The sequence below is a fragment of the Streptomyces sp. NPDC050264 genome (assembly GCF_040655895.1).
Classification (GTDB): domain Bacteria; phylum Actinomycetota; class Actinomycetes; order Streptomycetales; family Streptomycetaceae; genus Streptomyces.
Genome location: NZ_JBFAKV010000012.1, coordinates 1 through 115,343 on the forward strand (window position 1 = coordinate 1; position 115,343 = coordinate 115,343).

Sequence of the window (115,343 nt, forward strand, 5' to 3'; positions counted from 1 at the left end):
CGCCGCTCGCCGCGTCGGTGTCCGAGCCGGAGCAGGCCGTCAGGGACAGCCCCGCCACCGCCGTCAGGGTCGCGGCGGCGATCCGCAGATTGCGGCGGCTGGCGATACGGGCGGTGGTGGTGGCACGCATGTCGGATCCCCTTGAAGCGGTCGGTGTCGTTGTTTCCCCGGTACGACAACGACTCTGCCCGGTACCGCTACCGTCCGGTCGCTGAGCGCTAACGCCTCACTAACGCCCCAGGACTGCGCGGCTGTCGTACGCAGCGCGAGGGGGCCAGGCCCCGCACCGTGCGGGGCCGGAAGCTGATCATCCGGCCCCGCCACGGCATGTGCAGGAGCGCCAGCCCCTGCCCCGATCAGAGATGCGCGGACAGCTCCTCCGTGTTCTTCAGCGGCGGGCTCGTAGGCCACGGGGCGTACCCGCACCCATCCGCCACCTTGCTCAACGCGGCGATCTCGGCCGGGTCGGCGGTGAGCTTCCAGCGCAGCTCGGCCGTGGCGGCCGCGTCGAGCATGATGTGGTGAACGCTTCCGGCAATCCAGGCCAACTGCTGCTCCTGACCCGCACGCGCCACGTGGGCAAGAGTCACTGAAAACTCCGTTCTCAGCGTGATCGCTGGGCTGTTACGAGCGGCGCCCCGATCCGCATACTTCCCAAAGGGTCGGCCGCCGGAACCGTCCGACGGCCGGTGTGTGGTGGGAGAGCCGATTCCCGTCGCACGCATGCGGGGTGCACCGAAGTTGGGACGCTTACGTGGTTGCTGCTCCTTACACGAGGCGAGGAAATGTCCTGTGGACCGGCGGTGCGCGAACGGAGAACCCTTTACGCAGACAGCTGCCGTTCAGGGAGCAGCGGTGGTGACGTCCACATCGGTGATGGCCGCGTCGGGATGCCGCACTCCCGTCAGTACCTGGTCCTGCCCGGTGTCGCCGAGGAGGTAGCGGCGGAAGAAGGCACCGAGGTACGTGGCGGCGACATGGCGCTGCTGTGGCTCGGTCAGCTGCCTGGCCGGCGTCGCACCCTCACGGTCAGTGCACTGCCCGGGATGACCTTCCACCGGCGTGGCGTCGTCGGAGGCCGCGACCTGACGGCTCTGGGGCGACCACTGCGTGTTGAAGTAGTTGTGGTTCGCCCCGTGGATCGCGAACCGGTAGAAGCCGCTCCGGTTTCCCTTGGCAGCGTCGGCCGCGAACCAGAGTGCCTCACCGCCGACCTGTCCGTCGCATGTTCCCCGGAAGGTGGCGAAGGGGGTCTTGGTGATCGTGTAGTTGGACATGTCCTCCGTCATCACGTTGTAGGCGGGCGCCACAGCGGCCACCGCCTTGACCTCAACACCCTCGGGCCACTGCCCTCGATGGCTGTCAGCCGCCTGCCAGGTGACCCCGGCGCCTGCCCTGGAATGCCCCATGATCCCCACGTTGCCCATGTCCACGTGGTGGGCGAAGCCGACGCGTCGCGCCGCTCCGGTCACCGGGTCGGCGAACTTCCCGGCGAGCTCACCGTTGCCCTTGGAGCTGAGCTTCTGCCACATGCGCAGATGCCGGTTGATGAGATCCGCCCGCGTGGCAGCATTGTCGTCCCCCCACACGGAGGAGGCATTGATGCCGTTGGCGCCGACCGAGACCACGACAAACCCCTGATCGGCCAACCTGCGGCCCAGGTAGTCGTATCCGCGCTCACTGGGCATGACGGGTGTTCCCGACGCACACGGCCAGGCGGACAGCTTGGCATTGGCAGCTTCATACGCGGCGTCGTCACCATCGTGCTCGGCAGCTGTGCGCGCTGCGTCTGCCTCCCGGTCGGCGCAGGTGTCGTGCAGGCCGTGCAGCATCACAATCAGTGGATGCCGCCCCGTGCCCAGGTCGGCGGGGTAGTGCACCACCCCGGTCAGCTCGACCGGTTGACCGGTCTGTGGCAGGCGCCAGGCCTCATTGCCCAAGTCGTAGCGGACTGTCCTGGTGGAGGACTCGGACGAACGCACCGTGCTCCGTCCCGTCGCCTCGTTCGGTGTCGCGGCACCGGATGCATCCGTATACGTGAAGGCCGCTGCTGCGGCGGACAGCACCGCAGCCGACAGGCCCAGCAGACGAGCCGAAGCCCTCGTGCGCTTGTGTCGCTTCATCATGTCTCTCTCGGTGAGTGCAGGGCCGGCCCGGAGCGTACGGTCCCGCTCGTGGCCGTTGCCCGGGGTGAAGGTGAAGTCCGTCCTCAGCGGGCGGCGGCGTAGGAATCCATCACGAACTGGATGACCCGGTCTTGCAACGCGGCCCCTGAAGCACCTGCCCGCTTGATCATGTCCGTTCCGTGGAAACCGCTCTTGTTGATGACCAGTTCCTTCTTGCGGGCAGCGGAGGCCGCATAGACCTCACGGACCTGCTTCTCCACCGCGCCCTGCATGTCACCGGGCGACACCACGAGAAGCGTCGGAACGCTCAACTTCCTCACCGCCGCCACGCCGTCCGCCCCGAGGCAACGGGCAGGCGAGGACATCATCAACAGGCCCACCACCCGCAAGGGCGTGTCAACCCCGGCGACCGCTGCCGTCGTTCCCCCGCACGACGCTCCCGCCAGGAACACCCTCTTCGCGCCGACACGCCGCAGTTCCGCCAGTCCGGCACGGGCATCTCGGTCAATGTGCTCGTTGACGGCCGTTTTCTGGGACGCACCGTGATTGCGGTACTCGGGGATCACCACGTGGTAGCCGCGCTTCGCCAGCTGCCGCCCGATGTCGACGAACGAGCAGATGCTGTAGCCCTGCTCGTGATCCAGAAGAACACCGTCGGGCCCCTCCCCCAGGACCAGCGCCGACAGATGCACCCCGTCGCTGGTCGTCAGCGTGGTGGCTTTGCTCCTCAGGTCCTTGGGCACACACGTGTTGACGAGATACCCCCGTGCCGTGCGCACGGTGCGATCGGGAGAGCTCGGCTCGTACGAGGCCGGCTCATGATCCGGCGGCGGCGCGGGAGCACTGGTCCGTGCCCCGGAGGGCACCGGCGCGGTGGACGTCGCAGCTCCCGCTTCCGGGTCGTGCCCGGCCCCGCCGGCCGGGCTCTCACAGCCCGACACCAGGCCCAGGCACACCAGCGCGGCGGCGGCAGCGGCTCTGACTTTCAGCACAGTCTTCCTCAGGTCTCACATCCGACGGCGACGTGTCCTGCGCATGCCGGACACGCACGTCCGCACCGGATCGGAACATCTCTTACGCCTTGACAGACGTACGGACCTGCCCGAGGTTGCAGGCTGCGACGATCAATGTTCCGAAAGCGGGAGACGGCCAGGCCACGCCACAGCCGCACGCCAGCGCCGCGCGGTGAACTGCAACCTGTCGGCGCCCCACACGTCCTTACTCAGGAGAGGGCCCCCTGAAAGCCCTGAACCCCTCGATCCACGCACTAGGTTGACGCATATGCCAGAAATAACCCGCTGGGAAACCATCCGTGGCAGCATCCGCCCGACGCCCCCACGGCGCCCCGGACCGGATGACGGCCGACACACACAGCATCAGGACGTCACCACCCCGCCCGCGAGGAAAAGGCACTGATGGCTGCCGTTTCCGCCTGTGAAGGTGCTTTCCCGCGCAGCCGGTGGCGATGGCTACTGGCCCGCCTCTCCCCCGACCGAAACAGATCGGATCTCGAGGGCCGGCTGTCCGGCACGGCGTCGGAAGAAATCGACGGACTGTACCGCCACCGCAGGCTCGACCTCGTGCGCCTGGCCGTCCTCTTGGTCGACGACATCCCCACAGCCGAGGACGTCGTCCAGGAAGCCTTCGCGGCTTTCTATCGACGACACGGCAACGCGCTCGACCACATCGCCGACCCCGGGGCCTACATACGGCGCAGCGTGGTCAATACCGCCAGGGACGTGCTACGCAGGAGGCGCACCGTGCGCGCATACATCCCCCCGCGCATCCTCCCCGCCCCACCACCGGAAGAAGAGATCCTCCTCAAGGAAGAACACCAGGAAGTGCTGCGAGCATTGAGACTGCTCACCGTGCGCCAGCGGGAGGTCCTCGTCCTCAGGTACTGGTCGAACATGTCCGAAGCGGACATCGCAGCAACCTTGGGCCTGTCTCGGGGTGCGGTGAAGTCCACAGCGAGCCGGGCACTCACGGCTCTGGCCAGAAGACTGAAGGAGTCGCCATGACAGCCGTCGAGGACCGCCTTCGCGCCACACTGCGCGCCCGGGCCGACCAAGTCACCGCCCTCCGCCCGGCGTTCCCACCATCGACCCGCGCACGGATGGTCGACCACCCCGGACTGCGCAAGGCTGCGGTAGTCCTTCTGACCGCAGCCTTGGCAGCAGTCCTCCTCGTGCTGCCACGGCTCCTCTCTCGGGACGACCCATCAGTCCCCGCCAACACTCCCCCACCCGCCAGCCCGAGCAACAGCACGTCACCTTCACCCGCCGTTTCCCCACCGGACGAGACACCTAGACCTATCGCACCGTAGAGCAGCCGCAGCCGGGGCTGCGGCTGTCTGCCTCACGCCCTCCAGGGCATGGATCGCGTTGTTCTTCTCCTGGGGCGAGAGCGGGCTTGGCGACCTGGTGGCCGACCCACCGATTGGCCTGGACGGGAGTCCACATCCGCACGCCGGTACGCGGGTGCGGAGGCGGCTCGTGGATCGCGGTGAACCGCTCGTCCTCGTCCTCGATATGCGCCAAGGTCCGGTGGATCGTGTACGAGACATCCGGACGACGCTTCTCCGCCGGCCAGTGCGCCGCCGTCCAGCGCCTCGACTCCACCGTCCGGTAATTCAGCCCGATGTCCTCGGCCAGCATGAACAGCGATTGCCGCACCGACAGCAGCGCGCTCCCACCGTGGCGAGTGTCTACCGGCGGCGGAACAGGCCGCACGGTCGGGCCGCTTCCGCCTGTTCCCGCTCCTTCGCCTCGGCCTCCTGGCGCTCCCGCTCCTTCTCCTGTTGCAGGGCGAGGAGCTGGCACCGCTCGAACAGGCCGGGCCGCCACTTGTGGTCCGGCTGCGGGAACGTCTCGGCGATGTGCCACCGGTCGTCCGTGAGCTTCTCCCCGCACCGCGCGCACGACGGGCGCCGCGCTTCGTGCTGTGCCGCCTCCCGCTCATGCTGCTGCTTCTCCCGTACCTGCCGCTCCCGTTCCGCCTCAGCGCGCTGGCGCAGTGTGGCGTCTTGGCGGGGGTTGCCGACCGCGCTCCACAGATCCTCCAGGTGCCCCCTGCACCGACCGCCCCTCCACCGGACAGTGCCCTACCGCTCGACTGCGCTCAGCAGCCCGTTTCCTTCCGAATGTGCAATGTCACAGGATCTGACACAGGCACGACCCGCACCAGAACTTCCGAGAAGCACGGTGGTGAGCGTGCTGACCCACTCCGCTGCTAGAGCTCTCTGAAGGACTCCGGAGCTGCCCCAGGGCAGGAGTGAGCGCCAGAAGCCGATCTGATCACTCTGTTACGGGCAGACATTCGGCGAGCAGGTCGACGATGTCGCGCCAGGCTCGCTGCGCGTGTCGTGGGTGGTAACCGACGCCCGGGGGTGTGGGGTGGTTGACCGGTGGGTGGTGGAAGGCGTGCAGGGCCCCGCCGTAGACCACGCAACGCCAGTCGACGCCCGCGTCCCGCATCTCGGCGATGAACGCTTCCCGTTGCGCGGGCGGCATGATCGGGTCTTCCGATCCGACCCCAGCCCACACGGGGCAGCGAATGCGTGCCGCCTCGCCCGGTCGGCCCGTGGTCAGTGCGTTGACCGTACCGATCGCGCGCAAGTCGACTCCATCGCGCCCGAGTTCCAGCACCACCGCGCCCCCGGTGCCGTAGCCGATTGCGGCGACCCGCTCGATGTCGGCCCGCGGTTCGGCGCGCAGCACCTCGAGTGCCGCATGGCCAATGCCCCGCATCCGGTCGGGGTCTGCGAGAAGCGGCATGCAACGGGCCAGCATCTCCTCGGGGATGTCCAAATAGCGCCCGCCGTGGAGGTCAAAGGCAAGTGCCACGTATCCCAGCTCAGCCAGGGCATCGGCCCGGCGGCGCTCGACGTCGCTGAGCCCCATCCCCTCAGGCCCGATGAGGACTGCGGGCCGACGCTCATCACCGGCAGGGAGCGCGAGGTGCCCGATCATCGCGAGTGCATCGGCCGGGTATTCGACCGTATGTGTTGTGATCGTCATGAGGCTGGACCGTAGTGACCATCCAGCCAGGTCAGGCCGGTGTTCACCGTCGGCAGAAGGTGGTCCGCCGCGCCTGCACGAGGATTGTGTCGGTTCCCCCAATGACATCCCGATCTCACAGGGAGTTACAGACCGACGGTTCTGGCACAGCTACTGATTCTCCTTCGGTCCGGGGTGCCGGCGTGATGGGGGCGCGGGCTGGTCAGCGGGTGCGGGCAGCGGCGCCGAAGCCGAGGAACATACAGGTGAAGTAGTCCGGGTTCTCTTCGGGCACCCAGTGGCCGGCGCCGGGGACGAGGTGTCCGGTGACGTTCTCGGCGATCTCCTCGCCCATGGGCTGGTAGTTGGCCGCGAGGGCCTGGGCGCCGCCGCCGGATGCCAGGACGGGCACGGTGAGCTTGCCGCCGGCGGCGACGCCGGCACGGTGGACGGCTGCGTCGTGGTCGAGTGCGCGGTAGATCTCGCACAGTGCGCGCATCGCGCCGGGGGCCTCGAAGGCGCGGGCGTAGACGTCGATGTCCGCGTTCGTGTTCGCGTCGGGCTGGTAGGTGAGGTCGTCGAAGAAGCGGGTGATGTACCAGCGTTCGCGGCCGTGGGTGAGGTGGACGGCGATGTCGGGGTGGGCGTGGAAGTCGAAGTGCCAGGCCCTCTTCGCGGTCTTGCGCTGTTCGTAGTAGTCGGTGCCTGGCGGCGGCGCTTCCATGGTGGTGAGGCTGACGACGTCGCCTCGGTAGCGCAGGGCGTCGCCGAGGGCGAGCATCGAGCCGAGGTCGTGTCCGACGACGGAGATCGGGCCGTCGAGGCCGAGGTGGTCGTGGACCAAGGTGTGCAGGTCGCCGGCCATGGTCCATTTGTCGTAGCCGTCGCGCGGCTTGGCCGACGCGCCGGCACCGCGGTGGTCCGGGGCGATGACCCGGTAGCCGGCCTCCGCGAGCGGCCTCAGCACCTTGCGTGCCGGGCCTGGGGAGCGCCGTGGAGAAGCAGCACGGTCTTCTCACGTTTCTGCGGGAGCCGGCGGGCCGAGGTATTCGGGACACGCACGTCCGGCAACGACCCCATCAAGTCCGGGTCGAACAACGAACTCACGTCATCCCACAGCAGATCAGCCACCCCGCCATGCTGCCCGGCTCGCCGACCCGACGCACCCCCGTTTCCCTTGACCAAAGACTGTGAGTCTTCATCTGGCTGGTCCGGCAACACCACACGCCACCGCCTCAATCGCTGCGGCGACAGGCGTCTCAACCGCGCTCTGAACGTCATCGCGATGGTCCGCATGGTGCACCACCCGGCAACCCGCGCCTACGTTGACCGCCGACGGACCGAAGGCAAGACAGACCGCGAGATCCGCCGCTGCCTCAAGCGCTACCTCGCCCGACGCCTCTACCGCCACCTCAACGCCACCGCAGCGAAGTTGGGGGTTGACGAGACATAGAAGCTTCATAGGGGCACCCCCACCGCCCCCTGAGCGGTCGGCTCCGAAAGTCCTTCGGGGGTTGACTCCGGAGCCGTTGTCGCATGTAGCGATTGTCGGACTTCTGGCATGGCGAGGTAGAGGCTTGCAGGCGCAGTCCAGGGCTTCCTTGGGGCTACGGACGAAGCTGCCCGTGGGCAGGATGGCGTCTTCGTACCTGTCGCCGCTGGCGAGATAGAGGGCGAAGCCCCAGGTGGTGGCGGGTTCGACTCCCACTTTCGTCGAGGTCGAGTAACCCGCCTGCTCGTGGTGATAGGTGGTCGCGGGCGGAGCGGTATCAGCTTTCAGGCCGCGCCCGTTCCGGTGGGACGGTCACGAAGAGGGCGTGCAGATCGTCGAAGGCTTGGAGGAGATGTGCGTCCAAGCTCTGTGAGGGGTCGTCGATCCAGGCTTGGGCGGCGTGGTGGAAGGTGGCCCAGCCGGTTTGTGCGGCCAGGCCGGCCAGCCGGTCGGGCACATCGCGCTGACGTAGCGCCTCCGCTACGGCTTCGGTGAGGGTTGCAGCCTTGGCCAAGTCGCGCTCTCGGAGGGCCGGCGTCTTGGCGATGACCGCCAGCCGTGGCTCGGAGAACGGACGGTTGTCCTCAAGGATTCGTCCGGCTTTCCGGAAGGCGCACAGCAGAATACCGAGTGGCTGCAGGCCATCGGGGGCGCCGGCAACCTCCCGCACCAGCGCGGCACGCAGGTCGGCTTCCCCGTCGAAGAGCACCTCGCGCTTGTCCGGGAAGTGCCGGAAGAACGTGCGCTCGTTGAGGCCCGCCCGGGCGGCGATCTCAGCCGTGGTGGTCTGATCGAACCCGCGCTCCCGGTACAGCTCCAAAGCCGCCTGCTGAAGGCGGTGGCGCGCTTCTCTTCCGCTTCGTGGCACCCATTGAGGATACCGCATACGCCAGTGACTGACACCGCTTGACGCCAGTGACTGGCGCTACGTAAAGTCAGTCACTGGCGCTACTTGGCGCCAGTGACTGTCATTAAGTGGGAGGTTCTCGTCGCTGGTGGCAGCGACCCAGACCTTTCAGTCCGATCGCCGTCGAGGCGATCAAGGTCTTCGCCGAGCACCACGTACCGTAATTTCGCCGCACCGCTGGCCTGGTAGGCGATGCGCGGCGGTCGTCGGAGCCCGAGCGCCTCGCAGGCGTTGACGGGATGCGCAGGCGACACGTTGCGGCGCAGTTGCCCTCGACGGCAGCCCATTCCTGCCTCACCCACACCGGACCCCTTCAGCGGCCCCGGTGCACACACCCACGGAGAGCGTTTCATGCATATCTTTGCCACTGGTGGTTCTGGCCAGACCGGCCCCGCCGTCGTCGCCGAGCTCATCGCGGCCGGGCACAACGTCACTGGTCTGGCACGCTCGGATGCCGCCGCCGCCCGGCTGGAGTCGCTGGGCGCCACACCACACCGCGGCTCCCTGGACGACCACGACAGCCTGCGCCGCGGCGCCGAAGCCGCCGACGGCGTTTTGCACATGGCTTACGGCGGTGACTTCTCCGACCTCGACGACATGACGAGGCGCGATCGGACCGCGATCGAGGCCCTCGGCCAGCCGCTGGAACATTCGGGCAAGCCGCTTGTCATCACCTCGGGCACGCTGGTGATGCCCGCCGGCCGGGAGACCACCGAGAAGGACGAACCCGACACGGCCGGGCTCGCCGCCTTCCGTATCGAGGGTGAGCGGGCCTGTCTGGACTTCGCCCTCCGGGGAGTACGCGCCAGCGTGGTCCGCCTCGCTCCCACCGTCCACGGTCCCGAAGATCACGGCTTCATCCCCATGCTCGTCGCCACCGCACGAAAGACCGGCGTCTCGGCCTACGTCGGCGACGGCACCAACCGGTGGCCCGCAGTGCACCGGCTCGACGCCGCGGTCCTGTTCCGCCTGGCACTGGAGAAGGCTCCTGCGGGCAGTGTGCTGCACGGAGCGGCCGAAAGCGGCGTCACCATGATGAGCATCGCGCAGACCATCGCCCGGGGCCTGGACCTGCCCACGATCTCGTTGACCCCCGACGAGGCTGCCAGGCACTACGCCAGCCCGTTCATGGCCAGGGTCTACGGCTTCGACGCGCCCGTCTCCAGTGCTTACACACAGGAACTGCTCGGATGGTCTCCCATCCACCCGACACTGCTAGAAGACCTGGAACGCGGCGACTACTTGGCCACGCCGACCTCCTGACCCCCTCTCACCCATCCGAACTCCCGTCGTCGATGCCCCGGGGCGAGTCCGGATCGTCCAGGGGCACAGTCCCTGGCCGGGACCGCTGTCGTGGCGGACGGCCAGGCCCGCGAGCTGAGACCAGGAGGCGTGGGCAGTCAGCTCTTGAATGAGGGAGGGGCCTTGGCCGGTCCCGGCAGGGTAGGTGCGCATCCATCCTGCCCCGTGGTGGCTGGGCGCTTCGGACCCCCGCAAGTAAGATCCACATCTGCTGATCGGCTTGCTTGCCTTGCCCGTTGCCGCCGTCTGCCCGATAACCCTGGCCGCCTCGCAACGGCAGCGCCTGAAGAAGGCGGCCTTCGGTCACAAGACCCCGCACCAGGCCCGGATCCGCGCGCAGGTGGTGGTGCACGTGGCGCGGGGCCACTCCAACGCCCGGATCGCCCGGGAGACGGGCCTGCACTTGGACTCGGTGGTCGGTGGCGAAACCGGTTCTCCCACGGCGGCCCGCCAGCCATGGCCGACGCCAGACACTCGGGGCGCCCCCGCCCGGTTCACCCCGGTGCAGGTCGCCGAGACCAAGGCCCTCGCCTGCCAGTTACCGGCCGAGACCGGCATCCCGCTGTCGCGCTGATCGTGCCCGGAGTTGGCCACCGAGCCGACCGCGCGCGGGATCACCGACAGCATCTCGGCGTCCACGGTGCGCCGCTGGCTGCACCAAAACGCGATCAAGCCCTGGCAGCACCGGTCCTGGATCTTCATCCGCAACCCGGACTCCCGCGCCACGGCCCAGCGGGTCCCGGACTTGTACGCCCGTACCTTCGACGGCAAACCGCTGGGCGCGGGCGAGTACGTCATCCCCAGCGACGAGAAAGGTCGTCTCGCCCATCGACTTCCCCGACCTGCCCCAGGTCCGGGACCGGCTCGAGCATTCGAAGACCGCTACAACGCCACGGCACAGCCGTGCCAGTGGAGGTTCACCACCTCCGATCTGGACGATCTGCTGGCCAGACCCGACCGACACACACTCGCCGATCGACAGGAAGAATCCTCCGTCGCGCCGACAACTCGATCAACCCCCGGAGGACTTCCGAAGCCGACCACTTAGTTTCGTGCGGCAGGCCAGGTAGGCGGGGCGGTCGGAGAACGCGTCTCAGTTACTGAGACTTTCGAGTGGTAGTCGGGTAGTGACTGTTCAGCCCGCAGCATCAGCCCGGACACAGCCTGCTAATCTGCGATCTTCGCCGGTCATCCGGACGGAGTCCCCGGCGGGTAGCCATGTCACACCATCAGCAACTCATGACAGCCCTCGATGCACTGGACCGCGCCTTCGCCTCTGAGGAGCCGTTCCTCGTCGGTGGTTGCACGTACTGCTACGGCGAGGTGGGACTCGCCGAACTCTCCAGGCCGCTACACCTCATATCCGACGACATGGTCTCCGCGGCCGCCGCAGAGGTGCCCAGCCATTGGGACGACTTCCCGCGTCTCTACCGTCGTCTCGTGCCGCGCATCATCCGCCCCCTTGTCGCCGGTCAGTTCCACGTCTCCGAGGAGCTGATTGCCACCCGTTTGGCCGAGGCGGGCTGGAGCACCTGGGACGCGCCCCTGGCCGACGCTCTTCGCAATGTCTGGCACGCATGGTGGCAGGCCACCTTGCACACCCACCCCAGTCCAGTGTCCATCAGGGACGCCCTCGGCCTCATCACCGTCGCCACTGACAGCCTGCGCCCCTGGCTGGACATATGGACCGCCACCCGGACCCCGGCCGCCGACGCGCACTTGGCGGACCTGATGGGCGACGTGCTGTTCGAGTACAAGATCACCGACCTGAGCCTGGGGTTCCACAGCGAGTACCACGCCACCGCGGAGCTGGTGGAGTGGCTCCTCACCGATGTGCGCGACCGTGTCACCGACTCCCGTCTGGAAGACCCGGACTTCATTCACCACCTCCAGCAGCTGATCAGCACCCCGACTGACGCCTCAACCGACGCGGTTCACGAGGATGACTGCTGAGCTCTTGGGGTTGTTGTCGGCTGTTGGGTGCGTGTGAATCCGGTGCCTGCAAGGCAGCCGTCGATCAGGTCAGGGCGGACTTGGATGTTGCGCAGTCCCCGCGGAGGGTGCGTTCGAGGTGTTCGTCGTCGGTGAAGGCGGTATTGGCCAGCGGCCCACGCCGTAACAGCGACCAGACGCCCTCGACCGGGTTCAGGTCCGACGCGTACGAGGGCAGCTGGATGATGGTGAGCCAGTCGTGTGCAGCCGCGTACTCGCGCATTCCCTCGGCTCGATGGGTGTTGAGATTGCCCCAGATCAGCACGATGGGAGCCTGGAGCTGGATGTGGGCGCGGAGGACCAGGTCGCGATCGTCGCTCCAAGCGAACGTAGCGCGTCCCTTGCCCTTGTACTTGCGGTGGCGTCGCGGCCAGTAGATCAGCCGGGACGTCTCGCCCGGTTTGAGCAGCACATCGCCGCGATCGACCAGCGGCGAAGGGCGGGTCTGTCAATTTAACGGGTCTTGCAAGATTTCGTAGGCGTTGATCGCCCAGGCCGTGTTTTAGATTTCAGGGACCGGTCTGGCTGGTTGCCCGGGAAGGTTACGTGCTGCTAGCCAGACGATCAGGTCAAGCGCGATGCGACCGATGTTGGTGTCCGTGTGGACCTTGTGCTCGCGATAGGCCGGGTCACGGCAGGCGATCTCGAAGCCCTGTCCTTCCAGGACAGCGACGGAGGCGAACCAGGTCGGATCTTCCGTGTCAGGTTCAACGACGATGAAGGTGTTGTCCGTGTCGTTGAGTTCGCTGATCATTTCGAACAGGGCGTCCTCGGAGGCACCGTCGATGTGGTCACCGTTCTCGCTGACCACTCCATAACCCCTGCTCCCCATCGAGCCGCCCCTCCCAGCGCCGACACCCAACCGGGCCAGCATCGCACGGGTCGATGGTGGCCCGACTACAGCCATTCGTTGATCGCCGCGACATGGATGACAGCTTCAAAGCGCACAGCCAACTTGTCGAACCGCGTGGCTACCGACCGATTGCGCTTGAGCCGGTTAATGCCGCACTCGACCGCGTGCCGGGCCTTGTAATCCTCCCGGTCGAAGACCGGCAGCCGCCCGCCAGCCGACCCACGGCGGCTGCGATGTCCTGTCTGATCAGCGCGTTCCGGAATGGTGCACCGGATGCCCCGGCGCCGGACAGGACCTGGCGGCCGTGATGGTGGCCCGGCTCGCCGTCAGCGTCCTGGCCCTGGATGCCGAAACCGTCGAGGTCGATGCCCTCATCGAGGCCTGCTTTCACCAGCACCCACACGCCAAAGTGATCGACAGCATGCCCGGCATGGGCTTCCGGGTGGGCGCCGAATTCCTCGCCGCCACCGGCGGTGACTTGCAACCATTCGGCACCGCGGACCGGCTGGCCGCCTTCGCCGGCCCGGCACCGGTGCCCCCTGACTCAGGCCGGGTCCACGGCAACCTGCACCGGCCGCGCCGCTACCACCGCGGCTACCTCGCCGCCATGCTCAGCCTGCGCACCTGCCCCGCCTCACAGCAGTACTACCGACGCACACGCACCGAAGGAAAGAGCCACGTCCAAACTGTTCTGGACCTGGCCCGTCGCAGGCTCAACGTCCTCTGGGCAATGAACCGCGACAACACCTGCTACGAACCCATCCCACCAACAGCGCCCGCCGCGGCTTGACTTCGTTATTGGGAAGCCCTTGAACCCCCAGGACGATGCGGGCTCGTAGGAGCAGGGCGAGAGCGCAAGGACGAGTCGGGGCAGGTGGGTTGATTGAGGCCCAGCTCTTGATCGTGACCAATCCTGTTGCTTAGCTGGCCGTCATGACTGACCTCGGTCCCGTTGCCTGGCCACCTGCCCCGATCAAGACCGAGAGGCTCGTGCTCCGTGCGCCTGAGGCCCGAGACCGTGAGGCATTCATCGAGCTGCTGGCGTCGCCGGAGGTGGGCACCTACCTCGGAGGCCCCCGCCAGCGCGAAGATCTTGAGCACGAGATGCCCGGGGTGCCTGAACGGTGGCCCGGGAGCTTCGTCGTTGAGCTCGAGGAGGCGATGATCGGTCAGATCCTGCTGAGGAGAGCACCAGAGCACAGTCGCCCGGCTGCTGTGGGAAAAGTCGATCTCGGTTACCTGTTCCTACCGCAAGCGTGGGGGTTCGGGTATGCCACCGAGGCGTGTGCGGCGGCACTGGACTGGCTCGACGGCGTCCTTCCTGGCGAACCGGTGGTGCTTCACACCCAGACCGCCAACGTCGGCTCGACACGCCTCGCGGCAAAGCTCGGATTCACCGAGGTGGAGCGCTTCCACGCCTGGGACGCCGAGCAGTGGCTCGGCTTGCGGACCGCGGTCACACCGTCTGCTCGGGAGCCTGTCCTTGACCCGCGCCTGTGCCGGCGTCCGGCAGGCCCGCGCTTCGCGCGGACGACGGGAGTTCAAGGACAGGCTCGCAGCTAGGCCGTACGTCCGGCAGGCGTGGAGGCGGTGGCCTGCAATGGCAGCAGCGCCCAGACCTGCCGTCCTTCGGCGGTCATTTCGATGCCGCAGCTGTCGGTACCCAGCTCGCGCAGGGCGGTCAGGACGTCGGTCGTCTCGCCGTCCTCGACCTGCTGATGGCTGAGGCACAGGACAAGGGCCAGGCCGCCCTGCTCGGACAGGTGCACGCTGACGCGACGGCCGCCGTCCGCGATGACCGTGCCGGCCAAGAACCGCACCACCTGCTCAAGCGCCTTCGGGGCGGTGAAACCCCAGGCGGTCAGCTGCGCTGTGACGTGCCGGGCGGCTTTGCCCGGTGTCCAGACCGCGGATTCCAGCGACCACGAGGCGCCGCGGCGGTTTCTCATCACGGGATGCCCGCCGCGGCCCGCGCGCTGCGGGACGGGAAGGCCGGCCAGGAGGTCGCTGCGGGGCGCATCGGGCGGAGGCGGACTCGGCGGCTTCTTCGGGGGCGGCGGGGTCTTCGGCGGGTAGTCGGGCCGGGGCTTGTCTTCCTCGGGCTCGGTGGGCTTGTCCATGACGGCCTCCCCGGTCAGGTCTCCAGCGTAGGTTCCGACCGGCGCCGAAGCGGCCGTGTCGCAAGCAGAGAACGGACAGGGCGCGGTCACCCTCGGGTGACCTGGAATCCGCTCTTGTTCAGGGCCGTGGTCCACGCGTCGCGGTCGAACCACTTGCCGATGCCGGGCTGCATGTCCTCGATCTGCCGCATGCGCCGGGCCCAGTCGTGTCCGGCCGGGCCGCGGGAGGCCTCGCAGCCTTCGCAGCCGTCCTCGCCATGGATGTGGCCGGCCATCCAGGCGTTGACCGCGACGTTCACGATGACCTGGAACAGGTCGCCGCCCGTATGTGCCATGGAATCGGGCACCCCCGCGAGGACCAGGGCGAGTTCGGGATTGTCGAGCGGAGGCATCGACGCCTGGCCGATCCCGGCCGCGTCCTCGGCACCCTGCTCGAAATCGCGGACGCTTTTGGCCAGGCTGTCCGCGAACGCGGCCGCATCGAAGTACCGCCACGTGGAGGCGACTTGGGTGCCCAGCTGGGCGGCGATCGCCTGCATGCGTTCCTCGATGGCGTCCTCCACGGCGGCCGGCCCCAGCGTGACCCCCTGGCGGGCCAGTTCGGCCAGGGTCTGCGCCACGGCGCTCTTGAAGGCTTGGGAGTTCCTCATCGCCGCAGCGTAGAACTCATGGCCCCGGGACTCTGCGGGTTCATCAGCAAACCCGTCCGATGGGTGACGTCACACCGGTCAACGCGCTGGCCGAATCTACGCCCGCTCCCACCCGGCGTGCGGGCCGACACCGCACACCTCGTGGCGGTCTGGTCGTCAGTGGTGTCACCTACGGTCCTGCCATGCCTCTGTCTTCTGCTGCGCCCTCACCCCGGTGGCTGATGGAGGCCACCTGCACGTCCCGACACTGCGCCAGCCCCGCGTGGACGAACAGCGCCGGCTTCTGGTCTCGATCGGAACCTATGACCCCGGCGACCAGGTATGGACGGTTCGCATCGGAGCACTCACCGCCGAGAGTCTGATCGTGCTCAACACGCTCTACAAGGCCGCCTCCACGTTCGGTACCGAAATCCGCTGGGATCCGGTCGTCGCCCCGGACTCCCAAGTGTGGACAACGTCCACTCCGCCGGGCCCAGCTCGTCCGGCGCCCACAACTCGTCGACGGGTTCCCATCGCAGCCGGCCCGGCGGCAACGTCTTCACCAGCGCGATGACCCGCGAGCGTTCCTGCTCGGTGATCCGACGCTTTCGGCCCTGCCCGCCCAAATCCTCCAGCCCCGCGATCCCACGGCAGTTGAAGCGGTGAAGCCAGCAGCGCGAGGTCTTGGCGCTGCACCCCAGCGTGTCCGCGATGGTCGGCACCCGCTGCCCGGACCAGCTCAGCTGAACCATCCGGGCCCGCACCGCCAGGTCGCGCGGGGCCTTCCGGGCCCGCACCAGCTGGTGCACGACCCTCTGCTCTTCCTCATCGCGGCACGGCCGCGCCCACAGGACCATCCCTCAGCATCCACTCCGAGCATCCCTGACGCCCACTACCAGCAGATATACGCGCCCAAACGGGAAAGCAGCACCAGGCGACCGACGGGAGCCCGGCCTCGCTATGGCACTCGCCCTGTGCCATACTCCCGTTCCCCCCACATCTATTTTGCTGACCCTGCCTTGCTGAGGCCTGCCCGCTCGCGGCTCGCCTCGCCTCGTGAGGTCGGCTCTTTTCCTGTGGGGGGAACCGCCCGATGGGCTCTACTCTGCGCGCCGTGCGCGCTCTCGTGCTGCTGCTCGGCTTCTATCTGGTCGGGTTGGTCATGCTTGGCGCCCTGGGCGCGGCCGACTGGTGGCTGGTCGCGGACAGCGGCCACGGCATCGCCGCGCTGAAAATCGTCTTCCTCAGTCTGGTCGTCGCCGGGCCGATCGTGCAGGGCATGTTCGCGGTGCGCGGCCCGCGATTCGAGCCGCCGGCCGACGGGCTGCGGGTCGACGAGCAGCAGGAGCCTCGGCTGTGGGCCGCCGTGCGTCGGCTCGCCGAGCAGACGGGCACCCGCGCGCCGGACGAGATCTATCTGATGCCCGCCGTGAACGCCGCTGTCCACGAGGAATCGCGGCTGCTCGGCCTGTTCACCGGGCGGCGGGTCCTGCTCGTCGGCATGCCGCTGCTGAGCGGTCTCGACGAGGCGCAGCTCATCTCCGTACTGGCCCATGAGTTCGGCCACTACTCCAACGCCGACACCCGGCTCGGCGCGATCAACCGGCACGGCTTCGAGCGGATCTCCCGCACTGTCTCCACGCTGATGCAGCGCTCGGCGGCCAAGGTGGACGACGAGCGGGTGAAGGCGGAGCAGAAAGAGGCGCGCCGCATCGCCAAGGGCAAGTCGGCACGGCAGATCAACACCGGCTCGGCGGGCCTGAGTTACCGCCTCGCCGCCAAGCCCTTCCTCTGGTACGGCACGTTCTACGTGCGGTCCATGCGGGGCACGATGCGCCGCCAGGAGTACGCCGCCGACCTGGCCGCCGCGCGGATCGCGGGCCGCGCCGCGACGGGATCCGCACTGCGCGAGGTCCCGGTCCTGGACGCCGCGTTCGACTTCTACATGCAGTCGTACGCGAGCCTCGGCGCGAGTGCGCGGCTGCTGCCGCCGCAGGGAGAGGTCTACGGCGGCCTGCACCTCTTCCTGGAGGCGCGCTCGGCCGAACTGGGCGAACTGCGCCGTGGGTTGCCGCGCGAGGAGCGTTCCGCGTACGACACGCACCCGCCGATCGCCGACCGGGTGGCCCGCATTGAGCAGCTCCCCGACGACGGTCGCGCGGCGGGCGCGGCCGGGCCCGCGCTCGGCCTGCTGGACGACCCGGCCGCCGCGTTCGCCGCCCTCGAACGGGTGTCGCTCACGACGGAGGCGCTCACGATGCGGCGTGCCGCGGACTGGGAGCAGCTCGTGCACGAGTCGATGACGACGTACGTCGGCAGGGCCGCGCAGCCGCTGCGGCGGGCGGTGCGCGAGGTGACCGGCGCGGACGGCTCGTTCGACTCGGTGCTCGCGGCGATCGACGCCGGTGCGCTGTGGCAGGTCGCGGACCGGCTGCCCAAGTCCGCGCAGGCGGCGGCCGCGACGGGCCGGGCGGCCCGGGAGTTCGTCCGCCCCCGGCTGTACGACCTGCTCCGCGACCTGACCGTCGCCGAGCTGATCGCCCGCGGCGGCGCGCACTTCGAGCTGTCCTGGTCGGACTCGGCGCTGCTGCGGCTGCACGATGCCTCCGACGCGCGGCTGGCCCGGGCCCTGGACGCGGCGGTGGCGGATGTGCCGGAAACCACCGGACTGCGGCAGTTGCTGAACCCGGCCGGTTCGACGGACAGCACGCGAGAGCGGGAGTCGATCTGATGGGCCTCTTCCGCAACCGGCGCGGCACGAACCCGAACCGCGTCGGGTCCTTCAGCGACAAGCAACTCGCTTCGGCGGCCCGGCAGTTCGGTCTTGTGCCGACCGAGGAGATCGATGGCGAGGCGGCGATGGCCCCTGACCCGCGGTTCGAGCGGGTCAAGTCGGCTGTGCGAGCAGGGAACTGGCAAGCTGGGGCCGCGTATCTGGAGGACGCGGGCCGCGACTGGGCGGAGCGCAACCGCCGCTCCAACGCCCTCGCCGCGGAGGCGGTCACGGACGACGGCTGGCTGCTCGCCTGGCGCACCGCGCGGCGCGACGACCCCGGGGCGGCGCTCGTGAACGCCCGGTCGCTGGTCGACCTGGCGTGGGAGGTCCGCGGCGGCGGCCTCGCGGGGGCCACGACCCGGGAACAGTTCGCCGGATTCCACGGGGTCCTCGCGCAGGCCCGCGAGGCGTTCGCCGCGGCCCGGGCGCTGGCGGGCGACGACCCGTGCCCGTTCATCGCGGAGCTGCCGCTGGCGATGGGGCTCGGCTACGACCACGAGGCATTCGAGGCGATCTGGGCCGAGGTGGAGCAGCGGGATCCATACCACGTGGGCGCGCACCACTCGGCGCTCCAGTACTGGTGCGCGAAGTGGCGGGGCTCGCACGAGGCGGCGGAGGAGTTCGGCAGGGCGGCCGCTGCGAAGGGCGCCCCCGGGCAGCTCCTGTCCACGATCGTCTTGGACGCGTACTTCGAGTACGAGATCACGGACGAGACGCTGAATCCGGGCACGTACTACCAGCAGCCGCACATCGTCGCGGCGACGGACGCGACGCTCGCGGACGTGGCGGCGGCGCACGCGAAGGACCCGCACGACCGGCACATCCCGCCGGCCCGCCACATGCTCGGCCACTTCCTGTACTGGCAGAACCGGTACGAGGAGGCACTGGAGCAGTTCCGTGCAGTGGACGGGTACGCGGGCACGACACCGTGGTCGTACTACGGGGATCCGGCGGAGCGGTACGCGCGGGTGCGGAACTACTGTGCGGCACAGGTCGCGCACCGGAGCCCCTCCGCACGATGACGTGACCGGGACTCTGTCGCCAGGTCGATCTCCCGGCGGAGTCGGCTGCGCCCGGGTGGCTCGCTGTTACGTTCGCGGGAGGGAGCTCCCGTGGGAGGGACAGCCGCGTTCAAGGCGCTCAAGGTGCCCTCTGTCCGGGCGCCGTACCGTTCGCGCTGGGCAGCGCGGGATGTTCGCCGGAAGACCGGACCGCATCACCGTTCCGGCCGACGACGGCAGCGTCGGCGCCGACGGCCACGGCCTCCGGGTCGTCGTCCCGGGACGTCGACCGGGTCCTGCCGGAGGCTCTGGCCGGCTGCTTCCGCAGATGAGCTTCAGCAAGGTGGACGACGCCTGCCACATCAGCGGCGGCGCATGGTTCTCCGCCTACGACCCCACCTACGTTGACGATGCCCATAACCTCGACATCGACCACCTGGTCCCGCTCGCCGAAGCCCGGGAGTCGGGCGCCTCCACCTGGCCGGTCATGGAGCGCGTGACCCACACCGACGACCTCGGCGACCCCCGATCGCTGCTCGCCGTCTCCGCGAAGACGAACCGCGCCAAGGGCGACAAGGACATCTCCGAGCAGTTCCCGCTCTGCACCGGAGACCGCCGCACCTACGTGACCGACTGGATCGCCACCAAGATGCGCTGGCAACTCACCATCGACCCCACCGAGAAGACCGCGTATGCCTGCCTGGCCGCTCGGCGCGGTGAGCTGTTCGCGCTGTGTGACGCGGTGTTGTGCGCGGACGGCCCGGTCAGGTCGCCGGTCGAACTGACTCTTCTGCCCGAACACCGGCATGGGCACAGCGAGTTGTACGGCGGCCTCAACCACGGTCGAATCGACATCGAATGGCTGCGTCGGATGCTGGCAAAGCTGCCGCTACCGCACTTCTCGGACGGTCGGCCGGTCCTGGCCGTGGATGTGTCGCCGTGGCTGCGATCGGACGCGCCCTGTTCCGCGGAACGGCTCTTCTGCTACGCCCACGGCCGCAACGGCCGTGCCTCGGACCAGCTCATTCCGGGCCGGCCGTACTCCTTCGTCGCGGTTCTTGAGCCGGGCCGCACGCCTGGACCACAGTCGTGGACGTGCTCCGGCTCGGCTCTGCGGATGACGAAACCGAGGTCAACGCCGCCCAGCTGCGGTCCATGGTCGAGCCACTCATCGACGCTGGGCAAACGCTGATTTGACGGTGATCAGCCTTTGCGCCGGGGATGGCCGTGATCTTCTGGACGTGCTGGCCGTGCATCCCCGCCGCGACGGTGTGCGGGCGAAAATTTTGAAGTCAGGGTCCTCGGAGCACGACCCCGACCGGTTCTGCTCCCGCCCTCACCGAGGCCCGGGGACAGGACGAACTGTCCGTCACAGCTGCCCCGGGAACTGCCCTCGCGGACCTGTGATCGGCGGGGGGCTTTTGTAAAGATGGACGGTCAGTCCTAGAGGTGCCGAAGGGAACGTCATGTACGCGCGGGGAAAGCGGAGCCGGTCGTCGGACGAGCGGGACACTGCCCACCGCGTGATCCGGCCCAGTGCGCCGGTCCAGCGGATGCTGGACCTCCAACAGACGGCGGGGAACGCCGCGGTGGCCCGCATGGTCGAGCAGGAGCGGCACGAGCACGGCCCGGGTTGCGGGCACGCGGAGCCGGCCGTCCAGCGCCGGGAGACCACAAGCCGCAGCCATGGGCACGACGTGGCCGAGGACACTGACGCCACGGCCCATCGCAGCCTTGTCGACGCCGCGATGGCAACGCCGAGCAGCCCGCTCCCGGCTCCCTTCCTCACCAAGGCGAAGGCGTTCTATGGCAACGAGGCCCTCTCCGCGGGCCGCGTCCATGACAACGCGACCGCCCAGCGGGCCACCGCGGCGCTGGGCGCGCAGGCCATGACGGTCGGAAGACACATCTTCCTCGGCTCGTCGGCAGTCGGCGACACAGAGATCCTCGCCCACGAGACCAGCCACCTCGACAAGAACCTCCGGGGAATCCGCGAGACGGGCAACGACAACGGCGCCGGTGTCACGGTCACCGACCCGGGGCAGGGCTCGGAGCGCGCGGCCGCCGCCGACGGCGCCGCCTTCACCGCGGGAGCGACCACCGCGCCGTCCGTCGTCGCGCAGCGCGCGGTCGCTCAGGAGGCGGACGGTGCGGAGCAAACCACCCAGCGGGTCCCGGTCGCGGGGACGGTCGAGATGCTGAACGGTGGGTCCTCCGGCAGCCCTGCGGTCCAGCGCGCGGTCTGGGAGTTCGACCAGGCCGCCAGCTTCAACGACCCCCGCTCCGGCCAGGAGATCCGCTGGCGCAACAGGAGCAGTCCGGACGACGTCCGCACCTCCGCCCAGCTGGGCATCCACGGCCAGGGCACACCGCGGCACGGGGACGTCTACGACGACGCGACCCAGCAGGTGCACAGCAGCGCGAACGCGAAGGTCACCAAGAAGGGCACCATCCCCGATCGCCAGTACCCGCAGCGCGAGTCTCAGACTCGCCGGGCCCTCGTCGAGGCCAAGCAGGCCATCTCCACGGTTCTCGCCATGCTGGCAGCGGCGGGAGACGCTCCGGGCGGCCAGCTGCTGACGGGCCTTCAGTCGGGCTTCCCGGCGTTCCGGGCCGCGACGCCCGAGCAGATCGCCACCTTCCTGCCGCGGATCGTCGAGGTCGTGCGGCGCATCCAGACAGGGCTGAACGCCCAGGGGGCGGAGATCGCGCTGGTGGGCGACAGCAACGTCCCCCGCGGAGTCGCGGGCTGGGTCGGCTCCAGCTGGTACGACGTGTACAACCGCGTGACCAACCCGGACCAGCAGAAGAGCGAGGACCTTCCGACCATGGACGCTGGCCGCAGCGGACCGATCAATCTGACCGACGAGGGTCAGAACGCCTGGTACATCATCCACGAGGCGACCCACCGGTTCGCCGGCACACTGGACTACCAGTACAGCGCGCGCGCCTCGGAGTTGCAGGAGGAGGACTTCAACGCCGAGATGGCCTCGGTCCTGCCCGACGCGGCGGCGGCGAGCGAGGCGGCCATGCTCGGCAAGCGCGCCCTGCGGGACCCCTCCGAGTACAGCGGCCAGAACAAGGACTCCGACCGGCAGCCGAACTGGTACGCCATGGGTCGGCGCGCCCTGATGAACGCCGACTCCTACGCTCAGTTCATCCTGACCGCGTCGGGGGAACGGGCCCCGCGGTTCTGACCCTGCGGCTTCCTCACGGGCGGTTCTTGGTCCTCTGACGTGTCTTCGGGCGGCAGTCCTTCGTCACTCCCGCACATAGCCGCTTCGAGCAGGGAGTTCTGGTGGGGCGTACGGCTCAACTCCGCATGACGGACACGAAGAGCCGTGTGGTCACGCTCGTCCAGGGCCACGGTCAGTGCGCGCGGACCATGTTGGCAATCAATCTGTCCGCCGCGGCCGGGCACAGCTGTCCGTCGCGGTCCTCGGACAGCAGCCGCTGGCCCACCGTCTACGTGGACATCGAAGCCCGCCCCCCCATGACCCCATGGCCGGAGCACGTTCTGTCCGACAAGTCTCCGTCTGATTCGACGATCCGTCGAAGTCACGGCCCAGCGCGGCCGCCCGCACCAGAGTGTCGGCGCGGTCGGCCGCGAGGCGCGTGCGGGCGGCCGCGGCGGTGGAGAGGCTGCCTTCCTCATGGCCGTACCTGGATATATCGCCCACGTGTGCGTCAACGCCTGGCTCCCGTCTCCGATTCCTCCCGGCCCTCGCGCTGCCGCGTCGGCGGACGCCACTGAGGTCGTCGCGCGACCGACCGGCGGCCCGATGCGTGTCATTCCTGTGCGCCGGGTCCGTGCGGCCCTCGCACCGGCAGCCCATCGTCGCGCTCAGCGCCGGGCTTTGATGGCCCTAGGCAGACTGTCGGCGCGCGGGTTGACCGGTGGAACTTCGCGACGGGTGTGGCCCAGCACTGGGCCCAGTCGCCAGCGGGAGCAGATCTCAGCAAGCGCGGTGAGCATCTCGGTCCAGCCGAAGGTCTCGCCGATGTACCGCTACGCACCCAGCCCGAAGGGGAGAAGCGCGCTCTTGGGCAGGTGGTGGAGGCGCTCAGGTTGCCGACGGCCGGGGTCGAAGGTGTGCGGGTCGGTAAAGCTCACTCCAGGGCCCGGTACTCAGGTGACGGGTCGGTCAGTTCAGGGTGTTCGACCCAATACCGATCACCGTGGATCGCCAGCATCGCCCAGTGCCACGCCTCATCGTGAAAGGTGAGTCCACGGCACGGCACGTCATCAGACTCGTACGGGTACCACTCCAGCGCAGCTTCTCTGGCTTGCGTCGGCGTCAATCCACCATGCTGCCGCATCACCCAGGCATAGCCGCGCCGCTCCGTCTCCAGACAATCGAGATACTCCGCCTCACTCCACGTCACGGCCTCAACCCTAAAGTCCTAGGCGTCGCGCCCACCTCCACAGACGGCCGAAGGCCGAGGCTGAAAGGCTCTGCCGGGCGCCGTACGATCCGCTAGCGCACGCCCGCTTCCGCAACTGGATCGGCTGAGTGGCCTCATCACCGGACAACTGACACCGTTCGTCATGGGCTTGGACAGCACCGGCTGACCCAACGGGCCGAAATTGTCTGTGCGTACTGACACCGGTGCCACGGGGGGCGCCTGGTCGCTGCATTCAGACTCAGGTGAGCCATTCAGACTCAGGTGAGCCATTCAGACTCTGAGCCTCTGGATGTCACCAAGACTTCCGCTTCGGCCGACTCTCATCCGCGCGCGCACCGGCGGCATCCGCCTCGCTCCGCTTTGGGGTACCACTCGTTTAAACGGGCACAGCCGAGCAGATCGAGCAGCTTCACAGCCTGCTTCTTTGCCCCGATACCGGGTCACGTCAGCGGGGTGATATCCCCGAAAGGATGTACTTCAGCCCTGTCTGTGGCACTGGACCCGAAACGTTCGGCAGAGTCTGCGTTGCAACGACACGTATCTCTCGGCCTCCTGGCCCAACGAAAGGAACCGGACATGAAGTACCGCAAGCGTCTCGCCAGCAGCCTCGTCGCGGCATCGGCTCTCCTCGGCGCCGGCCTCGTGACTGCCCCCGCGGTGTCAGCGGCATCGGCGGCATCGGCGGCGTCAATCCAGGGCACGGCCCCGGCCTGCGTCAAGCGGGACGTCATCAAGCACAGAAAGTACGTGAAGGTCACCAACAACTGCAGCGAGGCCATGCACCTGAAGGTCGTCATCGACTGGGGCAACGACTCGCCATGCCTCACCTACCAGCCTGGTGAGCAGTGGGAGTGGAACTGGGGCCGCGGCTCCTACGGCAAGGTCGTCACCTGCTGAACTGATCAGTAAGGCCTGCGGCTGCTTGGCATCGCGGTGTTGCCGTGACCGGCGCTTCGGGTCTTCAGGGAAGCACTACGCACGGTGGGCGCGGGCATGTGTGATCGACACCGCCGGTTCTACCGGGAAGACCCGCGCAGTGTCAGGCCCGCGTGCCAGGCTGAGTGTCAGGCCCGCGTGCCAGGCTGATCGCCATGCACTCCCCCGGCCCTCTTTCCGCGGGACCGGCCGACGCTCAGCAGGTCGCCCTCGCCACGGCGCCGGGCCGACAGACCCACCGACGCACGGCGTGGTGATCTCGCCACGCTCAAGGGCCTGCGTGCTGGTGCTGTAGATGAACTGCAGCGGGGCGGCCGGTCCGCCTGCGGCAACGCAGGACCGGCATCATCAGCTCGGCACGCTCAGCTGCGGCGCCATGCCCACGGCCGGCCGCCATGACCCGAACCGCGGCGCCCACTTCAGCAGATCGTCGGTCCACACGTGGAGCGCACGTCGCGAGGGAGTACCAACTCTGCCCTCACGCACCGACATTGGGCTCCCTCGCCTCGACTGCACAGGGGACCGTGGCAATCCGGGCGTGCACACCTTCGCCTACGGTGTCAGCACGATCCTGCCGAAGACTTCGCCCGCGTCCATCTTCTCGTGCGCCAACACGGCTGCGTCCAGTGGCAGCACCTCGTGCACCACTGTTTCGATCTCGCCCCGGCTCGCTGCGGCGAACTGCTCGCTCCGCACGGCACGCCGGTCGTCTCCGGTGACGGTGGCCGCGCTGAAAGCGGCGAAGGACATCGACTTCTGGAACGCCGCCATGATCTTCGTGCCGAAGTCCGCCGGTGGCTGGCCTGCGACAGCGCCCACGGACACCATGCGGCCGTTCGGGTTGAGCCGGTCGAAGAACGACGGCATGTCCTTGCCGGCCACCACGTCGATGATGACGTCATAGCCTGCGGGAGCTTGTTCCCCTCCTTCGCCGGAGCGGTCCAGCACGTGGGTCGCGCCGAGACGCCGCAGCTGCTCACCGCGCTCGGCCGAGGATGTGGTGACCGCCACCGCGACGGCGCCGCCGCGAGCGGCGAGTTGCACTGTCATGATCCCGATGCTGCCGGCCGCGCCACGCACCAGGACCGTCTCCCCGGCAGCGAAGTGGGCGTGGCGGAGCCCGAAATGGGCCACCACGCCGGAACTCCCGAGCGTCACCGCATCGACTGCGGACAGATTTACGGGCAGGGGAACGATCTCCTCGACCGGCGCGAGAGCCTGTTCGACGTATCCTCCGCCAGTGCCGGTGAAAGCCCATACCCGCCCGCCGATCCACGAGGCGTCGACGCCGTCACCGACCGCGGTCACGGTGCCCGCCACCTCACTGCCGGGGATGTGGCCCTCCTTGAAGCCGTAGGCGGCCAGGGCCCCGCTTCGGATCACGGTGTCGACTCCACCGACGCCCACGGCCTCGGTGGCGATCAGTACCTGTCCGGCGGCAGGTGCGGGATCCGCCAGGTCGACCACAGCCAGGCCGTCAGGACCTCCGTACGTCTGGATCGCGATTGCCTTCACTGTCGTCTCCCGTGTTCCCGGACCGCACGTGCGGTCGTGCTCAGTACCCGGCGCCGATCACCGTCGGCGACGGGAGAGGATTCCCGGAGCGGCAGGGTTCGGCTCGGAGCTGTGCGCCCTCGATGATCTCGGCGCGCCGCTACGTTTTGAACGCTAACGGACACCCCCGTCCGTTTAGGTAAAGTGAGAGCATGATCGAGCGTTTGCCTCACACCCTGCGTTCCGACGCACTGGACAACCGCGAGCGCATCCTCGACGCGGCCCGAGCACTGTTCTCCGCCGACGGCCTGGACGTGCCGATGCGGGAGATCGCGCGGCGCGCGGGGGTCGGACCTGCCACCTTGTACCGTCACTTCCCGACCAAGCAGATGCTGGCCACCGAAGCCTTCGCGGACCAGCTGCGCGCGTGTCGCACCATCGTCGACGAAGGGTGCGCCGATCCCGATCCATGGCGTGGCCTCTGCCTGGTGATCGAGAAGATCTGTGAACTGCACGCGCGGGACCGGGGTTTCAGCGAAGCCTTCATGTCGACCTTTCCGGAGGCGCCGGATGTCGCGGGCCGTGCATACACGGTGAAAACGGTCGCCGGACTGGCCCAGCGGGCCAAGGACGCAGGGCACCTGCGGTCCGACTTCGTCCTGGACGACCTCATGCTCATCCTCATGGCCAACAAGGGCATCCACACCAGGTCGACCGACACCCAGGTCATGGCCTCCCGACGCTTCGCAGGATTGGCGATCCAAGCGCTCGAAGCCTGCCCTCAGCACGCACCACTACCACCCGCGACACGACTGGTATCCGCGGCACCGGACAGCGTCTGACCGTGGGCGAGCGGGGTCCACGCTCTACGCACGAACCACTGCACCCTTTGGAATAGATCATCTACTGAGTTTGTGGGCGTCGTGTCGTCGGGGTGAGTCCGGCTACTGCGAGGCATCCGTCGATGACGTCGCTGCGGTACTGCAACTCGCGAAGACGAGGCGCAGGGCATTGATCAGGTGGTCGGGGTCGGTGAAAGCGGTGTGGCACTGGCTCGTGGGCCGGACCCCTCACCAGATGCCCTCGACCGGGGGCGCCGCCCTGTCCACGATCCCGCGGATCAGCGGTGACACGTCTGCGCGCTGGCCCCGGCGGCTTCAACGCCACCGGCCTGGGCCGGGACCTGCCCGGCTCGGCCGTCCTGCAGCGTGTGCTGAACACCCTGAGGATCGGCGATCCCCGCAACGGTTCCGGCATCATCGTGCGGCTCGCCACTGATCCGGCTCTCGCGGGCACCAGCGGCGGTTACTTCTCCGCCCGCGACGCCCGCCCGCTTCAGTGCCCTGAGCCCGGCCGGGACCCGAGCGTGCAGCGGGAGCTGTGGGAGGCGACCGTGTCGCTCCTCGCCACTCACCCGGTCGGCTGAGACCCAGGACATCTGCCGCGAGGAGGACGCCGCCCTGTAGCGGGGCACCGCCCAGGGCGCAGAGCGGCTTCACCGTGCAGCCAGGCAGGTGGGCAGTGGAGAGCGACGGTGTTCTCGGCACCGCGGCAGAAGACTTCCAGGCTGCCGTCGGCGTTGCGGGCGGGCGTCCCGATACAGCGTGGAGGCCGGGGCGCGCCCGGCCCCCACGCCGCCGGTCACGTCACGGTGATCCGATCGATATCGGGCGCCCACCCTGAGGGGTTGGCGATGGTGATGCTGTTGCCTGTACCTGCCTTCAGGTCGATACTCACAGTGGTCGAGGCGGGTGTCGTCCAGTCCGCGGTGGCGGCGAAGTCGACGGAGCGGGTGGCTCCGTCGTTGGCCCGGACGGTCGCCGTACGGACCGCCGCCGTCGCGTAGTGGATGGTCAGCGTCCTGGTGCCGCCGCTGCCGCCGTCGACGCCCTTGAAGGTGAGCGTCGCGCCGTTGCCCAGGTAGCCGACCTTGTGGCCGCCGGAGCAGCCCGCACAGTCGGCGACCACAGCGGTGCCGGTGAGGGTGTTGCCGGCGGCCTCGGCCTCGTACCCGGTGGGATCGGTCGTTCCGCCGGAGCCCACGGTCATGGCGCCGAGGTCGAGCCAGCCGTCGGCCTGTTGACCGGAGTTGGCGAAGCGCAGCTTCTTCGCGGCGGAGCTGATGTCCTCCAGCGGGTTCTTGGCCTTCATGACGAGCTGGTAGTCACCGGAGGTGACGCCGGAGAGGTCGACGTCGGCGTCGAAGTACTGGGCGTAGCCGTAGTCGAGGTAGGTGGGATCGGACCCGACGCCCCAGTCGGGGAAGGCCCGGATCTTCTGCGGCATGACCTTGCGCAGGTCCCAGGGGGTGGCCCAGCTCTTGACGATGTTCCCGGCGGAGTCCTTGAGGCCGAGGCTGACCGTCCAGGGGTAGTAGAACGGCGCGACGCCGCTGTTGTTGATCCGCACGCCGACGGTGGTGGTGCCCTGCGCGGTGTCGTGGAAGTAGGCGTGGTCGACGTTGAGGTCGTAGCCCATCAGCCGGACCGCGGCGCCCACCTTGGTGTCGCTCGCGGAGTAGTTGGCGCTGCCCTCGTTCATCTTCCAGGTGGTGTGCTCGAGTTCGAGGCAGGCCTTCATGTTGTCCACGGCGCCGGTTCCGCCGGGCCAGTCGGCGAAGGCGGTGGACTGGATCTCGGGCCGTACCTCGCCGCCCATGGAGGCGGTGGTCCAGCGGTTCTCCACTCCGTGTTCGAGGGCCTTCTGCAGCTGGGAGTACGAGGCTCCGCCCATCGACGTGGGCAGGGTGACTCCGGCCAGGGGGCTGCCCTCGCGGTAGCAGAAGGAGTCGTCGTGGTAGCCGACCCGCGGGAGGCTGTCGGCGGCTCCGCCGGCCGCCTCCGCGTACCTGACCTCGATCTTCGTGCGGGTGAAGGCGTTGTTGTAGGCCTGGATGAGCTCGGCGCCGTGGGCGTCGGTGGGCATGTAGTTCGGGTACGAGTCACCCGAGGTGTCGGTGTCGTACGGCCAGGTGTGCCACTCGCCCCAGAGTCCGACCAGACCCATGTGGATGAAGCCGATGCGCGGGTCGCCGTCGTAGCGTGCGCCGTACGCGGCGATGAAGTCCTTGAGCGCGTCCAGCAGGTAGGGGCTGTCGTAGTCCGGGCTGGTGGTGTTCCAGTAGCTGTTGGTGCGGTTGTCGACGTGCCCGGCGAAGCACGGCGGTATCGCGTTGGCGGGATGGCTGCCGCTGCCGTCCGGGTACTCGATGTAGAAGCGGATGGCGGCCTGGTTGCCGTACTTGGCGGTCTCGTCGAGGGCCTTGTCGAGCACGGACCAGTTGTAGTGCTTGCAGTCCGACGCGGAGTCCATGACCTCGGACAGACCGAAGTAGCTCCAGGTCAGCGCGTGCGGATAGCCCGTGTTCTGGTCGGCCCCTGGCTGGTAGAAGCGGGCGAAACCCTTGAGCGGGTTGTCGAGCGGTGCGTCGGCGCGGGTGAGCGTGTGAGCCGGCAGCGAGGGGTCCGGGTCGGGGCCGGGGGCCGGACGCGCGGGCGCGCCCTGCGCCGAGGCGACCGCGGCGGAAGCGGCGGAAGCGGTCGAGGGCTCGGGAGCCTGCGCGGCCCGAGCGGTGACCGGCAGAGCGGCCAGCGCGAGGGCGGTGGCCGCGGAACCGAACGCGGCCAGCATTCTTCTGCCACGTCGTCGCGCGAAGGTGCGCATGGGGTCAACCTCCGTAATCAGGTGGGTAGTTGCGGTCCTGCGATGCCCAGCAGCGGGCCTGCGGTCCCGGCGTGAGGTCACCGTTTTTTATGGGACAGCATTGACAAAGTTTCGCTGCTGCTCATCAATATGTGTCCATGGTGCCCCACTGGCAAGAGGTGCGGCGCAGATCCGTTGGAGGGGAACCATGGGCGCGGACACGGCAGTTGCGCCACCGCCTGAGATCGCCGGTCCCGCCCCGGGCGGGACCACCGGCTCAGGGAAACGGCGCCGACCCCGCGACGACCGCAAGGCGGCCTGGCTCTTTCTGGCACCCGCGCTCGTGGGCTTCGCGCTCTTCTACGCGTATCCGACCATCAAGGGCGTCTACTACTCGCTCACCGACTACAACCTGCTCTCCCCGCCGACCTTCACCGGCGCGGACAACTACCACCAGCTCATCGGCGACGACCAGTTCTGGAACGCGCTGAAGGTCACCGGCTACTACGTGGTGCTCAACATCGGGTCGCAGACCCTCCTGGGCCTGGGCCTCGCCACCCTCATGCACCGGCTGACCAGGTCGGTGGCGCTGCGGGCGATGCTGCTCGTGCCCTGGCTGGTGCCCAACGTCACGGTCGGCCTGCTCTGGATGTGGATGCTGGACGCCAACCTCGGCTTCGTCAACCACATCCTGGACGCCCTCGGCTTCGGCACCACCGGCTTCTTCACCTCGCCGGACCTGGCCATGCCGACCATCGCGGCCGTCAACACCTGGGCGTACACCGGCTACACGGCACTGCTGCTGTACGCCGGGATGCTCCAGGTCCCCAAGCACCTGTACGAGAGCGCCTCGTTGGACGGCGCGGGCGAGTGGCGGATGTTCACCAGGATCACCCTGCCCCTGCTGCGGCCGGTCCTCGCGCTGGTCCTGGTCGTGTCACTGATCGGCTCGTTCCAGATCTTCGACACGATCGCGGTGACCACCAAGGGCGGACCCGTCAGCGCCACCCGGGTCATCTACTTCTACATCTACGAACAGGCCTTCACGAACTTCCACATGGGCTACGCCTCCGCCGTGGCCGTGGTGCTCGCGATCGTCCTGGGCGTCCTGACCGCCGTACAGATGCGCCTGCTGCGCGCGTCCCGCTCGGACCTGGCCTAGAGGAGGCAGACCGTGAACCACAGACTTACCAGGGTCTCCCCGGGCCGGATCGCCGCATGGACGGCGCTCGTCATCACCCTGATCGTGACCGTCTTCCCGTTCTACTGGATGGTCCGCACCGCCCTCACCCCCGCGGCGGACATCTACTCCGACGCCACCGGACTCATCCCGCACCACCCGACAATGATCAACTTCATGCGCGTCCTCGGACTCACCAGCGAGGAGGAGGCGCGTGCCGCCGGCGGGTCGGGCGCGCACGTGGACTTCCTGCGCTACCTGCTCAACTCCGTGGTCTACAGCGGCCTGATCGCCGTCCTGCAGACGCTGTTCTGCGCCATGGCCGGCTATGCCTTCGCCCGGCTGCGCTTCCCCGGCAGGGACGCGGTCTTCGGGGTGCTGATCGCCGCACTCATGGTGCCCCCGATCTTCACCGTGCTGCCCAACTTCGTCCTGGTGAAGAACCTCGACTGGCTGAACACCTTCGCCGGCATGGTCGCGCCCAGCGTGCTCATGACGCCGTTCGCGGTCTTCTTCCTGCGCCAGTTCTTCCTGTCGATCCCGCGTGACGTGGAAGAGGCGGCCGTGCTCGACGGCGTCGGCTCCTGGGGCATCTTCTGGAAGATCGTGATGCCCATGAGCCGCGGCCCGCTCATCACCATCGGTCTCACCACCACCGTGTGGGCCTGGAAGGACTATCTGTGGCCGCTGCTGACCGGCCGCGACGAGCAGACCCGCGTACTGACCGTCGCGCTCGGCATCTTCCAGCAGCAATCTCCCAACACCCAGCCCGACTGGACCGGGCTGATGGCCGGCTCCGCCCTGTCGGTCCTGCCCGTCCTCGTGCTGCTGATCGTGCTGGGCCGCCGGCTGGTCGAGTCCCTCAACTTCACCGGCATCAAGTAGCCCTCCCCGCAACGCTGTTCGCCCCCCACGCCGCACCTTCCCATCCTCGTACGAGCCCGAGAGGCCCCTCGCGATGAGTTCCAAGCACCTGCGCACCGGCGCGGCCCTGCTGTGCCTGGCCGCCATGTCCACCCTCGTCTCCTGCGGGAGCTCCGGCAGCGACTCGGCCGGCGGCAGCACGACCATCGACTACTGGCTGTGGGACGACAAGCAGATGCCCGCCTACCAGGAGTGCGCGACCGCCTTCCACAAGGCGAACCCCGACATCACCGTCAAGATCACCCAGACCGCCTGGGCCCAGTACTGGACGAACCTCACCACGCAGCTCACCTCCGGCGAGGCCCCCGACGTCTGGACCAACCAGGCCTCCTACTATCCGCAGTTCGCCACCACCAACCAACTCCTGGACCTGCAGCCCTACGTCGAGAAGGACAAGCTCGACCTCTCCGCCTACCAGGCAGGACTGGCCGAGACCTGGGTCAAGGACGGCAAGCGCTACGGGCTGCCGAAGGACTGGGACACCATGGCGCTCGTCTACAACACCGCCATGCTCAAGAAGCAGGGCGTCGACGCCGCCCAGCTGGCCGACCTGACCTGGAACCCCGACGACGGCGGCACCCTGGAGCAGGCGATAGCCAAGGCCACCGTCGACACCTCGGGCCGCAACGGCCTCGACCCCGGCTTCGACAAGAACCACGTGAAGACATACGGGTTCCTGCCCGAGTGGGTCGACGGCGCCCAGGGCCAGAACGGCTGGGGCGAGTTCGCCGCCGCCAACGGCTTCACCTACCTCGACAAGAACCCGTGGGGCACGAAGTACAAGTACGACGACCCGAAGCTCGCCGAGACCATCGGCTGGTTCAAGCACCTCATCGACCAGGGCTACGCGCCCCGCTTCGACAAGCAGTCGAGCGTCGCCAACTCCGAACTGCTCACCGCGGGCAAGGGCGCCATCACGGTCGCGGGCTCCTGGACGATCCCCACCTACACCGACCCCAAGGTGCAGCAGAAGCTCGCCTTCGCCCCGCTGCCGACCGGCCCGGCCGGCCGCAAGAGCGCCGTCAACGGACTGTCCGACGCCATCTGGGCAGGCAGCGAGCACAAGGACCAGGCCTGGAAGTGGGTCAAGTACCTCGCCTCCGCCGACTGCCAGGACAAGGTAGCCGAGCACGCCGTCGTCTTCCCCGCCCTGAAGTCCGCCACGAAGAAGGCGCTCGCCGCGCACAAGGCGAAGGGCCGCGACGTCGAGGTCTTCACGGACATGGTGGCGGACAAGAACAGCACGTTCCAGCTGCCCGTCACCGAACACGGCACCGAGATCGGCCCCATCGTCCAGGACGCCATCCAGTCGGCGATCCTCGGCCAGAAGCAGCCGCAGGCCGCGCTCAAGTCGGCCAACGACAAGGTGAACGGCCTCTTCAAGTAGCCCGAGGCACTGGCACCGGCAATGTCGCCGGTGCCGGGCCCGCACCACCGCACATCCCTCACCATGACGCAAGGAGATCCATGGCCCAGGTCATAGACCTCGAAGGGCGCACGTTCGCCGTCGAGCTCGCAGGCGACACCCCGCCCCAGCCCGTCGACGGAGGCCTGCTGCTGCCGCCCGGCCGGGTGGCCCTGCTGCACGGACTCGGCGACGCGCTGTTCTACCGGCACGGACACAACTCCTGGAGCCCGTGCGGCTGGAACCGGCTCTCCGCCGCCCCGCTGCGCATCGAGAGCGCCGAACGACGCCTCACCGCCGACGACACCGTCTGGGACGACCCCGCCCGCCACCACTCCTCCGCCGTCGCCGCCCTCCAGGGAGCCGACGGACAGGTCCTGCTGCTCGGCGCCCTCGGACTCGACATCCCGCGCCTGACCGCCGACCAGGACACCCTCTCCGGCTGGTACGAGCGTGACGGTGCCCCCTGGTTCCTGGCGTACGGCGCCGAGGAAGAGGTCTTCGCCGCCTACGCCCGCCACCTCGCCGAACGCCTCGGGCACAGCGGCAAGCGTGCGGGCAACGTGTGGTGCAGCTGGTACGCGTACTACGAGAACATCACCGAGGAGCAGCTCACCAAGGACATCACCGCCCTGCGCGGTCTGCCCTTCGACGTCGTCCAGGTCGACGACGGCTGGGAGCGGACCGTGGGCGACTGGCAGCCCAACGACAAGTTCCCCTCCGGAATGCGGGCCCTGGCCGACCGGATCACGGACGCGGGCCTGCGGCCCGGACTGTGGATCGCCCCGTTCATCCTCCGCCCCGACTCCCGTACGGCCGTCGAGCGGCCCGAGCTGCTGCTCCGCGACGGCCAGGGGCAACCGGTCGTCGCCGGGCACAACTGGGGCACCGGCTACTTCGCCCTCGACCTCACCCTGCCGGCGGCGCAGGACCATCTGCGCGAGATGATCCACCGGGTCAGCCAGGAGTGGGGCTTCACCTACCTCAAGCTCGACTTCATCGGCGGCGGCGCGGTCCCCGGCGTCCGCTCCGCCGACATGGGCCGCGAGGAGGCGTACCGGCTCGGTCTGCGGATCATCCGCGAAGAAGCGGGCCCGGACGCCTACCTGCTCGGCAGCGGAGCCCCCTTGCTGCCGTCCCTGGGACTGGTCGACGGCATCCGCAGCGGCCCCGACGTCGCGCCGCTGTGGGAGCACTACGCGACCCAGGACCCCTCCGACGCCCTGGCCCGCAACGCCGTGGTCAACACGCTGCACCGGCTCTGGCAGTCTCCGCTGCTCGAGGTCGACCCGGACGTGGTGTACTTCCGCAGCCGGCTGAACCTGCTGACGGACCCGCAGCAGGGCCTGCTGCGCGACCTCGCCGACATCTGCGGATTCCGTGCGGTGTCCGACCCGCCCGGCTGGCTGCACCCGGACGAACTCCAGGCGATGACCGCCTACTTGGCGCACCGCCCCGAGGTCCGCAGGCTCGGCCGCTACCGCTTCGCCCTGGACGGACGGGAGGTGGACTTCACCGCGGCGGTCAGCCCCGAGACGGAACAGCGCTACCCGATCTCCTGATTTGGCGCGGGCCCCGCCAACCTGTGCACAGCGCCCACGCACAGCCCCGCTCATTAGTAAACTCTTCAGTAATATTAAGTAGCGGGCACCGTAACCCCTCCAGGGAGCACCAGCATGGCGACGACCGGAACAGACATGTCCCGGATGCGCGAGATGAACCAGCTGTCGATCGTGTGGGCGCTGCGCGGCCACGCGCCCTCCACCGTCACCGAACTCGCGGGCCGCACCGGCCTGTCCAGGCCCGCCGTGGACGTACTGGTGCAGGCGCTCGTCACCGACGGATGGGCGGAGGTCGAGGAACCGGGGGCCAGCAGCGTGGTCGGGCGTCCGGCCCGCCGCTTCCGGTTCCGGGGGACCGCGGGGCACGCGCTCGGCATCGACATCGGTGTGCACAAGATTCTCGTCATGGTGAGCGACCTGGAGGGGGAGATCGTCCGGACCGAGCGCCGGCCGGTCGACCCCGAGGCGGCGCCCGAAGTGCGGCTCGCGGTGGTCGACGACGTCATCGACGAGGTGCTGCGGGACGCCGGGATGACCCCGTCCGACATCTGGGCCGTCACGGTCGGGGTGACGGGTCCGGTCGACGCCAGCGGCCGCACCACACTGTTCTCCCCGCTGCCCGGCTGGCACACCACCGATCCGACCGCGCACCTGGCGACCCGGTTCACCTGCCCGATCCAGGTCGAGAACGACTGCAAACTTGCCGCCGTCGCGGAGCGGTGGAAGGGCGTCGCCCAGGACGCCGACGACATCGTGTTCCTCCTCGCGGGCCTGCGCACGGGCGCCGGGCTCATCCTCGACGGCACCCTGCGCCGCGGCCACGGCGGCGCGGCGGGCGAGATCGGCGCCCTCAAGGCCGTCCGGTGGCTCGCCGCCCCCGACCACCTGGAGTCCTGCCCCGGCGTACCGGCGACCGCCGGCGAAGCGGCCGCATGGGTGTTCCAGGCGGCCCGGGAAGGCAACCGGGACGCCAGGACCGCGGTCCGGCGCTACACCCGCGATCTGGCGGTGGGTGTCGCCGCCCTGGTGCTGGCCCTCGACCCCCAGGTCGTCGTCTACGGCGGTGGGTTCTCCCGGTCGGCCGACGTGATCCTCGACCCGCTGCGCCGCGAACTGACCAAGCACTGCCTGCGCCTGCCGGAGCTGCGCACCTCGACCCTGGGCGACGAGAGCGTGGCTCTCGGGGGGCTGCGCCTGGCCCTCGACGAGATCGACAGCCGGCTGCTCCACGACGGCCTGGCGGCGCCGTCGGCCCCGCGAGGCTAGCCGCTTCGCGGAGAACCGGGCATGGCCGCGCGCATCCCGCCTCGGGTAATGCGCGCGGCCACACGGGCACGGGGTCAGGGCGCCCCGGCAACCTCCACGGCCCACGTCGTGTCCTCGGTGAACAGGCTCGGGTCGTCCGCGGCACGCCAACCGCCGGGGACGGCGAGGGACACCTCGGCGTTGTAGTGGTGCAGGTACTGGCCCGGGAAGTTCTGGGTCATCAGCCGGACGCCGCCCTGCCCGGGCACCGCGCAGAACGTGGCGGTCCGCACGGAACAGCGCCGAGCCGTCACTGGCCTCCCGGCCCTCGCGGAAGTCGCGACAGGTAGGCCGGTGTGCCCTGTCAGTACGCGAGCTGCCCGATGCCTCCGTCAACGCGCAGCACGGTTCCCGCGGTATAGGCGGACTCGTCCGAGGCGAGATAGACGGCCGCCTTCGCCAGCTCGGTGGCGGTTCCCAGGCGATGGAGAGGGACGGTCTGCCGGAGTTCGTCGTAGAGGGCTGCCTGGCGCTCGGGGCCGAGGGGCGCGAACGCGTTGGTGATCGTCGGGCCCGGGCTCAGTCCGTTGACGCGGATACCCCGGTCCCTCAGTTCATAGGTCAGCCCGCGCGTGTAGGAGAGCAGGCCCGCTTTGGCCGCGCCGTAGACCGTCGCGTTCTCGTGTCCGATGTAGGCGGAGACCGAGCCGACGAGGATGACCGAGGACTGCTGCGAGAAGAGTGGCAGCAGGTCTCTGATCAGGAAGAACGGCGACTTGAGATTGGTCGCGAGGAGCTTGTCGAACGCCTCCTCGGTCCATGCCTCGATCGGGAGGTGGGTGATGTCGGCGGCGTTGCTCATCAGGATGTCGAGCTTGGGCCACTCCTCCCGGAGCCGCGCCGCGAGCGCCGCCTGGCCGGGCACGTCGCCGGCGTCGCTCGCGATGGTCAGCAGCGGGCCTTCCAGCTGCCGGGCTGCCTCGTCGAGCTTTTCCTGTGAGCGGCCAGTGATGGCGACGGTCGCTCCCTCGGCGAGGAACTCGCGGGCCGTTTCCAGGCCGATGCCGCTCGTCCCGCCTGTGATCAGTGCGTGCTTTCCCGCAAGACGATCCATTGTTCTTCCTCCTCAGATTGCGGTGCGGCCGCCGTCGGCGGCCACGATCGCCCCGGTCATGTAACTGGCCCGGTCACTGGCGAGAAAGGCGATCACCTGGGCCACCTCGGCCGGGTCAGAGGTGCGCTTGAGCGCGGTGGTCAGGCCCATGCCGCCCATGTCCGGGCCCATCGCCTCGACCACCTTCGAGGTGCGCATCGGGCCCGGGGAGACGGCGTTGACCCGCACGTTCGAATCGGCGAACTCCGCCGCCCAGGTGCGGGTCAGCGATTCGAGCGCCGCCTTGGTGGCGCCGTAGACGGCCATGCCCGGCATACCGAGGCCGGCCGCGGTGGAGCTGACGTTGACGATGCTGCCGCCGCCGCCCGCCGCCATCCTCTCCGCGAGCAGTGCGGTGAGCAGGAACGGGGCACGCACATTGACCGCGAAGGCGGCGTCGTAACCCGCGAGGTCCTGCCCGGTGGTCGGGGAGAACGTCATCACGCTCGCGTTGTTGATCAAGATGTCGACCGCTCCGGCATCCTCGACCAACTGCTGCACGCCCGCCGGGTCGGACACATCGGCAGCGACGAAACGCACCGTCCCGGCGGTCTCGCCACCGGCCGCGCGGAGGTCTTTCACGACTTGGGCACCGCGCTCCGGATCGGTGCCGGTCAGGATCACGTCGGCTCCGCCCGCTGCCAGCACCCCGGCCGTCGCGTGCCCGAGTCCGCCGATCGCGCCGGACCCGGTGACGAGCGCTGTCTTGCCTGCGAATTCCATAGCTTCGCCCTTCGTGCCGGCCACTGAGCGACCGACTTCTGTGCGTCCGTTCAAGAAGTGACATCACGGAAGCTACGACTTCTTGAACGTCGAGTCAAGAAGTCGTAGTCTTGGGTACATGGCACGAACCGGACGCCCCCGTGAGTTCGACAAGCAGCAGACGCTGGAGCGCGCACTCGAACTGTTCTGGTCCCGGGGATACGGGGCGACGTCGATCCAGGACCTGGTTGACGCGCTGGCCGTCGAGCGCGGCAGCCTCTACGGCGCGTTCGGCGACAAGCGCCGCTTCTACCTGGACGCCGTCAAGCTCTACTGGGAGGTGTACGAGCGGCACCTGACTACCGCGCTCGACACCATCCCGCTCCTGCCGGCACTGCGCGAGATCCTGACCCATCCGGCGCGGCTGGACGAACTGATCTCCGACATGGGCGTGCCGCAGGGCTGCCTGGTCGGCAACACGACCGCCGAACTCGTCCCCCAGGACAGCGAAGCCACGGAGATCGTCACCCGCTCGTACCGCCGCTTCACCGACATCGTCGCCGACGCGCTCCGCCGCGCACAGACCGCCGGAGAGGTTACGAAGGCCTCCTCCCCCGAGGCTCAGGCGCAGCTCCTGCTCTACATCGTCCAGGGCCTGTCACTCGTATCGAGGGCGGGGCTCGATCAGAGCGCGGCGCTGACTGCGATCGACACGGCGGTGGACGGGTTGCGGGCGTGACCGGACCCCTCCATGAGCGACCGGTCCCCCCAGACATGCGGAGGCCCCCCGGCCTTCCACGTGCACCGGGACCCGCACGCACGCCTGGGCGATCCGGCGCCAGGATCTGGCCGCACTGCGCTTCGACCGCGTCTTCGCCCACCAGGAGCGGTGACGGCACCTCCCGGCCTCCGACCGTGCAGCACTGCCCGAAGTCCCGTGCATCGTTGGCCGAATGGGCTGGCCGGAACCCGGCCACTGCCCTCGATCCGGACACGCGAGTAGAACCCGAGACGCTTCTTCACCGGGTAAGTGCCTCTTGCCGTGGCAGGAACAAGGACCTCGGCAATCCTCATTCTTGCCGTTCAGCGGCCCTTTCCATCTGTCTGCCCACCCGTCGGACACGACGCTTCGTGAAGCGCGAGGTTACAACTCAAGCCCCGCGTTCTTCAGGGACGGGCTCGTAGACCAGGCGGCGCACCCGCGCCCATCGGCCAACGTGTTCAGCGCGGCGATCTCGGCCGGGTCGGCAGTCAGCTTCCAGCGCAGCTCGGTCCCCACCCAGTCCGTGACGTACTGGCAATGCGCCTCGTCGGCCGGCGGCAGCCACTCGGCTGAGTCCTGGCCGCTCTTGCTACGGTTCGCCCGCGCCGTCGCGGCGACCAGTGAACGCTCGACCCCCAGGCCGTTCGCGCACGCCTCGCGTCGGGCGGGCGTCCACTTCGACGGCTTCGCCGTGTCGGTGACCGTCGCACCGAGGGCCGGATGCCTGAGGCGGGATGGCATATAGCGGGGCACCTCACGGAGCCCTGCCGCGGACCCCTGGCACCGCATCCGAGTGCGTTCCCGGGGACCGGGTCGCGGTCACAGCATTCGGTCGACCAACCCGTCGACGTAGTCCGGGGTGAGCCCCATGCCGAACAAGACGCGGATATACATCGGGGCCAGGATGTGGTCCAGCACGTCGAACGCGTCGGGTGCCTGCTCGCCACGTTCGCGGGCGCGATCAAGCATGGACTGCAGTTGCCGGGTGCGTTCGACGCGGAGGCCGTCACGCGCCTGCGGGCCATGGTCACCGTTGCCGGACAGGGCGACGGCCAAGCGCAGCACCGCCGGACCGTCGGGACCGGTGATCTCGCGGGCGACGTTGGCCGCGTACGTGCGCAGGTCGCCGTCGAGGCTCCCGGTGTCGGGCATCGGCGACTGCGCGTTGAGGCGGGTGAGCGCCACGTCGGTGAGCAGGGTTTCCAGGTTGCCCCACCGGCGATAGACGCTGCTGTCGGCTACGCCCGCGCGTGCTGCGATCTCGCCGACGGTGAAGTTGCCGTAGCCGCGCTCGCCGATCAGGTCGGTGACGGCCTGATGCACCGCCGCGCCGACGCGGGCGCTGCGCCCGCCGGGCCGCTGGGCTCGCTGTCGCTCGTTCATGCCTCCACCTTAACGCAGTCGAGACTTGCGTTTGTGAGGCAGCCCTCCTTATAGTCTCCTAACGCAGCCATTGACTGCGTTAAGGCGTCCAGGGGCTGACCACGTAGGCCGTGGAGAGGCGGAATCAACAATTGAGAGGAATCCCGATGGCTGCATCGCCTGCGACCGTAGGCAGTGGACCGAACCGGGCCGTGCTGCTCACGGTGACCTGCCTGGGCCAATTCATGGTCCTGCTCGACAACACGATCGTCGGAGCAGCGCTGCCTGATATGCAGCACCGGCTGCACACTCAGCTGACCGGTCTGCAATGGATCGTCGACGCGTACGTACTGCTGGTCGCCATGCTGCTGCTGTCCGGCGGTGTCTTCGCCGACCGGTTCGGCCGCAAGAGGGTGTACCTGACCGGCGTGGCGGTGTTCACCATCGCGTCGGTGCTGTGCAGCCTCGCGCCCTCGGTCGGCTGGCTGGTCGCCGGCCGGGTGCTGCAGGGCATCGGGGCCGCGGCGCTGAGCCCTGCCTCGCTCGCCCTGCTCACCGCCGCCTATCCCGTGCCGCAAGAACGGGTCAAGGCGATCGGGCTGTGGGCCGGACTCAGCGGAATCGGCCTGGCCGCAGGCCCCGTGGCCGGCGGCGTACTGACCGAGGCCTTCGGCTGGCCCGCCATCTTCCTGGTCAATCTGCCCATCGGCGCGGTCCTTCTGCTGGTCGGTCTGCGCAGCCTTGAAGAGGCACGCAATCCGAGCGCCCCCGCGATCGATGTCCCGGGGACGGTGCTGTCCGTCCTGGGGGTGGGGGCGCTGACCTACGGGCTGATCGAGGGTGGTGCCCGCGGCTGGACGGCGCCGGTGATCCTGGGCAGCTTCACCGCCGCGGTGATTCTCCTCGCCGCCTTCGTCGCCGTCGAAGCGCGTCGTTCCGCACCGATGCTGCCGCTGCGGCTGTTCCGGCAGCGCCTGTTCACCGTGTCCAACACCGCCATGGTCGTGGTGGGGTTCGCGCTCACGGGTTCGTCGTTCTTCTTCTCCCAGTTCTTCGTGCACGTCCAGGGCAGCTCGATCCTGCGCGCCGGCCTGCAGACCCTGCCGGTGTCCCTCGGCATGGTGATCGTCAGCCCGTACGCGGGCCGGCTCGCCGTCCGGTACGGCTTCCGCATCGTGGTGACCATCGGCCTGGCCCTGGCTGGCCTGGGACTGCTGGCGCTCGGCACGGTGCACGCCGACACCGGCTACGGGAACGTGTGGTGGCGGCTGGGAGTCATCGGCATCGGCTTCGCCCTGACCATGTCCCCACTCACGGGAGCCGCCATCCAAGCAGTCAGCCCCCAGGAAGGCGGCCTCGCCTCGGGCATCAGCAGCACCACCCGGCAGATCGGCGCGGTGCTCGGCGTGGCCCTGCTCGGAGCCGTCGTCCGCGCCCGGCAATCCGGCGGCGCCTCTTTCGAGACCGGCCTCAACAGCGCCTTCCTCGCTGCCGGCGCCGTCACTTTGGCCACCGCCGTGTTCACCGGTCTGTGGCTGGCGAGGTCCAAGCCCGCGGAAGGGTTTGCGGCGCCGCAACGTTCCACCGATTCAGATGCGGTCACCGCCTTGAACGAGGCATCCGCGAACAGTCGTTGACGGCGACACCGGCCTTGGCCGGGAGGCGTTCCGCCACATCATTCCGGCGGGATGCCTCCCGGCCAACAGGACACCCGCCGCAGAGCACACGAACTCACCGGCCAACGACGATCCGACCTCGACGCTGTCGACATGCGCTGGTGAGCCCCTGCCGGCTGTCCGGACGTCGAAGCCGTGTGATGCCGCTCTGCGAGCGGGGCCGAAGCGGGGCCGGTCCTGCCTGGTGCGGGGTGCGGGGCAGCGGGTGACCATGAGCTTGGGGACGGCGTACTTGGTGCCGGTGAAGTCCATGGGGACTTCTTCCAGCGGGGTGGCGAGCCAGAGGTCGGGGAAGCGCATGCAGAGCCTCGCGGCAGGGACAGCGCGGCACGCGTCGACGGCGATCATGCGGTCCACAGCAGGCAACCGACACCAAGCCTTTGAGCGAGACACCGACGTGGCCCGACCAGCTGTCATAGGGCGAACAGCCAGGCTGAAGATCACCCCGATGCCCATGGTTCAGCACGCCAGCCGGCCGGCTCGCGGTCCAGCCATTCCTCGACGGTCCGCCGCCACGGGTCTGCGGGATCTGGCGGCTACATCTGCCCACGCATCCTTGGCCATTTCGGGGTCGACAACCAGGCTTGCGAGAGAGCTGTCGAAGTCCTCGGCGACCTCGGTGAAGACTCCGCGCCGCAGGTATCCGGGCCAGGAGATTCCGTGCACAAAAGCTCGGACCCTGCCGTGAGTTGCCGGGTTCAGGTCCAGGAACAACGTGTCGCTTCCACCGCTGCGCGCGATGGGCAGAAGCCCGTCGAGGGACACCCCGTCGGCAGGCCACCACTCCGACGCGCGGCGGAACTCGCCGAGCAAGGTGCCGTATCCGTACTCCCCGGCTTCGTCGCGGTCGAGTTGACAGAGACTGTCGAAGCTCTGGAGCGGTTCTGGTTCGCAGCTCGGAAGACGGACCGAGTACCCGAGCCGTTCCCCGTCTGCGGCGGGTGTGGTCCGGAAGCCAGGCGTCCGGCGCGGCCGCCGCACAGCAAGGCTGCGCATGGATGCCCACGATGCGACCGTCCTGGAGCACACCTCCTTCACCGGCGTTGCTCGATGTCCGAGTTCGAAGACAGCACGCGGTCGTCATGGTTGTCGCTCCCCTGGTTCAAGGTGGGCCAGCAGCGTCGCAGTTGACCAGGCCGCCCTACTGCTTGCCGGTGAACTTCAGGTCCTCCGCCTGGTTGTAGATCTCCTTACCTGATGCGTCGTAGGCGTGGACGTAGGGGCTCGGGCCCATGTACTGGGGTCCGGCAGGGGCGTCAGGGGAGAGGGCAGCCCCGTAGACGAACGCGCCGTCCGCCATGCGAGCCGGGTACTGCTTCGGGTCGTCGCCGTAGCTGATGGTGATCTTGGCGACGTCGGACGTGTAGTGCCCGGCGCCCAGCACGAGGTATGTGCCGTTGTCGGCGGGCTCGAGCATGCTGTCGAAGTACTCGATGACACGACCGGTGCCCCACAGGCGGTCGTTGATGAAGGTGGGCGGAGAGTCCTGGCTGGTGCCCGTGTCGCCTTTCGACTGGCACTGCACGTACTGGTTGGCGGCGTTGACGGCGACGACCACGCCGTCCCAGTGCTGTGAGGCAATGGGCGTCCGGGCCGCGACCACGACGTGGTACTGCGACGCGTCCGACCCCAGACAGGAGGACAGGATCCTGGTGACAGCGCCGGCGTTGACCGGGGTCGTCGTCCCGTCGGTGATGGTGAAGGCGCCCTCGGACGATGTCGCACGGGGCGAGGACGGCGCCGTACCGGCTCCCCCCGATGTGGCACCGCGTGATGTGTTCGGACTCGGTGCCGGAGTCGAGTTCACCGGGCCTTCGCCGCCGTGCGCGGGGCCGGCGACACTCGGTCCGGCGTCCCCTGTCCCGCCGAGGACGGCCACGGCCGCGACGCTCACCGCCGTCACACCGGTGGCGACGCTGAGCGGTACTCCCCATCTGCGTCGCAGCGAAGCCCTGTTGCCCTGCGAACCGATCTTCGTCAGCAGTTCCTGTCGGGTCCTGCGGTGGTTCGGCAGATCACGATCGGAAGGAACCGCGGGAATGCCCTGCGTGTCATTCATCGTGCGATCTCCTTCTCGTTGACGGGACTCCTCGAACTGAACGGCGCCGGAACCGTGGCTCCGCCGACGAGGTCGGCCCCCAGCCTCCGCCGCGCCCGGTGCAGTCGGGACTTAACGGTTCCGACCGCCACCTTCAGCACCACCGCGGCCGCATGCTGATCCAGGCCCGACCACACGCAGAGCTCAAGGACCTCGCGTTCGTGGCGCGGCAACCGGGCCAGTGCCCGGTGGATTTCCGACATGCGGCGTTCGTCGTCGACCAGGACGGCGACGTGCTCCGCGTGGTCGCCCACCGGCTCGTCATGCGAGACGAGCCGGTGCAGCAACGCCTCGGCCCGCCGCAGCCGCCGCATGGTGTTCGACAACTGGCCGTTGGCGATGCCCAGCAGCCACGGCAGAGCCGAGTCGCGATCCAGCACCGTCTCCGAGCGCCGGCGCCAGGCATGCAAGAACACGGTCGACGTGAGGTCTTCGGCCTCGGACCAGTCGGCCGTCCGGCGGAACAGGTGGTTGTAGACGGCCTTCCCGTGGCGGTCGAAGATCCGGCCGAACGCCTGCCGGTCGCCGTCGACGGCCCTCGCCCACAGCTCCCGGTCGGACATCCCTCCGACCGGTGTGGCAGGACCAGCGTCATTCAGTTCCATGCTCTATACGTGTCCGGCACCCGGCCGAAGGTTCCCCCTGCGCCAACACTACTTTCACGGACCTTCCGCCAAGGGCATCGCCTGAACAGCCGACCATGCGCCGACGGCTGGCGAGTGCCTTACGCGACGTAGGATCAAATAGCCCTGACCGCACGCGAGTTGTGTGGGAGAAATGCAGATGTGGGCGAGATTTTGCACGCCAGGCTTTGACATTGACCACAGGAAGGTCACTAGGGTCTGGCCTCGAACCTCCGCTCGGTTGATCACTCACATGAGGTGAGTGTCGGTGGAGGAACACCGCCCCCTGGATGTTTCGTGGGCGGCCGGAAGAAGGAGCTCGTCCTCGTGGCCTCCCACCGTCGACCCAAGCAGCCCAGCCGCACCCGTGTGACCGTGCTCACCACGACCGCGGTCGCTGCCGTGGCCCTCACTTCACAGGCCGCCAACGCGGCCCCCAAACCCACAAAGAGCGAGGTCAAGGCGAAGGTCGACAAGCTCTACGAAGACGCGGAGCGGGCCACCAACCAGTACGACGGGGCCAAGGAGAAGCAGAAGAAGCTGGAGAAGGAGGTCGGCCGGCTCCAGGACAAGGTCGCCCGCGAGCAGGACGAGCTCAATGAACTGCGTACGGGTATCGGTGTGATGGCCAGCGAGCAGTACCGCTCCGGCGGCATCGACCCCTCCGTCCAGCTCTTCCTCTCCGCCGACCCGGACGACTACCTCGACAAGGCGTCCACGATCGACTCGCTCTCCGCGCAGCAGCTGGAGTCGTTGAAGAAGGTCCAGGCGAAGCAGCGCGAGCTGGCCCAGAAGCGCGCGGAGGCCAAGGAGAAGCTCAGGGACCTCGCCGAGACCCGCACCGAACTCGGCAAGAAGAAGACGGAGATCCAGGGCAAGCTCAGCGAGGCGCAGAAGCTGCTGAACTCCCTGACCGCCGCCCAGCGTCAGGAGATGGCCGACGCCGACGCGCGTGCCAGCCGCTCCTCCGCGGGCCGCGTCGACCTCGGCAAGGAGGTGGCGGCCTCCCACTTCGGTGCCGCCGCCCTGAACGCCGCCGCCTCCCAGATAGGCAAGCCGTACCTCCGTGGTGGCACGGGCCCCAACTCGTACGACTGCTCGGGCCTCACGCAGTGGGCGTACGCGCAGGCCGGCGTCCAGATATCGCGGGTCACGTACACGCAGGTCAACGAGGGCCCCCGGGTGGGTATGAGCGCGCTCAAGCCCGGTGACCTGGTCTTCTTCAACAACACCGAGCATGTCGGCCTCTACGCGGGCAACGGCCAGGTACTGCACGCCCCGTACCCGGGGGCCTCGGTGCGCTACGAGTCGATGAGCACGATCGGCAGCTTCCAGTTCGGCGTCCGCGTCACAGGCTGATCGCGCCCGCATTTGGTCCTCGGACCATCAGTGGCCGGAAACGCAACACAGCGAGCCGCTTGACGCCGTGACGAGGAGTTCGTCCTTCAGGCGGCCGCCACCCGCCCGACCAAGCTCGACAAGCCCTTCACCCGCTGGTCGATCCGGTAACTCGCCGACCATCGGCTGGGTGATGTCGCCCATCCGATACGCAGCGGGCGCGAGGCCCCGCGTATAGCCTGCTGGTCTTCCGCGAAAACACATACCAACGAACCAAGACGTGGAAGGAGCCCGTAACCCGCCCTGGACGAGCTGCGCGAGGGCAAATCCACCGTCCTGATCGCGTTGGCACCCGACCGGGCCCGTTCCGACCGGCGCGAACAGCTACGCCGGCTGCTGGGCTGCTCAACCCTGACAGAAGACCAAGCACAGACGACACGGAATCTTCTTTCCTCTACGGGCGCCCGGCAGTTCAATGCAACGCTCTCCGCGCGGATCCGCTGAAGACGACAGGACCTGTTGGGCCTGGCGCTCGTTGCGGCGTGCCGGGCGGAACCGGGATGGCGTTCGCGGTTAACGTCCGCGGTATGGACAGTGATCACCGGTGGCGCCCGTGCTTGCTCAGCGCGGCAGTGTTTACCGTGTGCATGGCAGGCACCACGCTACCGACTCCGCTCTACAGCCTTTACCAGGAGAAGTTCGGGTTCTCCGAGCTGATGGTCACCGTCGTGTACGCCGTGTACGCCCTCGGGGTCATCGGCGCGCTGCTTCTGGCGGGCAACGCCTCCGACACGGTGGGAAGGCGTCCGGTACTGCTCTGGGGTCTCGGGTTCGCGGCGGCCAGTGCTGTCTGCTTCCTGTGCGCCACAGGGCTGAACTGGCTGTATGCGGGGCGGCTGCTGTCGGGGCTGTCCGCCGGTCTGTTCACCGGGGCTGCGACGGCGTACGTGATGGAGTTGGCACCGCACGGGGGCGCTTCCCGGGCCACGTTCGTGGCGACTGCCGCCAATATGGGCGGACTGGGCTGCGGTCCCCTACTCGCCGGGGTGCTCGCCCAGTACGCTGCCTGGCCGCTGTACCTGCCGTTCGCCGTACACATCGCCCTGGTGGCCTGCTCGGCCGCTGTCCTGCTGCGGCTTGCGGAGACCGTACGGGAGCGGCAGCCCCTGAGCGCCGTACGGCCGCAACGGCTGGGACTGCCCCGGCAGGTGCGGGCGGTGTTCGGGCCTTCGGCGATCGCCTCGTTCGTCGGGTTCGCCTTGTTCGGGGTGTTCACCTCGGTCACCCCCGCGTTCCTCGGGCAGTTCCTGCACGTGGACAACCTCGCGGTGAGCGGGCTGATCGTCGGACTGGCCTTCTTCTCGTCGATCGCCGGGCAGCTGGCGGTCGGCCACATCGGGGTGGGGCGGTCGCTGCCGTTGGGCTGCGCCGTGCTGCTCGCCGGACTGGCACTGTTCGCGGGCGCGATGGGGTGGGATCTGCTGGCGCTGGTCGTGCTGAGCGCGGTCGTCGGCGGGTGCGGGCACGGGCTGGCGTTTCGTGGGGCCATGTCCGCGGTGACCGAGGCGTCTCCCGCGGACCAGCGGGCGACGGTGATCTCGGCGCTCTTCTTGGTGGCATACGTGGGGATCTCGCTGCCGGTGGTCGGTGTGGGAGTGCTGACGGGGCCGATCGGACTGGAGGCTGCGGGGCTGGTGTTCATCGCGTGCATGGCCATCCTGGTCTCGACCGCGGCCGTCCACCTGCTCCGGCGGCCGGTACCGACGACATGAGCGCCCACGCACGAAGTGGCGTCCCGAGCCCGTCCATGCGCGCGCCGGGCAGTGCGAGGTGTTGCGGGGCGGAGCTGGATGTCTGGGCGTGCGTGCTTGGGCGGGCTGTCTCGGCCCGCCCAAGCACCGGTGGGTCAGGGGCAGGTGGCGAGGATGACGGAGATGACGACGCAGGTGGCCGACGCGCTGTCGTTGGCCGGGTTGGGGTCGGTGGGTGCGGAGGCGGTGCGCGCGCCGGTGACCTGCACACGGCCCAGCGACAGCAGGTGCAGCGGGACACGGAACGACTTGTTCACGCTCGCGCCGTTGGCAATGGCCCCGTAGGCGCAGGTCACGGTCCCGGTGACGGTGGTGCACCCGGTGGGCAGGTTCGTCGCGGAGGCGCCCGGAGGCAGAGATGCCTTCACGGTGGCCGAAGTGACCGCGTTCGGGCCGGTGTTGTGGGCGGTGAGGGTGTAGGTCAGGTAGGGCACCAAGATGCCCAGGTGCGGCTGAGCGGTGAGGTTGACGTCGATATCCGCTGTCGGCCGCGAGGAGCCGAAGGCTATGCCGTAGGGGCCGGTGAACCCGCTGATCGTGGCAGTGACGGCGTTGGTCCCGGTGCTGATCACCGAGACGGTGTCGTCGGCCCGATTGGTGGCGTAGACGGCCGTACCGGCCGGGTCGACCTCGACCTTTGCCGGGCTGTCGCCGACCGGGACGGTCGCCGTCACGGTATTGGTCTCCGTGTTGATCACCTTCACGTCATCGCTGCCGGCATCGGCGACGTAGGCCCTTGTGCCGGACGGGTTGAACGCGACGGCGTTCGGGCCGGTCCCGACCTCGATGGTGGCGCTGACCGTGTCCGTCGCGGTGTCGATGACCGAGACCGTCGTTCCGCCGTTGTTGGTGACGTACGCGCGGGTCCCGGACGGGCTGAACGCCACACCGGAGGGGGCGCTCCCGACCGGGACAGTGGCACTGACCGTGCTCGTCGCGGTGTCGATGACCGAGACCGTGGAGTCCTCGTTGTTCGTGACATAGGCGGTGGTGCCCGACGGGCTCACCGCCACGCCGTTCGGGCCGCTCCCGACCGGGACGGTGGCGCTGACCGTGTCCGTCGCGGTGTCGATGACCGAGACCGTGGTCCCGCCGCTGTTCGCGACATACGCGCGGGTCCCTGACGGAGCGAACGCCACGTTGAGAGGGTTCCTGCCGACAGGGATGGTCGCGGTGACCGCGTTGGTTCCTGTGTCGATCACCGAGACGGTGGCAGCGTCGAAATTGGTGACGTAGGCGTGCCCATCAGACGGGTCGACCGCCACGCCGACAGGACTGTTGCCGACAGTGATGCTGCCGGTGATCGTGTTCGTGCTCGTATCGACCACCGAGACAGTGTCGCCATGGAAGTCGGCCACGTAGGCCGACGGGCCGTCGTCGGCGAGTGCGGGCGCGGACAGCGCCACCAGCCCTGCCGACGTCAAAGCGCCGACAGCGGCAAAGGACGTCAGCCGCCGCCTCCAGCGCGGGGCCCGTCGTGGTCTTGCAGGTCCAGAGGTCAAGGGACTTCCCCTTCATCGGGTCCGCACCCTGACGGCGAATCCGAAGGACCCCGAGGACCGGCAGCGGTGCGGTCGCGCAAGCCCCATCACCAGCGGTCGACTCCCCCACCGAGCGACAGAGCCCCGTACGTCGCGTACCGCGCCACCAGCGGCGCCATCACTGCCCAAGGACACGGCACACACGCTGCGCACCATCCCGGCGCCAACCAGGACCGCAACAGCCTCACCCCGCCGAGCACCGGCAGACCAGCACCCAGAGGAGTCACCAGCATCATGACGCTCCCCCAGCCACTCCGGAACGAGACCTCGACAGTTGTCCGCATTCGGCCGAAAGCTGGCCATCCGGCAACTTGACACCAGGCCCGACGGGTTTCGCCCCGTCACACCTAGGCGTGCGGACCGAGCGGATCGTGGGTGTCGGCCCGGCCTCTTCGGCCGGCACGTGCGGGCACGGCGCCGCTTGATCAGGTCGTGGTGCCGGCGCACCACGGTGTCGGGCCGGACCAGCAGTCGGAGGCCGTGCAGCACCTGGCGGGGCAGTGGCGGCAGCAGAGCGGCCGGCAACGCTCGGTCCTTGGAAGCGAACCGCGCCCGGTCCGCATCGAGCCGGCGTTCAAGGGCGGTGGTCCGGTGGCGCAGGGCGAGGATTTCCACGTCCTTGTCGTGGTCGCTCATCGGCAGTAACCGCAACGCGGCGCACGTGTTGGTGACGGTCAGATAGGCGAAACGAAGCAACGCGAGTGGTCATCCTGCTGTGCTGCCGGGAAAGCCTCTGATCTGTTGGGACGATGTTTTCGGCAGGCGCAGTGTCGAGGGTGCGATGGTCGCCGTATCTCCATGACCATGGGTCCATGAGCGATCTCACCGGTCTCGCCCTGCTGTCCGACCCGCTGCGTACGAAGGGAACCGCGTTCACCGAGAGCGAGCGCGCCGGACACGGGCTGCGCGGGCTGCTTCCCTACTCGGTGACCAGCCTGGATGAGCAGGTCCGCCGCTCCTGGGGTCAAATCGACCGGCAGGCCGACGACCTGCAGCGATACGTGTACCTACGGTCCCTGCAGGACCGCAATGAGTCCCTCTTCTATGCCGTGCTGGCCCATGACGTACCGACCGCGCTCCCCCTCGTTTACACCCCGACCGTCGCCGAGGGGTGCAAACGCTTCTCCGAGTTGTGGCAACGTCCGCGTGGGCTCTACCTGTCCTGGCCGCACCGGGAACAGCTGGTGGAGATGCTGCGCAACCGCCCCCGCAAAGACGTCGATGTCATCGTCGTCACTGACGGGCAGCGCATCCTCGGCATCGGTGACCAAGGGGTTGGCGGGATGGGTATCCCGGTCGGCAAGCTCTCGCTCTACACGTTGATCGGAGGCATCGACCCGGCGCGTACCCTCCCGGTCCTGCTCGACGTCGGCACCGACAACGCCGATCTGCTCGACGACCCGTTCTACCTGGGATGGCGGCACCGCCGCGTCGACGACGACGACTACTTCGCCTTCGTGGACGCGTTCGTGGAGGCCGTGCGGGCCGAGCTGCCGGAGGTGCTGTTGCAATGGGAGGACTTCGCCACTCCGCACGCGGCACCGATCCTGGAGCGTTACCGCGACCGGCTGCTCACCTTCAACGACGATATTCAGGGCACGGCCGCCGTCGCGCTCGGCGCGTTGCACGGGGCGAGCAAGGTCGCCGGCATCCCGCTGAAGGAACAGCAGGTGGTGATGGTCGGCGCGGGGTCCGCGGGCATCGGCGTCATGGACATGGTCCGTCAGGAGATGGTCGACGAGGGTTTGTCGGACGCGCAGGCCCGTGCCCGCTGCTGGATTCTCGACCTCCATGGCCTGCTCACCACCGAACGTGACGATCTCGCCGACGATCAGCGTGCCTTCGCGCACGATCCCGCCGACGTCGAAAGCTGGGGCACCGGTGGGATCCCGCAGCTGGCGGATGTCGTCGAGAATCTGCGGGTGGGGGTCCTGGTCGGCCTCTCCACGGCACAGGGCGCGTTTACCGAGGAGATCGTCCGGACCATGGCCGCGAAGGTGGACCGGCCGATCATCTTCCCCTTGTCCAACCCCACGGCGAACGCCGAGGCCCGGCCGGCGGATCTGGATGCGTGGACCGAGGGCAAGGTCCTGGTCGCGACGGGCTCGCCCTTCCCACCGCTTCACCGGGACGGTGCCGACATTCCGGTCGCACAGTGCAACAACGTCTACGTCTTCCCGGCAGTGGGACTGGCGGTGACCGCGGCGCGGGCGAACCGCGTGACAAACGCGATGATGCGGGCCGCGGCCCGCGCGCTCGGTGACGCCTCTCCGGCTCTCGAGAACAAGAGGGCTCCGCTGCTCCCGGCGTGGGCGGACGTTCGGGACGTAGCCGATGGCATCGCGTTGGCTGTGGCGCGGCAGGCCGTCGCCGACGGCGTCGCCCCGAGCGCCTCTGACGACGAACTGCGCACCGCGATCCGCGATACCCGATGGACGCCCGGCTACTGAGAGACAGAGCGGCTTGAACGGTCCCGCCGCCCACTCAAGCCCACCCAACCGAGCAGATCTGCCCCGGGTATGGGCGCAGTCGAGGCGCCCCTGACTCCTGGCGCGTCTCGCAGCCCCCAAATACGGGACGAACCTGAGGGCTCCGTGAACTGAACCCGGATTGTCGCGAGCCGGCCCCACCAGCTACGGGTCGCCGGCCTCGCCCACATCCGCCCCTGGTCGGGATCGAGCTGTGATGGGCAGACCGGCAGGGTGGATGAAGGAACTGACGGGTAGGCCTCTCCGACGGAGTCACCGGGGGCGCCGTCGTTGCGACGACCGGTTGAATCCGCCCAGTTCCTCACGGGAGTTCGTCCCGGCGCTCGACGACCACCGGAGGGTCGGCTCGACAGGGCGGATCGGTGCGGCAGACGACAACTACCCAGTGCCCCCGCCGATCCGGCGGATCGATTCCAGCGGCCAGGGAACTGCCCGGCTCGCCCGCTGGAAGCGGCGATAGAAGTCCCCCATCACCGCGGCGACCGGCACTCGTGCGTTGCGTCCTCGCCGCCGTCACTCCATCGGTGGCCACTCTGAAACGCTCAATCCTTGGCTCGATGCAGTTGGATCTCCCGGCTGACGAAGAGGTGCACGAAACCGCAACGCCAACAAATCAGCCCTGTCGCGCTCTCATCCGCCCAGGCCAGGTTGAAGAGCTCCCCTCCCGTGCTGTTGAGCTTCACTCCCCGTTCACGGAAGAGATCGCTCTTACAGACCTGACAGGTGATCCACATCTCTCCCAGCGAAGCCCGCACCGCTTTGGCCATTACATTCCCCTCGCCTTCTCGCGCACCACGGCAGGGCATTCAGCACTCCGCCACTCTTGATCGGCCTCCCCTTGATCATCGCCGCGAAACCCACCGGGAAGAAGGTTGAGCAAGACCTGAGCACCCGATCTGGGTCCTTGGCCAAGCAAGCCCAGCGGATCCGCGACGCGCGCGAGCGGAAATTCACCGGCACTCCCGAGCCCCGCTCGGTCCCACGGTCCGCAAGGTCACCCAGGCCCTGGAGTTCCTGGAACTGGTCACCAGCTGCCACGCGTTCGTCGCGAAGGCCGGCCGCTCGGGCAGAGCCCTGGGGGTGGCCGGGACCGGTGCGGGCGCAGCCTGCCCTGGGGTGAGCCAGGCGCGGCTGCGCTGCCATCCCTTCCCGAAGCCGCTGCTTCTCCAGGTTCCAGGCGCCAGCAACAGCAGGCCCGGCACCGGCTCAACACCTCGTACAGGAGGTGCATCATCAGCTGCTCGGCGAGTTGCTTCCCAGCAGCATCGACCAGCGCAATGTCGTGCTGATCTTCCGCCCGCGACGTCCTCTCCCGGCTTCGGCTTCTGCACCCCGAAGTGACCATCGCCTGGCTGACCTCCGCCCCGGGCATCGACTGCCCGCCCGAACATGAGTTGCCGAAGATCATGAACGCGATCCTGTATGTGGACCGCACCGGCATCGCAAGGCGCTACCTGCCGGACAGCTTTTGGCCCTGGGCCACCGTGTCGCCGAAGGGAAGTCCTCGCGGGTGATCTTCAGGGAAGCGCGTGTGCAGCGGTCCGTTTCGTGGGTTTGTCCTCGCGTGGTTCCGGGTCAAACGGCGGTCGAGAACGACGCGCCGCGCGGTGTGCTTCGGATGGGGCGGAGCACACCATGCCTCACCCGCTGCAAGCGCCGATCCGTCTTGCCGAATGAGTTTTCGATGCCCCCGCTGGCTCGCCGGAGTGGGCCGCCCCCTTATGAGAGCTCCAGCCGCGTGCTGGTCGGCCCGGATGCCGTGGAGTCCACCGACACCGTATGGACGTCCTCCCAGGGGCGTACTCCTGATATCGGATGTCCGCCAAAGCGGATCAAGCCCAGAAGGTTCGTGTCCAGCGTAGGGCCGTCGAAGTCGGGGTCCCCATGCCCGGATGGCTTCACCGTGCTTCTGATGGCAGAGGTCGATCCGGCGAGGGCCGGTGCCCGAGGCGCGCATGTGATGCCGGAAGCGGGGCAGACGGGTGGAGCACCACACCAGGCCTCCAGCCGCCGAGCATGGCTGACGGGAACGGCGGCCGGTCTGGGGCACGGAGCTGAGGCAAGGGGACGTTGCGGGCTCGGCAGAGTCGGGCTGCGCGTGCCGAAGAAGAAACTCGAAGATCGGATTCGTGATGATTGTTGTTGGACTGATTCTGCTGATCATTGGCCTGCTGGTGGGCCTGTCCCTGCTGACCACGATCGGCGGTGTGCTCATCCTGGTCGGCGCGATCCTCTGGATCCTCGGAGCGACGGGCCGTGCTGTCGGCGGACGCAAACACTACTTCTAGACAATGCGTTGCCCCCTGCCATCGCACCATCCCAGATCGGGGCTCCGCGGAGAACATCGCTCTGCGGGGCCCCGATTGCATGTCTGCCCACGGCCCTTTCCGTGGGAGACGACAGCGTGTCGGCGTACTCCTGTGAGTGCTCCACCAAGTACGGAGATACGTGCACCAGCAGAGAGGCTGTGAGCCAGTCACGTCATTGCGAGGGCATGACGGTGGCAGGGCTGTGAACCTCCAGGATGACTGCGGTGCCGGCCGTTGTTCTGTCCTCGTGCATGGTGATCTGCTGGCCGGGCTGGACGTGCGTCCAGTGGGAGGGGGTGAGGGGCACGAGGCGAACCGTGGCTCGGCCGCCGGGCTCGAGAACGGGCATGTTCTCCACCCAGAGCGAGGCGATGCTGACCGCACGTCCACCGGTGGGTGAGAGGTGTCCGGTGTCCCACATCGGTCGCAGAACACCGGCGCCGGAAATCGGCGTCGTGCGTCGCGCCTCGGCGGCAGGACGGAGCGTCAGATCCGCCCGGATCACGCCGTTGCGGATCTCTGAGCACCGCCAATGGCACCATGCCGCGCTCCGCTCCAGCCGGAGCTGTTCAGCCGCGTCGGCGAGCTTCTCCCAAAACGCCAGAGGGAGCGAGCGACCGTCCCCGAGCTCCTCCAGCAGGCCCAGGGCGATCTCCCACTCGTCGTGGACGAGGTAGTCCCAGATATCTCGCACCGTGATGTCGTTCTCGGTGGCGGTCTCTTCCGGAACCAGCAGGGAAGCGGATTCGAGCAGCTCAGGGACGTCCATGCGCTCATTGTCGACCAGGTCGTTGTCAGGCTGCGCTTTCCTGGTCTCGCTCGATTGCAGCGAGCCGGTTCTTGAGCCGGTAGCTGGGGCCGTTGATGGAGATCACGTCGCAGTGGTGCAGGAGGCGATCGAGGATGGCCGTGGCCAGGACCTCGTCACCGAACACCTGTCCCCATTCGCTGAAGGTTTTGTTCGAGGTCAGGATGATCGAGCCCTTTTCGTAGCGCTTTGAGATCACCTGGAAGACCAGGTTGGCCTCGGCGCGTTCGAGGGGCTGGTAGCCCACCTCGTCGACCACGAGGACAGCCGGTCGGAGGTAGCTGCCGAGCTTGCTGGTCAGGCGCCCGGCGGCCTCGGCGGTCTTGAGGTTGCGGACCATGTCGTCGAGGCTGGTGAAGTAGATCGAGTATCCGGCCCGGCAGGCCGCGACCGCGAGGGCAACGGCGATGTGTGTCTTGCCCACTCCCGGCGGCCCGAGCAGAGCTGCGTTGGCCTTGGCCTCGATGAAGGAGAGAGTGGCGAGGTCCTTGACCTTGCGTGGGTCGAGCTCGGGCTGGAACGAGAAGTCGTAGTCGTCCAGCGTTTTGTGGTGCGGAAGCTTCGAGATCCGCAGGCCGGTGCGGAAGCGGCGATCTTCACGGACGGCGAGCTCTTCGGAGAGAACCAGGTCGATGAAGTCGAGGTAGCCCATCTTGGCCTCGTCAGCCCGCTGAGCGTACTGAGTCAGGGCGTCGGCCAGGTGGGGCAGTCCCAGCTTGCCGGCCGTGTTGCGGATGCGGGTGGAGACCAGCTCGCTCAAGACGTTTCCCTCGTGCTCGGCTTGGTGGTGAAGGGGCGGGTGCCGGTCAGCTCGTCATAGACCGACAGAGGCCGGCGGCCGACCTCGACCTGGGGGACCGCGGTCCGGTTCAGCAGGGCCGCCAGCGGTCCGGATTCGGGGCCTGTGTTCTGCCGGCGGGTCTGGGGAAGGCCCCCATCGCCGGCTGTGACGCGGCGGCCGGATCCCGTGGGCAGACCGTCCCAGTGCTTCTCATCCACGATGCGGGCGCCCCGGCCGACCGCCCGCAGATGGGTGGCCAGCAGGGTCTCGCCACTGTGACCGGGGACGGTGGCATGCAGCATGATCTGGGACTTCGTGGCCCTGACCTCGACCATCTGGCGAGGGCGGACCCTGCGGGCCGGCACCGAGTAGAGGTTCGCGTCGAAGGCGACGAGGCAGTCCTTGCCGACGTAGCGAAGGTGCCGCTGCGTGACCACATAAGGCGTCTGCGGCAGCGGCCGCAGGGCCACGTGGTCGCGGACCGCCTGCAGGCCGATGACCTCGCCGTGGGTGCCGTGGACCTTCGCCCGCCGCATCGGAACCCAGGCGGTGAACGCGGCGTTCATTTCCTCGATGGAGGAGAAGGCGCGTCCGGCCAGTACGTGATCGCGGACGATCAGCACCTGCCGCTCGACCCGGCCTTTCCCCGTGGGCCGGTAGGCGGCAAGCACGTCGGGATCGAAGTCGTAATGCCCGGCGAACGCGACGGCCTCGGGATGCAGCGGGACCGCCTCACCCGGTGCGACATGCCGACGGACCACCGTTTTCGTGCGGTCGTAGACGATCGACATCGGCACCCCGCCGAAGTGCGCGAACCCCTGACGGTGGCAGTCGAAGAAGGTGGCCAGGTCCTGGCTGGTGGTGAAGCAGCAGAACGGATCCCGCGAGTAGGACAACGTCATATGGAACGAGTAGACCTTCGGGATGCCCACGTGAGCGAGGATCTTGCCCTCGTCACCCCAGTCGACCTGGGCCTGGGCCCCTGGCACCACCTCGAACCGGCGGTGCAGCCCCGCCAGCTCGCTCGGGCTGATGCCCAGTTCCTCCGCGATGCGGGGCCGGGCCTCCTGCAAGTAGATCTTGATGCGCTGGTAGTTGATCGTGAACCCGTACTCCGCCACCAGGCGTTCGTGGATCACCGCCCCCTTGAGCAGGACCTCGGCCCGCAGCATCGCGTCGATCAACGGCGCGACCTCGTCCACCACCCGCTGGTACGGCTGACCGTTGGGAGCCCGCCGCGGCGGCGCGACCGGCGTCTCGCCCGACAAGTACTTGCCGACCGTACGACGGTTCAGCCCGGTCTCTTTCGCGATCTCCCGCAAGCTCATCGCACCGGACTCATACAGACCGCGAAACCGCCTCAACTCCAACCAGCGATGCGGATCCAGAACCACCCTCGCCGCCCTCCGCCGACCCTGAACAGACGACAGCAGACTCCCGCGGGACCCACTTCACCGCATCAAGAACGGTGCACTTTCATCCGTACGCGGTGGTGCACGTTCACTTGTACGCCGACAACAGCGCACATCATCGAAGACTCCGTGCATGCCGGAAGCGCACGTCCCGCGGAGTGAAGCGACCGGAGGTGCGCGTGGTCGACGACGTGTCGTTTCCCCAGTGTGGGAAGGCATCGGTCTGGGCCCCGCCAGTACAACCTTTCAGACCTCGACTGCGAGGTGCTCGAACCCGGCTGGGACCATCCCCGGGTCGTCCTCAGCGATGAGGTGGATCAGCTCGTTCTCGCTGTCCGAACCGTTGCCGACGCCTTCCAGCCAGGTCCGCGCATCGAGGCGGTCGAGCGAACCACGGGCGCGGTCCGCGAACTCCGCTCGCATCGGATCGACTTGACTCGCACGCGAAGCCCTCACCCCGCCGCTCCACGTGCCCGCATCAGGCCACGAGCACAACTTCACCCTTCGCACTCGGCATCGGCCCCTTACGCTGACGGCGTCCGTCTCGGGGGCACCCCCGCGCCGCCGGGACGGGCACCCACTCCCCTGCTCCAGCCATCCGCAACTGGTGTGCTGCGCGGGCCACGAGTGGGCGGGGTGGCCAGGGTGGTCTCGGCCGACTCGCCGTCACCGAGCTGCTCGGCACGACTTCAGGCGGTCGGCGTCCGACCCGCCAGGCATGCCTCGACCCGGACACGGCCCCGCTCACCGTGGGCGCGCGTCAGATCACCTGTCCGCCACACCGCGTCCACCAACCCGGATCATCCGTCTCAGCTATGCACCCACTCCTGGCAGATGCGCCTCGGCACTGACGCGCCGGCACTCACCAAGAGCCACAGCACGCGCCCTCTCCGCTCACTGCTGCTACAGACACTTCCGCGACCTCACCAGGCAGGACCCGGTCCTACTGAGTCTCGATCCTGGTCCTGATCAGGCGGCTTGCCAGTGCCCGGCCCTGACCAAGCGGGTCTGGTGTCCGTCCTCGTTGCAGGCCGGCCATGGCGCCGTCGTAGACGAGCAACACGTCGCCTGCCAGTGACGCGGGATCATCGGTGGTTACGGCTCCTGCCAGCTGATTCAGCCGCGTGAGGAGAAGTGTGGACTCTGCCGTGATCACCGCGTGGGCGGGGTGGCCGGGGTCGGGCAACTCTGTGCTGGTCGCGAGGAAGGCACACCCACGGCCCGGGGTGTACCGGCCCCTGTAGGTGGAAACCGCGTCGAAGAGAGCCAGGAGTTTGTCCGCGGGTGAGGCCGCGGCGTCGATGGCGTCCTGCCACAGCCGGTCCCAGCGGTCCAGGCGCCGACGCAGCGCGGCGACGAGCAGGCCGTCCTTCCCGCTGAAGTGCGCGTACAGCGTGCCGGGCGCGACGTGTGCGCGATGCAGCACCTGGTCGACGCTGGTGCGGGCGATGCCGTCCCGGGAAAAGAGCTCGTCGGCGGCGTCGAGCAATCGGTTTCTTGGGGACGTGCTGACGGCAGCTGCGTCGGTGTCCTGCTCCATGCCGACTACAATAACCAGCGTTACACTGAAACGGTCGTTTCAGTGAAGTGATGGGGTGGAGTTGCCTCTCGTTCCCGGCCGGAGGGGCGCTCGTGGAGATACCGACCCGCCAGAGGCACACCCGTGCCGGAGCGTTCCTCGGGGCGGGTCTGGTCCTCGTCAGCTGCCTGAGCGTGCAGGCTTCAGCAGCACTCGCCTCGACTCTCTTCGATCGCATGGGCGCTCCTGCCGTCGCCGGGCTGCGGCAGCTGTGCGCCGCGCTCGTCCTGCTGGTGCTGGTGCGTCCGAGGATCCGCGGGCGCACGCGGCGGGAGTGGGCGGGCATGGCGGCCTACGGCGGGGCGATGGCCGCCATGAATGTGGCCTACTACTGCGCGGTGGGCCGTCTCCCCCTCGGCGTGGCGGCGACGCTGCTGTTCCTGGGACCGTTCGTCGTGGCCGTCGCCTCGGCCCGCGCCTGGCAGGACGCGCTCCTGCCCGTAGCCGGTCTGGCGGGCGTCGTCCTGGTCACGGGGCCGGGTGGGACGGTGGAATGGGCCGGAATCGCCTTCGGACTGCTTTCCGCACTGGCCCTTGCCTGCTACACCGTCTTCGCGCAGCGCGTGGGCCAGACCTCCGCCGGACTGGAGGGACTGGCGCTGTCGGTGGGCATATCGGCGATGCTGCTGCTCCCCTTCTCCGTTCCCGCCACCCCGGGGATGAACGGATCCGACTGGGCTCCGCTCGCCTTCTCCGGCGTCGTCGGGGTCGCCCTCGCTTTCACTCTGGACTTCCAGGCCGTGAGGATGGCCACCGCCAAAGTGGTCGCTACGTTGTTCTCTCTCGACCCCGTGATGGGCGCTCTGGTCGGCGCCGTCGCCCTCGCCGAAGACCTCTCCGCACCGGTGCTCGTCGGCATGGGACTGATCGTGACAGCCGGCGCCGTGGCCACCTGGCGTGCCGGCGGCCCGGCGTCCCCCGACAACGACCAGCACGTAGCCGAGGCGGCCCTGACAACGGACACAACCGCCGACCAACACCTGGATGACCGGGGCGAGGACCGCCCCGTCATCGACGACGTGCGCACCCCCTCCGTCCCTCGGACAGACCAACCCCGACGGCAGTAACGGGGCCCCGCCAGCCCGCACAGGTCATACGTACCTCCACCGTCACCCACTCCCCCTGCGCAGCACGATCACCCATCGGCCACGGAGGACACGGTCTCAAGCCGGGTGAGGGAACCTCGCCACCTTGGTCGTTCCGGTATTCCTCGGGCCGGGCGAGGATGGCTCGGACACCATGGAAACCCTCGCCGACTCCCTTCCTCGGAGCTGGCCGCCCGCATCGGTGATCCTGTCGTTCCACAGGGCCTGTACCCCTGCCTTCGCTGCTTCCCCTCCAGGAAAGCTGCGGATGTCCGACCCGGCTCCATCGAATGGCCCGCCGAGGGCAGTCTCGACAGGCCGACATGGGACCAGCTGATCCGGTTCCTTACCGCGCCGGGCAGGCCCGCACCGCAGCCGGCACGCTCCGCACCGCCGACGAAGACGGAGGAGCAGGGTCTCCCGCGTAGATGCTCGAACCTGCGGATCGGCTGAAGCGCCCGGGAGCGTCTTTCCACGTGACCCGAGCGGAACGCGCTTCCGCTGCCACCGGATCCGCTCTACCCCCCTATCGGAAAACGGAGTTGGGCTCGCGCCCGCCCCCTTTTTGGCTCTTGGTCCCCGAGCCGTGCCGTTGAGCCCGGCTGGATCCGCATCGCCGACCACACGGCTCCCCTCCGCGGTCGGCAAGGCCACTCCCGCTGCGCCGCCCCTGCCAGGAGGACACCTCGCGCTGACTCAACGCGGGAGCGCCTGGCCATCCGGCTATGACTCCGATGAGGACCCACCCGACAGTCCGCCAACCCGACAGTCCTCAGCTGTCCACCAGTGTGGCCACGAGCCGCCTCAGGGCGGGCCGGGGATCAGGTGTGCCCGATCAACCGGTCATCAGCAGGTGGTGGGCTCAGGCCGCTCAGCCCCGCTTCTCGAACCTCGTCTCCTGCGGACGGCCCGCGGAGCCCGGTCTCCACGGCCGGAGCGGCACCGGCAGAGCGGACCGCTTCGGCCCGCTCTGCCAGGCATGCTGCCGCACCGCTCCGGAGCGCGTACGGCCGACGAGGCCGAGCAGGAAACCGACGGGGATGGTGATCAGTCCCGGAGTCTGGAGCGGGAACCAGTGAACGTCGTGACCGGGGAAAACCGCGACAGGTGAGCCCGTGACGGCCGGGGAACCGCACAGCAGCACCACGATGAGCGGAAGGGTCCCGTAGGCCGTCCAGCGCACACCGGTGGCCGAGTAGCCCGGCAGGAAGAGCGCGTACAGCAGGATCGGGGCGAGCACGGAGGCCGCGACGGTGAACGACAACGTGATCAATGTCAGCCTGCCACGGTCCGCGAGGACGGCCGACAGTACGACGGCGACGGCGCCCACGAGGACGATGCACACACGCGCCCGCCGGATCTCCCTGGCGGCCGACCGGCTTCCGGCGCCATGGGCGGGCCGGCCCCGGAAGTCGCGAGCGATGCTGGAGGCGGCGGCCAGCGTGATGCCCGCTACGGCCGCGAGGGTGGTCGCGAAGACGGCGCACGCGACGATCGCGAAGAGCATGCTGTGCCGCGGACCTCCGGCGACAGGATCGAGTGCGCCCGTCACCATGAGCAGGGCGGTCGATCCCCCGGGGTCCGCGGCCCGCACCGCGTCCCGGCCGATCAGGGCGCAAGCTCCCAGCCCGGCCACCACCACCCCGGCACACACCACCGCGACGGGGCCCACGGCCCATCCGACGGCGCGCCGCGCGGTAACGGCGTCCCGGAGCGGGTGCAAGCGCATGGTGATGTGCGGCAGACAGGCGGCGCCCACCAGGAGGGTGGCCTGGAAGCTGATCAGGTCGAGGCGGCCGGCCAGGGAGTGGCCGAAGTGGAGGCCCGGACGTGCGTAGTCGGCTCCGGCTCCTGACTGGTCGCGGGCGGCGTTGAACAGGGCGAGTGGTGACCATCCGTACCGGGCGAGGACGATACCGGCGAGCAGCAGCAGGGCGGTGAGGGTCACACCGACCTTGAGGATCTGTACGTAGCCGACGCCGCGCATCCCGCCGAAGGCGGCGTAGCAAATCATGAGAGCGCCCCCGGTGATCGTGCACGCGTTGAGCGCGCCGTCGGGGAGGCCGAACATGGCGGCCATGATGCGTCCGGCGGTGGTGAGCTGCACCAGGAGCAGCGGAGTCAGGACGACGAGGCACACGACACCCAGCGCTCTGCGTACGGAGGGGTCGCCGAGCCGGTCGGTGAGGAGATCTCCCAAGGTGAACACACCACCGCGGCGCAGGGGTTCACCCAGTATCCGCATGACCAAGTAGAGCGAGACGACGGTGGCGCCGGCGAAGAGCATGCCGTCGGCGCCGTCGAGGGCGACTGCTCCCGTGGTGCTCAACAGGGTGGCCGCGGAAATGTAGTCGCCGGCGATCGCGAGCCCCCCGCCGATCGGGCCGAAGGCCGCGCTGCCTCCCGCGTAGAAGTGCTCGGGGTCGTCCACGTCGGCTGCCGCGAGTCCGCACAGCAGCAACGACACGGCGGCGAACCCGAGGAAGACCACGACGGCGAGCGACTGTCCGTCGCCACCGGTCATGGTCGGTACTCCCGCGCGAAGGGTCGGTCGCGGTACGTCGGGGCGTCCGGGGGCGGAGTGGAGCGCGTTGCGGAAGACATGCCGGGCATGGCATCAGCCGTCCGTCTGTGCGTACAGGGAGCGGGGGCGTTCCGGAGGCGCACGCACAGCAGGGACGCAGCCGTATTGTGCGGCGGCACAAGATCTCGCGAACCAAGCAGCAGCTGGGTGAAGTCTGCGCTGCTCCTCTGGGTAGCCCTCGTGACTCGCCCGCCGCCGGAACGGCCCGATGACGTTCAACTCCGGGCTGTACGACAGCAGATGATCTTTGTCGTCCAGTCCGCTGTAGGCCACGAATACACTGCGTGGCCCGACCGAGGCGTCATCCGGGAGGCCGCGTCCCTCGGCCAGGGACCGGAAGCCCAAAGAGTTGCGGATTCCGGAGGGGCAGGCCAAGTCGTCGTCGGCGTTACCTCTGTTGAGTAGGAAGAGATTGACCCCGGTTGCCCACACGCAGTCCCCGTCTTCTGGACCCCACAGCCGGGATCAAGATCCTCACCCCCATGGCGGACAGCCCCTTCGGGCCGATGTTCTCCTTCGAGGGCCCGGAGGGCTACACCCTCACCGCGCACGGAGGCTGACCGTGCCCGCCGTGGAACTCGTGCCGGACGGACTCTTCTCACTCGCGTGCAGCATCCGGTTCCTGGAAGGTTTCACCCCCGCGAGTTACACCCCCGCACCGGGCAGGATCCTCCGCCTCGCCTTCCCCGCCGACGACGCCGTCTCCGTCGTCGCGGCCACTGTCCGCCAGGTGGCAGGAACAGGCGGGGCACCAGGCACGGCGCGGGCCGACTTCACCGTGCACCCCGGCGACTCCGCTCTGGCGGAGTCGCCGGGGTGCCGGGGCCCCGACCGACAGGACCGTGCGGGCCCAGCTCGCCCGGATCGTCTCCCTCGATGTGGACGGCACCGGATTTCCCGCCCTTGCCGCGGATCCCGTGGTCGCCGGGCGACTGACGGACTACCGGGGCTACGTCCCGTTTGCTTCAACTCGCCCTATGAAGCGGCCGCTTGGGTCATCATCGGCAACCGCTTCCGCGTGACCCAGGCAGCCGCTCTCAAGGCCCGTACCGCCCACGGGTACGGCCACCGCGTTCACCTCGCGGACCGTACCTTGCACGCGTTTCCCACCGCCGCCGTCCTGTGTGGGATCACCCAGGTGCCCGCTCTGGTCGCCATCAAGGTGCAGCGGCTGCACGTGCTGGCCGAAGCCGCACTCGACGGACAACTCGACGCGGCCCGGCTGCGCACCCTGCCTCCCGACTACGCCCTCGCCGAACTACGCACCCTGCCCGGCATCGGCCCTTCTCCGTCGAACTCGCCCTCATCCGGGGAGCAGGGCGCCCCGAGTGCCCCCCGCCACGAACCACGCGTCCACCGAGCCGTCGCCACCGCATACGGGCTCGACGCCGCGGCCGCGACAGATGTCGCCCGACTCTTCAGGAGCGCTGACCAGTGGAGGCTCTGTCGCAGCTGGGTCGCCACCCTGCTCCGCATCCGCGCACAGGACACGACGCAGCCGGGCACCCGTGCCACGGTGCATCAACTACCCGCTGGGGCAGGCACTTTGAGAGCCCGCCCTGGAGCATCCGATTCGAAGGCCGTAGGGCTCGGACCGACCGGTGAGTCCGTCAGCACAGTCGCAGTCTTCCGCCTGCGTGCTTGATCACTGATCTCTCGTGCCACCGCCCGTCACCCCGAGGTGGCATCGCCGGAGATGGCGCCCTGGGACGCGCCTGCTCCCCCAGAACGTCGCCAGCCATAAGAGAACCGTCTCAAGCCGCCGTCCAGTGGCGGAGTTTCTCTGGATTGCGCACCACCCAGATGTGCGTGATCCGGTCGCCCGCGACCTCGAAGGCGAGCACCGTCACAACGGCGCCGTCCTGCTCGGCGACCAGGCCGGGCCGGCCGTTGACCGTGCGCTCCGAGAACGTCATGGTCTCGGGCGTGCGGCGGGCGATCTCCATCCAGGCGCGGGCGATCTGCTCGCCGCCCTCGATCGGGGCCAGGAAGGTGACGGCCAGGCCGCCGCCGTCGGCGACCGCGGTGGCGGCGGGGTCGAGCAGGCCGATCAGGGCATTGATGTCCTGGGCTTCCCATGCCCGCTTGAAGTCTCGTACGAGGCCGGTGCGTTGGCCGGACGGCATCGAGGTCGCGGCCGTTACGTATCGCGAGTCCCGGACGCGGCGGCGGGCCGACGAGGCCAGCTGCCGGCAGGCCGCCGGGGTGCGGCCGACGATCTCGGCCACCTCGGCGAAGGAATGGCAGAAGACGTCGTGCAGGATGAACGCGACGCGCTCGGCCGGGGTCATCTCTTCGAGCACGACCAGGAAGGCCAGACCGACCGACTCGTCCAGGGTGACCCGGTCGGCCGGGTCGACGGCTGCGCCGCCCGTCCGTCCGCCGATCCACTCCGAGTGCCCGGGCAGCGGTTCGGGGATCCACTCACCCACGTAGGTCTCCCGCCTGGCCCGTGCCGAGCCGAGCAGATTGAGGCAGATACGGCCGGCGACCGTCGTCAGCCAGGCGCCGGGGGACCCGATGGCGTCCTGTTGGGCCCGGGACAGTGCGTACCAGCGGGTGCAGGTCTCCTGGACGGCATCCTCCGCCTCGGTGACGGAACCCAGCAGCCGGTAGGCGAGATTGAGCAGGTGGCGCCGCTCGCTCATGATCGCGTCCAGGCTCGGGTCGGACGGAATGGTCATGGTGCCGGGGCTCCCTCGGTCGTCTCTCTTTCACTGGTTCGACAGCACAGCCCGCCGAAATGTCAGGTCGATCGACGCGTGGCCTGACATTTCCTGGGGCTGTCTTGTCGAACTCACTGAAGCGCACGGATCATCCATCGAGCAGGGAGCCCCCATCGTGACCACCGCAACGCCGCCGACGCCGTTCACCGACCCGACACCCGCGGAGCGCCTGGAGCGGGCGGCCGCCGCTCTGACCGCGCACGGCTTCACCGTGGAGATCCTGGACGGGGTCGCCGACGCGCGCACCCGCATCAAGGACCTGCTCCCCGAGGGCGCCGGCGTGTTCACCGGGGCCAGCGAAACCCTGCGCCTGTCCGGCATCGCCGAGGACCTCAACGACAGCGGGCGCTACGACGCCGTCAAACCGCGCATCCTGGCGATGGACCGCGCCACCCGCTCGGACGAGATCCGGCAGATGGCCGCCACCCCCGACGTCATCGTGGCCAGCGTCCACGCAGTCACGGAGACGGGCTCCCTTGTGATCGCCTCGGGCAGCGGGAGCCAGCTGCCCGGCATGGCCGGCGGCGCGGCCCGCGCGATCTGGATCGTCGGCGCGCAGAAGATCGTCCCCGACCTGGACACCGCGATGCGGCGGATCCAGGAGCACTGCCTCCCGCTGGAGGACGTCCGGGCGCGGGCGGCCTACGGGTCGCCCAGCGCCGTCAACCGGGTGCTGATCCTCAACGCGGAGCACCAGCCCGGGCGCGGCACCGTCCTGCTGCTCCGCGAGGCCGTCGGCTACTGAGTACCCGTCCTCATCCCCCAGTAAGGACGGCACCTGCCCACATCCAGGATTTCCACTGTCGCATGCGACGAACTTCCTGAGGGCCGGGCATCACCGGCCAGGTCCCCTCCCGCCACAGCCCGTGCCTGCATCCGGGCTGTCCACTCCCCCACCAGCCCACACCGACACGCCGCACGGCTTCACCCCAAAGACAACAACGCGCCACGCAACCAGCCCCGCCCACACGCCCCTTGCCGCCTACAAGGTCAGCGCTTCACGTACCTCATGAACCTGGTTCCACTTGTCAGGCCCCTTGAAATCGATCATCGAGGGACCCGGCAGGCGCTCTACCGGCGGACCGCCGAGATCAGCCCGCCGGGCCGCTCCTCGCCCTGCGACGGGGTACTCATCGGGCGGCCGTAGGCGGCAGCGCGCTCGCGCAGGGTGTGGCTGTCGGCCTCCCAGCCGTGCCCGGCCAGCCAGCCCACCGGGTCGTCGGGCATCTCCGAGACCCACATGGACGCCGCCGATCCCGGCACGGCGTCCGCGCCGAAGCGCCCGATCACGCCGCGCGAGCCCAACGTCAGCCCCATCCGACTGCCAGCCGCCGACTGCGCGCCGATCCGGGCCAACAGCAGTTCCACCGCGTCCTCGGGCAGATAGATCAGCAGTCCTTCGGCGATCCACACGGTCGGCACCGCCGGGTCGTGCCCTGCGTCGGCCAGCGCTCCTGGCCAGTCCTCCCGCAGATCGACCGGGACGGTGATCCGCTCACAGCGTGGGACGGCCCGCTCCTGGCGCAGCACCGAAGCCTTGAAATCCAGTGGCGCGGCGGTGTCGACCTCGAACAGCCGGGTGCCCTCGGGCCAGTCCATCCGGAAGGCCCGGCTGTCCATGCCGGCGCCGAGCAGCACGACCTGCCGGACCCCGGACGCGGAGGCCTGCCGCAACAGGTCGTCGAGGAACTTCGTCCTGATGACGATGGAGTACGACACGGCCAGTCGGCGGCGTCGCGCCGCCTCGTCGTCGGGCAGCGGCGACGAGGAGGGCCACAGGCCGCCCGCGGCGGCGAAGGCCTGTGCCAGGGGGTCGCGGAACAGCGCGTTCTCCCGCTCGGTCTCCAGCGCCCGCACCCTGGCCACCCCCACCGCCGTGGCCCACACTCCCGACGGCTGCACCCACTCCTGCTCATCAGTCACCGCGCCAGCCTAGATGACCGATTCCGAGGGGCTTGATGAGGGGAGCCGGGTTCATGCGCGCGGCCGGCCGGTCATGCGCGAATTGGCCGCCCACGACCACTGATCCCCTTGGAACCGATCATCAAGATCCGTCACACCATCGGTACACCATCGGTCATGTCGGCTCAACGACTCATTCACCAGCTCGCCACCGGTCCCCGATCAGGAACAGGTACCCAGCTTGTTTCTCCATGGTCGTCGGTGAGTGACCGCGACAGTTCGCGGGGTTGAGTGGGCAGGACTGTGCCGCAGTTGCCGCGCCTGTGTGACCTTGTGCTTCGGCAGCCGCCGTTGTGGGTTCTACCGGCCGGTCATGTGGTCCGAAGAAATGTGGGGCGTCCCGGCCCTCGTCGGTAGCTGAGGTGGGTGGGCACGCTCGTACTGGTCGTGCCAAGCAGCGATCGTGAAAATCAACGCAGCGGCTGCCACGATCAGTTGGACCGCTCCTGCGACCGGATGCGCCGAACGCAGGAAGATCACGGCGATCACGAGCACGCCTACGGTGAACGCGCCGAGCCAGAGGATCGGAACCCAGTCCATCGGGGGCGCCACGGTTCGCTCGTCCGCACCGCCCCATCCACGGATGACCGCCACCAGCCCCAGCAGAAAGGCGATCGGGATTTCGATCAGCAACACGATCAGGCTTGTGCAACCACCCGCGAACCCGTCGCCTCGCGCATCTGAAGTCCCGCCAGAGCGGCAATCGTTCCCCGGCAGGCGCGGTATACGCGAACTCGGCTCAAAGCGCATAGCCATACGCTCGTACGTCACGCCGGGCACTGCATCACGGTTCACCAGGCCGATACCGAGTCGTGGCCTGGCTGAGCACCCCGCAGGGCCCCGGCCCTCGAACTGCGGACGGAAGATGAAGAACTTCCCAATAGCCATCGTCTAGCCGCAGTTGGGATTGAGGGTCGGAGTGCGTAGGAGGTGTTGTCGCGGATCGCGGCCCAGAGGACGTCGAGACGTCGGGGGGCCCGCACCAGAACGGTAGGACAAGCTCAGGACGTGCAGCGGAGCGGGGATTTGCCAGTCACAGGCGATGTGCGACGTCCCGGGCGCGGCGACGCGGGACGCGGGCGTCGAAGCGGGAAAAGGAGGCCTGGCCGAATGGACGATCCTTCGTTTGAGGGGTTTGCTCTTCCTGCGCTTCCCCGGGACAAGCGGTACCCGGTAGTCGTAGCGCTATGACTTTCCTGAGAGCACGACATTGCGCAGCGGTCGCCATGACAGCGGCGCTGGCCATCGGCGGCCTGGCGTCGGCGCCGGCCTCCGGCAGCACGACAGCCGCCTCCTCCCAGACCGGTGAGCGGACCTACACCGCAGGGTGCGGCTGGAACGAGGGCAGGGGCGGTGAACGGGCCTACTACGAACACTGCGCCACCAACACCAACGTGTGGATCCAGGTCAAGAGGTGGCCCCGGTCCAACTACCACCGCTGCGTCGGCCCCGGCCGCACCAACCTGGACGCCGACGCCACCGGCGCCTGGTACGACAGCAATTACCAGGGCGGGCTCTGCTCCCACCCCGGGGACACCGGTCCCTGACCAACTCTGACCGGCGGCCCGGCTGGTCAGCACGGCGTACTGCCGACCGCGTCGATGTGTGTGGTCGCGCTGTGCAGGCGCACGACTGAACCTGACGGGAGGCGGCAGGGGGCGGGGCCCGGACGACGGGCCCCGCCTCCCCTTTTAGCTCTCGGGCTGGCTACTTCGTCGCGCAGAACTCCGCCTCGGCGACCGCCTCGCTGTCGCCCGACCAGTCACCGTTGAAGTTGAGGGCGAGTGAGTGGCTGCCGTCGGCTGTGGTGACCGCCAGGGACGAGGAGCCGTGGATGCCGCCGCTGTGGCCCCAGACCTCGCCGCCGCAGGGCAGCTCGGTGCGCATCAGACCGAGGCCGTAACTCACGTTCGGGGCGCCGTCGATCGGCACCGTGTCCTTCATCTCCTTCAGTTGGGCGGGCTTCAGCAGCTTTCCGCGCAGGAGGGCGCTGTAGAAGCGGTTCAGATCACCGGAGTCGGAGATCATGTCGCCGGCCGACGAGGCCAGGGACGGGTTCAGCTCGGTGACGTCGTACGTCCTGTCCGTCGGCTTCGGCTCCTGGGTGAGCTTCGAGTACGCGCGTGAACTCGGCGCCGGCATCGAGGCGTCGGTGCCGGGCAGGCTGGTGGCGCGCAGGCCGAGAGGTCCGATGATGCGCCGCTCGATCTCGTCCGCGTAGCCATGACCCGAGACCTTCTTGATGATCATTCCGGCGAGTACGTAATTGGTGTTGGAGTAGCTCCAGGAGGTGCCTGGCTCGAAGGTGGGCCGGTGCCCCATGGCGATCCTCACCAGCTGTGCGGGCGTCCAGGTGTCGTAGCGGTGCTTCAGGAATCCCTTGGTGAACACCCGCTTCTGGAAGCCCTCGTCCGAGGTGACGTCGAAGATGCCGCTGGTGTGGTTGAGCAGTTGCCGGACGCTGATTCTGTCGCCGTCGTGGCCGTTGCCGTGGACGACTCCGGGCAGCCACTGATCGACCTTGTCGTCGAGATCGAGCTTCCCCTCGGCCTCCATCTGGAGCAGCACTGTGGAGACGAACGTTTTGGTGATGGAGCCGACCCGGTAACCGTCGTGGGCACTGCGCGGCTTGCCCGTCTTCAGACTGCCGACTCCCGAAGTGCCCATCCAACGCCCGTACTTGTCGACGGACTGCCCGGCGACGCCCGGCACACCGTCCTTGACTGCGGCGTCCATCGCAGCCTGGGTTCCGGTGTGGTCCGACCGCCCGCCCGCGCTGTTGCTCGCGGACTGCGCGGGTGCCGCGAGTCCGGTCGCGGCCAGCGCCCCCGCCACCGCTATGCCGATCAGGCCGGCGCGTACTGCACGTACTGCCATGTGAGATCCCCTCCAAGGGATGGTGGTCAGCGGGCAGGACCACAAGCCGATACGCGAGGGTTGACCGGGACGCCGAGGTTGATCGATTTCCAGCCCTTTCGCAGCGAGACCGTGCGGTGGTAGATCGGCCGGCCGGTACGGGGGGACCGGCACGGTCAGCGTCGTAGTGACGCTCTCCTGCACGCCTATGGTTCCGCAGATGACTACCAGGGCTGCTCTGTACAAGAACAGACAGCTCGTCCAGCAGTCGGCGCTGAGGAACCAGCGCAGAGAGACACCCGTACCGGGCGGGGAGCCCGAGTCGGCCCTGAGCCGCGAACTCGACCGGATCCAGGTCGCACTCGGCCCACAGGTAACCGAGTGCGACGCGGGATCGAGGAGCGTGGTTTGTCGGGATCGCAGTTGTGGGCTCTGAGCGGCGGCTGCATTCCCGATGCCGGGATCTCGGCGGCCCGCTGCCGAGATCCCGGGAGTGGGTACAGAAGACCCCGAGCCGGATCGCCCGCCCGCAGGGCTGAGCACGAGGACATCACGCCCGTCACGCGGCTACAGCTGCCGTGTCATACGTCGATCTGCTCGAAGATGTGCGGGTACGACACGACGTCGTCGGGAAACTCGGCCGCCATGCGCTGGAACTCGGGGCTGCCGAACGCCGCGCCGAGCGCGTCGGTCGACTCCCAGACCGCGACGTTCATCAGGAGCCGGCTGTCCGCCGTTCCTTTGTGCATCCGCAGGGAGACGAATCCCGGCTGCGCCTTCATGAACTCGGCCTGCCTCCGAAAGAGGGCCAGGAACGATTCCGCTCTCTCCGTCGGGACGAAGAAGGTGTTGGCCAGGACAATGGGCCCGGTCTTCTCCTTGAACTGCGCGAACATCGGCGTGTGCGGGTCGAGACTCTGCAGCTTGGCCATTTTCGGTACTTCCTCTCGCTATCGGTCAGTGGGTGTCGCTGGGGCCCGCGTCGTGGGGATACCAGCGGAGTTCGAGGGCGTTGGTGTCCGGGTCCCGGATGGAGATGGAGATGGAGGTGGCGCTGCCGCGGGCACCGAAGCGCCGGACAGGGCCCTCCAGTGCGGTGAAGGTGACCGACTTGATGACTTCGTCCCGGTCGGCCGGACACACGGTGAGGCAGAGACGGTCGACGTGGGACTCGCCGCGCGGGCCGGCGACCGGATCGATGATGGTCTCCGGGGTGATCCGCACCGACGGGAAGGGGATCTCGCCGGCCCGCCACTCCGCTACGCGCACCGGCTCCAGGCCGAGCAGGTTGGTGCAGAAGTCCAGGGACCGTTCGACATCGGCGACATTGAGGACCACACCAGGTGGTCGAATGCCTTGACGCGAACTGTAGCGACCATGGAATGCCCCTTGGGGAGGGTTCCGAGGTGACGCCTCTTAGACGACGTTTCCTTTGGCGGGTAGCGTCGTTGTGTTGGTATGACGAGTCTTGCTGAGCATCTGGTCTCGGATAAGTTGTGGGAGTTGTTTCGGCGGGTGGTGCCAGAGACGGTGGTGGTACGCCCGCAGGGCGGGGGCCGTCGGCGAGCTGGGGATCGTGAATGCCTGACTGCGATCGTGTTCGTGGCCACGTCAGGCTGTTCCTGGCGGCAGCTGCCTCCGGTGTTCGGGCCGGCCTGGCCGACCGTCTACCGGCGTTTCGCGCGCTGGAGTCAGGAGCGTGTCTGGGCTCGTCTGCACCGCGTCATCCTCGACGAACTCGGTGCTCAGGGTGGATTGGACTGGTCACGATTCGCCGTTGATTCCGTCAGTGTCCGTGCCCTCAAAGGGGGCAACTGACCGGACCGAATCCGACCGATCGCGGCAAAGCAGGGTCGAAAATCCACCTCATCGTGGACCGGTCCGGACTGCCCGTCTCTGTTGCCATCTCGGCCGCCAACACTCATGACAGCCTGGCCCTGCAACCACTGGTCATGGGGATCCCGCCCGTCCGCAGCCCACGCGGACCGCGGCGACGCAGGCCGGCAAAGCTCCACGGCGACAAGGGCTACGACTATCCCTACCTGCGGCGCTGGCTCCGCGAACGAAACATCATTCCTCGCATCGCCCGGCGCGGTGTGGAGAACTCACACCGCCTGGGCCAACACCGCTGGGTAGTCGAGCGCACCATGTCGTGGCTCGGAGGCTGCCGCCGCCTCCACCGACGCTACGAACGCAAGCCTGAACACTTCCTGGCCTTCACCGCCATCGCGACCAGCCTCATCAACCACCGCCGACTCACCAAGTGAAACGACGTCTTATGGTCTGCCGCCCGGTGAGACTGGAACAAGGCACCATCGGCGTACGGTCGTTGGGCCGAACTCAGCGCCGGACGCGGAAGCTGCCCCGACGCTTGGCGAGGGCCTGGACTTCGGGCGCACGGCCGAGCAGTTGGGATGACGACGACCGGATGAGTGAGCCCGCGGGCTCAGGTGAGGGCGGCGACCAGCACGGCGAAGGCGGCGATGATGACGGCGACGCGGACGTAGTGCCAGCGCTCCCAGCGATTCATCTGCTGCTTCCAGTCGGCAGGCCGGTTGTCAGGGGTCCACGTCTTGTTCCGGTTGTTGATCGGGACAAGCAGCAGGAGCGACATGACCACACTGAGGGCCAGCAGCGCGCCGGCGGTGACGACGAGGCCGGTGCCGTGGTGGTGCCATCCGGCAATCGCCCAGATGCCGACGAGGACGAGCGAGCCGATGTACCAGACCGGCATCACGGCACCGAGCATCCGACCCCCGCGGGCGTGGCCGAGCTGGCCACTGTCCTCGGGGAGTGCGTTGAGGATCCGGTTCATGACGAAGCCGACGGAGAACTCCACGCCCACCATCACGCCGACGACCACGGTGGTGACGACCTCGAGTGCGCTGAACATACTGCCCCCTGACATCTAGTGCTGCTAGCTGTTGAGGCAACGCTAGTACTGCTGCCGCTTGATTGTCTAGCAGTGCTAGGATCGAATCATGTCGGTACAGGAACGCAAGCAGCGCGAACGGGCGGAGCGTGAGCGCCTCATCGTCGCGACGGCCCGTGAACTCGCCGAGCAGCAGGGCTGGGACGCGGTCACCACCCGCCGGCTCGCCGAGCGCATCGAATACAGCCAGCCCGTCCTCTACAGCCACTTCCGCGGCAAGCGCGAGATCATCGGTGCCGTCGCCATCGAAGGCGCCGCGGAGCTGGCCGCGACGGTACGTGCCGCGACCTCCGCCGCGGACAACCCCCGGGCCCGCGTCACGGCCCTGGCCCGCGCCTACCTCGACTTCGCCGCACGCAACCCGGCGGTCTACGACGCCTTGTTCCAGCTCGACGGCGGCCTGGCCTTCGCGGACGAGGACACCCCGGAACCTCTCAAGGACGCCTTCGCCGCGCTGCTGGAAAGCCTGGGCGAGGTCGCCGGGGACGGCGTCCACCCGGGGCTGTTCACCGAAGTGTTCTGGGCATCACTGCACGGCCTCGCGACCCTGACCCGGGCGGGGCGGCAACTGCCGGAGGACGCCGCGCAGCGGGTGGAACTGCTGGTGGACCGTCTCGCCGTGGTCTGACACACCACCCTGGCGGGCATGCAGCGGCTTCACTCTCGGGGTGAGACCAAGCCCGAGAACATCGACCGCCTGCAAGGGGTCGGGAGACCGCTTACGGCCGGGCTTGGCCCATCCGCTCGTACCTCGCGGGCTTTTCGTCGATGTGCGCCAGGCGTTGGTGCGGCCGACCGCCACGAGCAGCTCGACCACGATCAAGATCGCGACGGCTTGGTTACGGTCGAGTGCCGCCAGGCCGTGCAACGCCTGGACGAGCCCCTCCCTGCGGGCGGCGGCCTGATGCCCGGCTGCGGCCACCGTCAACCCGGCCTCCAAGACGCCAGAGCAGCCACCTCATCAAGCAGTCCCATCGTCATCGACCACTCCCCCAGCTCACCGAAGAGCTCACCGGGACAGCAACGCCCGGCGACGCCTTCCGGAACACCCGTCGCCGCTGCGCGGCCAGGGCGTCCCGGTGAGCGTCGACGCGTGTCGGCGGCATCGCACACACCATGACTACGGGTACTGCCTTTGCGGGCAGAACGGGAGGCCGAACGGGCAGGACCTCGCCTGGACTTCATCTTCGAGGCACCTACGTAGTTCTTACCGATGCGAAGGAACCTCGCCACGATGAAACGTCTCCAAGGACCCCCTTTTCCTTGGAGAACCGTTGTCCCACATACCCGTCAGCGACGTCGATCTCTACACCGAATCGGCGCGCACCGATCCGTACGATCTCTATGCCGAACTGCGGGCCCTCGGGCCTGTGGTGCATCTGTCCCGCTACGACCTTTACGCGTTGCCCCGCTACGAAGAGGTGCGCGCCGCGCTGATGGACTGGCGGACGTTCTCGTCAGCGCGTGGGGTCTTCGTGGATCCGGACGTGAACGCGCAACTGGAGGGGATCACGCTGTGCAGCGATCCCCCCGAGCACACGGCGATGCGCTCGGTGCTGGGACGGCCGCTGCGGCCGGACCGGATGCGCGAGGTGACTCCGCGGATCGAGAGCGAGGCCGACCGGGTCGTCGAGCGGGTCGTCGGCCGAGGCCGGTTCGAGGTCGTCACCGAGCTGGCGGAGTATCTGCCCATGACCGTGGTGTCGGACCTGGTCGGGCTTCCCGACCAGGGACGGGAGAAGATGCTGGAGTGGGCCGCGGCCATCTGGAACACCCAGGGCCCCGCCGACGACCGGGCAGCCGCCGCGGGACCCGCCGTCGAGGAGTTCATGGCCTTCGCCATGAAGGACGCCGTGCCGGGGAAGATCGACCCCGACGGCTGGGCCGCACAGCTCTACGAGGCCGCCGACCGTGGCGAGATCCCGCGCGACAAGTGCCCGGTGATGATGCTCGACTACGTCACGCCCAGCCTGGACACGACCATTCTCGCCATCGCCAACGCGGTCGCGTTGTTCGCCGAGAACCCGGACCAGTGGGACCTGCTGCGGGAGGACCGCTCGTTGATTCCGCACGCGATCAACGAGTCGTTGCGCCTGGAGACTCCGGTGCCCCAGTTCAGCCGGGTGCTCACCGAGGATCATGAGGTCGGCGGAGTCCCGCTGGCCGCCGGGTCACGGGTCGCGCTGCTCTATGCCTCCGCCAACCGCGATGAGCGCCACTACGCGAACCCGACGCGCTTCGACATCACCCGCCGCCCTTCGGACCACCTCGCCTTCGGGCGGGGCGAGCACGTGTGCGTCGGGATGCACCTCGCCAGGCTGGAGATGAGCGCGTTGCTGGAAAGGCTCGCCGACCGGGTCGCCCGCTTCGACATCAACGAGCGCCGACCGATGATCAACAACGGCCTGCGCGGTCTCGACCACCTGGACGTGACGGTCACACCTGTGTCCTGACGCGCCTATTGTGTGCGGCGTGACATCGGTCGACTCTTTCGGACAACTCATCGGCAGGCAGCGGGAGATCGGGTGCCTGACGGAGCTGACGAACACCGCGCGCGCGAGCCGCGGCGGGGCCCTCGTCCTGCTGGGTGAAGCGGGCATCGGTAAAAGTGCTCTGCTGGAGTATGCCGGGCGAACGGCTCAGGAAATGCGGATCGTGCGAGCCTCCGGTTCGGAATACGAGAAGGAATTGCCGTTCGCCGGCCTCCACCAGCTGTGCGTGCCGCTGCTGTCGTATCTCTCTCATCTGCATGCCCAGCATCGTGAGGCTCTGCAGAACGCGTTCGGGCTGGGGGCCGGCGCGCCTGATGTGTTCCGCGTCGGTCTTGCGGCCTTGGAACTGCTGTCCTGCGCGGCCGGTGAACGTCCGCTCCTGTGCCTGATCGACGACGCGCATTGGCTGGACACCGCCTCGTCGAAGGTGCTGGCCTTTCTCGCGAGGCGCATCGCCTGCGAGCCGGTGGGCATGGTGTTCACCGCCCGGCCAGGATGCGAGGCGGGTGAATTGGCGGCGTTGCCCACCGTGACGGTCGGCGGGTTGAGCGACACCGACGCACGGACGCTGCTGGGCAGAAGAAGTCACCTGACCCTCGACGACCAGGTACGCCACCAGCTCGTGGCGGAGGCACGCGGAAACCCCCTCGCGCTGCTCGAACTACCGGCGGCCGGCGGGTTCGCCCCGCCGGCCACCACGTCGGTGCCGAACCGTGTCGAGCGGACCTACCGGGCGAGGCTGACGGGACTGCCCGACGGGACAAGACTGCTGCTGACGATCGCGAGCGCCGACCCGACGGGAAGTCCCGCTCTGTTGTGGCCCGCCGCACGGCAGTTGGACATCGACGTGACGGTGGCAGGCGAGGAAGCGGCCGCCACCGGGCTGGTCGAGTTCTCCACCCGCATCCGCTTCTGCCACCCCCTGGCCCGGTCCGCCGTCTACCGCGCCGCACGGCCCGGGGAGCGCCTGTCGGCCCACCGGGCGCTGGCCGACGTCACGGACCCGGCCGTGGATCCCGACCGGCGCGCCTGGCACCGGGCCCAGGCCGGCACCGGGCCCGACGAGGACGTCGCCGCCGAGCTGGAGCGTTCCGCGGCCCGTGCACAGGCCCGGGGCGGGACAGCGGCTGCGGCTGCCTTCGCCGAACGTGCCGCGGCCCTGTCGCTGGACGCCGCCAAGCGCACCGAACGGACTCTGACAGCCGTGCGGGCACACATAGACGCGGGTACGAGCGACGCCGCACGACAGCTCCTGGCCACAGTCGGGCACCTGACACTGCACACCCGCCAGCGCGCCCGCGCCGACCTGCTGCACGGGCAGCTCGCGTTTCTGCGGGACAACGACAACAACGGCCCGATGTACATGCTGCGCGCCGCCCAGCGGCTCGCGGACGTGGACCCGGAGTGGTCGCGCGAATGCTTCCTGGACGCGCTCGAGATGAGCCTGGTCGTCGGCCGGGCCACCGGGGTGATGGACAGGGTCCTCGCGGCGGCACGGGCCTCGGCGCCCGCACCGCGATCACCGGATGTCCTGGACGCGTTGATCCTCCTGACCACGGACGGGCCCAGGGCCGCCTACCCCCTGATACGCAAGGCTCTCCACGGGGACGACGCCCCGATGTGGATCCGGCGGCCCGCACTCGCCGTCGTGCTGGCCTGCGAACTGTGGGACCCGCACACCCACGAGGAGATCACCGAGTGGCTGATGAAGACCGGCCGCGCGTCGGGCTCGCCGCTCCTGCTGCGTCTGGGCCTGGCGCAGACGGCGTCCAGCAGCGCGTTCTCGGGTGACCTCGGGCGGGCCATGGCCGCGATCACCGAGGAGGAGGCCATCGCCGACGCCGTCGGCGGTCCCCCGGTGACGTACCACAGGCTGCAACTGGCAGCGATGCGCGGCCGACGACAAGAAGCGCTGGAGCTGTTCGAGACGGTCACCGCGACGTCGGCGGCGAGCGGCGCGGGGCAGCTGATGGCCAACACGCACTGGGCAGCCGCCGTGCTGCACAACAGCCTGGGCGACTACTCCGCCGCACTGACCGCGGCTCGGCAGGCCACCGCACATGGCGACCTCTTCCTCGCCGGTTTCTCCTTGCCGGAACTGGTGGAGGCAGCGGTCCGGTGCGGTGAGCACGAGGCGGCCGCCGAAGCGCTGGTATCGCTGACCGAGCGCACCGAGGCCAGTGACACTGTCTCCGGCCTGGGGATCGCGGCATACGCACGAGGGCTGGTCACCGGGATCGAAGACCACTACCGGGAGGCCATCGAGCATCTCGACAAGAGTCCCCTGGTCCCTTACCGGGCCCGAGCCCACCTCCTGTACGGGGAGTGGCTGCGGCGCCGGGGGCGTCGACGCGACTGCCGCCAACACCTGCGTACCGCACACGAGTTGGCGTCCGAGATAGGGGCCGAGGCGCTCGCCCGGCGAGGGGCGGACGAACTCCGGGCCACCGGTGAGAAGGCCCAGAGCCGGTCCGGGAGCACTGACGGCCGGCTCACCGAACAGGAGAGGTGCATTGCCCGGCTCGTCTCCACCGGGGCGACCTCCAAAGAAGTCGCTGCCCACCTCTTCCTCAGCCCACGCACCGTCGACGCCCACCTGCGCAACATCTTCCGCAAGCTCGACATCAGCTCCCGCAGGCAGCTCAGAGACCATCCGAGCCTCGGCGTCTGACGCGTGCCGCCATCCGTGAGCAGCTCAGCACGCCTTTGCTCATTGACGCTCCGGTTGGCGTCGCGGGTCTGTGCCAGGCCCGGCAACTCCGCCGCCCCGGTACGACGGAGAAGAGGATCCGTACGGCTCGCCGGAGCGTTTTGGGCCGTCATGTCTGCTCCGCAAAGCCGAACACGGCGCCGCATAACGTGCCTGTGCGGAAGTTCGCCAATTAGAGGGATTATGCGGGAGAGGCCCGGACTCTAACCTGGCTTGAGAGAAGGTATCCAAGACCGCGGCCTGAACCTGCCTCTCTGGTGCAGGCCTCCTGACGATCCTCGACATCCCCCTGGCGCGAGCGGGAACACCGTAGCGGTCTCCGGCACTTCGACACCGGGCGGCCGACGCACCGAGCGGTTTTCGTCAACCGCCCGCCGTTCGTGGCCGGTTGCAACCGGCCACCTACACATGAGGAATGCCATGCCGCACATTTCGCGAGAGCGAATCACCAGCCTTCCGCGTACTGACATCGCCGGCATCGATGCCGGCGGCACCAAGACACACATGTGGTTCCTGGACCCGATCACCGGAGAGACCAGGCACGTTCAGGCGCGGTCCGCCGACTACGACTCTCTGGAGCACCTCTTCTACGGATGCTTCGACATGGCAGGCTGTCTGCCCCGATCGCTGGTCGCGGGCGTGGCAGGGCGGCCCGGACGCGACGGCGACGTCAGAATCACCAACCATCCACAGTGGCCCACCTTCCGGCGCCGCGCCTTCGCCGCGGACCTGGGGATGACGCTCACGACCCTCAACGACATGGTCGCCACGACAGCCGGAGTCGCCGACCTCGACGAGTCCGACTGGGTGGCGCTGACCCCGGAGGTAACGCCTCATCCAGGCCCGGCCCTTCTGGCCGTATCGGTCGGCACCGGCGTAGGGAGCGCCGCGGTGGACAGGGCCGGACAGGCCCACCCAGCGGAGTCGGGGCATGTCACCTGGCAGCCGGTGACCGCCCTGGAGGAGGACTACCTCCGATCGCTGCAGCGACTCCGACCGGGCATCCCGATCTCGGTGGAGCTGTCCATCGGCGGACTCCGCGGCATCGACCACATGTACGACTTCATGACCACGCGGAAGAAGCCGGGCCCCTACATCCAGGAGCACGTCGACCGCTTCCGGCGGGAGCACCGCGGCATCGGCCCAGTGATCACCGCGGCCGCTGTCGGCGGCGACGCCTGCTGCCGCGAGATCATGCGACTGTTCGGCGCCATCTTGGGGCAGTTCCTCCGCAGCATCGTGCTGACCTGTATGAGCGAGGGCGGCTCTGTCTGGCTGACGAGCGGGGTGCTACAGGCGCCCGGGGTCTGTGACCTCCTGATCTCGGACACCGTTTTCCTGGAGCGCTTCATCGCTTCAGGCGCGGAGCACGCGGAGCTGATGCAGGAGATCCCTCTCTACAGCGTGACGGACCGACAGGTCGCAGTACGTGGGGCCTTCGCACTCACTCGTCAAAGCGCACAGCAGGTACCCGCCACGATCTACTGAACTCAAGACCGGATAATTGCGGTCTTTCGGTGACCGTCGGACTCCGGGTGGTCGTGGCCGTGGTCGTGGCCGTGAAGATCGGTTTCACCTTGTGCTGTCGCCGTTCGCCCTCCTGGCTCTGAAGTGCGAACGGCGACAGGGGTCGTGCTGCTGCCGACCGGGATCAACCGGAGCGCGAGACGCGATCGGCGCGGCGCAGCGTGCCCCTCAGGCCGTGGAAGTCGGTCCCGATCTGCCATCAGCCCGTGCTGCGGGATCGGTGTCAACGCCTCGCAGGTGCCGCCGTAGAGCAGCCAGGGCCCTTCTGGGGCACGGCGTCTTGCACCAAAGCCGGCGACACACCTGCGGAGGCGTGACCTCCGGGCTAACATCCGTGGGAGGCAAGGCAGGTTCGTACAATTTCGTACAATAATGTCGTCGCTTGCTGGGAGTGCACCGCCTATGTTTTGGGTCCTCCGACACCAGTGCGCAACCCGTGGCCACAGTTTCCGAACAGGCATCGCCGAACGTGTCGGATGACCCGACAGTGCTCCGAAGCGGTCAGGCTCCCTCACGCCGTCGCACGCGATCCGCGCCGCACAACTACGAGATCTTCCTCCGGGAAGCCACCAAAGGTTTCGGCGCAATCGACCCCGGCGCGGTGCACCAGGCCGTGACGCTTCTCAACAAGGCCCGGCGTCGCCGGGCCCGGGTCTACGTCATGGGCAACGGGGGCAGTGCCTCCACCGCAGGCCACATGGCGTGCGACCTATCCAAGGGAATCGGCCGCACTCGGCACGAGCGGTTGCGTGTCGTCGCACTCGCCGACAACTCTTCGCTGTTCAGTGCCTGGATCAACGACAACGGCAGTGCCCAGGGCTTCGCGGGTCAGCTGGACACCCTCCTCGACCCGCAGGACGTCACGGTCGCCGTCAGCGTCAGCGGCAACTCGGAGAACGTGCTGGCGGGCCTGGACACGGCACGCGAACTCGGCGCCGCCACGATCGGGCTCCTCGGCTCCGACGGCGGGCGCGCCCTGCACCGGGTCGATGTGGCTCTGCACGTGCCCAGTTGGGACTACGGGGTGGTCGAGACCGTCCACCTCGGATTGGTGCACGCGATCGCCAACGCCCTGCGCGGCCATCCCTTGACCGCACCACGGGCGCTCGCCGCGGAGCCGGCCGACCTCGCCGTGGTACCTCCGCCGTGACACAGACCCTCGCGATCGCCTCCGACCGCGGCCCCGTCACCTTCTCGGACACGGGGCCGCAACCACGGATGGAACACCGACCGGGGAGCGTCACCTCCCTCCTCGACACCGCCGCGCGAGAACTTCCCCGACGCACGCTGTGGGTGGCACCCTCCGCCTCGGAAGCGGACCACAGCATCACCGGCGCCACGGAGCGTGCGAGGCTCACCCGGCACCTGGGTTACGCCTACACCCCTGTCCCGGTCAGCGAGCAGACCTACCGTGAGTACTACGACGACGTTGGCGTGCGTATGCTCTGGACAGCCCTGCACGGTCTGTGGCCGGACCTCGCCGGCACGGGCGGCCCGCCCCCGGAGCAGGCCACCTTCACCCGCTCTTACCAGCAGGTGAACCGGAGTGTCGCGGAGTACCTCGTCCGGCAGACTCGGCCCGGCACCCCCGTGCTGGTCCAGGACTATCAACTGGCGACCACCCCTTGGTTCCTCCGTGCCGTACGTCCGCACCAGCCCGTCGGACTCTTCCTGCACACACCCTTCTGCACTCCCGGCGAACTGGCCCAGCTGCCACGGTCCGTCTCCAGCGGGGTAGTGGACGGCATGCTGGCGGCACACCTGATCGGCTTCCAGTCCCCGCGTTGGATAACCAACTTCCTTGCTTGCTGCGAGGCTTGGGGGCACCGGGTGCACCACACAGGCTCGGGCCGGCAGTTGACCGGCATGGTGGAGCCTTCGCGCTCCCCGAGGTCCCCCTGTCCCCCCGGCCCCATTCGCACCACCACCATCAAGTGTTACCCGGTGCTCGCGGACTCGGCCCTGCTGTCCGCCACCGCACGGAGTCCGGAGGTCGGAGCCTGGGAGCGCCGGTTCGCGCTCGACCCCGCGGTCCGGCACATCGTCCGGGTGGACCGGATCGACCCGTCCAAGAACATCCTGCGCGGCCTGGAGGCGTACGAGCTGTTCCTGGGGCGGGCGCCGGAGCTGCGAGGCCAGGTAGTCATGACCGCCTGCCTGACACCGTCGAGGGAACGCGTGCCGGAGTACCGCGTCCACGCCCAGCGGATCCGAGAACTGGCCGACCGTCTGAACCGGCGGTTTCCCGGCTGCCTTCGCGTGCACCTGGGGTACGACGTGCACCGGTGCCTGGCGGCGCTCAAGTCCTATGACGTATTGCTGGTGAACCCGGTACGCGATGGCATGAACCTCGTCTCACAGGAAGGGCCCCAGCTCAACGCGCGCCACGGCACCCTGGTGCTCTCCCGCACCGCAGGCAGCAGCGATCTGCTCGGTCACCAATCCGAGTTGCTGCACCACCCGCGTGACGTCGGCTCGACCGCCAGAGCGCTGCGGAACGCCGTCGACCTGTCCCCCGCCGAACGATGCCGAAGGGCGGCGGGGCTGCGTGCCGCGGTCGCGGGCGGAGATCCGGTCCGCTGGCTGGGACAGCAGATCCAGGACCTGGAACGGCTGGTGCGCCCGGCTCAGCCGGGCGCGCCCTCTCCGTAGTAGTCGAACACGCAGACCTCCCGCCCCGTTCCCACCACCAGTCGGTTGTCCGGGGCCATGGCAAGCGACCACCCCGGGGCGGGGAGCACGAAGCCTTTCTGACGCTCCCAGGTGTGCAGGTCCCAGAACCGTACGATCCGGTCGTCCCCCGCCGTCACGACGACCTTGCGATCCCGCAGCCGCATACAGGAGATGGCGTTGGTGCCGACCCCCGCATCGCTCAGGCGCACACACCTCTTGCGGTCCTTCAGGTCCCACACGAACACACCACCGTCGTCGTCGACACTGACCACCACCGGACGCCCGTCGAGCGTGGCGCAGTCCAGCGCCCGCACCCAGCCCGTATGACCGGTGAACACCGCGGAGGTCCGGCCGGTTTCCAGGTCCCACAACCGTATCGAGCCGTCGAACGCCCCGGTCAGCGCGACCGGCCGCCCGTCCAAGGACGTGCACGCCACCGTGTTGATCCCACCGGCGTGCCCCGACAAGATGTCGCGCTCACTGTTGCTGCGCAGATCCCAGACCCGCAAGGTGCAGTCGTCGCTGACGCTGACAGCCACGGGCCTGCCCCTGATCTGCGTGCAGGCCACCGAGCTGACCCAGTCGGTGTGCCCGGTCAGGACCGCCCGCTGCCGCCAGCCCAACAGGTCCCACACCCGAACAGTGCCGTCGCTGGCGCCACTGACGATCACCGTCGCCTCATCGATCCTGGCGCCGGCCACCGCCCGAACGAACCCGCTGTGCCCCTCGATGACTCCGCGCTGACGACCGGACTCGACGTCCCAGGCGCGCACCGTGCGATCGTCCCCACCGCTGACGGCGAGGGCACGGCCCTCCACACTCACCGCACCCACAGCGTTCACTCCGCCCGCATGCCCCACCACGTCCTTGGGGTTGGGCTCCACGCTGGGGTCCCATACGCACATGGTGCCGTCACTGGCTCCGGTCACCACCGCGGTGCGCCCCTCGATCCGCACCCCCGCGACAGCCCGCACCCAGTGCGTGTGCCCTATCAGCACGCTCAGTTCGACTTCCTGGTGCAGGTCCCAGATGTGGGCGTGGCCGCTGTCGGTACCGCACACCACCACCTTCCGGCCATCGAGCGTCATGCAGGCCACCGCCCGGACCCACCCCATGTCACCGGAGAACAGGCACCGCTGCTCCTGTCGCCGCACGTCCCAGACGCGGACGGTGCGGTCGTCCCCACCACTGATCACCACGGGCGCGCCCCCCAGTTCGGCGAAGGTCACCGTGTTCACCTCGCCGGAGTGCCCCGTGAGCACCGCCCGTTCCCCGAAGCGGCGCCCGGCTTGTGCGGGCGTGGTTCCGGAGGGGTCCCACAACCGTACGGTGCCGTCGCTCCCGCCACTGGCGATGAGCGGCTCACCGTCGATCTCTGCGCATGCGAGGGCCCGGACAGCGCCCGTATGACCGTGCAGGCGCCGCTTCTCCCGCCCGGTGGCGATGTCCCAGAGCCGGATGGTGCGATCGTCACCACCGCTCACCAGCATCAGACGTCCCGCGACAACCAGACCGGCCGCCACGCCCACCCGCCCGACGTGCCCGCTGAAGACCGCGCTCTCGCTCTCCTCCCTCAAGTTCCACACCCGGGCCGTGCCGTCGCTGCTCGCGCTGATCCCGAGCACCTCGCCGCCGGACCGCACGCAGTTCACAGAGTTCACCTCTGCCATGTGGCCACGGAGCATTCCGTGCAGGTTCCCGTTGCTCAGGTCCCACAGTCGCAGCATGCCGTCCGTGTTCGCCGTGACGGCATAGGGTTGCTGGTCCAGTTCGAAGCAATCCGCGCTCTTCACTCCATGGGAGTGATCGACGAAGGACATCTGCAGAGCTGGATTGGCCTGGGAGCCGGTGGCCCACCGCACCCGCCAGGGCAGGTCCGCGCTCAACTCCCGCGCCAAGGACCTCATTTGATGGCTCGCGGCGTCGAAGGCCAGTATCTGCCTCCGTGTCACGGCATCGGACTGGCGGTGCAGCGTGAGTGAGGACCGGTAGATCGAACGCACCGTCCGCGCCTGCTCGCCACCGACCCAGCGCAGTGCCGGCGCCAGGACTCCCGGATCGGCATGCACCAGAAATTCCGGATCGGCCAGCAGATCGTCCAGGCTGCCGGCAATCGCCGCATGGCTGGCCAAATGGCTCCGTATATAGAGATGGGCATCGCCCCAGGCGCGACGCCCTGCTGTGGTCGGCACCTGCCCGAGCAGTGTCGTGGTGATCCGGCGGTGTGCCTCCTTGTCGCGCCGGGCGTCCCTGAGGAACTCTGCGAGCGTCTCGTGGTAGAGCCGGAATACCGAGCGGTCGCCCACGCGCACCTCGACGATGTACGCTCCGGCGTTCCCCAGGAGCCAGTTGACGTCCTCGTCGGAACAGCGCACCCCTGCCAGCACCGAAGCAAGCGCCGCCCACACGTTGTCCCACGGAAGACCCTGCCCCTCGGCGTAAGCGAGCGGGGTCAGTAGTCTGCGCACCCGCCACTCGTTGGCCCCGAAGCGCGACAGGTAGGCGGCGAAGACGTCCTTCACCTCGTTCGGCAGCCGTCGGTGCCAGCCGGCCTGGCTCGGATCCACTTCCACCTGACGGTTGATCAGCGAGCGGGCTGTCATGTTGGCGACAAGGAAGGACTGTCCCGCCCTGACAGCGACCCCACCGGCCACCGCGGCAGCGAGATCCGACCGCCCCCGGCACGGGGAGAGACTTTCGGGGTCACCTTCCGCCAGCAGCAGGGCCGTCACGTAGTCGGCCACGTCCTGGATGCCCGCGTACTCCGGCCGGTCCAGGTCGATGAGTTGGACGCCGGTGCCCAGGGCCTCGATCGGACCCCGCCGGGTGCCGACAATGAGCCGGACCTGTGCCATGGTCGACATCGGCCGCAGCAACGCCCGTGCGATCAACGTCGCTTCCGCCTGGTCACCGACGATTCCGGCCTCGTCCAAGGCATCGAGCAGTACCGTGAACTGCGAGGACCGGCCACGCAGGAAGCCCAGCAGATCGTCCGGCGTGGTGGCCACACAACCGGCGGCCCGGCCCAGTTCGGCGACGACGTCGTCGAGGGTCCTGCGGCGCAGGTGGAGGTGCGTGGTGACACACCCGGGCGGCGGCACGGTCTCGGAGGGAATCCGGTCATCGGCCACCGGTGCGTCCGCGAGGTGCAACAGGCGTCCGAGCAGGGCGGACTTGCCCGATCCAGGCCCACCCGTAACAACCCGCGCACGGCGGTCGTGAGAGGGCTCGGACAGCCAGCGGGACAACGACGTGAGAGCAGCGACCCGTCCGGTGAAGTACGAGCCCATCTCCCCGATGTGCTCCACTCCGCGGGCGCGTGGATCGAAGTGCGCGGATCGCTCCCGCCTCATCCTGGCGAGCGTCTCGACGTCCAGCTCCCCACCGAACAGGCCGGGTACGAAGTTCCGGTTGGGGAAGAACGGAGGCACTCCAGCGGTGTCCACTGATGTGCAACTCGCATGCTGGTAAGGGTGGTTCGCGCGGAAATCCTCGTTGATCCGCTCGGTGATCTCGGACAGGTCGATGTACTGCTGGTGCGCGCCGGCCTTCGGTACGGCAAGGCTCCCGGCCAGAGCACTGGTCAGTACGCCTTCGCCGGCCTCGTCCCGGGCCCGGGCGCCGGCGAGGAGCCACAGATTTCCCGCCGCCGTCGCCCTCCCGGTCGCCAACTGGTTCGCCACCATGGCGATGTCGGTCGTCCCGGCACCCGCGTAGCAGGTGTCGAGGACGATCAGCACGCGGGCGCGCACCGCGTCGTCCGCGAATACCAGAGCCAGGTCGTCCGTTCTGATGGCGGTCGACACCAGGCGATTCTCGACACTGTCGGCGCAGAGCAGATAATGGCGTCCGCCGCTGGCGCGCACGCCGTGGCCGGCGTAGTAGAGCACCACGATGTCGTCCGGCCTGCGGTCCGCCGACCCGACCCACTCCTCCAGGCCTGAGACGAGTTCCCCGGCCGCCGGGTTTCGACTCCGCTCCGCGAGCACCCGTTCGTAGCCGAGGGAGGCGAACAGCGTCGCCATGAGTTCCACGTCACCTTCTACACCGGGAAGGTCTTCGATGCCCGACTGCACGTAGCTTCCGGTCCCCGCGGCAATCACGAATCTGCGAGGTCCTTCGCCGCCATCTCCCATTGAATCGTGCGAGACCATTCGACCGTTTCTGCCCCTCGGAACTCCAGCACTGGGCCCGTACGATACGCCCACTACGTTCGCGCCGATAGCATTTTCCCGTTCAGGGGAAGACCCTGATCCCAAGGTCGACACCGACAGCTGGGGCACAAATGAGCGATGCGGTCACTATTCAAACACCCTTTCCCTTTACAGAGGGGCGCCTCCGAGTGATCCTCACCGGCGCCGCCGGGCGCATAGGCAGGGGTTTCGCGGAATTCGCGGCAGACCGGTTCGAGCTCGTCCTGTTGGACCGCCCCGGAGTCGATCTTTCAGGAATCGCCGCCTATGGGCGGACCGAGCACTGCGATCTGGCGGATCTTCCGCGGCTCACAGAACTTTTCCGGGGCGCCGACTGCGTCCTGCATCTCGCAGCCGATTCGAACACTGCCGCGGGCTGGGACAGTTTGCTCGCAGCCAACATCGTAGGCACCTACCACACATTCGCTGCCGCAAAGGAGGCCCGCTGCCCGCGACTCGTCTTCGCCTCGTCGGTGCACGCCGTATCCGGCTACAGCCCCGGCCGTCAGATCTCGGCGGACACCCCGGTAAACCCGGGAAATCTCTACGGAGTCACTAAATGTTTTGGCGAGGCGCTTGGCCGTTACATGGCCGAGCGCGAACGGCTCACGGTAATGGCGGTACGCATTGGCGCCTTCCAAAAACCCGATGCAGCAGAGGCTTCGGACTCCGACTGGATGATCGGAACCTTTGTGGCGGATGAGGACTTGTATCGCCTCCTGGAACGTGCCATCCGAGTCGAGGGAATCACCTTCGGAATTTTCCATGCCGTCAGCAACAATTGGTTCAAGCGACTGGACATCACCGAAACACGGGAGTTGCTCGGATACGAGCCCGCCTTTGATTTCATGCGGCTCTCGCCGACTTTCAAGGAGCTCTTCGCCGATCTACCGCACGGCCACAATCCCTCCGGCACGCGCTGCGCCGACAGGTCGGACTGAGCTCTCACCCATCGTTGTCCCGCCAGGACCGCACCGGGCGCCAACCGAACAATTCGTGCGCTTTCGCACTGCTTTGGAGCGACTCAAAAGTGCCCAGGGGCCTGGCGACCCGCACTCCTGCCCAGTACCTGTCGAGCAACTCCGCGGTGGGCCTGTCGGACAGGGTGTCGGGAGCCGCCAGCGTTACGGCCATCGCGCCGGCCAGCCCTGCCGTCAGGGCGAGCCGGCAGCTCACCGCCGCATCGGCGAGGTCTACGTAGCTCCACAGGTTCCAACGGCCGCGTTCCGGCTCGGCCCAGTACTCGGACAGAGCCGCGTAGTCCATACGGTCCATGACGACCGAAAAGCGGAGGGCCACCAGGGTCATCGAATAGCGGTGGGCAAAATGCCGCGCCAATTCCTCACCTATTGCCTTCGACAGGGCGTAGGAGGTCTCCGGGCGTACAGGGTGGGACTCGTCCAAGGGCAGATGGCCAGGGCCGGCAATCCGGAAGGGCGGGCCGAGGACAGTCTCACTGGAGGCCCAGACAACGCGCTGGATGCCGTGCATCGCCGCCGCCCGGAACACGTTGTACGTAGACGTCGCATTCACCGTGAACGTCGCCCCCTCCGCCAGTCTCGGGTGCAGCGTGTGCGAGTCGGGCAGCCCTGTCGCGGCGAGGTGAACCACCGCGTCCACCCCGTCCAGCGCATCCACGGCCTGCCATAGTTCACGCAGATCGGCCCGCCGGTAGCCGGGGCACTGCTCCCGTGTCGGCGCGACATCGACCTGGACGGATTCCTGACCATGCGCGGCGAGCTCGGCCACCACCGCCCGGCCGATCCGCCCCAGCCCCCCAGTCACCGCAATCCGCATGCCAACTCCCTTGCCGGACATTGGATTTGACAAAACGTCACATAGCCGTGCGACAGCGACTATAGTCGTCGCTCAGCGCTTCGAAAGGCGACCGCCTCGACGGATGTCCGAGGGGTACACATGGCTCGGATCGCAGTGGTCCACGGGATGTCCCAGCAGTACAAAGGACCCCGGTCCCTCCTCACCTCGGTCGCACCCGCCCTGCGCGACGGCGTGACTGCCGCCGTCGGCCCGGCCGGACCGGCACTGGGCGATGACGACATCACCTGCGCCTTCTACGGCGATACATTCGTACGACCGGGCACCCGCGCGACGTCGGTCCCGGCCTATGACGAAGCGGATATCGAACCCGGCTACGAGTCGCAGTTGCTCCTTGAGTGGTGGCTGGAGGCGGCGCGGATCCACCCGGAGGTCCTTGGGCCCGACGCGAAGTCCCGCGGGGCCGCCGGCTATCTGGCCGGCCGCCCGCTGAAACGCCCCATGGTGCGCCGCGCTCTCAACGCGCTGACGCACGCGCCCTACTTCGCCCGCGTCGCCGAACCCCTGTTGATCTTTGGGCTCAAGCAGGTTCACCGGTATTTCAACGAGCCCGGCCTCAGGGACCGCATCCAGGAAGCGGTCGCCCGGGCCATCGGGCCGGACACGCGTGTCCTGGTGGGGCACTCACTGGGCAGTGTGGCGGCATACGAGCTGCTGTGCAACGAGACGGTGCGGGCAGCGCATCCCGAGTGGCGGATCCCGACGCTGGTCACTCTCGGCTCTCCCCTGGGCCTGCGCGGCCTGATTTTCGATCGGCTGATCCCAGCGCCCCAGCGAGGCAACGGCGTCTGGCCGTCCGGGATTCAGAACTGGACGAACATTGCCGACGCGAGCGACATCGTCGCCCTGGTCAAAGATCTGGCTCCGCGCTTCGGCCCACAGATCGACGACCACGAGATCGACAACGGTACCGAGATGCATTCCATGAGCCGCTACCTCACTGCCCCCGTGACCGGCCGGGCCATCGCCCACGGCCTGACCGGGAGTGTGAATCCGGCGGCTGATCCGACGATCACGGGAGAGACGTCAAGCGACTGACACCGCCGTGGAGTTGGAGACTGTGGAGCCAGTCGGGAGCGCCGGGCTGTCAGAAAGGTGAGCAGGCGCGCCAGGCCACACTCGCATGCCCACGTTGAGCGGTGGTCGGGCGGGCGGCGCGGGCGGTCAGTTGGCCGCCCCGTATGCGCCGAGGTGGGAGCGGTGCCGGTCCACGATTCCCTCGACGATCTTCATCAGGCGGTCTCCCGTCTGATCGATGCTTCCGTTCTGTGTGCTGACCTGCGCCCCTTCGAGTACGAAGGTGATCTCGGCCGCGGCCTGTCCGGGGTCGGGCATCTGGGCTTCGGTGCACATGCCGATCAGCCTGCGGGCCTGGTGGGCCTTGTGGTCCTCGATCACTTGCCGTGCCGGATGAAGACGGTCGGGCAGCTCGGCGAGGGAGTTGACGAACGGGCAGCCCCTGTATGAGATCGTCGGCAGCCCCTCGGCGATGAAGCGGGCCAGGCCCAGAATCTGCTCCTCGGGCCGGCCGGGGTATTCGGTTTCCACGCGGTCGAAGGCCGCCTGATAGTCCGCGGCGACAATCCGCAGCCACTCCGCGACCAGCGCGTCTTTGGTCTCGAAGTGCCGGTAGATCGCCATTTTGGTGGTCTCGGCCTTGTCGGCGATCGCCTGGACCCCCACCTGCCGGATCCCTTCCCTCTGGAAGAGCTCTTCGGCGGCGTCGAGAATGCGCTCACGAGGCGGCAGCTTCGCCACTCTGCTTGGCCTTCTGAGGGTCGATGCCATGACTACTCCGTCACTCCGGTCGATCGTGCGGTTCACCACCTCTCTCACGGTACCAGTCCGACCCCTTCGATACCGTAGGGTATCGTTCGGCACTCGAAGGTATCGTTCTTGTCAGGGAGTGGCAGTGAGAGTTTCTGAGTACGTGAGCTTCGACGCGGTCGGGCTGGCGGAGCTGGTGGCCAAGGGCGAGGTACTCCCCGCCGAACTGGAGGCAGCCGCACGCGAGGCCGTGCAGGCAGTTGATCCGCGGATCAACGCCGTCGTGGAGACCTGGCCGACCGACGACGAACCCGTCCCCGTCAGCACACCACTGGCCGGCGTCCCTTTTCTGATCAAAGACATCGCGGTGGCCATGGCCGGGAAGCGTACGGAGCTGGGAAGCCGCCTGGCGGCCGGTAACGTCGCCGGCGCCGACTCCTCGCTGATGCAGCGCTTCCGGCGCGCGGGCCTCGTGACGTTCGGGCGCACCGCGACACCGGAGATGGCCTATGGCATCTCGACGGAATCAGCGTTGTACGGCGCGACCCGCAACCCGTGGGACCTGGAGCGCAGCGCGGGCGGATCCAGTGGAGGCGCGGCCGCCGCTGTCGCCGCCGGGGTGGTCCCGGTCGCCCATGGCACCGACGCCGCCGGATCGCTCCGTATCCCCGCCGCCTACAACGGCCTCTTCGGGATCAAGCCCACCCGTGGCCGGGTCTCCATGGGGCCCGACGTCGACGAGGTCTTCAACGGCCTGGCCGTGCACGGCAGCGTCAGCCGCACCGTACGCGACAGTGCGGTACTGCTCGACCAGATACGCGGCCCGGAATCGGGCGACCCCTACTTCGCCCAGCAGCCGTCACGGCCGTATGCGGAGGAAGTCACCCGTCATCCGGGCTCGTTGCGGATCGGTGTCCTCACCCAGGCGTGGGGCGGACGCCGTACTACCGCACCGGTGACCGACGCCCTCTCCCGCACCGTGCGGTTGCTCGAATCCCTCGGTCACCAGGTGGAGGAGGCCGAGGTCGGCCTCGGCGCCGACTGGGAGGAATTCGTCCTCGCCAACGCCCGGCTCATGACGGTGAACCTCACCACCCTGGTCGACGAGCTGGCCGCCGCCTTCGACCGTCCCGTCGACTCCTCGACCCTTGAGCCGACGACCCTCGCCGGCTACCACTACGGGCAGCGGGTCGGCGGCGCGCAGTTCCTCACCGCCCTCGCGATGCGAAACCGGGTGGCCCGAAGCCTGGCGCGGTACTTCGACGCGTACGACATCCTCCTCACGCCGACCCTGCCGGAGCCTCCCGTGCTTCTGGGCACCCACACCGAGGGTGCGGAGACACTGGACGGTCTCGGCTGGATCGAGCGCATCCATGACCTGTCGCCGTTCACCATGCCGTTCAACGTGGCGGGCACGCCCGCCATGTCCGTACCCGTGACGGCCGACGCCGGGACGGGGCTCCCGGTCGGTATGCAGTTCGCCGCCGGATACGGCCTGGAAAGCCGGCTCTTCCGCCTCGCCGGACAACTCGAACAGGCAAGTCCGTGGTCAGGCCGAACCCCCGCGGTATGGGCAGGGAACCACCCAGTCCGCTGAAGAACGCTCCTGGCACGCTGCAGAGAGACATCGACGGATTCTTGTCGGTCTCAGGACCGAGAATTCTCGCGGCGCACGGGACGGATGCCCTCAAAGCCGAGGCGAAGCCGCGGGTATGCCGACCTCGACGATTTGGGGCGGCCCTCGTGGCTGCCCCCTTCATGGTGGTGACCCGGCCTCGGAGGAACCCCTCACGCATGCGCTCGCGATCGATCCGCCTGCGGCGCACAGCACGGGAAAGAACATGACGTCCATGCCGTCGGGGTCGTGAACGCAGGCGGGCAGGCCGTGAGAAATCCGAGCCGAACGCGGCGCCACCGAGCCTCAAGCGGACGTAGGAATTCATTCAGACCTGAGCGGCCGCGACACCACGACGCACGAACAGAGATCCCTTGAAGGAGTGCCCGCCATGGTTGAGCGCATCGACGTACGCATTCCCCTGCCCGACGGCATCGAACTGGCCGCCTGGCTGTTCCTTCCCGAGAACGCCGAAAAGCCGTTGCCCGCCATCACCATGGCCCACGGTTTCGGCGGCACCCGCCACCACAGCATCGAGCACACAGCCCGTCGCTTCAGCGAGGCCGGCTACGCGGTTCTCCTCCACGATCATCGCAACTTCGGCGACAGCGGCGGCACACCCCGCCAGGACATCGACCCCTACCAGCAGATCGCGGACTGGCGATGGGCGATCACCTACCTCGGCACACGCGGAGAAATCGACGAACAGCGTATCGGCATCTGGGGATTCAGCTACGCCGGTGGTCACGCCCTGGTCCTCGGGGCCACCGACCGCCGCATCAAAGCCGTTTACGCCCAGTCCCCCACCGTCAGCGGCTATGAGACCGGACTGCGCCGCGTCCCGCCCCACGAGGTACGCGCCCTGGAAGAGCGCTTCCACCAGGACGAACGCGACCAGCTGGCCGGCAAGCCGCCCGTCTACGTACCTTTCGTCGACACCGACACGAGCCATGGCTCCCCGGCGGTCTACCCACAGAAGGGCGCGGCCGACTTCTACCTGCACCGGGCACCGGACGACACGTGGACGAACGAGGTGACCCTTCAGTCCAACCGCCGCGCCCGCGCCTACGAACCCGGTCAGTGGATCTCCCGCATCGCCCCCACCCCCCTGCTGATGCTCGTGGCCAAGGGCGACGACGTCGCCCCCGCCGACCTTGCCCTCAACGGCTTCAACCGCGCCCGCGAACCGAAGAAGCTCGTCCTCACGGACGGCAACCACTTCTTGTCCTACATCCAGCAGTTCGAACTCTCTTCCACGGTCGCGATCGACTGGTTCGACACCCACCTCAGGACCGCCGAGAAGAACGACTCCCGCCCCGACCGGTGAGCCCGCTTCGCTGCGTCCAGCCTCGACACGGGCACACGGGTGGAGTGCTTCTCCCCGTGCTGCTGACAGAACCCTGGATGAATCACATCGTTTCAGCTCAGTGGCACTGTTCGCTTATTCGGTCAAGGTATGGACGAGCGCGCTGACGAAAGCGCGAGGTTAGGTGCTATGTCTCGGGCTGTGCCCACCGCTTGATGTTGTGAGGTGCGGGAACGGAGCAGGCCAGGCTCGCAGTTGAAGCTGCTCGGTAGTCTCGGACGACTCGTCTGAGTCGATACGCCTCCGCTTCCAGAAAAACATGGGCGGACGCCACCGCGCCCCGCAGCCAGATCCAACCCGGCGAGCCGCCAGCCCTAGCTGGTCCAGGGCGGACGAACGGCTTCGATCTCGGGGTCCTGGAGTAGCGCCTCGACAAGCGGGCGAGGTCCGCAGACCTTGCTGCCCCACAAGTCGTAGTCGGTGCAGACGACCCAGGAGCGGGGCCGTCTGACCGCGTGCCTAATAGGCGCTCCAGCCGCCGCCGACCGCCCGGCTCGACAGGTACGAGTCGCGCAGCGCCTTGCGCAGGCCGGGGACGATTTCGTCGAACCGCGCGGCGAGCGCCTTGAGCGCTTTCTTGTGGGTGTGGCGGTCTCCGCGGCTCCACACGCACGTCACCTCGAGCTCGGCCGCGAACACGGCCATGGTCAGCTCCTCCAACGGGACCGACGCCGGGTCGGCTCCGCCGAGCACGGTGTCGCGTACTCGGTTCTGGAGGGCGCGCACCTCCTCCGGGTGGGAGACGGTGACACGGTCGGCCGGGATGATTCCCATCACCTTGCCGCGGGAGACGGTGACCGCTCCCGTGGCGGAGAGTTGGTCGCGGACCGGAGTCTCCGCGGTGTGGGCCTTGTTGTGCACGAACTGGAGCCAGCCCTTCGGCTTGCTGTCGGGCAGGTCGCTCCAGACCGCGGCGGCGAAGGAGTCGTCCGGTGCCTTCCCGGGCCTGCGGAACACCTTCCCTCCCGTAGCGTCGAGCAGCCCGTCGCGAGCCAGCTCGGTCAGGGCGCCGGCACGCAGCAACTGGCCACGGCCCTGGAGGTTGTCGAGCTGGAACTTGCCCTGGTCCACGGTGTAGCAGAGCAGGTAAAGCCGTTGGGGCAGTGTCCGGGTCGTCTGGGGCATGTTGTCTCCCATGGAGTGGGTGCGGGGTTTCATGACTTGTCGGCCTCGAAGTGGGTTGCGAAGCCCAGGTGTTCGGCCAGGAAGCGCTCCGCCGACGTGTAGAGGGCGATCACGTTCTGCGGGTTCTCGATGGCGTGGCCCTCGTCCTTCATGACGGTGTACTCGACGGGGACGCCTCGTGCGCGCAGGGCCTCGACGAGTTGGCCGGACTCGGCGAGGACGACGCGGGCGTCGTTGGCGCCGTGCACCACCATCAGCGGTGTCCGGATCCGGTCGACGCGGCTGATCGGCGAGCGGCCGGCATGTCGGCCTCCTGCTCCGGGTCGGCCGGGTCACCGACGTACGTGAACCAGTTGTGGGCGAGCATCGGTTTGACGAACTCGGGCTGGCTGCGCATGAAGTTGGCCAGGTCCGAGATGCCGACGACGTCGATCGCGGCGGCGAAGACGTCCGGGGTGAAGGTGACGCCGACCAGTGACGCGTAACCGCCGTAGGAGCCGCCCATGATCGCCACGCGCTCCGGGTCGGCGTACCCCTGGTCGACCGCCCACCGCGCGGCGTCGATGAGGTCGTCGTGCATCTTGCCCGCGAACTCCCCGATACCGGCCTTGGCGTAGCCGGTGGAGCCCCGGAAGTCGACCTGCAGCACCGCACGGCCGCGGTTGGCGAAGAGCTGCGCGGCGGGGTGATACCCCCAGCTGTCCCGGCTCCAGGGGCCGCCGTGGACGAACAGCACGAGCGGCAGCCGGGACGGCTCGACACCGACCGGCAGCGTCAGGTGCGAGGGCAGTGTCAGACCGTCGCGGGAGGTGATCGACACCGGTCGCATCGGGGCGAGGGACTCGGGGTCCAGGTGCGGCTTCGCCCGGTGGAGCAGGCGGCTTTCGCCGGGCGTCCCCCGGCGCGTCGACGCTTTCGATCCAGACGTTCATGCGGTTCTTCCACAGCGCCAGGTACGCCATTTTCCTGCCGTCCGGCGAGAGCGTCGCCTTCGCGCGGGTCGGCGGCTCGAAGAACTCCTCGACGGAGATGGTCGCTGGCAATGCCATGTCGTTCCTTCCTGTGGTCAGCACCCGGTGTCACAAAGAGGCGAGGTCAAGCACCCTTGTGTCACTTAATGACATTGTCACTAAGTGACACAAGGGTACAAGTGGGCCCTCGCCCAACTTCCGGCCGCCGAGGCGGCATTGCGATGTCGCGATTGAGGCCCACGGTTCGGAGTAGGAGAAGCGCGAGCGCCTCGAGCGAGAGGGCGGACGGTCCGGCGAATGTCACTTAGTGACTCACGTCACACCGCGAGGGGTGGCCATGCGTGTCACTTAATGTCAAGCTAGCACTTAGTGACTCGGTGACATTGCATCTCGCCCCCAGACGAACTCGGGAGAACTGACCACCATGAAGACCAAGAGCTTCCTGGAGACAGAGTCCGACACGCAGGCGGAGCAGACGGCGCCACGACAGCAGCCTTCGGTCCTCGACCAGGCCGGAGGCACCAAGGGGATCGTCTACTCGGCGCTGCCCGTGGTGGCATTCGTCGTCGCCAACAGCGTCGGCGGACTGCGGGTGGCGGTCATCACCGCCCTTGCCGTCGCGGTAGCCATCGGCGTGGAGCGCCTGGTGCGCAAGGAGTCGGTGCAGCCCGCGATCGGCGGCGTGTTCGGCGTCGCGATCGCCGCCGGCCTCGTCTGGTTCACCGGCTCCGCCAAGGACTACTTCCTCATCGGTATCTGGGCGAGCCTGGCCGGCGCCGTCCTCTTCCTTCTCTCCGTCCTGGCGCGGTGGCCTCTGGCCGGCGTGATCTGGAACGCGGCCACCGGCAAGGGCACCATCTGGCGCGCGGACAAGCGCTCGCGGCTCTACTACGACGTCGCCACCCTGGTGCTGGCCGCCGTCTTCGGCGCCCGGTTCGCCGTCCAGCAGTACTTCTACGCGACCGACCAGGTCGGCTCGCTGGGCTTCGCCAAGATCGCCATGGGCTTCCCGCTGCTCGCGCTGGCCCTCGTGGTGGTCGCCTGGGCCGCCCGGCGCTCGAACAAGCGGCTCGTGGCCATCGGCCTGCTGCCCGCCAAGCGCGCCTGACCTCCGCGGTGTGTGCCGTCCCCGCCTGGCAGGCGGCGACGGCACATACCCCTCGGGCACACCGGCCCCGGTGATGGATGACCGTCCTCCACGCAGGAGGGCACTGCGATCCGCTGCTACGTGTTCGTGCGCACCGACATCAGATTGGCCCCGGTGCACGGGACCGACGACGACGCCCGCTCCTCCCCCGGAAAGAAGGGAAGACGTAGTGACCACGAGCCGAGAAGGAGTCGTTCGACCACTGGGCGGTTTCGAGCGGACCATCGACTTCTACATGCGCCAGAACCCCCTGCAGTTCTCCCTGGTCGCAGAAATCGACCGGCCCGTACCGGAGGCCGAGTTGACCGCGGCGCTGGCGAAGCTGCGGCTACGGCACCCGCTGCTCGCGGTGACGGTGGACCGCGCCGCGCCCGAGGCCGTGTACCGGTGGACCGACCGCGTGAGCCCGGTGACGACGCTGCCCGAGAGCACGCCCTGGCAGGCCGTCGTGGCCGCCGAGCAGACCCGGCCGATCCCTTCGGCCCCAGGGCCTCTGGTGCGCGCCGCCCTTCTGCCGCGGGGCCGGCGGTGCGACATCGTGCTCACGTTCGCCCACCAGATCACCGACGGGGTGGGCGGGTTGCGGGCGATGCTGGACCTGGTGGCGGCCTTGGACGGCGAGGAGCAGGTGCCCGGTGGTGTCCCCGAGGCGCAGGAAGCCCTCCTCGCCCGCGTCATCACGCCGCCCGGCACCGTGGTCGCCGCCGCGCAACCCGACGATCCGCGCATGAGCGCGACCGGTGAACTCGCCGCGTTCTCGGGGCACTTGCCGCACCTTCAGGCTCTGGCGCTGGACCAGGAGCTGACGACCCGACTCGTCCACCGCTGCCGCCGGGAGAGCGCCTCGGTGCACGCCGCGCTCTGCGCCGCCGCCGCGGTGGTGTTCCACCGGCGTGGCCGGGAGTTCGTACGGGTGCTGACTCCGGTGGACCTGCGCCGGGCCTGCGACCTGCCCGACGAGGTGGTCAACCGCTTTGTCGGGGCCCGGACTTCGAGCGAGGCGCACGAGGCCGACGACTTCTGGAAGCTCGCCCGTAGCACCCGCGAGTCGCTCATGCGCCAGCGCGCCCCGCACGTCCTCCAGGCCGGTGCTGCCCAGCTGACGGAACACGCCCCCGCGAGCGGGCCGGAGGCCGAGGCGATGATGGCCGCCGCCACCGCGGCCGACATCCAGATCACCAACCTCGGCGTGGCAGAACCGCGTCGGCACGGTGCGGGCACGCTCACCGCCCTGTGGGGCCCGGCGCAGATCACCCAGCTGCGCGGGGAGCACGTGCTCGGCGTCGTCACCGTCGGCGGGCGGCTGCGGATGACGGAGCTCACGCACGAGCCCGTCGCCGGTCTTGTCGGAGACATCGGCGCTGTGCTGGCCGAAGCCTGTGCCGAGCCGGAGGCCGGCGCGGAACGGGCCTGAACGCAAGGCCACCCTCGGCCGCTCGACGGCACTCGCTGTACCGGTCACCTGCCGGCCAGCCGCCCCGCGCGGCCACCGGGCGTCACTTAACGTCAATATGACACTGGCGTACTGGGAGGGAACGAGCGGAGGTGACCGGCATGGCGACGGGCAAGCCTGGCGGAAACGGAATGAGCGAGCAGCGGCGTCACCGGCTGCGCCTGGAGATCTCCCGGGAGGCATCCCGTCTGTTCTGGGAACACGGCGTGGACGCCACCAGCGGCGACCGGATCGCCGAGGCGGTGGGCCTGTCCACCCGCACCATCTGGCGCCACTTCCGCAGCAAGGAAAGCTGCGCCGAACCCATCGTGACGCAAGGCGTGGAATGGGAGATGAGCGCGCTGCGAAGCTGGCCGCGCCACCTCTCCCTTGAGGATCATCTCGCTGCCGAGGTCGTTCGGTACGAGAACGCCTCTGATGCCGTGGAACACGCCGACGCCTTGCTCGCGATCAAGATGATCCGGCTGGCGGACCACGAGCCGTCGATCCGGACAGCCTGGCTCATGGCCTGTGACCACGTGAAGCACCAACTGACCGTGGTCATCGCGAAGCGGTTGGGACACCCGGCCGACGGCCTCACGGTGCGGCTGCACGGGGCAGCGGCCTCCGCCGCCTTGCGGGTCGTCAACGAGGAGCTCGGTGCCGCCGCACTGCACGGAGTCGTTCCCGTGGACTTCGAAGGCGACGTGATCCGACGCATGGCTCGGGCCGTGCGCGATGCCACCGGAGGCGCGATCGGTGACGCGGTCGCCCCCGCCGTGGCGGAACGCCCGCAAAGGCTCTGCCCAACCGCCCACATGACAGACGGCTGACGCGCAGGCCGACCCATGAACAGCCTCGCCCACAGGCCGGATGGCGCCGTTGTCGGTGCGCTCGGCAGGGCGGGCAGGGGCGGGGTCATCCCGGCCCGCCGTCGAGCAGCCAGTTGAAGCGCAGGCGCAGTGCCCGTTCCGTGCTGGCCACCAGGGTGGCCAGGGTGATTGCGACGTTGCCCCACGCCGGCAGGTCGAGGGCGGCGGTGAAGGTGCCGGTGTGCCGAGCGACGCCTTCGGACTTGGTGAGCTGTTCGAGGAGTTGCGGGATGAGGATGAGCAACGAGGCGAGCAGCACGCACACCGAGAAGAAACGGATCGCCCGGCTCAGGGCGGGATGCGCGTGCTCGATGCGCGCGCGGCGCCCTTCGGCGGAGGCGGGGTCCGGGACGAGTTGGTGCTCCGGGCCTTTGTCAGTGACGTAGTGGCAGCGCCTGAAGCCGAACCCGCTCATCCGCACCTCGATGGTCCCGCCCGGTACGGGGAAGACCGCGGGGAGCTTGGACTCGGCGTGCAGCCTGCCGTCACGGTACAGATGGGCCTTGACGTTGCCGGACGACTGGTTCATCCAATGCCTGACGTCCACGGTGTAGACCGCCTGCCCGCCACCGCCGGTCGCCAGCCGGAGGTGGAACAGGCCGCGGAACATCAGCTGCCACCAGCGGAAACGCATCAGCGGTCGCCCGTCCCCGGGTTGGACACGCCGCACGGCCCGACGGTGCCGCCACTCCTTGATCATGCTTGGCGCCCCGGTCGCTTGCCCGGCTCGGCCGTGCACGCGCGGTCCTCGGCCGGGCGCTTGCCGGTGGTCAGGAACGCTGTCGTGGTGTCGTTGGCGCAGGTGTTGCCGCCGAAGGGATAGACACCGTGGCCGCCCTGGTCGACCGTCACCATGGTGGCCCGTTCACCCAACGCCCGCCGTAGCTTCCGGGCTCCGGCCAGCGGCGTACCCGGGTCGCGCTGGTTCTGGACCATGAGTACGTTCGACGGACCCTGATCGGTGATCCGCACCGGCGGCTCCATTCACTTGCGCGGCCAGAACGCGCAGGGCGTGATGTTTCCGGTGGACCCGCCCAGCATGGGGTACCTGAGCCGGTCGAGTGCGGCAGCGCGCTGGTAGTCCTGAACGCTCCCCGGCCAGCGGGAATCGGCACAGATGACGTAGTGGCGGCCGGCCAGAAGGTTCTCGATGGCCCCCTGTGGCGGGCCGCCCGGCAGAGGCTCGCCGCGGGCGAGGGCGCGCCAGGTCTTCGCCAGCGTAGGCAGATTCGCATCCACGAAGAGGTATTCCAGGGTGATGCCGCGGAAGAGCGAACCGTCGATGCCGCCGACCGGCTCGGCGTCCAGCCGCTCGGCGATCCGGTCGAACTCCGCGGTCACCTGCCGGGGCGTGGCGCCCAGCCCGTATTCGGGGTGCTTGGCCGCGAACGCCGCGAAGTCCGGGAAACGGTCCCCCATCCCCCGGGCCAGCGACCGGAACGCGGTGACGTCGTAGCCACCCGGGCCGAGGTTGCTGTCGAGCACGATCCGGTCACCGCGCCGGGGGAACATCGTCGCGTAGACAGCGCCGAGCGAGGAGCCGTACGAGCTACCGAAGTACGAGAGCTTGGACTCACCCAAGGCCCTGCGCATCCGGTCCATGTCGCGCGCTGTGTTCGCGGTGGTGGTGTGCGGCAGCATCCACGCGCTCCGCGAGGTGGCGCACTGCCGGGCGACCGTCCGCGCAGAGGCCGCCTCGCGCGTGACGTCGGCCGCGGTGTGCGCGTAGGGAGGGATGTTGCCGCGTTGTTGCTGTTTCGGCGTCAGGTCGCAGGTCACCGGAGCGCTGCGGCCCACGCCGCGCGGGTCGAAGCCGATCACGTCGTAGGAGTCGAGCACCTTCTTCGGCAGCCTGGCACCCGCGAGAACGGCCGGATACGTGAGCCCAGGTGATCCGGGACCGCCCGGATTCGTCAGCAGCACGCCCCGGCGCTGCGAAGGCTCCTTGCTCGCCAGCTTGGAGACCGCGATCTCGATCTTCCGGCCGTCCGGCTGCCGGTAGTCCAGCGGAACCTTGAGTGTGGCGCACTTCAGACTGGAGCCGGTGTCGCCCTTCTGCGCGTCGGACTTCTGGGTGCACGGGCCCCAGCGCAGGGAGTCCGTCTCGGAGGCCGTGGTCGCCGAGGACGCCGAGGAGGCCGAGGAACAGGCCGCCGTGGTCGTGGCGACCACGGTGGCGGCAAGGGCGAGGGACAAGGTTGTCCTCCTGCGCATCTGATGTCCTCTCTGTGGGGCGCGCGAGGGCCCCGGTGGAGCGGTTGGGGGATGGGCCGTTCCGCGGGTGGCCGGGCCGCGCGGCGCCCGTTGGTTCGTGTGCGCGGAGTGGGCCGGCACCGGCGATTTCGCGGGGCACGAGCGGAGGTGCGCCGATGGCCGGACCGTCTCCGCCAGTTGGTATCAGCGGCTCCTCGCGGATCCTCTTCCCGGCCCGCTGATTTCGCCCTGGCACGACTGTCTCCCGTCGGAGGGCACCGTGGCGTCGTTCCCACGGGCTGAACCGTCTTCGACCGCGGGTGAGACCGTGGTTCGACTCCGGTCGGGGGTGTCTCAGCCTCTGGTCTGACGTGCCGGGGGGTGTTCGCCCGCGACAATGAAGCGGTGAAAACAGACCTCGCGCCACGCCTCGCGGGACGTCAGCAGGTCTGGCGACTGGCCGCGGCTGCTGCCGTCGGCGTACCGGTCTGGCTCGCCACCGGTGTGCTGTTGCATCACGGACAGATGACCGGGCCTGATTCCTGGTTCCGCGTCGGTGATCCGCTGGTGGCTCTCGGCTGTCTGACCGTGCTGTGGTGGCGGCGGCGGTTCCCCCTGACCGTCGCCCTGGCGGTCACGCTTGCCGCGACTGTCTCGGCGCTCGCCACCGGCGCCGCGCTGCTGGCCCTGGTTTCACTCTCCGCGCGGCGCCGGCCGGTGGAGATCGGGGCCGCCGTGCTGGTATCCGTCACCGCGCCGCAGCTCGTCCCCACGCCTTACTGGGTCCTCAGCCCGCCGGGCATGTGGTGGGTCCAGCTCATGTTCCCGGCGCTGGCCGGGGGGATCGCGGTGGCCGTGGGCATGGCCACCGGCGCGCGGCGCGCCGAGTTGCGGTCCCTGCAGAAGCAGGCGGAGAGCGCGGAACGCGAACGGTCCGCCGGCGCGGCACAGGCGCGGGCGACGGAGCGCAACCGGATCGCCCGCGAGATGCATGACGTGCTCGCCCACCGGATCTCCCTGGTCGCCATGCAGGCCGCGGTGCTGGATCATCGCGGCGACCTCACTGCCGAGGACAGCAGTGTGCTGGTCCGCGGCATCGCCGAGAGTTCCCACCTGGCACTTGAGGAACTCCGCGACGTCCTTGGCGTACTCCGGGCAGACCCGGAGCAGACAGAGGCATCCCAGCCTTCCCTCGACCGCGTCCCCGAACTGGTCACCGAAGCCCGCTCGTCCGGGCTGGATGTCACGCTCACCAACTCCGTGGCGGAAACGCCCCCGGAATCCGTCGGGCGTACCTGCTACCGAATCGTCCAGGAAGGACTGACCAACGCCGCCAAGCACGCCCCGGGGGCCCGCGTACGCCTCACTCTCGAAGGAGGTCCGGGCCGTGCACTCGGTATCAGCGTCCACAACTCCGCGGCCACCGCGACACCTCCGGGAGCACCGGCATCGGGATTCGGCCTGCTCGGCCTCTCGGAACGCATCACCCTGGTGGGTGGGGAACTCGCTCATCACCCCACGACCGGGAACGGATACCTCCTGACCGCGCGATTGCCCTGGCCTCAGCCGCGCCACGAAAAGAGCACCTGAGTGAGAAGCCGACGGGAGCCGGTGCGTGTCGTCATCGTCGACGATGAACAACTCGTACGGATGGCGCTACGGCTCATCATCGACGCAGAGCCCGATCTGACCGTCGTGGCCGAGGCCGCCGACGGGGACGCCGCGATCACCGCGGTGGACGAGCAGCGACCGGACATCGTGCTGATGGACATTCGGATGCCCCGCCGTGACGGTCTCAGCGCGACCCGCGAACTCCTCAGCCGACCGGCACCTCCTCGGGTGCTCATGCTGACCACGTTCGACTCCGACGGGCTGGTACTGGGTGCACTGCGCGCCGGGGCGCTCGGGTTCGTCCTCAAAGACACCCCGCCGACACACATGCTCGACGCGGTACGAACCGTCGCGGACGGCACACCCGTACTCTCCCCCGCGGCCATGACACGGGTGATCGCCGCGGCCACCGCGACGGACTCTCCCCACACCCACGACTCCTCCCGCCAAATCGCACGGGCGAAAATGACCGCACTGACCCAGCGGGAACACGAGACCGCCCGCGCCATCGCAGAGGGCCTGGACAACCGGGACATCGCACAACGCCTCGACATCGGCGTCGCCACGGTCAAGGCACACATCAGCAGCCTTTACGCCAAGCTGGACGTCCGCAACCGGGTACAGATCGCTCTCTTGGTACTCACCGCGCAACCCTGAGTGGTGGTGCCTGATAGCTGATCTCGTGGTGGGCCGAAGCGAGTCGACGGGCGCCGCACGGCTGGTCTTGAGGCTTCAGGTGGTGCGGCAGTCATCGATGGCGACAGAGAGGTGCGGCCATTGCCCAGTCAGCCGCGCCAGTTCGTCGGTGGTTGTATTCCCCTGGGTGTGCAGTGACCTGTCCGGCTGGAAGTGGACGGTGGTTCCCGTCGCAGGGCCGTCGGGGATCGGGGCCAAGTCAGTTGTGGGTACACCATGTTCGTACCGTTGAGTCCAGGACCCGTTGTGGCGGCGGTTGGTGTGGACCAGCCAGGTGCTGAGAGCGGCGACGACGGACATGCCCCGGCGGCGGTGCTCGTCAGGCAGTAGTAGACCCTTGGCGCCGTCGAAGAAGCGGAGGTCCTTCGTCGCCATGATCGGCTTCTTCACGGCTTCCCCATGCTCGTCGAAGCGAGTGTCGGTGCCCCGTCCGTCATCGGTGACTGCCAGGGAACCGTCTGGACGGAGCGTGATGCGGCAGTGTCCGCCGCCGCTGCGTTCAGCCTCGTCGGCCGCGTAGGCGACGACTTCCAGGATCAGGTGTCGGACACCGCCGGGGGCGTAGATCGCTGCACACCGGCGGATGAACGCAAGATGGGCATGGTCGATCGTGCTCGCCCAGTCATGCGTCGTATTGCGCCAGCCGTCCCTTGGTCCGTCCATCCAAGAAGTATGCAGATCAGGGCACCAGCAAGGGCGCCCCAGGTCAGAAGATCCCGCCCAATCGGCCCGCTCAGACGGGCACTTCAGCCGGATGCGTAGGCTCAGCAACCGGCGCCGGTGGACCAGTCAGCAGCGCAAGCAGCGGCTCAGGCACCGGCGGCCACTCCCCCGCCGACCGCCACGGACCGCGCGCCCAGCTCTCCGCGCTCGCGGAGGTCAAGGCCCAAGGGCTCCTCGGGGACGAGGAGTTCGCGGCGGACAAGGCCCGGAATCTCAGCTACTGAACACGCGCTGATCCGGTGAAGGTGCCGTCGGCTCGCGGTGAGGTCAGGGGACGGAAGCGGGCTCCGTGAGGGACGGGAAGCCGCCCGTCCGCAGCACCAGTCCCCCGGCATCCACCGCGAACACCTCGCAGCCCGTCAGGGACGCGGCCCACTCGATGCCTTCGGCGCCCATCGCGAACGCCGCGGTGGCTACCGAGTCCGCCTCGGTGAGGGTCGCGGCCACGACCGTCATGCTGAGCAACTCCGTCGCCGGGCGCCCGGTACGGCCGTCGATGATGTGGTCGCCGCGCTCGTAGCGGGCGGAGGTGGCGACCGCGCTGTCGGTCAACTCCAGTACGGTGCACAGCTTGTCGGCGTGTTCGGGGTGCCGTACCCCTACCCGCCAGGGCCCGCCGGAGGTGACGACGTCTCCGCCGGCGTTGAGGCAGAACCGCCGCGCGCCGGCCGCCCGCAGCAGCTGGGCGGCTCGCTGCACCGACCAGCCCTTGACCACCGCGCAGGGGTCGAGCCCACGCCCCGGCAGCCGTACGTCGAACGCGCCGCCCGTGGCGAGGCGGTAGTGCTCACACAGGTCGAGCACCTCCACGAGCTCCTCGCTCAGCTCGTGCGGCTCCAGCTCGCCGCGGGCGTAGCGCGACACCTCGCTGCCGGGCTTGAAGGGGCTGAACCGTTCGTCGACCTCGCGCAGCCAGGCGAAGGCCGCGTCCACGGCGTGGTCCGGTACGTCCTCGTCGTCGATGCGCAGCGAGACGGGGAACCCCATGATGTGCTCGACGCGTCGCACGTCAGGCACCCTTCGCGTCCAGGGCGGCCTGCAGGGATTCCGCGTAGGCGTCGCTGGTGATCGTCGCTCCGGTGACCGTGTCGACGTCGGCGTTCTGTGCCTTCAATGTCTGCGCGACCAGCTTCGGGACGGCCGCCGTCGTCTGCGGGTGGTTGGGCTGCTGGAGCAGCTTCACGGCGGTGATCTCGTCGTCCTCGAGGGTCACCTGGACCTGCACCGGGCCCTTTTCCGTCGTCACGGTCGGCCCGGTGACCACCTGCGACGACGAGGAACCCGCGGGGGCGGAGTCGGAGGCGGACGCGGAGGGGGCCGGGGTCGGCTCCGCGGCGGCTGTCGTGCCGCCGACGGAGGGCTCGTAGCGCCAGACGGAGATCAGTCCGACGAGGCTGAAGGCGACGACAGGTATCGCTCTGGGTATGGCTCGCTTCACGATGTCTTCCTCGTCTTCCTCAGCCGGCCAGGCTGAAGCGCTCGAAGTGGGTCTGCTGCTTGGGCACGCCGAGGTCGCCCAGTGTGCGCAGCACGGCGTTCATCATCGGTGGCGGCCCGCACAGGAAGACGTCCCGGTCGGCGATGTCCGGTACAAGGCGGGCCAGCTCGCGCGGCGCCAGCCGGTCGGGTACCGGCGGCCCGGTCACCAGGTGCAGCTCGGCTCCCTTGGCGAACGCGAGGTCGCGCAGCTCGTCGTAGAGGACAGCGTCGCGCTCCGAGGCGACCCGGTAGATGACGACCGTGTGGCCGTCGAGGTCCTCCAGGAGCGCGCGGATCGGGGTGACGCCGACGCCACCCGCGATGAGCAGCGACTCGGTCCGCGTGCGGTGCAGGGTGGTGAAGGCACCGTAGGGGCCCTCGGCGAACACGCGGGTGCCGACCTTCAGTTGACGCAGGGCCGCGCTGCCCTCGCCGGCCGCTTTCACGGTCAGGCGCAGGCCCCGGCCGTCGGGGGCGGCGGAGAGGGAGAAGGGGTTGGCCTGCCACCAGCGGTCCTTGGTCAGGAACCGCCAGAGGAAGAACTGGCCGGCCTGGGCGGGCAGCTTGTCGAGGTCGCGGCCGGTGATGTGGATGGAGACGACGTGGTCGGACTCGGGGACGACCGCGGCGACCCGGAACCGGTGGCGCGTGTTGCGCCACAGCGGCAGGACGACGCGCCCGAGGAGTACCGCGCCCAGGGCGACGGCCCACACCCCGTACCAGTACGCCGTCGCGGCGGTCGACGAGGTGAAGGTCGTACCGACGGCGACCTGGTGTGTGAAGGCGAGCACCACGGCCACGTAGGCGTACAGGTGGATGAAGTGCCAGGTCTCGTAGGCGAGACGGCGGCGGGCGTAGCGGGCGGAGACGGCGCCGATGACGAGGATGAGGCCGAGCGCGACGATCGCGCGCAGCACACCCTCCGTCGTCTCGGCGAGGTCGACGATCTCGGCGATGGGGCCGACGCCCGTGCCGTCGGCGTAGCCGAAGGCGATGAAGACGACGTGCGTGAGCAGGGTCCACAGCAGGGCGAAACCGGTCCAGCGGTGCCAGCTGGTCAGCCGGTCCATGCCGATGCGACGGTCGAGCCAGGGCAGCCGGGCCACCAGGACCAGCTGGAAGGCCATGACCAGCGCGCCGCACAGGCCGGCGAGGCGGCCGATGACGATCAGGGCGTTGGAGGCGAAGCCCGCCTGGGCGAAGAAGTAGGCGACCACGGCCGCGTTGGCGGCGAGCACCGCGTAAAGGCCCGTGCGGGCCACCACCCTGGGGCGTGTCGCCGTGGGGGGCGCAGAGGGTGATTGGACGGTCGTCACGGGACGGCAGCTCCTTGTGGTGGGGACGTGGGGGCAACTCCGAGCTTGGCTGGCGAAAGCTGTCGGGAACCTGTCGGACAGCTGACAAGTCCTTATCAATGAGCCTGCTGTGTGAGCTGGGGCCTACGGTCCGGCCTGCCGTGTGACGCACTATGGGCGGGTGGAAAAAGTTCGCCTCCTGGTCGTCGACGACGACCCTCCGATTGCCGATCTCGTCGCGACCGTCGCCCGCTACGAGGGCTGGGACGCCGTCACCGCGAACTCCGGTGAGGAGGCGCTCGGCCTTGCCGCCGAGTTTCACCCGGACATCGTGGTGCTCGACCTGATGTTGCCGGGGGTGGACGGCTTCGGTGTCCTGGACCGGCTGCGCCGCTCGGGCACGATGGTGCCCGTGGTCTTCCTCACCGCGCGGGACGGCGTCGCCGACCGGGTGGCGGGGCTGACCCGGGGCGGTGACGACTACCTGGTCAAGCCGTTCGCGGTCGAGGAGCTGATGGCACGCCTGCGCACCGTGCTGCGGCGCAGCGCCGGGCCGAACTTCCAGCGGTCGGTGCTGCGGGTGGGCGACCTGTCGATGGACGAGGACACCCACGAGGTACGTCACGGCGAGCGGTCTCTCACCCTCACACCCACCGAGTACGAGGTGCTGCGCTTCCTGATGCGCAAGTCTCCGACCGTGATGACCAAGACGCAGATCCTCGACCATGTGTGGGAGTACGGCTTCGGTGGACGCTCGAACGTCGTGGAGCTCGTCGTCAGCCGGCTGCGCCGCAAGCTCGACGTCTCCTCCGACACCGCCACGGCCACGCCGCTGATCCAGACGGTGCGCGGCTTCGGCTACGTCATACGGCAGGCGAGCCAGTGAAGCGAAGCGCCCGAGGCGTGTGGGGGCGACGGGGGCGGCGACTGCTCGGCAGGCTGCACCTGGCGTACCGGCGGCTGCGGCTCGGCACCCGCCTCGCGCTGGGACTCGGGGCGCTGGCGCTGGTGGTGTTCGCCGTCGTCGGCACGGCCCTGACCACGTACATGCGGGACTATCTGACGCACCAGCTCGACGACCAGCTCGGGCTCGCCCAGGTCGCCCAGTCCAAGAGCATCGCCGAGAACGGCACGCTCCAGGGCAAGAAGTACTACCGCTGGTACTACGCCGTGTACGACGTCTCGGGCCGCGACGCCGAGCTGCGCTCGCCCGAGGACGCCGGCGACCTGCCCCGGGACATCACTCCCCTCACCTCCCTGGCGAAGAGGCAAATCTCCGGCGACACCGAGGTGCTGCGCACCGTGCACCTCACGGGCACGGGCGAGTACCGGCTGCGCGCCTGCGCGGTGAAACCGGGTGTGGTGCTGGTCAGCGCGGCTCCGACGCACGACATCGACGACACGGTACGGCGACTGATCGGGGTCCAGGTCGTCGCGTTCGCCCTGGCGCTCGCGGTACTCGTGGAGTTCGGTCGGCGGATGCTGCGCCGAGGTCTGAATCCCCTCAGCGACATGGCGCACACCGCCCACGGCATCGCCTCGCACGACCTCACCGAGTCGGCGGCCCGGCTGCCGATCCGCGCCGACAAGCGCGGCGGCGGCCCGGAGGTCGAGGAACTGCGCACGGCCTTCAACACGATGCTGGAACACATCGACGACTCGCTCGCGGTCCGCGCGCGGGCCGAGCAACGCCTGCGCCGCTTCGTCGCCGACGCCTCGCACGAGTTGCGTACACCGCTCATGTCCGTACGGGGCTACGCCGACCTCTTCCAGTACGCCGCCGCCAACGCCCCCGAGGAACGCGACAAGCACCTGGCGCGACTGCGCGCCGAGGCCGCCCGTATGGGAGTGCTCCTGGACGATCTGCTGCTGCTCGCACGCCTGGACGCGGCCGAGGTGGACGCACCGCTCAGGCTGCGGGAGACGGAACTCGTGGAGCTGGTCGAGGACGCGGCCGCCGCCTTCCGGGCCGGCCATCCCGACCGCCCGCTCACGGTCACGGTTCCCTCGCAACCGGGCCCGCTCGAACTGCCCCTGGACCCGGATCGCGTCCGCCAGGTGCTGGACAACCTCCTCGCCAACGCGGCCGTACACACCCCGGCCGGGACGCCGGTGTCGGTGGAAGTCGCCCGGGAGCGGGACACGGCAGTCGTACGCATCGAGGATGCCGGGCCCGGCATCCCGCCCACCGACCGGGAAAAGGTCTTCGACCGCTTCTACCGCGTCGACAAGGCCCGCACGCGCGACCGCGGCGGCAGCGGCCTCGGCCTGTCGGTCGCCCGCTCCCTGGCCCGCGCCCACGGCGGCACGATCACCCTCGACGCCCGCCCGGGGTCTACGGTGTTCAGGGTGATACTGCCGCTGCCGTCGGCGGAGGGTCCGGCGGACCGGTGATCGTGAGGTCGAATCGTGGCCCGAGATCGCGCAGCACGACCGACACCAGTCCCGCTCCGGCTCACTGCCCTGTCCCACGCGGCTTCACTTTCGACGTCTGCGGAATTGCTCAACAGGCTCTGCCCACCGGCGTGTTCATCCCATGAGCCGCAGCTTTGTGGGGCACAGACCGAAGCGGATCGTCTGCCCCCAGGTCAGCTCGATCACGTCGTTCTCCATGCCGTCTCCGAAGGCCACGAGCCGCTCGGACTCCGCAGTCACCGACAGCCGCGTGCCGGCCGTGAGTTCGCCCGCGTTCATGTGTGTCCCCGTGGCGGGCGACGGCCACGCCTCCCGTACGAACCAGGCGAGCCGGTCGTCCGTCGGCTCCGGCAGCCGCAGCTGTGTCGCGCGCTCCTGCCACACCGACCGCAACCAGCCGGTAGCGCCCGTCCCCGTGCCGATCAGCACCCCGGACGAGGCCTGGGCCTCGACGGCACCCCTGTCGCCGTCGAGGCCCAGGCGGTAGCGGGCGGTGCGGTGGCCCGCCGCGCCGACGTAGATCTCGTTGAGCGCCACCAGGCGCTGGGTGTCGTCGGTGACGGCCTCGACCATGGTCAGCTCGTGCACACCGCCCGACGGGGAGAAGGCGGTGGGCAGCAGCCGGGCCACTTCGTCGGGGCGGTGGCGCACCAGGACGCCCGGGTTGCGGCCGGGGTCGGCGTCGACGCCGAGCACCGGCTGGGCCCCGACGTACTGCGCGACGTTGGCCACGAGTCCGTCCTGCCCGACCACCACCACGACGTCCTCGGGACCGAACAGGAACCGGTCCAGATCGGCCCGCTCCACCTGCGCGCGCCGCCAGTTCAGCGGCACCGCGGCCGACACCTGCGCGAGCGCACGCCGGGCCAGGTGGTGCCGCTCGACGACCTCGGTGATGGACCGGCCGCGCGAGGAAAGGAAGAAGGCGGCCTGCCCGTGAGTGCCGTGCCGGGCGACCAGTTCCTCGTACTCCGTGGTGCGATGGACCAGGACGGCGCGGGGCGCGAGGCTCATGCCTGCGGTTCCTGTGCTCCGAGCCGCGCGAGCAGTCCGGTCAGCACGTCCGGGGAGACGGTCACGCTGTCGATGCGAGGCAGGTTCTCGGCGAGGCGGGTGCCGGTGAGGGCGTGCAGGGTCGCCACGTCGACATCGCCGTGCACCCGCAGCCAGGCCGCCTGTGCGTGGGCCCTGGCCTCGCCGACCTCGCGGGCACTCTCGGCCTCGGCCCGGGCGAGCCGGACGGCCCGGTCGGCCTCCGCGCCGACCCGCACCGCGTCGGCGGCCGCCTTCTCCTCCGCCTCGCGCCTGCTGTTGGCGCCGCGCTGCTCGACCAACTGCTCCTCGCGCCGGGCCAGTTCGATCTGGCTGCCCAGCTCGTTCTCGGCGATGGCGCGCTCGCGCTCCACGGCGACCGCGCGCCGCTCATAGGTGGCCCGGTCCGCCTCCTGCTGGATGAGCTCCCGGGCCGGGGTGCGCAGCGCGCGCTCCACCTCCGGCTCGGGACGCACCGCCATCACGCGGACAGCCACGATCTCGATTCCGGTGGCGGGCAGCCGCGGCTCCTCGCCCAGTCCCTCAGTGACGCGCTCGCGCACCGCCGGTACGCCGTTGGCGAGGGCCGCGGCCAGCGGGGTACGGGCGAGCACCTCAAGGGCGTGCTGCTGGGCGCTTTCGGTGAGGAGCGTGGCGAGTTGCTCCAGAGGGGCGCCGCGCCACACTCCCGTGTCGGGGTCGACGGAGAAGTCGAGCCGCTCGGCCGCGACGGCGGGGTCGGCGATCCGGTACGTGACCGTGGCCTGGACGGCGACGTCCTGGAAGTCGGCGGTGCGGGCGTGGAAGGTCATGGCCAACTCCCGGTCGTCCACGGGCACTTCCGACAGCGCGGCCGTCAGGGGCCGGAACCAGAAGCTCAGCCCCGAGCCGTCGTGGGTGAGCTGTCCCGAGCGGTGGTGCCGTACGTGGGATGTGGGCGCTGCCCGCAGATGACGCCAGCCGAAGCGTTTGGTGATGTCGGCCATGGAGAAACCCTCCTCTATTTGAGTCATTCTGACTTTAAATAGAGGAGGGCCTTGTCGTCAAGGGGACGACAAGGAGATCACGTATCACGCGAGCCGTGTGACGTCCCGCCGCGGCCTGGGCCTCCAGCAGGCCAAGGGCGACTGCTGCCTGCGGAACCTTCACGCGGATCGCGCCAGCCGGGCCGACCCGCGGATTCACAGGAGCTGCAGACCGTAATCGCGGCACACAGGCTTGAAGTCGGCCGGCCCGTCCGCCAGAGCGTTCATGGTGATCTGCAGCGTCGGATCATCGTTGAAGAGCCCCATGTGCCCGGCGCGGTCGGTCGGGCAGACGTCCTGCAGCAGTACGTTGTTGACGTCGCCACCCTTGAGTGCCTGGGTGGCGTACGGCGTCACGACGGTGTCGTACTTCGTCATCACGAGCGTGTACCGCGGCCCGTCCGGGACGGTGTCGCCAAGGAGCTGTGCGTGCACCCCAACACGATCGATTACCGGCTGCGCCGTGCCGCCGAGATCGCGGGTCTCGACGTCACGACAGGGCCGGACGCGCTCCGGGTCCGGGCCGCGATCAGCGCGCTCGACGCGGCCGAGGCGCTGGAGCGCGGCCCGGCCGGGTTCTAGGTGTATTGACCCGCAGGGTTGTCGACACGGCTGATCGGTGGGTGGCCCGGCGGCGTTCGGCGCGTGCTCTCGGCGGGCCGGGCGTCACCGGGCAGAGGGGAGTTTGAAGACAGGCCGTAGCGGCGGGGCGTTCCCGTCGCCCTCGGGAGCGAGATGAAGACGGCGAGCGCCCACAGGGAGACGAGCAGCCGAAGACCACGCCCATCGCCGAGCAGGCCGAGCGGCTCCTGACAGGTCCGTGCTGACCGTCGACGACGCGAAGGACTGCGGCCGCTGCACCACGACCGGGCCGCTCAGCCGACCGGGTGAGGTGACGCGCGGAGGAATCGCGCGTCCCGGTGGCCGACGGAGTCCACCGGACAGGCCGCTCGCAGCACCACGTCGAGCACGGCGTGCCGATCGCTCGCGTAATGGCCGCTCGCCCAGGCCGCGTTGGCCTCCACGACCGCCCACTCACCGTCGCCGTCGAGCCGTCCCACGTCGACGACCACCGCGCTCGGCAGCTCCGCCACAGGCAGCCTCGCCGCGAACGCCAGGACCTCGCCGCGCAGCGGGTCGTCGTCGAGCGGCGCCACGTCCAGGGTTCCCCTCCGCGCGTACCGGCTCGCGGTACGCACCTCCCCGTCGAGCAGGAACAGCCGGTACTCCACGTCGAACGCCACGATGTCGCTGACCAGCACGGGTGTGGTGTCGTCGACCGCGTCCGGGCCAGGCAGCCGACTGCCGTCCGGGTAGACACGGGCCGGGAAGCTCTTGTCGTTCGGCGGCTTCACGAACGCCGGACGACGCAGACCGCGCGCCTCGGCCACGGTCGTCAACTCCACTCCCCTACTGGTGAGTTCGCGCGGCAGCCCGGCCAGCCAGCCGGCTCCCGCCTCCAGAAGCCCGAGCCCCAGCTCGTGGGAGACCGCGTCCGCGAAGAGCGGCCCCGCGTACAGGGACGCCCCCGGATGCCGGTGCCAGGCGGGAGGCGTGCGCGACGTCGCAAGCGTCTCGACCTGCAGTCCGCGCTGCCGGGCCGCGCCTGCCAGATCCCGGCCGGTGGCCGTGAGGCGGGGCGAGAGGAAAAGGGTGCGGGGCGTGCTCATGAGGTTCAGGATGGCCCGGGAGAAGACTGCGGGGCCAGCAGGTTTCCGCCCGCGCAGCCGAGGCGGTCTGCTGATCCGGCCCGCGGCAGCTGGGATCTTGTCCAGCAGCGGCAGGAGTTGCGTCACGTCACCGCGGTTTTCGCCCGTAGCGACACCACGAACGGGACTCCCTGCACGTCGACGATGCGCCGGCGCGGTCGGTGTCCGGCACGAGGCTGCCGGGTCGCGCGACGCGGTCAGCCGCACAATCGCACGGAATAATCCCGGCGCCGTCGACGGTCATCGGGGATGCTGGTCGCCATGGATGAGGTCAAGGTCGTCGTCGCCCATTCCGAGCGCGCGACATTGCGCGTCGGCGACGTATTTCTGAAGGTGGACGCCGATCAAGTGCGCATCGACGCCGAGGTCGAGGCGATGGCCCTGGCTCCGGTCCCGACCCCGGAGATCCTGTGGCACAAGCCGCCCGTACTCGCGATCGCCGCGGTCCCGGGGACGGCGCTCGGCCGTCTCGGCGAGCCGTCGACCTCCTCGCCTGCGGCGTGGGCCGCGGCGGGCGCCGCCATCCGGAGGTTGCATGATGCGCCGTTGCCATCCAGCCCTGGTAGGGCCTCCAAGAACCTGGACCAGTTGACGGCGGAACTCGACGGTGAGTGCGAGTGGCTCGTGACGAACGACGTCCTGCCGGCCGACCTGGTCGCCCGCAACCGCCAAGTCGCCGAGGCCGCACTCCGGCCGTGGACTCCGGTGTTCACCCACGGCGACCTGCAGATCGCTCACGTATTCGTCGACAACGACGAGATCACAGGCATCATCGACTGGTCCGAGGCGGGCCAGGGCGACGCCCTGTACGACCTCGCCACCTTGACACTCGGACACGAAGAACACCTCGGCGACGTCGTCGCCGGCTATGACACCGACATCGACCTCGACGTGATCCACGCGTGGTGGTCGTTGCGGAGCCTACTGGCGGTCCGCTGGCTGGCCGAGCACGGCTTCGACCCGTCCGCGCCAGGCTGTGAGGTCGACGTGCTGAAATCCCGTATGTGAGGAGTGCGGCCCCGACCCGGCTGTGCGTTCGTTCGTTCGCTCTGAAGCATCGCGCGGCCATCTCCTCCAGCGCATCGTCTGCCCTTGATCCTGACAAGGTGCGATGCGGAGTTGCCGCCAACAGATGACGGCACAACGGAGGGTGACGAACACATCGTCGCGGATCTCCCAGCGGGTACGCAGGCGGCGACGCCATACTTCCGAGGTGCGACGGTTGCGCATTAGGCATACCCGTCTACTCAACGGTGTTGCCGAGCCCCCGGTCGACAAGGTGTACTGGAACGAAGAAGGACGTTGAGCAATCTGGCCATGGTTGCCTTGCTCAGCGCCTTGGGCATCAGGAGTGTCTCCGGCATATCAGCCGTTCGAGTATCCGCCTGTGCCCCACTCCATCCCCATCTTCAGGGCCCCGCTGGCTCGTTGCCTCCGTCGGAGTTCCGAGCGGTGACCAGTGGACCTGTCCCGACCTACCAGAAAGGGTTCTCGGACCATGCGGCGGTACGTTCTCACTGGCACGCCGGGTGCGGGCAAGACATCAATCCTGCGGCGCCTGGACGAGCTCGGCTACGGCGTTGTCGAGGAGGCGGCGACGACGGTCATCGCACAAGCGCAGGCCCGGGGCGAGGACCAGCCATGGACAAGGTCGGCCTTCATCGACGAGATCGTCGCTCTGCAGCGACAGCGGCAGTTGGAGGTAACCGGCCCTGTTCAGGTGTTTGACCGGTCACCGGTCTGCACCCACGCCCTGGCCACCTACTTGGGGTGGCCGGTGTCCGCGGCGCTGGCCGCGGAGCTCAAACGAATCACCTCGGAAGGGGTCTACGAGCGGCAAGTGCTCTTCGTCCGCAATCTGGGATTCTGCGAGCCGACCGCGGCCCGGCAGATCAGTTTCCAGGAGTCACTGGCTTTCGAAAAGATCCACGAAGAGAGCTACCGCGCGTTCGGCTACGAACTCATCGACATCCCTGCCGACGACCTGGCTCACCGCGTCACCACGGTGAGTTCACTGATCGCGTCTGCCCTCCCCCAGCCACCCGCAGAGTAAGCCGCATCACAGCAACTCTCCCGGACGGATCGTTTTGAACTCGACCACGGGGAGCCTGCGACGGACCAGCACTTGGCTGCCTGGTCACAGTCTGCAGTCGCGGCGTCCTCGACGAAGGCCTCCGTGAGGAGCCGTACCGCCCGACCCGTCCACTCTGTTCCTGCCTGTCGCGCAAGGCGAATTACGAGTTCCCTTCGGCTCTGAACTGAGCCGGGGACCATACGAGTTCATAGTTTTTCACGTCAGAACTCCGGTGCCGGCTGCTGCGCTTGTCGAACGGTTGGCGCCGGAACCCTTGCTCCGTCACGCCATCTACCCGGCAGCCCGCGGGCTCCGGCTCGTCATCCACGCAACCGACCGCTCGAACCGATGGCGCACGGCGATCTTCTGACCGGCTCCGGCCGCCGAGTCGCCCGGTCGGCGGCCTCCAGTGCGTCGCCTCCGCCGCGGTAGGCGACTGGACCCGTTTCCCGCCGGCCACGGCTCCGCGTCGGTACCGTACCTGCCAAGCGAGGTACTGAAGCCTCGGACGGTACGGTCACACAACGGTGGCGGGGAGCCTGAGTGAGACAGCACATCAGCAGGTCTTGGTGGACCGAACTTGCCGCGTATCTGGTCGGCGGGGTGCTGGCCGCGACGGCCTTGTGTCTGGCCGCTTCAGCTCTCCTGATGGGTCTCCCCCATGGTTGGCACGCGGCGACAACCTGGGTGTACATCGAGCACCGCTTCCTCTGGCTGGTCAGCCGGCTTGTGCCGGCTTCGGCAGCGGTGTACCTCGTCGCGCGTCTGCTTCGTGCACGCACAG

Annotated in this window: 99 protein-coding genes and 10 pseudogenes; 55 read left to right on the forward strand and 54 right to left on the reverse strand. The window is 68.7% G+C overall.

The annotated features are described in order from the left end of the window. Window positions 1-356: 356 nt before the first annotated feature. From AB0J02_RS22225 to AB0J02_RS22235, 3 genes are all read right to left on the reverse strand, one after another. Window positions 357-590 carry a hypothetical protein gene (locus AB0J02_RS22225; RefSeq protein WP_363195466.1) on the reverse strand — a complete coding sequence of 78 codons (234 nt, stop codon included), beginning with the start codon at window positions 588-590 and terminating at the stop codon, window positions 357-359. A 252-nt stretch (window positions 591-842) separates the two neighbouring features. Continuing rightward, the gene (locus AB0J02_RS22230; protein ID WP_363195467.1) at window positions 843-2,126 is read right to left on the reverse strand and encodes an alpha/beta hydrolase; all 1,284 of its coding nucleotides are present in this window, start codon (window positions 2,124-2,126) and stop codon (window positions 843-845) included. Between the two features lie 83 nt (window positions 2,127-2,209). After that, complete coding sequence (locus tag AB0J02_RS22235) at window positions 2,210-3,118, reverse strand: alpha/beta hydrolase (RefSeq protein WP_363195468.1); 909 nt, start codon at window positions 3,116-3,118, stop codon at window positions 2,210-2,212. A 423-nt stretch (window positions 3,119-3,541) separates the two neighbouring features. Between AB0J02_RS22235 and AB0J02_RS22240 the strand changes: the two genes are divergently transcribed. Further along, entirely contained in the window at window positions 3,542-4,147 is a 606-nt protein-coding gene (locus tag AB0J02_RS22240; protein WP_363195469.1) for a SigE family RNA polymerase sigma factor, read from the forward strand. Between the two features lie 291 nt (window positions 4,148-4,438). Here the strand turns inward: AB0J02_RS22240 and AB0J02_RS22245 are convergent, their stop codons facing one another. The 3 genes from AB0J02_RS22245 to AB0J02_RS22255 all read right to left on the reverse strand — a co-directional run bounded on the left by AB0J02_RS22245 (window position 4,439) and on the right by AB0J02_RS22255 (window position 7,091). Next, on the reverse strand, window positions 4,439-4,783 hold the full coding sequence (locus AB0J02_RS22245) for a DUF6192 family protein (RefSeq protein WP_363195656.1): 345 nt from the start codon (window positions 4,781-4,783) through the stop codon (window positions 4,439-4,441). A gap of 639 nt (window positions 4,784-5,422) precedes the next feature. After that, window positions 5,423-6,145, reverse strand: a complete 723-nt coding sequence (locus tag AB0J02_RS22250) for a dienelactone hydrolase family protein (RefSeq protein WP_363195470.1) — start codon at window positions 6,143-6,145, stop codon at window positions 5,423-5,425. Between the two features lie 202 nt (window positions 6,146-6,347). After that, the gene (locus AB0J02_RS22255) at window positions 6,348-7,091 is read right to left on the reverse strand and encodes an alpha/beta fold hydrolase (RefSeq protein WP_363195471.1); all 744 of its coding nucleotides are present in this window, start codon (window positions 7,089-7,091) and stop codon (window positions 6,348-6,350) included. A gap of 243 nt (window positions 7,092-7,334) precedes the next feature. Between AB0J02_RS22255 and AB0J02_RS22260 the strand changes: the two are divergent. Beyond that, a pseudogene (locus AB0J02_RS22260) lies at window positions 7,335-7,577 on the forward strand (transposase); the annotation flags it as partial. A 316-nt stretch (window positions 7,578-7,893) separates the two neighbouring features. On the opposite strand, the gene AB0J02_RS22265 reads toward AB0J02_RS22260, so the two are convergent. Continuing rightward, window positions 7,894-8,484, reverse strand: coding sequence for a TetR family transcriptional regulator (locus AB0J02_RS22265; protein WP_363195472.1), 591 nt, complete (start codon window positions 8,482-8,484; stop codon window positions 7,894-7,896). Window positions 8,485-8,874: 390 nt separating this feature from the next. On the opposite strand from AB0J02_RS22265, the gene AB0J02_RS22270 reads away from it, so the two are divergent. From AB0J02_RS22270 to AB0J02_RS22285, 4 genes are all read left to right on the forward strand, one after another. Further along, entirely contained in the window at window positions 8,875-9,786 is a 912-nt protein-coding gene (locus AB0J02_RS22270; protein ID WP_363195473.1) for an SDR family oxidoreductase, read from the forward strand. A gap of 259 nt (window positions 9,787-10,045) precedes the next feature. Continuing rightward, a complete protein-coding gene (locus tag AB0J02_RS22275; protein ID WP_363195474.1) occupies window positions 10,046-10,399 on the forward strand; it encodes a hypothetical protein in 354 nt (117 codons plus the stop codon). A 12-nt stretch (window positions 10,400-10,411) separates the two neighbouring features. Then, complete coding sequence (locus tag AB0J02_RS22280) at window positions 10,412-10,873, forward strand: hypothetical protein (protein ID WP_363195475.1); 462 nt, start codon at window positions 10,412-10,414, stop codon at window positions 10,871-10,873. 170 nt (window positions 10,874-11,043) lie between these two features. Then, window positions 11,044-11,778: a hypothetical protein gene (locus AB0J02_RS22285; RefSeq protein WP_363195476.1), complete on the forward strand. Its 735-nt coding sequence runs from the start codon at window positions 11,044-11,046 to the stop codon at window positions 11,776-11,778. Between the two features lie 64 nt (window positions 11,779-11,842). Here the strand turns inward: AB0J02_RS22285 and AB0J02_RS22290 are convergent, their stop codons facing one another. The 3 genes and pseudogenes from AB0J02_RS22290 to AB0J02_RS22300 all read right to left on the reverse strand — a co-directional run. Continuing rightward, window positions 11,843-12,229, reverse strand: a complete 387-nt coding sequence (locus AB0J02_RS22290; RefSeq protein WP_363195477.1) for a transposase — start codon at window positions 12,227-12,229, stop codon at window positions 11,843-11,845. A gap of 90 nt (window positions 12,230-12,319) precedes the next feature. After that, complete coding sequence (locus tag AB0J02_RS22295; RefSeq protein WP_363195478.1) at window positions 12,320-12,649, reverse strand: hypothetical protein; 330 nt, start codon at window positions 12,647-12,649, stop codon at window positions 12,320-12,322. 65 nt (window positions 12,650-12,714) lie between these two features. Then, window positions 12,715-12,960, reverse strand: a pseudogene (locus AB0J02_RS22300) (transposase); the annotation flags it as partial. On the opposite strand from AB0J02_RS22300, the pseudogene AB0J02_RS22305 reads away from it, so the two are divergent. Then, window positions 12,957-13,460 (forward strand): annotated as a pseudogene (locus AB0J02_RS22305) (transposase); the annotation flags it as partial. The pseudogenes AB0J02_RS22300 and AB0J02_RS22305 overlap by 4 nt on opposite strands. Window positions 13,461-13,603: 143 nt before the next feature. Then, window positions 13,604-14,134, forward strand: a pseudogene (locus tag AB0J02_RS22310) (GNAT family N-acetyltransferase); the annotation flags it as partial. A 95-nt stretch (window positions 14,135-14,229) separates the two neighbouring features. Here AB0J02_RS22310 and AB0J02_RS22315 read toward each other — a convergent pair. The 3 genes from AB0J02_RS22315 to AB0J02_RS22325 all read right to left on the reverse strand — a co-directional run bounded on the left by AB0J02_RS22315 (window position 14,230) and on the right by AB0J02_RS22325 (window position 16,276). Then, window positions 14,230-14,790 (reverse strand): hypothetical protein, encoded by a 561-nt coding sequence (locus tag AB0J02_RS22315; RefSeq protein ID WP_363195479.1) that lies wholly within the window; start codon window positions 14,788-14,790, stop codon window positions 14,230-14,232. Between the two features lie 86 nt (window positions 14,791-14,876). After that, window positions 14,877-15,440, reverse strand: a complete 564-nt coding sequence (locus tag AB0J02_RS22320; protein WP_363195480.1) for a hypothetical protein — start codon at window positions 15,438-15,440, stop codon at window positions 14,877-14,879. Between the two features lie 368 nt (window positions 15,441-15,808). After that, window positions 15,809-16,276, reverse strand: coding sequence for a helix-turn-helix domain-containing protein (locus tag AB0J02_RS22325; protein WP_363195481.1), 468 nt, complete (start codon window positions 16,274-16,276; stop codon window positions 15,809-15,811). 257 nt (window positions 16,277-16,533) lie between these two features. On the opposite strand from AB0J02_RS22325, the gene AB0J02_RS22330 reads away from it, so the two are divergent. The 4 genes and pseudogenes from AB0J02_RS22330 (at window position 16,534) to AB0J02_RS22345 (ending at window position 22,393) form a co-directional block, all read left to right on the forward strand. Continuing rightward, the gene (locus AB0J02_RS22330) at window positions 16,534-18,150 is read left to right on the forward strand and encodes a M48 family metallopeptidase (RefSeq protein WP_363195482.1); all 1,617 of its coding nucleotides are present in this window, start codon (window positions 16,534-16,536) and stop codon (window positions 18,148-18,150) included. Then, window positions 18,150-19,217, forward strand: coding sequence for a hypothetical protein (locus tag AB0J02_RS22335; RefSeq protein ID WP_363195483.1), 1,068 nt, complete (start codon window positions 18,150-18,152; stop codon window positions 19,215-19,217). The genes AB0J02_RS22330 and AB0J02_RS22335 overlap by 1 nt, the downstream gene beginning before the upstream one ends. A 628-nt stretch (window positions 19,218-19,845) precedes the next feature. After that, window positions 19,846-20,381: pseudogene (locus AB0J02_RS22340) on the forward strand (transposase); the annotation flags it as partial. A 338-nt stretch (window positions 20,382-20,719) separates the two neighbouring features. Next, window positions 20,720-22,393 carry a DUF4157 domain-containing protein gene (locus AB0J02_RS22345; RefSeq protein ID WP_363195484.1) on the forward strand — a complete coding sequence of 558 codons (1,674 nt, stop codon included), beginning with the start codon at window positions 20,720-20,722 and terminating at the stop codon, window positions 22,391-22,393. A gap of 913 nt (window positions 22,394-23,306) precedes the next feature. Here the strand turns inward: AB0J02_RS22345 and AB0J02_RS22350 are convergent. Next, on the reverse strand, window positions 23,307-23,582 hold the full coding sequence (locus tag AB0J02_RS22350; protein ID WP_363195485.1) for a hypothetical protein: 276 nt from the start codon (window positions 23,580-23,582) through the stop codon (window positions 23,307-23,309). Window positions 23,583-24,179: 597 nt separating this feature from the next. Between AB0J02_RS22350 and AB0J02_RS22355 the strand changes: the two genes are divergently transcribed. Then, the gene (locus tag AB0J02_RS22355) at window positions 24,180-24,500 is read left to right on the forward strand and encodes a hypothetical protein (RefSeq protein WP_363195486.1); all 321 of its coding nucleotides are present in this window, start codon (window positions 24,180-24,182) and stop codon (window positions 24,498-24,500) included. Between the two features lie 591 nt (window positions 24,501-25,091). Here the strand turns inward: AB0J02_RS22355 and AB0J02_RS22360 are convergent. After that, window positions 25,092-26,054: a zinc-binding dehydrogenase gene (locus AB0J02_RS22360; RefSeq protein ID WP_363195487.1), complete on the reverse strand. Its 963-nt coding sequence runs from the start codon at window positions 26,052-26,054 to the stop codon at window positions 25,092-25,094. Window positions 26,055-26,245: 191 nt separating this feature from the next. Between AB0J02_RS22360 and AB0J02_RS22365 the strand changes: the two genes are divergently transcribed. Further along, window positions 26,246-26,875 carry a helix-turn-helix domain-containing protein gene (locus tag AB0J02_RS22365; protein WP_363195488.1) on the forward strand — a complete coding sequence of 210 codons (630 nt, stop codon included), beginning with the start codon at window positions 26,246-26,248 and terminating at the stop codon, window positions 26,873-26,875. A gap of 284 nt (window positions 26,876-27,159) precedes the next feature. Beyond that, window positions 27,160-27,459, forward strand: a complete 300-nt coding sequence (locus AB0J02_RS22370) for a hypothetical protein (RefSeq protein WP_363195489.1) — start codon at window positions 27,160-27,162, stop codon at window positions 27,457-27,459. Window positions 27,460-27,674: 215 nt separating this feature from the next. Here the strand turns inward: AB0J02_RS22370 and AB0J02_RS22375 are convergent, their stop codons facing one another. Continuing rightward, window positions 27,675-29,696 carry a DUF4832 domain-containing protein gene (locus tag AB0J02_RS22375; RefSeq protein ID WP_363195490.1) on the reverse strand — a complete coding sequence of 674 codons (2,022 nt, stop codon included), beginning with the start codon at window positions 29,694-29,696 and terminating at the stop codon, window positions 27,675-27,677. A 187-nt stretch (window positions 29,697-29,883) separates the two neighbouring features. On the opposite strand from AB0J02_RS22375, the gene AB0J02_RS22380 reads away from it, so the two are divergent. The 5 genes from AB0J02_RS22380 (at window position 29,884) to AB0J02_RS22400 (ending at window position 36,012) form a co-directional block, all read left to right on the forward strand. Beyond that, entirely contained in the window at window positions 29,884-30,837 is a 954-nt protein-coding gene (locus AB0J02_RS22380) for a sugar ABC transporter permease (protein WP_363195491.1), read from the forward strand. Between the two features lie 12 nt (window positions 30,838-30,849). Beyond that, window positions 30,850-31,740 (forward strand): carbohydrate ABC transporter permease, encoded by an 891-nt coding sequence (locus AB0J02_RS22385; protein ID WP_363195492.1) that lies wholly within the window; start codon window positions 30,850-30,852, stop codon window positions 31,738-31,740. Between the two features lie 73 nt (window positions 31,741-31,813). Further along, the gene (locus AB0J02_RS22390) at window positions 31,814-33,166 is read left to right on the forward strand and encodes a sugar ABC transporter substrate-binding protein (RefSeq protein WP_363195493.1); all 1,353 of its coding nucleotides are present in this window, start codon (window positions 31,814-31,816) and stop codon (window positions 33,164-33,166) included. 80 nt (window positions 33,167-33,246) lie between these two features. Then, window positions 33,247-34,746: a glycoside hydrolase family 36 protein gene (locus AB0J02_RS22395; RefSeq protein WP_363195494.1), complete on the forward strand. Its 1,500-nt coding sequence runs from the start codon at window positions 33,247-33,249 to the stop codon at window positions 34,744-34,746. Between the two features lie 114 nt (window positions 34,747-34,860). Beyond that, entirely contained in the window at window positions 34,861-36,012 is a 1,152-nt protein-coding gene (locus AB0J02_RS22400) for an ROK family transcriptional regulator (protein ID WP_363195495.1), read from the forward strand. Between the two features lie 74 nt (window positions 36,013-36,086). Here the strand turns inward: AB0J02_RS22400 and AB0J02_RS22405 are convergent. From AB0J02_RS22405 to AB0J02_RS22415, 3 genes and pseudogenes are all read right to left on the reverse strand, one after another. Then, window positions 36,087-36,333, reverse strand: a pseudogene (locus AB0J02_RS22405) (AbfB domain-containing protein); the annotation flags it as partial. Between the two features lie 22 nt (window positions 36,334-36,355). Continuing rightward, complete coding sequence (locus AB0J02_RS22410) at window positions 36,356-37,105, reverse strand: SDR family oxidoreductase (RefSeq protein WP_363195496.1); 750 nt, start codon at window positions 37,103-37,105, stop codon at window positions 36,356-36,358. 12 nt (window positions 37,106-37,117) lie between these two features. Beyond that, window positions 37,118-37,867, reverse strand: coding sequence for an SDR family oxidoreductase (locus AB0J02_RS22415; protein WP_363195497.1), 750 nt, complete (start codon window positions 37,865-37,867; stop codon window positions 37,118-37,120). A gap of 118 nt (window positions 37,868-37,985) precedes the next feature. Here AB0J02_RS22415 and AB0J02_RS22420 point away from each other — a divergent pair, with 118 nt between their 5' ends. After that, window positions 37,986-38,585, forward strand: a complete 600-nt coding sequence (locus AB0J02_RS22420; RefSeq protein ID WP_363195498.1) for a TetR/AcrR family transcriptional regulator — start codon at window positions 37,986-37,988, stop codon at window positions 38,583-38,585. A 405-nt stretch (window positions 38,586-38,990) separates the two neighbouring features. Here the strand turns inward: AB0J02_RS22420 and AB0J02_RS22425 are convergent, their stop codons facing one another. Together AB0J02_RS22425 and AB0J02_RS22430 are read right to left on the reverse strand one after the other, a co-directional pair. Beyond that, entirely contained in the window at window positions 38,991-39,350 is a 360-nt protein-coding gene (locus AB0J02_RS22425) for a hypothetical protein (RefSeq protein ID WP_363195499.1), read from the reverse strand. Between the two features lie 78 nt (window positions 39,351-39,428). After that, a complete protein-coding gene (locus AB0J02_RS22430) occupies window positions 39,429-39,992 on the reverse strand; it encodes a TetR/AcrR family transcriptional regulator (protein ID WP_363195500.1) in 564 nt (187 codons plus the stop codon). Between the two features lie 146 nt (window positions 39,993-40,138). Here AB0J02_RS22430 and AB0J02_RS22435 point away from each other — a divergent pair, with 146 nt between their 5' ends. After that, window positions 40,139-41,608: a DHA2 family efflux MFS transporter permease subunit gene (locus tag AB0J02_RS22435; RefSeq protein ID WP_363195501.1), complete on the forward strand. Its 1,470-nt coding sequence runs from the start codon at window positions 40,139-40,141 to the stop codon at window positions 41,606-41,608. A 1,180-nt stretch (window positions 41,609-42,788) separates the two neighbouring features. On the opposite strand, the gene AB0J02_RS22440 is transcribed toward AB0J02_RS22435, so the two are convergent. Beyond that, window positions 42,789-43,706, reverse strand: a complete 918-nt coding sequence (locus AB0J02_RS22440) for a hypothetical protein (RefSeq protein WP_363195502.1) — start codon at window positions 43,704-43,706, stop codon at window positions 42,789-42,791. Beyond that, window positions 43,703-44,350 carry a sigma-70 family RNA polymerase sigma factor gene (locus AB0J02_RS22445; protein WP_363195503.1) on the reverse strand — a complete coding sequence of 216 codons (648 nt, stop codon included), beginning with the start codon at window positions 44,348-44,350 and terminating at the stop codon, window positions 43,703-43,705. The genes AB0J02_RS22440 and AB0J02_RS22445 overlap by 4 nt, the downstream gene beginning before the upstream one ends. 345 nt (window positions 44,351-44,695) lie before the next feature. Here AB0J02_RS22445 and AB0J02_RS22450 point away from each other — a divergent pair, with 345 nt between their 5' ends. Continuing rightward, complete coding sequence (locus tag AB0J02_RS22450) at window positions 44,696-45,727, forward strand: NlpC/P60 family protein (protein WP_363195504.1); 1,032 nt, start codon at window positions 44,696-44,698, stop codon at window positions 45,725-45,727. Between the two features lie 566 nt (window positions 45,728-46,293). Next, window positions 46,294-47,478 (forward strand): MFS transporter, encoded by a 1,185-nt coding sequence (locus AB0J02_RS22455; RefSeq protein ID WP_363195505.1) that lies wholly within the window; start codon window positions 46,294-46,296, stop codon window positions 47,476-47,478. Window positions 47,479-47,612: 134 nt separating this feature from the next. On the opposite strand, the gene AB0J02_RS22460 is transcribed toward AB0J02_RS22455, so the two are convergent. Further along, window positions 47,613-48,941 carry a beta-propeller fold lactonase family protein gene (locus AB0J02_RS22460; protein WP_363195506.1) on the reverse strand — a complete coding sequence of 443 codons (1,329 nt, stop codon included), beginning with the start codon at window positions 48,939-48,941 and terminating at the stop codon, window positions 47,613-47,615. 549 nt (window positions 48,942-49,490) lie between these two features. Between AB0J02_RS22460 and AB0J02_RS22465 the strand changes: the two genes are divergently transcribed. Continuing rightward, window positions 49,491-49,703: a hypothetical protein gene (locus AB0J02_RS22465; RefSeq protein WP_363195507.1), complete on the forward strand. Its 213-nt coding sequence runs from the start codon at window positions 49,491-49,493 to the stop codon at window positions 49,701-49,703. A 167-nt stretch (window positions 49,704-49,870) separates the two neighbouring features. Continuing rightward, window positions 49,871-51,508, forward strand: coding sequence for an NAD-dependent malic enzyme (locus AB0J02_RS22470; protein WP_363195508.1), 1,638 nt, complete (start codon window positions 49,871-49,873; stop codon window positions 51,506-51,508). 581 nt (window positions 51,509-52,089) lie between these two features. Here the strand turns inward: AB0J02_RS22470 and AB0J02_RS22475 are convergent. Next, window positions 52,090-52,314 (reverse strand): hypothetical protein, encoded by a 225-nt coding sequence (locus AB0J02_RS22475; protein WP_363195509.1) that lies wholly within the window; start codon window positions 52,312-52,314, stop codon window positions 52,090-52,092. A gap of 181 nt (window positions 52,315-52,495) precedes the next feature. Between AB0J02_RS22475 and AB0J02_RS22480 the strand changes: the two genes are divergently transcribed. The 3 genes and pseudogenes from AB0J02_RS22480 (at window position 52,496) to AB0J02_RS22490 (ending at window position 53,835) form a co-directional block, all read left to right on the forward strand. Further along, the gene (locus tag AB0J02_RS22480) at window positions 52,496-52,888 is read left to right on the forward strand and encodes a DUF6192 family protein (RefSeq protein WP_363195657.1); all 393 of its coding nucleotides are present in this window, start codon (window positions 52,496-52,498) and stop codon (window positions 52,886-52,888) included. Between the two features lie 38 nt (window positions 52,889-52,926). Then, a pseudogene (locus AB0J02_RS22485) lies at window positions 52,927-53,034 on the forward strand (IS5/IS1182 family transposase); the annotation flags it as partial. A gap of 642 nt (window positions 53,035-53,676) precedes the next feature. Then, on the forward strand, window positions 53,677-53,835 hold the full coding sequence (locus tag AB0J02_RS22490; RefSeq protein ID WP_363195670.1) for a hypothetical protein: 159 nt from the start codon (window positions 53,677-53,679) through the stop codon (window positions 53,833-53,835). Between the two features lie 193 nt (window positions 53,836-54,028). Here the strand turns inward: AB0J02_RS22490 and AB0J02_RS22495 are convergent, their stop codons facing one another. From AB0J02_RS22495 to AB0J02_RS22515, 5 genes are all read right to left on the reverse strand, one after another. Beyond that, a complete protein-coding gene (locus tag AB0J02_RS22495) occupies window positions 54,029-54,625 on the reverse strand; it encodes a hypothetical protein (protein ID WP_363195510.1) in 597 nt (198 codons plus the stop codon). Window positions 54,626-54,650: 25 nt separating this feature from the next. After that, window positions 54,651-55,424, reverse strand: a complete 774-nt coding sequence (gene istB, locus AB0J02_RS22500) for an IS21-like element helper ATPase IstB (protein WP_363195511.1) — start codon at window positions 55,422-55,424, stop codon at window positions 54,651-54,653. Continuing rightward, a complete protein-coding gene (gene istA, locus AB0J02_RS22505; protein ID WP_363195512.1) occupies window positions 55,421-56,839 on the reverse strand; it encodes an IS21 family transposase in 1,419 nt (472 codons plus the stop codon). The genes istB and istA overlap by 4 nt, the downstream gene beginning before the upstream one ends. Before the next feature lie 264 nt (window positions 56,840-57,103). After that, window positions 57,104-57,280, reverse strand: coding sequence for a hypothetical protein (locus AB0J02_RS22510; RefSeq protein WP_363195513.1), 177 nt, complete (start codon window positions 57,278-57,280; stop codon window positions 57,104-57,106). Window positions 57,281-57,800: 520 nt separating this feature from the next. Next, a complete protein-coding gene (locus AB0J02_RS22515) occupies window positions 57,801-58,397 on the reverse strand; it encodes a helix-turn-helix domain-containing protein (protein ID WP_363195514.1) in 597 nt (198 codons plus the stop codon). A gap of 92 nt (window positions 58,398-58,489) precedes the next feature. Here AB0J02_RS22515 and AB0J02_RS22520 point away from each other — a divergent pair, with 92 nt between their 5' ends. Then, entirely contained in the window at window positions 58,490-59,503 is a 1,014-nt protein-coding gene (locus AB0J02_RS22520) for an EamA family transporter (protein ID WP_363195515.1), read from the forward strand. Window positions 59,504-60,392: 889 nt separating this feature from the next. On the opposite strand, the gene AB0J02_RS22525 is transcribed toward AB0J02_RS22520, so the two are convergent. Beyond that, on the reverse strand, window positions 60,393-62,045 hold the full coding sequence (locus AB0J02_RS22525) for a cation acetate symporter (protein WP_363195516.1): 1,653 nt from the start codon (window positions 62,043-62,045) through the stop codon (window positions 60,393-60,395). Between the two features lie 482 nt (window positions 62,046-62,527). Here AB0J02_RS22525 and AB0J02_RS22530 point away from each other — a divergent pair, with 482 nt between their 5' ends. Together AB0J02_RS22530 and AB0J02_RS22535 are read left to right on the forward strand one after the other, a co-directional pair. Further along, window positions 62,528-62,665 carry a hypothetical protein gene (locus AB0J02_RS22530; protein WP_363195517.1) on the forward strand — a complete coding sequence of 46 codons (138 nt, stop codon included), beginning with the start codon at window positions 62,528-62,530 and terminating at the stop codon, window positions 62,663-62,665. A gap of 458 nt (window positions 62,666-63,123) precedes the next feature. Next, a complete protein-coding gene (locus AB0J02_RS22535) occupies window positions 63,124-63,750 on the forward strand; it encodes a hypothetical protein (protein WP_363195518.1) in 627 nt (208 codons plus the stop codon). A 109-nt stretch (window positions 63,751-63,859) separates the two neighbouring features. Here the strand turns inward: AB0J02_RS22535 and sigJ are convergent, their stop codons facing one another. Continuing rightward, complete coding sequence (gene sigJ / locus AB0J02_RS22540; RefSeq protein WP_363195519.1) at window positions 63,860-64,789, reverse strand: RNA polymerase sigma factor SigJ; 930 nt, start codon at window positions 64,787-64,789, stop codon at window positions 63,860-63,862. Window positions 64,790-64,946: 157 nt separating this feature from the next. Between sigJ and AB0J02_RS22545 the strand changes: the two genes are divergently transcribed. After that, window positions 64,947-65,576 (forward strand): LUD domain-containing protein, encoded by a 630-nt coding sequence (locus AB0J02_RS22545; protein WP_363195520.1) that lies wholly within the window; start codon window positions 64,947-64,949, stop codon window positions 65,574-65,576. A 326-nt stretch (window positions 65,577-65,902) separates the two neighbouring features. Here the strand turns inward: AB0J02_RS22545 and AB0J02_RS22550 are convergent, their stop codons facing one another. Next, window positions 65,903-66,718 carry a class I SAM-dependent methyltransferase gene (locus AB0J02_RS22550; RefSeq protein ID WP_363195658.1) on the reverse strand — a complete coding sequence of 272 codons (816 nt, stop codon included), beginning with the start codon at window positions 66,716-66,718 and terminating at the stop codon, window positions 65,903-65,905. Between the two features lie 375 nt (window positions 66,719-67,093). Further along, on the reverse strand, window positions 67,094-67,681 hold the full coding sequence (locus AB0J02_RS22555; RefSeq protein WP_363195521.1) for a DUF6234 family protein: 588 nt from the start codon (window positions 67,679-67,681) through the stop codon (window positions 67,094-67,096). Between the two features lie 338 nt (window positions 67,682-68,019). On the opposite strand from AB0J02_RS22555, the gene AB0J02_RS22560 reads away from it, so the two are divergent. Beyond that, entirely contained in the window at window positions 68,020-68,340 is a 321-nt protein-coding gene (locus AB0J02_RS22560; RefSeq protein ID WP_363195522.1) for a DUF6355 family natural product biosynthesis protein, read from the forward strand. Window positions 68,341-68,500: 160 nt separating this feature from the next. Here the strand turns inward: AB0J02_RS22560 and AB0J02_RS22565 are convergent, their stop codons facing one another. From AB0J02_RS22565 to AB0J02_RS22575, 3 genes and pseudogenes are all read right to left on the reverse strand, one after another. Then, window positions 68,501-69,670, reverse strand: a complete 1,170-nt coding sequence (locus tag AB0J02_RS22565) for a serine hydrolase domain-containing protein (RefSeq protein WP_363195523.1) — start codon at window positions 69,668-69,670, stop codon at window positions 68,501-68,503. A gap of 560 nt (window positions 69,671-70,230) precedes the next feature. Further along, on the reverse strand, window positions 70,231-70,581 hold the full coding sequence (locus AB0J02_RS22570) for an antibiotic biosynthesis monooxygenase family protein (protein WP_363195524.1): 351 nt from the start codon (window positions 70,579-70,581) through the stop codon (window positions 70,231-70,233). Window positions 70,582-70,606: 25 nt separating this feature from the next. Then, window positions 70,607-71,028: pseudogene (locus AB0J02_RS22575) on the reverse strand (VOC family virulence protein). A 79-nt stretch (window positions 71,029-71,107) separates the two neighbouring features. On the opposite strand from AB0J02_RS22575, the gene AB0J02_RS22580 reads away from it, so the two are divergent. Beyond that, window positions 71,108-71,916 (forward strand): IS5 family transposase gene (locus tag AB0J02_RS22580; protein ID WP_363195525.1). Its coding sequence is split into 2 segments (ribosomal slippage): window positions 71,108-71,455 and window positions 71,458-71,916, totalling 807 coding nucleotides; the frame shifts between segments, so codons are not numbered across the junction. Window positions 71,917-72,095: 179 nt separating this feature from the next. Here the strand turns inward: AB0J02_RS22580 and AB0J02_RS22585 are convergent. After that, window positions 72,096-72,542, reverse strand: a complete 447-nt coding sequence (locus AB0J02_RS22585; protein ID WP_363195526.1) for a DUF1772 domain-containing protein — start codon at window positions 72,540-72,542, stop codon at window positions 72,096-72,098. Window positions 72,543-72,630: 88 nt separating this feature from the next. Here AB0J02_RS22585 and AB0J02_RS22590 point away from each other — a divergent pair, with 88 nt between their 5' ends. From AB0J02_RS22590 to AB0J02_RS22615, 6 genes are all read left to right on the forward strand, one after another. Then, the gene (locus AB0J02_RS22590; RefSeq protein ID WP_363195527.1) at window positions 72,631-73,209 is read left to right on the forward strand and encodes a TetR/AcrR family transcriptional regulator; all 579 of its coding nucleotides are present in this window, start codon (window positions 72,631-72,633) and stop codon (window positions 73,207-73,209) included. Between the two features lie 646 nt (window positions 73,210-73,855). After that, window positions 73,856-75,034 (forward strand): cytochrome P450, encoded by a 1,179-nt coding sequence (locus AB0J02_RS22595; RefSeq protein WP_363195528.1) that lies wholly within the window; start codon window positions 73,856-73,858, stop codon window positions 75,032-75,034. Between the two features lie 19 nt (window positions 75,035-75,053). Then, on the forward strand, window positions 75,054-77,744 hold the full coding sequence (locus tag AB0J02_RS22600; RefSeq protein WP_363195529.1) for a LuxR family transcriptional regulator: 2,691 nt from the start codon (window positions 75,054-75,056) through the stop codon (window positions 77,742-77,744). A 459-nt stretch (window positions 77,745-78,203) separates the two neighbouring features. Then, the gene (locus AB0J02_RS22605; protein WP_363195530.1) at window positions 78,204-79,271 is read left to right on the forward strand and encodes a glucokinase; all 1,068 of its coding nucleotides are present in this window, start codon (window positions 78,204-78,206) and stop codon (window positions 79,269-79,271) included. Window positions 79,272-79,911: 640 nt separating this feature from the next. Next, window positions 79,912-80,460: an SIS domain-containing protein gene (locus AB0J02_RS22610; protein ID WP_363195531.1), complete on the forward strand. Its 549-nt coding sequence runs from the start codon at window positions 79,912-79,914 to the stop codon at window positions 80,458-80,460. After that, window positions 80,457-81,962 carry a trehalose-6-phosphate synthase gene (locus AB0J02_RS22615; RefSeq protein ID WP_363195532.1) on the forward strand — a complete coding sequence of 502 codons (1,506 nt, stop codon included), beginning with the start codon at window positions 80,457-80,459 and terminating at the stop codon, window positions 81,960-81,962. The genes AB0J02_RS22610 and AB0J02_RS22615 overlap by 4 nt, the downstream gene beginning before the upstream one ends. Here the strand turns inward: AB0J02_RS22615 and AB0J02_RS22620 are convergent. Then, window positions 81,938-86,266, reverse strand: coding sequence for a caspase family protein (locus AB0J02_RS22620; protein ID WP_363195533.1), 4,329 nt, complete (start codon window positions 86,264-86,266; stop codon window positions 81,938-81,940). The two genes, AB0J02_RS22615 and AB0J02_RS22620, sit on opposite strands and share 25 nt — an antisense overlap. A 2-nt stretch (window positions 86,267-86,268) precedes the next feature. Here AB0J02_RS22620 and AB0J02_RS22625 point away from each other — a divergent pair, with 2 nt between their 5' ends. Then, the gene (locus AB0J02_RS22625) at window positions 86,269-87,117 is read left to right on the forward strand and encodes an NAD(P)-dependent oxidoreductase (protein ID WP_363195534.1); all 849 of its coding nucleotides are present in this window, start codon (window positions 86,269-86,271) and stop codon (window positions 87,115-87,117) included. Between the two features lie 4 nt (window positions 87,118-87,121). Here AB0J02_RS22625 and AB0J02_RS22630 read toward each other — a convergent pair whose 3' ends face one another. Next, window positions 87,122-87,973 (reverse strand): NAD(P)-dependent oxidoreductase, encoded by an 852-nt coding sequence (locus tag AB0J02_RS22630; RefSeq protein ID WP_363195535.1) that lies wholly within the window; start codon window positions 87,971-87,973, stop codon window positions 87,122-87,124. Between the two features lie 120 nt (window positions 87,974-88,093). Between AB0J02_RS22630 and AB0J02_RS22635 the strand changes: the two genes are divergently transcribed. After that, window positions 88,094-89,050, forward strand: a complete 957-nt coding sequence (locus tag AB0J02_RS22635; RefSeq protein WP_363195536.1) for an antibiotic ABC transporter ATP-binding protein — start codon at window positions 88,094-88,096, stop codon at window positions 89,048-89,050. A gap of 126 nt (window positions 89,051-89,176) precedes the next feature. Here the strand turns inward: AB0J02_RS22635 and AB0J02_RS22640 are convergent, their stop codons facing one another. Beyond that, window positions 89,177-89,800, reverse strand: a complete 624-nt coding sequence (locus AB0J02_RS22640; protein ID WP_363195537.1) for a TetR/AcrR family transcriptional regulator — start codon at window positions 89,798-89,800, stop codon at window positions 89,177-89,179. Between the two features lie 124 nt (window positions 89,801-89,924). Here AB0J02_RS22640 and AB0J02_RS22645 point away from each other — a divergent pair, with 124 nt between their 5' ends. Beyond that, window positions 89,925-91,376, forward strand: a complete 1,452-nt coding sequence (locus AB0J02_RS22645; RefSeq protein WP_363195538.1) for an amidase — start codon at window positions 89,925-89,927, stop codon at window positions 91,374-91,376. Between the two features lie 409 nt (window positions 91,377-91,785). Next, complete coding sequence (locus AB0J02_RS22650) at window positions 91,786-92,721, forward strand: alpha/beta hydrolase (protein WP_363195539.1); 936 nt, start codon at window positions 91,786-91,788, stop codon at window positions 92,719-92,721. A gap of 498 nt (window positions 92,722-93,219) precedes the next feature. Here AB0J02_RS22650 and AB0J02_RS22655 read toward each other — a convergent pair whose 3' ends face one another. From AB0J02_RS22655 to AB0J02_RS22665, 3 genes are read right to left on the reverse strand one after another with little or no spacing between them, the layout of a single operon-like run. Beyond that, window positions 93,220-93,885, reverse strand: a complete 666-nt coding sequence (locus AB0J02_RS22655; protein WP_363195540.1) for a GPP34 family phosphoprotein — start codon at window positions 93,883-93,885, stop codon at window positions 93,220-93,222. A gap of 29 nt (window positions 93,886-93,914) precedes the next feature. Next, window positions 93,915-94,139, reverse strand: a complete 225-nt coding sequence (locus AB0J02_RS22660) for a prolyl oligopeptidase family serine peptidase (RefSeq protein WP_363195541.1) — start codon at window positions 94,137-94,139, stop codon at window positions 93,915-93,917. Then, window positions 94,139-94,705: an alpha/beta fold hydrolase gene (locus tag AB0J02_RS22665; RefSeq protein ID WP_363195542.1), complete on the reverse strand. Its 567-nt coding sequence runs from the start codon at window positions 94,703-94,705 to the stop codon at window positions 94,139-94,141. Before AB0J02_RS22665 ends, AB0J02_RS22660 begins: the two co-directional genes overlap by 1 nt. A gap of 575 nt (window positions 94,706-95,280) precedes the next feature. On the opposite strand from AB0J02_RS22665, the gene AB0J02_RS22670 reads away from it, so the two are divergent. From AB0J02_RS22670 to AB0J02_RS22680, 3 genes are all read left to right on the forward strand, one after another. Then, window positions 95,281-95,964, forward strand: a complete 684-nt coding sequence (locus AB0J02_RS22670; RefSeq protein ID WP_363195543.1) for a DUF3159 domain-containing protein — start codon at window positions 95,281-95,283, stop codon at window positions 95,962-95,964. A gap of 208 nt (window positions 95,965-96,172) precedes the next feature. Next, window positions 96,173-97,417, forward strand: a complete 1,245-nt coding sequence (locus AB0J02_RS22675) for a peptide synthetase (protein WP_363195544.1) — start codon at window positions 96,173-96,175, stop codon at window positions 97,415-97,417. Between the two features lie 140 nt (window positions 97,418-97,557). Continuing rightward, window positions 97,558-98,268: a TetR family transcriptional regulator gene (locus AB0J02_RS22680; protein ID WP_363195545.1), complete on the forward strand. Its 711-nt coding sequence runs from the start codon at window positions 97,558-97,560 to the stop codon at window positions 98,266-98,268. 85 nt (window positions 98,269-98,353) lie between these two features. Here AB0J02_RS22680 and AB0J02_RS22685 read toward each other — a convergent pair whose 3' ends face one another. Further along, window positions 98,354-99,007, reverse strand: a complete 654-nt coding sequence (locus AB0J02_RS22685) for a hypothetical protein (RefSeq protein WP_363195546.1) — start codon at window positions 99,005-99,007, stop codon at window positions 98,354-98,356. After that, window positions 99,004-100,521, reverse strand: a pseudogene (locus AB0J02_RS22690) (alpha/beta hydrolase). Before AB0J02_RS22690 ends, AB0J02_RS22685 begins: the two are co-directional and overlap by 4 nt. Before the next feature lie 384 nt (window positions 100,522-100,905). Here AB0J02_RS22690 and AB0J02_RS22695 point away from each other — a divergent pair. Both AB0J02_RS22695 and AB0J02_RS22700 read left to right on the forward strand, forming a co-directional pair. Continuing rightward, entirely contained in the window at window positions 100,906-102,090 is a 1,185-nt protein-coding gene (locus tag AB0J02_RS22695) for a histidine kinase (protein ID WP_363195547.1), read from the forward strand. After that, window positions 102,091-102,768, forward strand: a complete 678-nt coding sequence (locus AB0J02_RS22700; protein WP_363195548.1) for a response regulator transcription factor — start codon at window positions 102,091-102,093, stop codon at window positions 102,766-102,768. A 75-nt stretch (window positions 102,769-102,843) separates the two neighbouring features. Here AB0J02_RS22700 and AB0J02_RS22705 read toward each other — a convergent pair whose 3' ends face one another. The 4 genes from AB0J02_RS22705 to AB0J02_RS22720 all read right to left on the reverse strand — a co-directional run bounded on the left by AB0J02_RS22705 (window position 102,844) and on the right by AB0J02_RS22720 (window position 106,325). After that, window positions 102,844-103,470, reverse strand: coding sequence for an ATP-binding protein (locus AB0J02_RS22705; protein WP_363195549.1), 627 nt, complete (start codon window positions 103,468-103,470; stop codon window positions 102,844-102,846). A 327-nt stretch (window positions 103,471-103,797) separates the two neighbouring features. Beyond that, on the reverse strand, window positions 103,798-104,538 hold the full coding sequence (locus tag AB0J02_RS22710; RefSeq protein WP_363195550.1) for an FAD:protein FMN transferase: 741 nt from the start codon (window positions 104,536-104,538) through the stop codon (window positions 103,798-103,800). A 1-nt stretch (window position 104,539) separates the two neighbouring features. Next, window positions 104,540-104,968: an FMN-binding protein gene (locus tag AB0J02_RS22715; RefSeq protein WP_363195551.1), complete on the reverse strand. Its 429-nt coding sequence runs from the start codon at window positions 104,966-104,968 to the stop codon at window positions 104,540-104,542. Between the two features lie 19 nt (window positions 104,969-104,987). Then, on the reverse strand, window positions 104,988-106,325 hold the full coding sequence (locus tag AB0J02_RS22720) for a ferredoxin reductase family protein (RefSeq protein ID WP_363195552.1): 1,338 nt from the start codon (window positions 106,323-106,325) through the stop codon (window positions 104,988-104,990). A 160-nt stretch (window positions 106,326-106,485) separates the two neighbouring features. Here AB0J02_RS22720 and AB0J02_RS22725 point away from each other — a divergent pair, with 160 nt between their 5' ends. After that, the gene (locus AB0J02_RS22725; protein WP_363195553.1) at window positions 106,486-107,190 is read left to right on the forward strand and encodes a response regulator transcription factor; all 705 of its coding nucleotides are present in this window, start codon (window positions 106,486-106,488) and stop codon (window positions 107,188-107,190) included. A gap of 41 nt (window positions 107,191-107,231) precedes the next feature. Then, window positions 107,232-108,698, forward strand: a complete 1,467-nt coding sequence (locus AB0J02_RS22730; protein WP_363195659.1) for a HAMP domain-containing sensor histidine kinase — start codon at window positions 107,232-107,234, stop codon at window positions 108,696-108,698. Between the two features lie 135 nt (window positions 108,699-108,833). Here AB0J02_RS22730 and AB0J02_RS22735 read toward each other — a convergent pair whose 3' ends face one another. The 3 genes and pseudogenes from AB0J02_RS22735 to AB0J02_RS22745 form a co-directional block, all read right to left on the reverse strand. After that, entirely contained in the window at window positions 108,834-109,733 is a 900-nt protein-coding gene (locus AB0J02_RS22735; RefSeq protein ID WP_363195554.1) for a hypothetical protein, read from the reverse strand. Next, window positions 109,730-110,737: an SPFH domain-containing protein gene (locus tag AB0J02_RS22740; RefSeq protein WP_363195555.1), complete on the reverse strand. Its 1,008-nt coding sequence runs from the start codon at window positions 110,735-110,737 to the stop codon at window positions 109,730-109,732. Before AB0J02_RS22740 ends, AB0J02_RS22735 begins: the two co-directional genes overlap by 4 nt. Before the next feature lie 297 nt (window positions 110,738-111,034). Next, a pseudogene (locus AB0J02_RS22745) lies at window positions 111,035-111,193 on the reverse strand (lipase); the annotation flags it as partial. Window positions 111,194-111,205: 12 nt separating this feature from the next. Between AB0J02_RS22745 and AB0J02_RS22750 the strand changes: the two are divergent. Further along, window positions 111,206-111,358: a helix-turn-helix domain-containing protein gene (locus AB0J02_RS22750; protein ID WP_363195556.1), complete on the forward strand. Its 153-nt coding sequence runs from the start codon at window positions 111,206-111,208 to the stop codon at window positions 111,356-111,358. Between the two features lie 293 nt (window positions 111,359-111,651). Here AB0J02_RS22750 and AB0J02_RS22755 read toward each other — a convergent pair whose 3' ends face one another. Continuing rightward, entirely contained in the window at window positions 111,652-112,446 is a 795-nt protein-coding gene (locus tag AB0J02_RS22755) for an ATP-grasp domain-containing protein (protein WP_363195557.1), read from the reverse strand. A 300-nt stretch (window positions 112,447-112,746) separates the two neighbouring features. Here AB0J02_RS22755 and AB0J02_RS22760 point away from each other — a divergent pair, with 300 nt between their 5' ends. Continuing rightward, window positions 112,747-113,493, forward strand: a complete 747-nt coding sequence (locus AB0J02_RS22760; protein ID WP_363195558.1) for an aminoglycoside phosphotransferase family protein — start codon at window positions 112,747-112,749, stop codon at window positions 113,491-113,493. 490 nt (window positions 113,494-113,983) lie between these two features. Continuing rightward, complete coding sequence (locus tag AB0J02_RS22765) at window positions 113,984-114,538, forward strand: AAA family ATPase (RefSeq protein ID WP_363195559.1); 555 nt, start codon at window positions 113,984-113,986, stop codon at window positions 114,536-114,538. The last annotated feature ends 805 nt before the right edge of the window (window positions 114,539-115,343 follow it).

Coding starts and splice junctions, on each gene's coding strand:
- AB0J02_RS22250 (WP_363195470.1), bottom strand. CDS start 6,145: ATGACGATCACAACACATACGGTCGAATACCCGGCCGATGCACTCGCG.
- AB0J02_RS22685 (WP_363195546.1), bottom strand. CDS start 99,007: ATGATCAAGGAGTGGCGGCACCGTCGGGCCGTGCGGCGTGTCCAACCC.
- AB0J02_RS22525 (WP_363195516.1), bottom strand. CDS start 62,045: ATGACCGGTGGCGACGGACAGTCGCTCGCCGTCGTGGTCTTCCTCGGG.
- AB0J02_RS22425 (WP_363195499.1), bottom strand. CDS start 39,350: ATGCCATCCCGCCTCAGGCATCCGGCCCTCGGTGCGACGGTCACCGAC.
- AB0J02_RS22315 (WP_363195479.1), bottom strand. CDS start 14,790: ATGGACAAGCCCACCGAGCCCGAGGAAGACAAGCCCCGGCCCGACTAC.
- AB0J02_RS22380 (WP_363195491.1), top strand. CDS start 29,884: ATGGGCGCGGACACGGCAGTTGCGCCACCGCCTGAGATCGCCGGTCCC.
- AB0J02_RS22755 (WP_363195557.1), bottom strand. CDS start 112,446: ATGAGCACGCCCCGCACCCTTTTCCTCTCGCCCCGCCTCACGGCCACC.
- AB0J02_RS22760 (WP_363195558.1), top strand. CDS start 112,747: ATGGATGAGGTCAAGGTCGTCGTCGCCCATTCCGAGCGCGCGACATTG.
- AB0J02_RS22245 (WP_363195656.1), bottom strand. CDS start 4,783: ATGCTGGCCGAGGACATCGGGCTGAATTACCGGACGGTGGAGTCGAGG.
- AB0J02_RS22285 (WP_363195476.1), top strand. CDS start 11,044: ATGTCACACCATCAGCAACTCATGACAGCCCTCGATGCACTGGACCGC.
- AB0J02_RS22475 (WP_363195509.1), bottom strand. CDS start 52,314: ATGGCCAAAGCGGTGCGGGCTTCGCTGGGAGAGATGTGGATCACCTGT.
- AB0J02_RS22565 (WP_363195523.1), bottom strand. CDS start 69,670: ATGGCAGTACGTGCAGTACGCGCCGGCCTGATCGGCATAGCGGTGGCG.
- AB0J02_RS22680 (WP_363195545.1), top strand. CDS start 97,558: ATGGCGACGGGCAAGCCTGGCGGAAACGGAATGAGCGAGCAGCGGCGT.
- AB0J02_RS22560 (WP_363195522.1), top strand. CDS start 68,020: ATGACAGCGGCGCTGGCCATCGGCGGCCTGGCGTCGGCGCCGGCCTCC.
- AB0J02_RS22585 (WP_363195526.1), bottom strand. CDS start 72,542: ATGTTCAGCGCACTCGAGGTCGTCACCACCGTGGTCGTCGGCGTGATG.
- AB0J02_RS22270 (WP_363195473.1), top strand. CDS start 8,875: ATGCATATCTTTGCCACTGGTGGTTCTGGCCAGACCGGCCCCGCCGTC.
- AB0J02_RS22445 (WP_363195503.1), bottom strand. CDS start 44,350: ATGGAACTGAATGACGCTGGTCCTGCCACACCGGTCGGAGGGATGTCC.
- AB0J02_RS22325 (WP_363195481.1), bottom strand. CDS start 16,276: ATGGTCCTGTGGGCGCGGCCGTGCCGCGATGAGGAAGAGCAGAGGGTC.
- AB0J02_RS22640 (WP_363195537.1), bottom strand. CDS start 89,800: ATGGCATCGACCCTCAGAAGGCCAAGCAGAGTGGCGAAGCTGCCGCCT.
- AB0J02_RS22420 (WP_363195498.1), top strand. CDS start 37,986: ATGGCACGAACCGGACGCCCCCGTGAGTTCGACAAGCAGCAGACGCTG.
- AB0J02_RS22740 (WP_363195555.1), bottom strand. CDS start 110,737: ATGGCCGACATCACCAAACGCTTCGGCTGGCGTCATCTGCGGGCAGCG.
- AB0J02_RS22765 (WP_363195559.1), top strand. CDS start 113,984: ATGCGGCGGTACGTTCTCACTGGCACGCCGGGTGCGGGCAAGACATCA.
- AB0J02_RS22495 (WP_363195510.1), bottom strand. CDS start 54,625: ATGGACGTCCCTGAGCTGCTCGAATCCGCTTCCCTGCTGGTTCCGGAA.
- AB0J02_RS22635 (WP_363195536.1), top strand. CDS start 88,094: ATGGCTCGGATCGCAGTGGTCCACGGGATGTCCCAGCAGTACAAAGGA.
- AB0J02_RS22630 (WP_363195535.1), bottom strand. CDS start 87,973: ATGCGGATTGCGGTGACTGGGGGGCTGGGGCGGATCGGCCGGGCGGTG.
- AB0J02_RS22515 (WP_363195514.1), bottom strand. CDS start 58,397: ATGGAGCAGGACACCGACGCAGCTGCCGTCAGCACGTCCCCAAGAAAC.
- AB0J02_RS22470 (WP_363195508.1), top strand. CDS start 49,871: ATGAGCGATCTCACCGGTCTCGCCCTGCTGTCCGACCCGCTGCGTACG.
- AB0J02_RS22625 (WP_363195534.1), top strand. CDS start 86,269: ATGAGCGATGCGGTCACTATTCAAACACCCTTTCCCTTTACAGAGGGG.
- AB0J02_RS22650 (WP_363195539.1), top strand. CDS start 91,786: ATGGTTGAGCGCATCGACGTACGCATTCCCCTGCCCGACGGCATCGAA.
- AB0J02_RS22240 (WP_363195469.1), top strand. CDS start 3,542: ATGGCTGCCGTTTCCGCCTGTGAAGGTGCTTTCCCGCGCAGCCGGTGG.
- AB0J02_RS22320 (WP_363195480.1), bottom strand. CDS start 15,440: ATGAGGAACTCCCAAGCCTTCAAGAGCGCCGTGGCGCAGACCCTGGCC.
- AB0J02_RS22510 (WP_363195513.1), bottom strand. CDS start 57,280: ATGCGAGCGGAGTTCGCGGACCGCGCCCGTGGTTCGCTCGACCGCCTC.
- AB0J02_RS22230 (WP_363195467.1), bottom strand. CDS start 2,126: ATGATGAAGCGACACAAGCGCACGAGGGCTTCGGCTCGTCTGCTGGGC.
- AB0J02_RS22655 (WP_363195540.1), bottom strand. CDS start 93,885: ATGCCCCAGACGACCCGGACACTGCCCCAACGGCTTTACCTGCTCTGC.
- AB0J02_RS22605 (WP_363195530.1), top strand. CDS start 78,204: ATGCCGCACATTTCGCGAGAGCGAATCACCAGCCTTCCGCGTACTGAC.
- AB0J02_RS22455 (WP_363195505.1), top strand. CDS start 46,294: ATGGACAGTGATCACCGGTGGCGCCCGTGCTTGCTCAGCGCGGCAGTG.
- AB0J02_RS22390 (WP_363195493.1), top strand. CDS start 31,814: ATGAGTTCCAAGCACCTGCGCACCGGCGCGGCCCTGCTGTGCCTGGCC.
- AB0J02_RS22395 (WP_363195494.1), top strand. CDS start 33,247: ATGGCCCAGGTCATAGACCTCGAAGGGCGCACGTTCGCCGTCGAGCTC.
- AB0J02_RS22555 (WP_363195521.1), bottom strand. CDS start 67,681: ATGGCTATTGGGAAGTTCTTCATCTTCCGTCCGCAGTTCGAGGGCCGG.
- AB0J02_RS22375 (WP_363195490.1), bottom strand. CDS start 29,696: ATGCGCACCTTCGCGCGACGACGTGGCAGAAGAATGCTGGCCGCGTTC.
- AB0J02_RS22705 (WP_363195549.1), bottom strand. CDS start 103,470: ATGGACGGACCAAGGGACGGCTGGCGCAATACGACGCATGACTGGGCG.
- AB0J02_RS22295 (WP_363195478.1), bottom strand. CDS start 12,649: ATGGGGAGCAGGGGTTATGGAGTGGTCAGCGAGAACGGTGACCACATC.
- AB0J02_RS22430 (WP_363195500.1), bottom strand. CDS start 39,992: ATGAACGAGCGACAGCGAGCCCAGCGGCCCGGCGGGCGCAGCGCCCGC.
- AB0J02_RS22735 (WP_363195554.1), bottom strand. CDS start 109,733: ATGAGCCTCGCGCCCCGCGCCGTCCTGGTCCATCGCACCACGGAGTAC.
- AB0J02_RS22400 (WP_363195495.1), top strand. CDS start 34,861: ATGGCGACGACCGGAACAGACATGTCCCGGATGCGCGAGATGAACCAG.
- AB0J02_RS22355 (WP_363195486.1), top strand. CDS start 24,180: ATGAAGTACCGCAAGCGTCTCGCCAGCAGCCTCGTCGCGGCATCGGCT.
- AB0J02_RS22670 (WP_363195543.1), top strand. CDS start 95,281: ATGAAGACCAAGAGCTTCCTGGAGACAGAGTCCGACACGCAGGCGGAG.
- AB0J02_RS22590 (WP_363195527.1), top strand. CDS start 72,631: ATGTCGGTACAGGAACGCAAGCAGCGCGAACGGGCGGAGCGTGAGCGC.
- AB0J02_RS22335 (WP_363195483.1), top strand. CDS start 18,150: ATGGGCCTCTTCCGCAACCGGCGCGGCACGAACCCGAACCGCGTCGGG.
- AB0J02_RS22570 (WP_363195524.1), bottom strand. CDS start 70,581: ATGGCCAAGCTGCAGAGTCTCGACCCGCACACGCCGATGTTCGCGCAG.
- AB0J02_RS22415 (WP_363195497.1), bottom strand. CDS start 37,867: ATGGAATTCGCAGGCAAGACAGCGCTCGTCACCGGGTCCGGCGCGATC.
- AB0J02_RS22365 (WP_363195488.1), top strand. CDS start 26,246: ATGATCGAGCGTTTGCCTCACACCCTGCGTTCCGACGCACTGGACAAC.
- AB0J02_RS22660 (WP_363195541.1), bottom strand. CDS start 94,139: ATGGTGGTGCACGGCGCCAACGACGCCCGCGTCGTCCTCGCCGAGTCC.
- AB0J02_RS22440 (WP_363195502.1), bottom strand. CDS start 43,706: ATGAATGACACGCAGGGCATTCCCGCGGTTCCTTCCGATCGTGATCTG.
- AB0J02_RS22435 (WP_363195501.1), top strand. CDS start 40,139: ATGGCTGCATCGCCTGCGACCGTAGGCAGTGGACCGAACCGGGCCGTG.
- sigJ (WP_363195519.1), bottom strand. CDS start 64,789: ATGACCATTCCGTCCGACCCGAGCCTGGACGCGATCATGAGCGAGCGG.
- AB0J02_RS22410 (WP_363195496.1), bottom strand. CDS start 37,105: ATGGATCGTCTTGCGGGAAAGCACGCACTGATCACAGGCGGGACGAGC.